Origin of the sequence: Hymenobacter lucidus, assembly GCF_020447265.1 — a bacterium.
Taxonomy (GTDB): Bacteria; Bacteroidota; Bacteroidia; order Cytophagales; family Hymenobacteraceae; genus Hymenobacter; species Hymenobacter lucidus.
Map to the genome: position 1 here is coordinate 975154 of NZ_JAJADR010000001.1, position 113597 is coordinate 1088750.

Below are 113597 nucleotides of genomic sequence, written 5' to 3' on the forward strand. Positions count from 1 at the left end.
TGCTCCCCGGCCGGCCTGAGCTGCGCCACTCCTTCCACATTGCCGATTACGCCCTGTTCTACCTCAACCTGCGCCGCAACGCAGTTACGAGGGTGCAGGCCTACACCGCCCAGTCCCAACGCCCTTAAAGCTCCCTATGAAGAATATTAACTGGCCCCGTTTCCTGATTGGCCTGTTGTTTTTGCTCTTGCTGGCTGCGCTGGCTAAGAATCTGATAGGAGGCGCTAGTCGGCGCAAGCACACGAATCCGGCCAGCCAAAGCCGCTGATTAATTAACTGATACTGTTCTTTCATCCACAGGTGCTGTCTAATGGCTCTGTGGTTTCTACATCCTGGTTAGCTCTTCGATTGTCTTGCCAAACAAGAAAGGGTGTGTTTCTATGGGATATCTTCTTTGAAAAGTCTGGTAGTCTTCCCAAAACCTGCTCTCATCAAAATTTTCGAACTCAGAGGCAGAAAATTGAGCCAGGTTATGAAGCCATTCAGCAATTTCATGGGCAAGCTGCAGTTGCAGGCGCCGACGCTGTAGTGTTAGTGGATTCAGCCAGAATCCTTGATGAGGCGCAGTGGCTAGCCGGATATCCACCATTCCCCAGTAGAGCAGCTCTCTGAATAATTTTTTACGCGTCTCGTTCATCTTGTAGAGTAAAAGTAAAGCACAAAAAAGCCCCACCGGCATAACGCCAGCGGGGCTTTTCATAGTATCAACTTTACAGCTTAGGCACCAATGGCCACGCGCTTAAAGTCGGTTACGGTCATGCCTTTCGACGTTTTGTCGAGCAGCTGAGCAATGGTCAGCGAGTTGTCTTTCACGAACTCCTGGTTCAACAGGGTGTTTTCCTTGTAGAACTTGTTCAGCTTGCCCTGGGCAATTTTCTCCAGCATCGCCTCGGGCTTGCCTTCGGCACGCGCCTGCTCTTTGCCAATTTCGATTTCGCGCTCCGTGATGGACGAATCCACACCGTCTTTGTCAACGGCAACAGGCTTCATGGCTACGATCTGCATGGCTACGTCGCGGCCTACGGCGGCGGTATCAGCACCACCTACGTTCTTCAGGCCTACGAGTACGCCTTTCTTGCTGTCGGAGTGGATGTACGAAGCCACCTTCTCGGCCGAGAGGGTAGCGTAGGTCAGGTCCAGCTTCTCGCCGATTTTGCCCATCAGGTCGGTGATGTGCTCCTGAATGGTCAGGCCGTCTTCTTCCTTGGTAGCCAGCAGGTCTTCCTTGGTAGCGGCGTTGGTACGCACGGCAGCATCCAGAATACGCTGCACCAGCTCGCGGAAGTTGGCAACCTTGGCTACCGATTCCGTTTCGCAGGCCAGAGCTACCAGCTTACCGTTGGTGCCATCTTCGCTTACGGCTACGGCTACAAAGCCTTCCGACGTTTCGTTTTCAGCACGCTTGTCGGCAATTTTCTGACCCTGCTTACGCAGAATGTCACGGGCAGCCTCGAAGTCGCCTTCGGCTTCGGTCAGCGCTTTTTTGCAATCCATCATGCCTGCACCGGTCATGGTGCGGAGCTTGTTCACGTCTGCGGCGGTAATTGCGGCCATTCTTGTGAGATTTAGAGGAGGGGATTTTACTAGAATAGAACAAGCCAGTGGGCTCGTTCCGAATAGGCAGAGAGGAGGGAAGTACCTAAAGAAAAAGGGAACACCGGAGCCGAGTGCTTCGCATGTTCCCCTCTTCTCATTCGGTAGACGGACTATTCGTCGGCAGCCAGTTTCTCTTTGATGCCTTCGTCTTCCGACTGTTTCTTGTCGGCTTCGTCCTTGTCAACTTTACGCTCCGACAGACCATCTTCGATAGCCTTGCTGATGATACCTACGATCAGAGCAATGGATTTCGAGGCGTCGTCGTTAGCCGGGATTGGGAAGTCTACCAGCTCGGGGTTCGAGTTCGTATCGCAGATAGCGAAAACGGGGATACCGAGTTTCTGGGCTTCTTTAACGGCAATGTGCTCACGCTTGACGTCCACTACGAACAGGGCAGCGGGGAGGCGGCTCAGGTCGGCAATGCCACCCAGCACACGCTCCAGCTTCTCCCGCTCGCGCGACAGCATCAGACGCTCACGCTTGGCAAGTGCTGCGTAGGCCGTGTTTTCCTTCACCATCTTGTCGATGGTGCTCATTTTCTTCAGCGACTTGCGAACCGTGGCGAAGTTGGTGAGCATGCCACCCAACCACCGGTCGGTAACGAATGGCATTTTCAGGCGCTTGGCCTCTTCGGTAACGATTTCCTGAGCCTGCTTCTTGGTAGCAACGAACATTACTTTCCGACCGCTCTTGGCGATGTTGCGGATAGCAGTGGCGGCTTGCTCCAGCGAAACCAGGGTTTTGTTCAGGTCAATGATATGGATGCCGTTCTTCTCCATGAAGATGTACGGCGCCATTTTCGGGTCCCACTTGCGCGTAAGGTGACCAAAGTGGGCACCTGCGTCGAGCAGTTCTTTATACGTGGTGGACTGAGCCATGATAAGGTTCCTCTGGGTTTAGCGTTTCGAGAACTGGAACGAGCGACGAGCTTTGCGCTTGCCGAACTTTTTGCGTTCCACCATGCGGGGGTCACGGGTCAGGAAGCCTTCTTTTTTCAGGGCGGGACGCACTTCGGCGTTGTCACCCACGAGGGCTTTCGAGATGGCCAAACGGATGGCTTCGGCCTGAGCCGAGATGCCACCACCGCGCACGTTCACCTTGATGTCATACTGGTTGAGTTGCTCAACCGTATTCAAAGGCTGGTTCACGATGTTTTCCAGGAGTTCATTGCCAAAGTAGGCTTTCATTTCCCGGCCGTTGATAGTGATATTCCCTTGCCCGGCTTGCATGTAGATGCGAGCCACCGAGGTTTTTCTTCTACCAGAGGTGTTGGAGATTTCCATTAATGAAAAATTAGAGAAAAAAAGGAAAGCGGGTTAGGCTTACAGGTTGGTCAGGTCAACAGCGGCGGGCTGCTGAGCTTGGTGAGGATGCTCGGCACCTTCGTACACGAACAGGCTGCGGAACTGCTCACGACCCAGACGGTTGTGGGGCAGCATACCGCGTACGGCGTGCTCGATAACGCGGGTCGAGGATTTCTCCATCACCTCACGCATCGACTTGCGCTTCTGGCCACCTGGGTAGCCGGAGTGCGACACGTAAATTTTTTCGGTCATCTTTTTACCCGTCACGCGCAGTTTGTCGGCGTTGATAACGATAACCGAATCGCCGCAATCAGAGTTGGGCGTAAACGAGGGCTTGTGTTTGCCGCGGAGAATGTTGGCAATTTGACTGGACAGACGGCCCAGAGTATTGTCACCAGCATCAATCACGACCCAGCCCTTGTTGGCGTTGGCTTTGTTGACGGACACCGTCTTGAAGCTCAGATGATCCATTGGGGAGTTGAGTAAGCGTTTGAAAATGAGATAGAACCCAGCAAGGGTTCGGGAAAAACGGACACAAAGTTACCCTTTTTCGCTTACGAAGCAAAGCCCCGGGGAGAATTATCCATCTAAAACCCTTGCACTTACCTGCTTTGGCAGTTTTGCTGATTTGGTATGAGCGGCCATTACTACCTTTAAGGCCCTCGCCAGCCCTCTTCTATGCCCGTATCCCCGGTATTACCTGCCCCTAACCCGGCCCCGAAAACCTCGCGCACGGCCCTGCTTTTGCTGTTGGCGCTGTTTGCTTTGTCCGTTATTCTGGCCTGCACCACGGCTACTACCTACGATACCGGCGACAGTATCAACCACTACCTCTACAGCCGCTACGCGTTTGAGCATCCCGGTAATTTTTTGGAGTCGTGGGCCAAGCCGCTGTTTGTGCTGCTGACGGCTGGGCCCGCCCAGCTGGGCTTTCTGGGCATCAAGCTTTTCAACTGTGGGGTGGTAGCCCTGGCGGCCTGGCTGGCTTACCGGGTGGCCGAGCGGCTGCGGTTGCCCTGGCCCTGGCTGGCGCTGCTTTTCACCTACGCCGCCCCCGACTACTTCCGCATCCAGTTTTCGGGTCTCACCGAGCCGCTGTTCAGCCTTATTCTGGTGGCAGGCGTGTGGCTGGCTCTGCGTGACCGGGCTGGCTGGTCGGCGCTGGTCATGTCGTTTCTGCCCTTTGTGCGCTCCGAGGGCTTTTTGTTGCTGGGCGTGTGGGCGGTGTACCTACTCGTGAGCCGGCAGTGGCGGCACCTGCCCGCGCTGCTGGTGGGCTACGTGGTATATAGCGTGGTAGGCCTACTGGTGTACCACGATTTTCTGTGGGTGTTTACTCATAATGCCTACCCGTACCGAGCTGCGCAATACGGCCACGGCACACTAAGTCACTACTTCATTCAGCTGCCCGGCGTTATTGGCTTGGTACTGTTCGTCATGTTCTGGCTGGGCGGCATCCGGGCCCTGCTACTGTGGCTGCGGCCCCAGCTACGCCAGCAGCCGACGCTCTTCTGGGCCGAGCTGCTGCTGATTTATGGCAGTGTGGTGGTGTACTGCGGCGCCCACGCGCTTTTCTGGTGGCAAGGCATTTTCGCCTCCTTCGGCATGGTGCGGGTGCTCAACGCCATGGTGCCACTCATGGCCATTATTGCTCTTAATGGCCTGCTGAGTATCACGCAGCTGTTTAAAAACGCCGTGGTGCAGCAGCGGGTGCGGCTTGGCGTTACGGCGGCGGTGGTGCTGTTCCTCTTCACTGGGGCCCGCACGGCCTTTCGCTGGCAGCGCGACTTTGCCCAGGCCGCCGAAATTCAGCTGGCCGACGAAGCCGGAATTTGGTTGGCGCAAACGCATCCGCAGCAAAAGCCTCTCATCGTGCTGGAGCACCCCTACTTGGCCATTGCCCTGCGCGTCGACCCGTTTGATGTGCGGCAGCGGCGCGACATGGGGTTTCTGCACCCCCAGGGACCCAAAGCAGACGTGCCGGCCGGTACGCTGGTGTTCTGGGACGACTGGTTTTCGGTAACCGAAGCCGGAATACCGCTAAAGCGCCTGCAGCAGGATGCCCGCTACCGGCTGCGCTGGCAGGGCGCTAAGCCGCGCAACCTATCCCGTCCCGATGCCGACTCCTGCCGTCTATTAGTGTTCGAGCGGCTCTAGGCGGCTGCTTTAGCTGTACTGCCGTAGCGTGTCGACCAGCACCCGGAAGTCTTTCGGATAGGGGGCTTCCACGGTTACTTCCTCCCCATTGAGGCGGGTGAAAATGAGCTTGGCCGCGTGCAGGGCGAAACGCTTGATGAATGGCTGCTCTTCCTCACCTTCCTTCATGTTGAACTTCTTCTTCAGCGTGGAAAGGTAAAACTCCTCGCCGCCGTACACTACGTCGCCCACAATAGGAGCCTGCAGATACATCAGGTGCAGCCGAATCTGGTGCATGCGGCCGGTGATGGGCACGCACTGCACCAGGGTGTGGCGGGCAAACTGCTCCAGAGTGGTGAAGTAGGTTTCGGCGGCTTTGCCTTTGTAAGCCAGCCGTGCCTTGCCTTTAGTAGTAGTTTCGATGCTGCGGTCGACCAGCTTGTTGTCGAACTGCTGCACGCCCCAGGCCACGGCGTGGTAGAGCTTTTTCACCTCACGGTTCTCAAACTGCATCGAGAGGTGGCGGTAGGCTTCCGGGTTTTTGGCCAACGCCAAAGCGCCCGACGTTTCTTTGTCGAGGCGGTGGCAGGCCTGCATGTCGGCGCTGTATTCGCGGGCCATGCGCAGGATGTTGGGCGCGCCGCCTACTCGCTCGTCAAGCGTGGCCAGAAACGGCGGTTTGTTGATGACCACGAAGTCGTCGTCCTCAAACAGAATCAGGTCTTTAAAATCTAAGTGCTTCTTCATAGCGGGCCGCAAAGGTACGCCGAAGTCTTGGGAAGCTCAGGCCTCGGGCGCACTTACTTCCGGAGCCTCTTTGGCCGGCCGGGGCTTGGGCAGCTTGAATTCCAGCGTTGTGCCTACGCCAACCTCACTCCGCACTCGAATGACCGACTTGTGGGCCTCCACGATGTGCTTGCTGATGGCTAGCCCCAACCCCGAGCCGCCCGAGTCGCGGGAGCGGCTCTTATCAATGCGGTAAAACCGCTCGAAAATGCGGTTCTGGTGCTGTTTCGGAATGCCGGCCCCATCGTCGCGCACGGCCACACGCACCACTTTCTGGGCTTCGACCAGGCTTACCACCACGTGCCCGCCTTCCTTGCCGTATTTGATGGCGTTATCAATCAGGTTGATAAGTACCTGCCGGATCCGGTTACGGTCGGCCACCACCAGAAGGGGCTCCGTGTGTAGCGTGGGCGGGAAAAGCTGTAGCACTACGTGGCGCTGGGCGGCCTTTTGCTCCAGCTGCTCAAAGATTTCCCGCACCAGCTCGGCTAGGTTGAAGCGCTGCTTGCGCATCCGGACCACGCCTTTTTCCAGCTGCGAAATAGTTACCAGATCCTGCACCAGCGCATCGAGCGTATCGAGGCTAGTAGCGGCCTTGGTCAGGAATTTCTGGCGTAGAAAATCGTCGTCCATGTCGCCATCCAGCACGGTGTGCAGAAAGCCCTGGGCAGCGAAAATCGGCGTCTTGAGCTCGTGCGATACGTCGGCCAGAAACTCGCGCCGCAGGGCTTGCAGGCGTTTCAGTTCCTCAATTTCGCGCTCTTTGCGCTCGGCCATATCCAGAATTTCGTCGCGCATGCGCTTCAGCGGCTCGGGCCGAAACAGAAACTTGTTCGACAGCCGCCGGAACTCCTTGCGCTTGATGTTTTCCAGCCCAGCGTAGATGTTGTTGATTTCCCGGAACAGCAGGGCCTCAAACGACAGATACACCAGTAGAAAGCACGCCGCCACCGTAATGCCCATTGCCAGCGCCGCCTGCTGAAAATCCAGCGTGGGCGCCACCCAGGCAAAAGTGCTCAGCACCCCACCAACCAGCAGGGCAATAAGAATGGCAATGGTGCGGGACGAGAGGTTCACGCGCGGAATAATGGAAGCAGGTGATAAAAATACGACTGTCACCCCAGGAAAGGAAGGATGACAGTCGCGGAACTGGCAAGACGCCCAGGAAAAAGCCTAGTCGGCGTTGAACTTGTAGCCGACGCCCTTAATGGTCTGAATATGATGGTCGCCGACTTTCTCGCGCACTTTCCGCACGTGCACGTCCACGGTGCGAGCCAGCACGAATACGTCGTTGCCCCAGATGTTCTGCAGCAGCTCTTCGCGCCCGAATACTTTGTGGGGTGAGGCGGCCAGGAACGCCAGCAGCTCAAATTCTTTCTTGGGCAACGAAATCTTACGGCCTTCCTGGAACACGGCAAAGCCCGTCCGGTCGATGGTCAGCCCGTTGATTTCAATGGTTTCCGACACGGCCGATGTTTCATGGTCGCGGCGCACGTAGGCGGCCAGGCGGCTCATCAGGGCCCGGGGCTTGATGGGCTTGGCAATGAAGTCGTCGGCGCCGGCATCGAAGGCGGCTACTTCCGAAAACTCCTCGGCCCGGGCCGTCAGAAAGATGATGTACGTTTCCTTGAAACGGGCCATAGCCCGCAACTGTCGGCAGGTATCGATACCGTCGAGGTGGGGCATCATCACGTCGAGCAGAATAATGTCGGGGCCAAACTGCGGAGCTACTTCCAGGGCTTTACGGCCGTCGGGGGCGCTGGCCACGATGTAGCCTTCTTTGCGCAGATTATATTCAAGCAGTTCCACGATGTCCGGGTCATCATCAACTACCAGAATCTTGTAGGCGTTGGAGGAAGGAGTAGGGTGCACGGGTCGTGGGGTTTGGGGGTAAAAGAAAATGCGCGAGGACAAAAATACTTCCTGCCGGATGGTAGCGCGTGTTACCTTTTTGTGACGCGACCCGGCTGGCACCGGCTGTTCCCGCAGGTTCTGCACTGGCCGGGCCGGCGGTGGCGGGCAGTGCCGGTTCGGGACGAGGCTTTGCAAAATAGGCCTGGCGCTCTTTTTCGGCAAGGTATCAGTCAGCGGCATGGCGTTGGGCTTTATGAAGAGGATGAGGCAGTAAACTCAGCAAGAGCAGCAAAGGGCATAAAAAAAGCGACCCTTTCGGAGTCGCTTTTAGAAACGGAATCAATTCTTAGCCACCAGGTTCAACCGGTTTCGCAGGCCTTGGTATTTGTACATATCGACTTTGACGGAGCCGACAAACATTTCAGCCTGAAACAGAACCGGGATTTTATTCCGGTCGTCGGAGAGGTACACCGATATGGCATTCTCACCCTTGAATAGCTTGTTTTCTGGCATTTTCGGGACGAGGCGGATGGCGCGGATAACGCCGGCCTTGGTTTCGACCGTTTCCTTGCCCTTGTAGGTTACGTCCATATTGAAAACCTCATCGTCGAAGAAGCCCTGCACCCGGATAACCTCGCCGACTTTGCGGTTGTCGTAGTTCAGGGTCCGCAGAAAGTAGAAGCCGCTGACGATGTCCTGAATGTTGTCGGGCGTTTTGAAGTTACCTTTCTTGACCGGGTCCTGCTTGCGGTGAGTTTCTACCTGCACCACGTTTTTGTGGTGGTCGAAGTCCATGGTTTCCTTTTTGCGGTAGCTGTTCTCCTCAACGCTGAGGAAGAAACGCTGGGGCAGAATACTGGTCGTGTCGATGTAGGAGCGCCAGGTGTCGCGGATGCGCAGAAAGAAGTCGAAGGAGCCGGTAGTCTTGCCCGTAACGGTGGCCTTGTAGCAGGGCCGGTCGTTCACCTTGTGAATCTCATCGGACAGCTCCACGGTAGCCTCGGCGGCGTTGATGAGCCCGTAATGCACCTTATAGCGCAGCACCTCACCTTTGGCAAAGCTATGATTGGGAATGGCGCGCTCGGTTTTGGCCGAGTCGAACGACCATAAAACAGCGCAAAAGGCAAGAAGCAGCGGGGAAAACAGAAGCCAGCGACGGTTCATGGAAAACGGCAAAATGGTTTTAGCCGGTGCTTATTCAAACGGGATGCCAGCAAAGATACCAGTAACCGTATAAACTCGCATCGTACTTGGGCAAAAGGAACGAAAATGCAACGGCTGGGTTCCATTGCGCTTTTTCGGGCAAGGAAGATACGTACAAAAAAAGCCTCCCGGCTTGCGCGGGGAGGCTTTTTCGTTAAACCGGAAAGATTACTCGTTGTCGTCTTCGTCGGCAATCGACTCGTCGGTCGGAATGGCGGCCAGAGCTACTTCGGGCTCTCCTTTCACCATGTCGCGAATCTGCTTCTCGATTTTGTCGGCCAGCTCAGGGTTGTCGAGCAGGATGGTTTTAACACCTTCGCGGCCCTGACCCAGGCGGTTGCCGTCGTACGAGAACCACGAGCCCGATTTGGCAATGATGCCCATATCAACGCCCAGGTCCAGGATTTCGCCCACTTTGCTGATGCCTTCACCGTAGATGATGTCGAACTCGACCACTTTGAACGGTGGGGCTACTTTGTTTTTCACCACCTTCACCTTGGTGCGGTTGCCTGTCACGTTGTCCTTGTCTTCCTTGATCTGGCCAATCCGACGAATGTCGAGACGAACCGAAGCATAGAATTTCAGGGCGTTACCACCGGTCGTGGTTTCGGGGTTACCGAACATCACACCGATTTTTTCACGCAACTGGTTGATGAAGATGCAGCAGCAGCCGGTCTTGTTGATGGTACCAGTGAGCTTCCGCAAGGCTTGGCTCATCAGGCGGGCCTGCAGACCCATCTTAGAGTCGCCCATGTCGCCTTCCAACTCGCCTTTCGGCACCAGGGCGGCCACGGAGTCAATAACGATGATGTCGATGGCACCCGAGGAAATCAGGTGGTCGGCTATTTCCAGAGCCTGCTCGCCGTTGTCGGGCTGGGCAATGAGCAGGTTGGTGGTGTCGATACCCAGCTTTTCAGCGTAGCTTTTATCAAAGGCGTGCTCAGCGTCGATAAACGCGGCAATACCGCCCTTCTTTTGGGCCTCGGCAATGCAGTGCATCGTCAGGGTCGTTTTACCGCTCGATTCAGGACCGTAGATTTCTACGACCCGGCCGCGGGGCAGACCGCCAATACCGAGGGCAATATCGAGGCCCAGCGAACCGGTGCTAATAGCCGGAATGTCGACTACTTTATTGTCGCTCAGCTTCATGACGGTGCCTTTGCCATAAGCCTTATCGAGCTTATCCATCGTGAGCTGAAGGGCCTTGAGCTTCTCGGCCTGAGGGTTTGCGGCAGTTTTCTCGGCTTTGTCTGTGGTAGCAGCCATTAGAGGAGGGTTGGGGATAAAAAATGCTTAGGTTTGGTGAATATAGGCGATTTTAGCCGCCTAACCTACCATTAAATGGCCTTTTACGCAGGGCGCGGAAGGCTGTTTCTGGTCGGCAATGGGTAACAGAGCCCGGCTATATTTCGTGCCCACAATGCTAAAAAAATTTGCTGAATTTCGGGTCATCCAAAGATGCTAAAATTTTTGTCAAAGCTAGTGCCTGATTGCCAGCTAAAACCAAGTTTACTGGCCGGTGTAAGTCTGGTGCTGCTCCTGCTGGCCGGGCCCCAAAGCCGGGCCCAGCTCAACAACCGGGCGTTCTACCGGCCCATTGCGCTGCAGCCCGAATACGACCAACAGCTCCGTCTGCAGGTCAGCGCGCTGCTCTTTAATAAAGACAACGAGTATTTCAACAAGATTGACGAGGGCCGTACGTATTATGGCACGCAGCTGGCCACGCGGCTGGTATACTTTCCCAGCCCCAAATTTCGGCTGGAGGCGGGCGTGTTTTTGCTGAAAGACTATGGCACCGAGAAGCTGCGGCAGGTGCGGCCCTTGTTTACGGCCATTTACCAGCACGGGCCGCACCGGCTGCTGCTGGGCAATATTCAGGGCAACGTGCAGCACGGCTACATCGAGCCATTGTTCGATTTCGAGCGGGTGTTTACCGCGCCGCTGGAGGAAGGCTCGCAGTACCAGTTTACGACGCGCCGGCTTAAGCTCGATGCCTGGGTAGACTGGCAGCGGCAGCAGTACCGCTTCAGCAATTTTCAGGAGGAAGTGGCCGGTGGCCTAGCGGCGGAAGCTACGGTGCTGGAAGACTCACTGGGCTGGCGCGTGGGTATTCCGTTTCAGTTTACGGGCAAGCACATCGGTGGGCAGATTGATACGGTAGATGAGCCGCTGCAAACCTATTTCAACCTGGCCAGTGGGGTGCGGGTACGCAAAAAGCTGGCTTCTGAGCTGTTTCAGGCGGTCTACTTCGAGGGTTACGTTACCCAGTTCATCGATTACTCCTTTACCCGGAAGCTGGCTTTCGACAAAGGCTATGGCCTCTACCTGAACGCGGGAGTAGATACCAAACTGTCGAATCTGCAGCTGGCGTACTGGAAAGGCAACGGCTTCTTCTCGCCGATGGGTGGGCGGCTGTACCGCTCCATTTCCACCACCGTGAGTGACCCGGGCTACATTGAGCGGCACCGGGAGCTGCTGATTCTACGAATGCTAAAGGACTACCAGTTGGCCGACAACCTGGTGCTGAGTACGCGCTTTGAGCCGCTCTACGACCTAGGCAACAAGTCCATCGACTTCTCCTTTGCGCTGTATCTGAACTTCAACCAGGAATTTTTGCTGACTACGCTCCGGCGCAAGCAGTAGCCGCGCTTTATTCGGGGCGAAGCAAGGTGTAATAGTAGATTTCTGGCTGGCTACTGCGCAGGGGCCACAGGCGCGGGCGCACGGGCAGGCGCCGGAAACCGGCCCGCTCGGCCACGGCGCAGCTACGCGGGTTGGTAGCATAGCACCGGATATCGAGCCGGGCCGCGCTGATGGGAGCGTCGAACCCAAAAAGAATAGCGGCTGCCAGAGCTTCCTGAGCGTAGCCCTGGCCTTCGGCTGCTTCGGCGAGGTAGTAGCCGATTTCGGCCGTCACGATGCGGCCCCAGCTGGGCTTGAGGCTGATGTCGCCGAGGTATTCGCCACTGAGTGTGTGCCAGATGCCGAAGACAAATAGCCGCCGCGTGTGCCAGTCCTGCGAGTAGCCAGCCAGTACCTGGGTGGCGTCTTCTAGCGTGCCGACGGCCGCTACCCGGGATGGAAAAGCAGCCAGCAGCCGCTCCCGGTTCTGGTCGAGCACCGTAAAGAAGGCCGCCGCGTCGGTATCGGGGGCATACGACTTCAGCGTGAGGCGGCTGGTGAGCAGCGGCTGCTGGGAAGGCACTTGTGGTAGCTCAGCAATACTCATAAACACACCAGGATACAATCACAACACCTGTGGCTACACGCAGGCCCGGCCAGAAGGTTGGACAAAATCGGAAGGAGAGTCATAAGCCGGGGCAACAGGCACGGCTGCGCTTCGGTGTGGAAACCCGGCTAAACGAAAAAGCCATCCGCGCGGGCAGATGGCTTTTCCTGGTTGGGTAGCGCAGAGCCTGATACTTACTTTTTCAGGACTACGGCAGTGCTTAGGTGGGGGTGCTGATATTGTACGGGGCTGCCTAGGGCCTGCTGAATGCGCATCACGTTCACCAGGCGGGCCGTTTCATTGAAGTACTCCAGGCGGCGAATCAGCATCTCTTTCACCAGCACCCGGCCTTCGGGCGTACGCATGGAAGTGCGCTTGTCTTCCAGCAGGCGGCGCATGATGGCGCCGGTTTCGGCCTGCTGCCGCACGTACTGCTCCTCAAACTCGGCCAGCCGGGCCAGGCCCTCGGTGCTGAGGCGGTACTGCGCCCCGCCTTCGTTCAGTACTTCGCACAGAATATAGACTTCCAGCGGCAATGAAATTTCCAGGGGCGTCGTGCGCAAATCAAGGCCGGCCCGCAGCGCGTCGAGGATGATTTCGATGTTGCGCTCAAATTGCTGATAGTAGCCGAGAACTTCCACAGGGAAAAGGGTTGATTGGTGATTGTGATTAGGGAGTTGTCAGTTACTTGTTGATTAGCTAACAACAAGCAACTAACAGCTGACATCTCTACAGTAATTCCTTGACGATCTGGTCGATGCTGATGCCTTCGGCCTCGGCCTTGAAGTTGCGTACCAGACGGTGCCGCAAAATAGGCAGGGCAATGGCTTTTACGTCCTCAATATCGGGCGAGTACTTGCCGTTGAGCAACGCGTTGCACTTGGCTCCTACGATAAGGTGCTGCGAAGCCCGCGGCCCGGCACCCCATTCCAGCAGCTGACTCACGCGGGCGGCGGCCCGGTCAGTGTTGGGGCGGGTTTTGTGCACGAGGCTCACGGCATATTCCACCACGTTGTCGGCCACCGGTACGCGGCGCACCAAGTGCTGGAAGGCCTGAATATCGTCGGAATGCAGAATCTTGTTCACGCTCGGCTTGGTGTCGGACGTGGTGTTCTTCACGATTTGCAGTTCGGCCTCGTAGCTGGGGTAGCCCAGCTCAATGTTGAACATAAACCGGTCGAGCTGGGCTTCGGGCAGCGGGTAGGTGCCTTCCTGCTCAATCGGGTTCTGGGTAGCCAATACGAAAAACGGCCGCTCCAGGGGATAACGCTTACCGGCCACCGTTACCGAGTATTCCTGCATGCTTTCGAGCAGGGCAGCCTGGGTTTTGGGCGGCGTCCGGTTGATTTCGTCGGCCAGGACGATGTTGGCAAACACGGGGCCTTTCACAAACTGGAAGTCGCGCTGCTGGTTCATCGTTTCCGAGCCCACAATATCCGAGGGCATCAGGTCCGGGGTGAACTGAATCCGGTTAAACGAGAGGTCGAGCGAGTCGGCAATGGTTTGGATCAGCAGGGTTTTAGCCAGTCCGGGCACGCCTACCAGCAGGCAGTGGCCCTGGGAAAAAACCGCCGTGAGCACCAGCCGGACCACCTCATCCTGGCCAATAATAACTTTGCCGATTTCCTGGCGCAGCGTACGGTAGGAGGCTGCCAAAGCATCGGCGGCTTCTTTATCAGAAGAGAAGGTGCGCATGAAACAGTGAAGTTGTGAGATAGTGAAATGGTGAGTTGGAAAGGGCGAAACAGTGGTTTTTGTCCGGCCAGCGCAGCCTTGCGCAACCGGAACATCAACTCACTATTTCACCACTTCACAATTTCACTACTTAGTTAACCGCGTCCAGCAGCTTGCAGTCGGCATACTGCGGGTCGGCTTCGAGGTATACGGAGCCGCGGTTTTTAAGAAACCACTCATCCAGCGCCTTGTTTTTCTTCTCGTTGAGGGCTGCCTGAGCAATTTTCTGGTAGTCGTCCTTCAGGTTGGCCTGGTGGGGCGGTGTATTCGACTTCAGCCAGATGATACGCATGGCGTCCTTGCCGTCGTCGGTGCGGTAGGGCAGGGGTGGCGTAATGCTGCCCACCTTCATAGTATCGATAGTAAAGAAAATAGCAGGGTCGAGCTTGTCCAGGGGCAGGTAGCTGCCGCCATCCTGGCGGTTGGCCAGCAAGCCACCGTTGCCGCTGCTGGTTTTGTCGTCGGAGTTGTCTTTGGCGGCTTTCGCAAACGTGATGCTGTCGGCCAGAATGCGGCGGCGCAGCTTGGTGAGCTGATTGGCGGCCTCATTTACGTCGCTGCCGCCAGTAGCGGGCTTGAGCAGAATGTGGCGGGTGCTGTAGCTGTCCCCTTTGCGCTCGATGAGCTGAATAAGATGAAAGCCGAATTGCGACTCCACGATGGGCGACATCTGACCGGGCTCCAGCTTCAGAGCGGCTGCTTCGTACTGCGGCACCAACTCTTTGCGTTTGAAAAAGCCCAGGTAGCCGCCCTGCGCCCCCGAGCCGGGGTCTTCAGAATACTGCTTAGCCAGCGTTTCGAAGCTTTCCCCGGCCTGAATGCGGGCCCGGATGTCGTTGAGCTTGGCAATGGTTTCCTCCTTGGCTTTGGGGTTCACCTGGGCCAGCTTGATGATCTGGCCTACTTCCACCTCCGTGGAGAAGTAAGGCAGGCTGTCTTTGGGAATGCGGCTGAAATACTGGCGTACCTCGCGCGGCGTCACAGCGACTTTACCGGCAATGGTTTCCTGCATTTTCTGCTGAATCAGCTGCTCTTTCACTTGCGGCCGCAGGTCGTCCTTGAGCTGCTTGATGGGCTTGTTGTAGTATTCTTCCAACTTTTTCTCCGAACCGATCTGCTGCACGAAATAGGCCATACGGCGGTCCAGCTCATTTTTAACCTGGCTGTCTTCCACCACCACCGAGTCGGTTTCGGCCTTGGCCAGCATCAGCTTGTTGAGCACAATACTCTGCAGAATCTTGCAGCGCAGATCGGGCGGCAGCGGCTTGCCCTGGGCCTGGGCTACCTGCTGGGCGTAGGCAATTTCCAGGTCGGAGCGCAGCACAATCTGGTTGTCTACTTTCACGATGATGGCATCGGCAATCTGGCGGCCCACGGGGCGGCCAATGCCCAGCTGGGCAGACGCAGTGGTAGCAGTGCCAGCCAGCAAACCCATGCCAAGCAGGGCCACGCGGGCCGACGAACGAAGGAATTGAATCATGGAATCGAAAAGAGTAATGCCCACGGACGGCACGGAAACGCACTTGCCGGAGCCAGCCGACTTCTGAAACGCAGAAAGTCGCCCGTAAATTTCAACATAAATCCTTTCTCCGGCAAAAACAACGGTTTTCGGCTGCGCCCGAGTCCGTAGCCTAGAGAGTCGGGCAGGAGCAGCTACGTTGCATAGGGCCTGCTACAAAAAAGAAGCCTCGGGCTGGACCGAGGCTTCTTGGAAGAGGAAACCGGAAATTCCGGGGCCTTATTTAGTTACTAGCTTGTCGACTTCGCTCTGGTTGAGCTTCACCGGGTACTGCTCGCGCAGCTGCGAAATCCACTGCTTCTCCAGGAAGTTCTGGTAGTCGGAAGTGGCCTGGCCGCGGGCTTCGGCCAGCGTTTTGGGGCCGGCAGGCAGCACTTTGTTGATGGTTACGGCGTAGTAGCGGCCATCTTTCGTAACGGTGTAGGTACCGGGGCCTTTATCCAGCAGCTCGTCTACTACTTTGTTGTCGCCCTTCTGGAAGCTGCGCTGTTGCACTTGCACGGCCAGTGGGTTTTGCTCGTTCAGGCTTTCCTCCAGCGCGGCAGTGCTGGTGCTGGTAAGGCTCAACACGGCAGCGCCGTCGACAGTGGCCGTTTTAGTGGTTTTTGTGATGATACGCTGAGCCGAAGCGCCTTTGGTGACCAGGTACGACTTCACGTTGGCAACCCGGGGCGCTACCAGACTGGCAGCTTCACCGCGCTTGGGGCGGCCCGTAACAGTCAGCGTCAGGGTCGTATCCGACTGCATACGGCTGGCCAGCCGGTCGAGGTCGGCCCAGGCACCTTTCAGGATGTTGGGCCGGCCGGGCATGAAAGCAACGGTCTGGGGAACTACGCGCTTCACGTTATAGCGTCCGGCTTTCAGCTGGGTCTGCGCCTGGGTCAGGAGCTGGGGCGTAGCGGCGCTGATAACCGTACCCTGCACCCGCGTATCCCACTGGTACTTGCTTTGGTTGTCGGCAAAGTACTTCTGTAGGCCCACCGTGTCCTCAATGGCTTTGCTCCACACCTTCTCGTCCATGAGCTGGAACAAGAGAATACCGTCGCGATACTCTTTCACGAGCATGCGGTAGTCTTCGTACTTGGTTTCGAGGTTGGTCTTTTCAAATTCGGTCAGGCTCTGGTCCACGTACTGGTCGTAGAGCTGCTGCATGCTGAATTTGGGGTCGGCTCCGGCCTTGGCGCGCTGGTTCTGCTGCACGTAGGTCAGGAAATCTTTCACCAAATACGGCTTGCCCTTAATGGTAAAGAGCGTGGCATTACCGTCCGGGGTTTTGCTGGCCTTCATGGCCGCGGCCGGCGCGGTGTACTTGAAACGGCCGTTTACCAGGGCCGTGTCGGCTTTGGTGAAGGTGTAGTCTTTACCGGCTTTATTTTCCGTGAACTGGTTTTCGGTACGAATCCGCTTCAGGAAGGCGGCTTTGTTCAGCTCCGAGCGAGAATCTTTGGAAACTTTGCTTTTCAGCGAGGCCTCCATATCCTCAAACTTGGGCACCGACTGCTTTTCAATCAGGCGGACGATGTGCCAGCCGTAGGGCGTCTGCACGGGTGCCGACAGGTCGCCGGGCTTCTGTAGCTTGAAGGCAGCTTCCTCGAAGGAGGGAATCATGCGGCCGGTGCCGAAGGGCGGCAATTCACCACCGTTGGCGGCCGAGCCGGCATCCTCCGAGAACTGGGCTACCAGCTTGTCCCAGGCTTCGTTGCGCTGGAGGCGGCTATACAGCTCGTCAATCTTTTTCTTGGCCGTTACCGAGTCGGCCTTGGGCATGCCCGGCGTAGCCCGAATCATGAGGTGAGCCACCTTGATTTCGCCCTGTGCCGTGCGTACGTCATTCACCTTGATGATGTGGTAGCCAAAGCGGGTGCGCACCGGCTGCGACACCTCGCCTACCTTGGTGCGGTACGCGGCCGACTCGAACGGATACACCATCTGCATAGCCGTGAAGTAGCCCAGCTTGCCGCCATTGTCGCGGGCCGAAGGGTCTTCGGAGGTTTCGGCGGCTACTTTATTGAAGTCCTCGCCACCCGTTACGCGCTGGCGCAGCGCCATTATCTTGTTGTATGTGGCCAGCGTATCGGCCGGTGAGGCGTCAGGGGCTAGGCGCAGCAGGATGTGAGAAGCGCTTATTTCCTTACTCATTCGGTCATAGGCTTCCCGCACCAGCTGGTCGGTCACGCTCTTCTCGGTGAGGTAGGGCTGGGCCAACTGCTGCTTGTAGCCCTCCAGCTCCCGCTTAAAGGCTTGGGTGGTGTCGAGGCCGCGCTTCTCGGCTTCCAGCACCTTCAGCTTGAAGTTGGTGTACAGGTCCAGGTATTCCTGCACGCTGGGGCGGGTGCCAAACTCGGGCGCGGAGCCGTTGTTTTTGCGGTACACGTAGGCAAACTCCCCGGCGGGCACCTCGTAGGTGCCCAGCGTCTCAATAACGGGCTGTTTGGCAGTGGTAGTCGGTTTGGTGGTCTGGCAGCCAGCGGCCAGCAGTGCAGCGGCCAGCGGGCCGGCGTACAAAATGCGTTTGTGCATACAAAAAATAAGATACTACAAAGCGTACAGCCATCGAAACGAGTTAGGACGGAAGGCTGACTGATGCAATTTTACGCATTTTTTTTGGCTGCCGCGCCTCGCCAACTTATAAGTGTTAGGCATAAAAAAAGCACTTCGGGGGCGAAGTGCTTTTTCAGTGGCTTTTCGGTTCAGGCAATGTGCTTGTAGAGGCGGCAGACGTTGTGGGTGCCAGTAGTCGTAAACTCGACCCGGTCCATGATACGGTTTACCAGGGCCATGCCCACACCGCCTTTTTTACCGGTGCGAATGTGCTCTTGTAGGTCAGGCTCCTTATAGAGGGAAGGTTGGTAAGAAGAGTTGCTGTCGTCTTCGATTTCGATTTCGAACACCTGCTTTTCCACGCCAACCCGCACATTCAGAAACTGCGATTCGTCTTCGTGGTTGGCGTGAATGATAAGGTTGGCTACTACCTCATCAACGGCCAGAATAATCTGGTTGAGGTGCAGATCCGACAGGCTGTAAGCAGCCAGGTAGGTGCTTACAAAATCGCGCACCACTTTGAGGTTGTGGCGGTTGCAACTGATGCGGATTGCGTTTTTCATTCCCTCCGGTGCCTTCTGTAGTGCTTAAATAGCGGTGGCTTCGGCCTCCGAAGGCACGATGGTCATCAAGGCATCCAGACCCAGAATCTCGAATACGTTGTGCACTTTTTCCTGCATGTTGAAGAATACCAGCTTTACGCCCGCATCCTGAAAACGCTGCAAATGGGAAATGAAAACTCCCAGGCCGGCCGAGGAAATATAGTTGAGCCGCTGGCAGTCAATCAGTACCTTTTTATAGTCAAGCACTTCCGGCTTGGTAAGCTCCGTGTCGAGCAAAACGGACGAGCTGGCGTCCAGTTCACCGTCGAGGCTGAGCGTGAGGGTATTTTCGGTGGTTTGTTGCGCTATTTTCATGCCTCCTCTGTACGTTAGATTGTTGCTTCTGGTTGAGCTGCTTTGAATTTGATGACTAGCAGCGTCTGGTCGTCGTGCATAGGCTGGCCCTTGCTGAACTCGTTGAGGTCGTCTAGGATGCGCTGCTTGATTTCGTCGGCATCGAGATAATACGTGTGCTCCAGCATCTGCAGCAGCCGGTCTTCACCGTATTCTTCCTGGCCCGCCCCCCGCGCCTCCACGATGCCGTCGGTGTAAATCACCATCACGTCGCCGGGATTGTAGTCGTAGAACTGGTTTTTGATGTGCTTCTCGTAGCTGTCGTTGCGGATGATGCCCAGGCCCATACCGGCGGTGTGGAAGTACGAAACCTCCTCCTTGATGGAATGATAGTAGAGCGTGTGGCAGTGGCCGGCGCGGGCAAATACGAAGCCGCCGTGCTCGTAGTCGATGATATAGAGGGCGGCAGTAATGAAGGACGACTTTTCCAGGCAGTGGGTGAGGGCGCGGTTGGCCATCGACATAAACTTGCTGGGCACCGGAAACTTCTCCCGGTCATCCTTGGCCAAGGGGTTTTCCTGCATCAATGCGTGGAAAATGCCTTTCATCTGGGCCATGTGGAAGGCCGCCGTGATGCCCTTGCCCGATACGTCGCCGATGAGGATGGCGAGGCGCTTGCCGGGCAAGTGCAGGAAGTCGTAGAAGTCGCCGCCTACTTCCTTGGCCGCCAGCGCGTGGGAGCTGATTTCAAACCAGTTGTCGATGGGCAGGTCCTTGGGAATGAGGCTGTCCTGCACCGAGGAGGCAATTTTGAGCTCTTCCTTCACCCGCTCGTTCTGGATGGATGCGGCCACCAGCTGCAGGTTTTCGATGCTGAGCACCGTCTGGCTGGTGAAGGTTTGCAGAATGCCCAGGTTTTCGCGGTCGAAGCTCTGGCGCTGCTCCTTGAGCATATACAAGGAGCCGTATTGGCGCTTGGCCGAGCGCATGGGCATTACAATGAGCGAACCGTAGGAAAGCTCCAGGTTGCGGAAGCCGTTGCTGTTCGGCAGGTCGTTGTTGAGGTACTCAATCTGGCCTAGGTTGTAGTCGGCCAACAGGGTCCGGATGGCCTGCACGTTCTCTTCACTGACGTTAAACAGCTGCCCCGTGTGCACCTCACCATCGGTTTCCACGTCGAGCCAAGCCGCGTCGGCTTCCACCGTCTGGATGGCGGCCTCGAAGAGCATCTGGTACACTTCATGCTCATTCTGGCCCTTCTGAATCAACTGGGTCAGGCGCTGCAAACTCAGGATTTCCTCACGCTTCTGCTCAAAGACCCCTGCCGTTGGCAGGTTGAAGAAGGTAACCAGCAGGCCGGCCAAGGAATAGAAGCCGGCAAAGAACACGGTGAGCAGCAAAAACGCGTGCTGGGGCTCGGGGGCTACCAGCTTGGGGTCTTTGGCGATGCGCAGGAAATACAGGGTAAAGATGCCCAGACACAGCAGCAAGGCTACCTGCATGAACACTACTTCCCACTTCTGCCGCCGATTCAGGTAGGCTACCCATTTCTGGTTGCCGCTCAGATACACCCCAAATACGGCCAGCCCGCCCATAATGAAATACGCAACCGGCATGGGCGGCGTCCAGGCGAAGAGGCGGAACAGGAGCGTGGTACCCAGCAGCAGCTCAAACCAGAGCCAGTCGCGGCGCAGGCGGGCCGCCGAGCGAAACAGCACCAAGGAGCGCCAGGAGTAGTTGGTGTAGGCCAGAAAAATGACGAACAGCGCCAGATTGATGGTGTAGATGCAGGCAAACAGAACCCGGTCGGCGGTGGGGTGCTCGTACTGGATGAGGCGTTCGAGCAGATGCAACCCAATGCAGACAGTGGCCAGCAGACCCGGCCCAAATACCAGCCGGCGCAGGAGCCCCACAAAGTCGGTGCCCCGGAGCGGGTCGGGGCGGCTGCGCAGATACACGAATACGCCGGCTACGAAGGCGGCCTGGGCCAGCAGCGTTACCCATTCGGGCGGTGAGCCCACGCGGGCCGCGGCCTCCGGGCTGGCTTGCAACAGGGTACTGGTAAGCAGTATCAGCCAGCTCAGCACGGTGAAGGGCAATACAATAGCTGTCAGCTTCTGTCGGACGGGCATGAATAGGAGTGAAATACGAACGGCCCGGCACCGTGTGGCGCGCTCCGTAATGTACCGGCAAGATACATTCTGATTGGTAAATCGGCCGCAAGGCTTTGCTTCGGCCAGCCTTCCCGGTACGAAAATGCAAAAAAAGAAGCCAATTGCCCAGTGGGGCAATTGGCTTCCGTATACAAAAAAATGACCCGAAAGGTTAGCGGCTGCTGTAGTTGGGCGCTTCGCGGGTAATCTGCACGTCGTGGGGGTGGCTTTCGCGCAGGCCGGCCCCGGTGATGCGCACCATGCGGGCATTCTGCAGGGCCTCAATGGTGGCCGCGCCGCAGTAGCCCATACCGGCCCGCAGGCCGCCGGCCAGCTGATACAGCACCTCGCCAGCCCCGCCCTTGAACGGCACCCGGCCCACGATGCCCTCGGGCACCAACTTCTTCACGTCGTCTTCGGCATCCTGAAAGTAGCGGTCCTTGGAGCCGTCTTCCATGGCTTCTACCGAGCCCATGCCGCGGTACGACTTGTACTTACGGCCTTCGTAGAGTGTAACCTCACCGGGAGCTTCCTCGGTACCGGCCAGCAGGGAGCCGACCATAATCGTAGACGCGCCCCCGGCCAGGGCCTTCACCGCGTCGCCCGAGAACTTCACGCCGCCGTCGGCAATGAGGGGTACGCCGGTGCCTTCGAGGCCCCGGGCCGCTTCCATCACGGCCGAGAGCTGGGGTACCCCGATACCGGCAATGATGCGGGTAGTGCAAATGGAGCCGGGGCCCACGCCTACTTTCACGGCATCGGCGCCGGCATCGGCCAGGGCGCGGGCACCTTCGGCGGTAGCCACGTTGCCGGCAATAACTTCGAGCTCGGGAAACCGGGCCTTGATGCTGCGCACGGCATCGAGCACGCCCTTGCTGTGGCCGTGGGCGGTATCCACGCTTACCACATCGACGCCGGCTTCGACGAGGGCGGCAATGCGGTCCAGCAAATCGGTGGTGACACCCACGGCGGCTCCTACACGCAGGCGGCCGAATTCATCCTTGCAGGCGTTGGGGCTGCGGCGGCGCTTCCGGATGTCGCGGTAAGTAATGAGGCCCACGAGGCGACCTTCGGTGTCGATGACGGGCAGCTTCTCTACTTTCGAGTCTTGGAGGATTTCTTCGGCGTGGGCCAGCTCGGTGCCGGCAGTAGCCGTGACGAGCTTGTCCTTGGTCATGACCTCCGACACGGGGCGCTCCATGTCCTTTTCGAAGCGCAGGTCGCGGTTGGTAAGGATGCCCTTGAGGCGGCGCTGACCGTCGACGATGGGGATGCCGCCGATTTTGTTGTCGCGCATCAGGCGCTTGGCGTCGCCGAGGGAGGCGCTTTCTTCGAGGGTAAACGGGTCGAGAATCATCCCGCTCTCCGAGCGTTTCACGCGGCGCACCAGTTCGGCCTGGGCCTTGATGCTCATGTTTTTGTGGATGATGCCGATACCGCCTTCCTGGGCCACGGCAATGGCCATTTCCGCTTCCGTGACGGTATCCATAGCGGCCGAGACGAACGGCAGCTTCAGACGGATGTTGCGGGTGAGCTGGGAGCTGGTGTCGGCGTCGCGGGGCAATACCTCCGAGTAGGCAGGTAGCAGCAGGACGTCGTCGTAGGTGAGGGCCTCGAAGGCAATTTTGGGCAGCGCGTTGGCCATGGCAATAAGATGATTAGGTACCGCTTATTGCCGGGTAAAGCTACGACGAAAAGTTGGGTAAGCGTATGTTAAGCTTTGAAGACAGGGAGAATTAGGGATGAAAGGTTGGGCTCCCCGACGGCCAGCCGGCGGCAGTTTCCTTGCGCCGACGCCTAAACCGGGTGGTCTGTCGGTGACAGATCTTCATGGTTATATACAATTCGCTGATCTGAAGCATCTGTCCTGCCGAGCCTCATTTGGATATACCCACAGTATAGGCACTCTTTACTCAGGCTCAAGGCGGCACAGCGGAGAAATACAAAATCCGTTTTCGACTTACCGTTGGGTAGGTCCACCGAAATGCGTGAACGATGTAGAGACGCAAGTATGCGTCTCTACATCGTTCACGCATGATATTACCCCGGCCGCTTCTTGGTGCCGCGGGTGGCAGGGGCTTCCAGCGGGTTGTCGGGCCAGTGGTGCTTGGGGTAGCGGCCCCGTAAGTCCTTCCGCACCTCGAAGTAGCCCGTATTCCAGAAGCTGCGCAGGTCGCGGGTGACCTGCACCGGCCGCCGCGCCGGCGACAACAGGTGCAGCGTAAGCGGCACTTTGCCATTGCCCACGGTGGGCGTATCGAGCAAGCCAAACACTTCCTGCAGGCGCACGGCCAGCACAGGTGCGGCGGGGTTGGAGTAGTCGAGGGTAATAGTCGAGCCGCTGGGCACGGGGCAATGGGCGGGAGCCAGCCGGTGCAGCTCCTGCTGCTGGGCCCAGCCGCCAGGCAGCCAGTTGAGCAGCGCTTCGCCCAGCGGTATGCGGTTGACTTCGGCCATCGTGCGTAAGCCTTCCAGGTAAGGACCCAGCCATTCGGGCAAGGCGTCGAGCAAGGTCGCATCCGACACGTCGGGCCAGTCGTTGGGGGCCAGGTGGTGGGCAAACGCCAGCCGCTCGCGCACCTGCTGGGCCTCATCCGTCCAGGGCAGGCGGGCAATGCCACCCACCTGTAGGCCTTCAAGTAGGGCCGCGGCCACGGCTTCCGGCTGGGGCTGGGTAATGGCAACTTCGGAGAGCGTAATAGCGCCCAGACGACGAATCCGGCGGGCTACTACCCGGCCGGCGGTGGCATCCCAGCGCACTTCTTCCCGGGCTTCGATGAGGGCGGCAAAGTGCTGCTCCAGCTCCTCGCGCTCCACCGGGGCCGCCAGCGCCGCCCGCACCGCGTGGGGCGGACCATCGAGGTGGGCTACGGCAAAAAAGTTGGTGCCCTGGCTGAAATGCTCGGCCGGCAGGGCGGCGCGCTGGCCCGTAATGAGGCGCACCCGCTCGGGTGTTTCGCGCTGGGCAAGGCGGTCGGGGTAGGCCAGGGCCGCCAGCAGCCCGGCGGCGTCGGCCTGCAGGGCGGTGTCGCGAATGTGGGCGCGGTTGCGGAGCACGGCTGCCGCCTCGCGCACCCGCCGCACCGCGCCGGCATCGGGCACGAGGCCGGGCAGCGGGGCGCGGCCGGTGTTCAGGGCTTCCAGGCGCAGGCGCAGGTCGGGCGGGGCGGGAGTGCCGTCGGGCAGGCGCAGAATGTCGCGCTCGGTGAGCAGAGCCGCCAGCGCGCAGGCCGTAGCCCCGTGCCCCACTTCCTTGCCCCGCACCACTAAGTGGCCCAAGCGCGGCACCAGGCCTAGGCCGGCCAGGGCGCGGCCGTGGGGCGTGGGCTGGCCTTCGGGGGTAAGCGCGCCGAGGCGCACCAGCAACTCCCGGGCCTGAGCCAGGGCGGCCGCCGGGGGCGCATCGAGCCAACGCAACGCGGCCGGGTCGTGGGTACCCCACAGGGCCAGCTCCAGGGCCAGGCCGCTAAGGTCGGCAGTGAGGATTTCGGGGGGCAGGTGGTGGGGGCGCAAGGCGTGTTCGGCTTCGGTCCAGAGGCGGTAGCAGGTGCCGGGCCCAAGGCGGCCGGCCCGGCCCCGGCGCTGGTCGGCGGCGGCCTGACTGACGGGCACCGTAGCCAGGGTAGTGAGGCCGGTGCGGGGCTCGAACTGGGGCACGCGGGCATAGCCGCCATCCACCACAATCTGCACGCCCTCGATGGTAAGGCTGGTTTCGGCAATGCTGGTGGCCAGCACTATTTTGCGGCGGCCTTTGGGAGCCGGACGCAGGGCCGCATCCTGCTGCTCGGCGGGCAATTCGCCGTGCAATACGTGGATATCGGTAGTGCTGGAAACCGCGCCGGCTAGCTTTTCTGCGGTGCGGCGCTGGTCGGCAAGGCCGGGCAGAAACACCAGTACGTCGCCTTCGTGCTTGGCCATTGCTTCGCGCACCAGAGCCGGGGTGAGGTCGGCCAGTCGCTCGTTGGGCCGGCTGCCGGCAGCGGCCACCCGGGCTGGGGTGAGGTAATGGGTGGAAACGGCGTGGTGCAAGCCCGCGCTGCGCACCACCGGCGCGCTGAGCCAGGTGCCAAGCCGCTCGGCTTCCAGGGTAGCACTCATAATGAGCAGGCGCAGATCGGGGCGGAGCACGGCCTGGGCGTCGAGGGCCAGCGCCAGGCCCAGATCGGCCTGCAGGCTTCGCTCGTGAAACTCATCGAACAGCACGGCCGCCACACCTTCCAGGGCCGGGTCGTCCTGCAGCATCCGGGTCAGAATCACTTCGGTGGCTACTTCGATGCGAGTCTGGGCCGAGACGCGGCTTTCGAGCCGGACGCGGTAGCCCACGGTTTGGCCCACCGGCTCGCCCAGGATGCTGGCCATGCGGGCGGCGGCGGCGCGGGCCGCCAGCCGCCGTGGTTCGAGCACGATGATGCGGCCGGTGGGCGGCATCCAACTGGCTTCGAGCAGGACCAACGGCACCACAGTAGTTTTGCCCGCGCCCGGCGGAGCTTGCAGCACGGCGCAGTTGGTAGCAGTCAGCGTGGCTAGCAGCTCGGGCAAAGCGGCGCAAATGGGTAGGTCGGGCAGGCGCAAGCGGTGAGATAGTGAGATGGTGAACTGGTGAGTTTGCTGTTCTGCTACTGTGGACGGCCCTCACCCTTTTACCATCTCACTATTGCACCAAAATTAGTACACGGGGACTTCCGGGTCAACGCGTACGGACCAGGCGTGGATGCCGCCGCGTAGGTTCAGCAGGTTCGTCAGGCCGTGGCGGTGCTGCAGAAAGCTCAGGGCCTGGGCCGAGCGCACACCGTGGTGGCAGATGAGCACCACGGGCCGGTCGGTGGCCAGCTCTTCCCAGCGCTTCGGGATTTCGCCCAGTGGGATGAGCAGGCTGCCCGGTAGGTGGCAGTAGTCGTATTCCATCGGCTCCCGCACATCGAGCAGCTGCAGCGGCTGGCCCTGTTGGAGACGAGTGTGCAGGTCTTCGGGAGAAATATCGGGGAGCATAGACAAAGGCAAAATTGTGGGCAAGCCGTAAAATTAGCGGGTGGGTGGTTAGCTTTGGCTCCGGCCCGGTTTCGGGGCCCGCCCTGTTCAGCCATTTCGCCGCCAACTCCTTCCTACTTTTGCTACAGTCGCTCTACGAATTCTGGACCGCCGCCGCGGGAGGCACCCCGCTGGAGTGGGTGGCCGTCATTACCGGTTTTGCCTGCGTGTGGCTGGCCGCCCGCGAGTCGCTCTGGAACTTCCCGGTGGCCATCATCAGCTGCGGCCTCTACATCGTGGTCTACTACCGCAGCCAGCTGTATTCCGACAGTATGCTGCAGGGGTTTTTCATTCTGATGAGCCTCTACGGCTGGTACGAGTGGCTCTACGGCGGAGCCCGCCACACGGCCCTGGTCGTGACGCGCACCCGGCGCTGGGAGTGGCTGGCGGTGGCCGTGGGCATAGCGGCTTTCACCGCTGGTTTCGGCTACTACCTGCAGCAGCACACCGATGCCGCCCTGCCGCACTGGGACAGTTTTACCACGGCCGGCAGCATGGCTGCGCAGTATTTGCTCACCCGCAAGCGGCTCGAAAATTGGCTGCTCTGGATTGTAGTCGATATTATTTACGTGCCCATTCTGTGGTATAAGGAGCTGTATCCGACCAGTGCTTTGTATGCCGTGTACCTGGGCTTGGCCGTGTACGGCTACTTCGAATGGCGCCGGGCTGCCCGGGCCGCCGCTCACACTACTTTAGCTGCTACTTCCTGATGCTGCGCGTTGCTCTCACCGGCCCCGAATCGACGGGTAAAACCACGCTCAGCCGCCAGCTGGCCGCCCACTACCACACCACCTGGGCCCCCGAGTACGCCCGCGAATACCTGGAAAAGCACGGCCCCGGCTATACCCTGCAGGATCTGGAAACCATTGCCCGCGGGCAGGTAGCGGCCGAAGAGGAGGCCGCCGCCCGGGCCCACCGCGTGGTGTTCTGCGACACCGATCTGCTCGTTATCAAGGTATGGGCCGAGCATGCCTTCGGCCAGTGCCCCGAGTGGGTGAAGCAGCGGATTCAGCAGCAGCACTACGACCTTATTCTGCTGCTCGACGTGGACATTCCCTGGGAAGCCGACCCGCTGCGGGAGCACCCCAACCACCGCCAGCATTTCTACTCGATTTACCACTCGGAGCTGAGCGGGCAGATGGCCAACTTCGCCGAAATCAGCGGCTCGGCCGAGGAACGACTGGAACAGGCCTGCTTTTACGTGGATGAGCTGCTGGCCGAAGCCGCCCGCCCCGCTTTGCCGTAGAACCCTGATTGCCGTATTGCTACTACCTATGAACTATTCCCTCGAAAACGACCAGTGCCGCCTTGTAGTGCAAGCCCACGGCGCAGAGCTCAGCAGCCTGGTGCGCAAGGATTTGCCAGAAACCCCGTCCCTGGAGTACATCTGGCCCGCCGACCCGGCCGTGTGGGGCCGCCACGCGCCGGTGCTGTTTCCCATCGTGGGCCGCCTGCCCGACGATACCTACCACCACCAGGGCCAGCAGTACCGGCTACCCCAGCACGGCTTTGCCCGGGACCGGGAATTCACGCTGGTGCAGCAAACAGCCGACGAGCTGACCTTCGAGCTGCGGGCCGACGAAGCCAGTCGGGCCGTGTATCCGTTCGAGTTCGTGCTGCGCATCACCTACCAGCTGCGCGGGCTGCAGCTCGCGGTGCGCTGGGACGTGCAGAACCCGGATGCCGATAATGAGCTGCTGTTCAGCATCGGGGCTCACCCGGCGTTTCGGTGCCCACTCATGCCGGATGAAAAGTTTGAGGACTACTTCTTTCACTTCGACCACCCTGTGACTTTGGCGCGCCACCTGCTGCAAGGCGGCCTGCTGACGGGTGAAACGGAGCCGGTACTGACGCAGGAAACCGAAATGCCGCTCACCTACGAGCTGTTTGCCCAGGATGCGCTGGTATTCAAAGACTTCGACTTCACCCACGTCACGCTGCGCAGCTTTGCCTCCGACCGCGCCGTGCGCCTGCGCTTCGACGGCTTTCCTTACCTGGGCCTTTGGACGAAAGAAGCCGGCGCGCCTTTCGTGTGCATCGAACCCTGGCAGGGCATTGCTGGCAGCGTGGGCGGCTCCGTGGAGCTGGCCGATAAGGAAGGTATTTTGACCCTGGCCCCCGGCAAACAGTATTCGGCCCAATACTCGATTAGTATCACCTAGCTGCCGCGCCGATGCTGCAAGAGCATGAGCCAGAAATCAGGCCCATAACGGCGGCCGAAACCTACCCGCTGCGGCACGCGGTGCTGTGGCCCAATAAGCCTTACGACTACGTGCAGGTCGAAAATGATGCGGCGGGCTACCATTTCGGCGCCTTCCGGCAGGGCCGGCTGGTAGCGGTGGTTTCGCTATTTATAGAGGGCGAAGAAGCCCGGTTCCGCAAGTTCGCTACTCATCCCAGCTACCAGCGCCAGGGCATTGGCTCCCGGTTGCTGACCCACCTGATAGCCGTAGCCCGGCAGCATGGTGCCCGTAGCCTCTGGTGCGATGCCCGCCAGGATGCTACGGCCCTGTACCACCGTTTCGGCATGAGGGCCGAAGGCCCGGTTTTCTATAAAGGCCCGATTCCCTACCAGCGGATGCGCCGGGAGTTGTAGCCCGTTTGGACCCAAAAAAGCGGCCTTTTCGCCTTCGTACTCCCGGTATCAGCCACGATTAACCGGAAGTCAAAAAGGACAAAAAGGCCGCTTTGCTTTGGCAGGGAAAAGACTCAGTAGGTAATGGTTTCCAAGGGGCGGACGGGCACGGTGGGCCGGCCGTAGTCGGGCTCCCAGTCGTTGATGGGTCGGGAAATGCCGGGTGGTAAATCCAGGTCGGGCAGGCCATCATCGAGGGGCTCCCCGCCGTCGTCGTCGCCATCGGAATAAGGTGGCTGCTGGTAGCGGTGGCGCGGGGCCACGATGAAGTAGGCCAGGATGGCAAATACCACGAGCGTGTAGATGAGACTGATCATGGCAGCAGCAGTGAAAAAGGCGACGGAAAGTAACGAGCCGGCGGGCTTTAGAAATGTAAACGGGGTGGGAGGGGTTGTTGTTTTCGGATGCCGTAATTTTTCCTGCCCTATCAACAGCTAGCCTAATATAGTTGATTGTCAGGCGAAAGTAAAGAGAGAAGGTGCCCGATTTGGAACTCCCCGCCGGGCGCTCTAGCTTTGCCCCAGTTTTAGGGGTGCCCCGCCAGCTGCTTGCTGCCGTGGGGCTGAGATCATACCCATTGAACCTGCCCGGGTAATGCCGGCGAAGGGAACAAACGATCCGCGAGCGAGAAAACCTTTTGCGCCGACCCCTGGCGTAGGGCCCGTTCCACTTTTTCTTTTTACCATTTCCTTGAAAAATTTACTGGTTTTGGGTGGTGCCCTGGTGGCTCTGCCTATGCTTGTGCCCCAGTGGGCGCGGGCCCAGGGCCCCGTGGCCGGCACCGTAACGGATGCCCGCTCGGGTACGGCCCTGCCCGGCGCTACTGTGCTGCTTGATGGTGCAGTGGTAGGCGCCACCGACGCGGCCGGTGCTTTCACGGTGCCCGTTGTGCCGACTGGCTCCCACGAGCTGCGTATCACGTTTGTGGGTTACGAGGCGCTGGCGCGGCCACTGCAGGGCCAGACCGCTGAGCAGCGCCTCGCGCTGGGGCTGCAAGCCAGCGGCGTGCTCACCGGCGAGGCCCTTGTAACGGCTTCGCGGGCCAACGACCGTACGGCCACGGCCTACACCAACCTCGACCGACAGGACCTGGCCAAGCGCAATTTCGGCCAGGACATTCCCTACCTGCTCGATCAAACGCCTTCGGTGGTCGTCAATTCGGATGGGGGCGCGGGCGTGGGCTACACCGATATCCGCATTCGGGGCACCAGCAACACGGGTATCAACATGACCATCAACGGGGTGCCGCTGAACGATGCGGAGTCGCACGGCTCGTTTCTGGTGAACCTGCCCGACCTGGCATCGTCCGTGAGTAGCCTGCAGGTGCAGCGCGGCGTGGGCACGAGCCAAAATGGTGGCGCGGCTTTCGGGGCCAGTATCAATATTTCCACCTTCGATGCCCGCCGCGAGGCTTACGCCGAAACCCAGAACACCTACGGCTCCTTCGATACCTGGAAAAACAACGTGTCGTTTGGCACCGGCCTGCTCGGCGGCCACTTTACCGTTGATGGACGGTTGTCGCGCATTGCCACCGACGGCTACATGAACCGCGCCGCGTCGGATTTGAAGTCGTACTACTTCTCGGCCGGCTACCAGGGCAAAAACACGCTGCTCAAGTTCATCACTTTCTCGGGCCGCGAAAAAACCTACCAGTCGTGGAATGGGGTACCCGAGCCGCTGCTCACCGGCAACCGGGCGCTGCTCCAGCAGTTTATCGACAACGGTGAATTGAGCGAGGCCGATGCGGCCCGGGGCCTGCGTGAAGGCCGCCGCTACAGCTACTACACCTACGACAACCAGACTGACAACTACCAGCAGAACCACTACCAACTCCACCTCTCCCAGGGCCTGGGCACCGATTGGAACCTGGGCGCGGCTCTGCACCTGACCCGGGGCTTTGGCTACTACGAAAGCTACCGGGCCAACCGCAAGCTGACCAACTACGGCCTGGACAACGTGGTACTCAGGGACACGACCATCACGCGCACCAACCTGATTGACCAGAAGTGGCTGGATAACTATTTCTACGGCGGCACTTTCGCCTTGAACTACCAGCCCAAGGCCAACGACAAGCTGCAGGCTACCATCGGCGGGGCCTGGAACCGCTTCGAGAATGACCACTATGGCGAAGTAATCTGGGCCCAGTATGCTTCCAACGGCAACATCCGGCACCGCTACTACTTCAACGACGCGGTGAAAACCGACTACCACGGCTACGCCCGCGCCACCTGGCAGGTGCTGCCCCGCCTGAGCATCTACGGGGATATGCAGGTGCGCCATATTCAGTACAACCTCGACGGGGTGGAAAACCAGGACAGCATCGGCACGCACGTGAGCTACACCTTCGTGAATCCCAAGGCCGGCGCTACTTTCAGCCTGAGCGAAGGCCAGCTGCTCTACGCCAGCTACGCCGTGGGTCAGCGGGAGCCAGTGCGCGCCGACTTCACCGACCGTCCCGCCGGCGACGCCAGCGCCAAAGCCGAGCGCCTGAACGATGTGGAAGCAGGCTACCGCATTTCTCGCCCCGAGGCCAGTGTTTTCGGCCCCAATACGGCGCTGCGCTTCGAGGCCAACTACTTTTATATGAGCTACCGCAACCAGCTGGTAGCCACCGGCCGGCTCAATGACGTGGGCACGGCCCTGCGCACCAACGTGCGCCGCAGCTACCGCACCGGCCTCGAGCTGACGGGCTACGTGGCGGCCAATGACCTCATCAGCCTGAGCAGCACCTTGACGCTGAGCCGTAACCGTATCCTGAACTACCGCGACGTGACCTACGACGCCGACTTCCTGCCCGTGGAAGCCGCCGAAGCCCGTACGACTACTATTTCCTACTCGCCCTCCGTAGTTTCGGCCCACACGCTGGAAGGCCAGCCGCTGAAAGGCTTGCGCGTGGCGCTGCTCTACAAAACGGTGGGGGAGCAGTTTCTCGACAACTCGGCCAGCGCCAACAAGCGCATTGCGCCTTACCAGGTCCTCGATTTTCGGCTGCGCTACACCATCAAGCCGGTTTTTGTGAAGGAAATTGAGCTGGGGCTGCTGGTAAACAACGTGCTGAACCGCGAGTACGTGGCCAACGGCTACACCTACGGCTACCCCGGCGCCGACGGCCGGCAGCAGACCTTCAACTTCTATTTCCCCCAAGCCACCCGCAATTTTCTGGCCTCAGTGGGCGTGAAATTTTAATGTGAAGAATGTGGGAAATGTGCTGATGTGCTAATCGTCTGTCATTGCGAGGCACGAAGCAATCCGTCCTCTGCTAGTGACCAACGCCCTTTTACCAGAAAGCCCTTTATCGTTGGTTCGATAAAGGGCTTTTCAGTTTAGAGGGCTCAGCACATTTCAGAGGACGGATTGCTTCGTACCTCGCAATGACACATTTCTCACATTAGCACCTGAGCACATTAAACAATCAGCCGCACGCCGCCCAGCTCGGAAATGTGGTAGGGAAACTGGTTGCCGGGGGAGCCGATGAACATGAAGTTTTTGGGAATATTCCACTCGGCCGAGAGCTTATCAATCAGCTCGGGGCCAAACTTGCCTTCCATCGTCACAAAATCCACTTCGATCTGCTCATAGGCGCGGTCCAGCACGTGAATATCGGTAAGCAGCTCCTGGGGAAATTGTTCCCCATCCTTGAGCAGGGTCACGATTTTGAGCTTGGTGGTAAACTCGTTTTCGACCACGTAGGCCATTACTTTATTGAGGTTGGAGACGTTGTCGCCCTTAGTGAAAAACACGAATTCCTGTTGGTGCAGCTCCCGCAGCTTGCGCCGCACCAGCAGCCGGCTGAAGCGCGAAATGCGGGGTGAGTGCTGGGCAAAGGAGTTGGCCGCCGCCAGAATCAGGTTTAGAATGGCAATCCGGTTGAGCATAATGGACACCAGCGCCATGGCAGGCAGGAAGTACTGCAGGAACACAATCAGATAGTCGGGGTGAATCCGGATGTTGCCGTAGAGGGCCAGCAGAATACTGATGAGGGCCAGCGTAACGGTGAAGACGCCCGCATAGACCGGCCGGGGCAGCTTGGGCCGCTTACTCTTGAGCAGGAAGTTGCCGAGGGCAAAGAATGCCATTACCGACAAAAATGAAATAGTGTACACGCCTGCCAGCGGCCCCAGCTCCCCATTGGTAATGAGTAGTACCGAAACGCAAAGTAGAAAGAAGGTGATGAGAATGAGGTAGTTGCTCTTGGCCTTGTTTTCCTTGAGGAAGAATTGGGGCAGAATCCGGTCTAGGGTCATGCGCTTCATCAAGCCACTTACACCCACAAATGAGGTCAGCACGGCGCCGCTGAGCACGGCCACGGCATCCACCGAAATGAGTGTGCCCAGCCACCGGCCTCCGGTGGTAGTGCCCAGGTGGGAAAGCAGAGTTTCGGTGTGCGTACTAACGTCGTTCATGGGCAGCACCGCAATGGCCAGGAAGGCAATAATCGGGTTGAAAAAGCTCACGACCACCCACATGTTGCGCAGGGTTTTGGCAAACACGCCCCGGGCCTGCTCCTCCACAAAGTTGGCCGAGCTTTCGAAGCCCGAAATACCCAGCATGGCCGCGCTGAAGCCAAAAAACAGCGCTGTGATGATGTTGCCGCCTTTCACGGGCAGCTGAAAGTTAAAGCTCAGGTTATCGATGCCGTGGGTGGCCAGGTACCAGATGGCGCTGCCCACCAGCAGCGTAAGGGAAATAAGGTGAACCAGGAAAATGCCCACCGCCACCTTCGCCGACTCCGAAATGCCCAGAATGGTGAGCACCAGAAACAGCCCCAGCAACCCTAGCGTGGCCCCAATGATGGGCAGTCCGTGCCAAAGTGTGTGCAGGTAATGCATAGCCTCGGAAGCCGAAATAACGGCTGTGGCCATGTAAGACAAAATCGTGAGGCAGGCCGCCAGGGCCGCGTTGCGCTTACTGGTCGTGTTCAGCAGCACGTTGTAGGCCCCGCCGTTGAGGGGCAGCGCGCCTACTACTTCGCCGTAAATGGAGCGGAACAGGTAGAGTACCGCGCCCACGATGAGCAGCGCAATCCAGGCGTACTGCCCGGCGTAGGCAATGGCCAGGGCCGACACATAGAGGCAGGACGACGAAATGTCGTTGCCGCAGATAGCCGTGGCTTCCAGCTCGTTTAGTTTTTTTTCGTGACTCATATGCAGATGGGTGGGAAGGGAGAGCGGGGTATTTGTGCGCTGTACGGTAAAATGCCCATTTTTGAATATAAAAACTGCGAATTATGTGGGGCAGCTGGCCGGCGCCCAATTTGGTCGTTGCCGCGTAGGTCACCCGTACCACCCGCTGCCCGGTCCGAACCAACCCGGCAACGGGCCTGTTCTGCATTCTGAAACTTCTATCTTTGAGGCTGATTCCCACCCAACCACCAGTTATGTCTTCTCAATCCGACGTACTCTCGCCTAAAGCCAAAGCGGCCCAGCACCACGGCTCGACCAACGCGGCCGGCTTCACCGATTACTACGACATCGACGGCCTGCTGACCGAGGAGCACAAGCTCATCCGGCAGAGCATCCGTGACTTTGTCAAGAAGGAAATCAGCCCCAGCATCGAGAAATGGGCCCAGGACAATCATTTTCCCTCCGAAATCGTCAAGAAGTTTGGGGATGTTGGTGCTTTCGGGCCCACTATCCCTACCGAATACGGCGGCGGCGGCCTCGACTACATCAGCTACGGCCTGATTATGCAGGAAATTGAGCGCGGCGACTCCGGCATGCGCTCCACGGCCTCGGTGCAGGGCTCGTTGGTGATGTACCCGATTTACGCCTACGGCTCGGAAGAGCAGCGCAAAAAATACCTGCCCAAGCTCGCCTCGGGCGAGTGGCTGGGCTGCTTCGGCCTCACCGAGCCCGACCATGGCTCGAACCCCGGCGGCATGGTGACCAAGATTGAGGACAAAGGCGACTACTACTTGCTCAACGGCGCCAAGCTCTGGATTTCTAACTCGCCCGAGGCCCAGGTGGCCGTGGTGTGGGCCAAAAACGAGCAGGGCCGCATCAAGGGCCTGATTGTGGAGCGCGGTATGGAGGGCTTTACTACCCCCGAAATTCACAACAAGTGGAGCCTGCGCGCTTCCTGCACCGGCGAGCTGGTGTTCGACAACGTGAAGGTGCCCAAGGAAAACCTGCTGCCCAACGTGGAAGGTCTGCGCGGCCCCCTCGGCTGCCTCGACTCGGCCCGCTACGGTATTGCTTGGGGTGCCATCGGCGTGGCCATCGACTGCTACGAGTCGGCTCTTAAGTACTCCTTGGAGCGGGAGCAGTTCGGCAAGCCCATTGCCGGCTTCCAGTTGCAGCAGAAGAAGCTGGCCGAAATGATTACCGAAATCACTAAGGCTCAGCTGATGGTGTGGCGCCTGGGTATGCTCAAAAACGAGGGCAAAGCCACCAGCGCCCAGATCAGCATGGCCAAGCGCAACTCCGTGGACATGGCTCTGCACGTAGCCCGCGAAGCTCGCCAGATTCACGGCGGCATGGGTATCACGGGCGAGTATCCCATCATGCGCCACATGATGAACCTCGAGTCGGTCATCACCTACGAAGGCACCCACGACATTCACCTGCTCATCACGGGGGCCGATATTACCGGGATTCAGGCGTTCAAGTAAGCTAATTCGCTTTACAGTAAAAACGGCCGTTCTGGAAGCAGGGCGGCCGTTTCTGGTTATTATTACGCATGGGTTTAGACTCCGTAGAGCTGCTGGTAGCCTTCGAAAAGCGCTTCAACTTATCCATACCGGATACCGAAGCGGAATGGATAGACACCGTCGCCGAAGCGGCCGAGTGCATCGGCCGTCACCTGCGGGTTCCCGTTGCGGCCAGCCGGTCCGCGGTATTCACAGCTGTGCTTGCTTCACTGCTACAGTGTCTGAGCCAGCAGAAGCTTCCGGCCGCATCAATTACCGCAGCCACTCAGCTCGAAGCGCTGTGGCCCGCTGGCCCGGCAGCCGAAGGCCTACAGCTGCTGGCGGGTTGTCTGGCCCTGAAAATTCCGGGGCTGCCAAAGCCGCGCACTGGCTTTTCGGCCTGGCTGCTGGGGCAGCCAAGTGCGCCGGTCTGGGCAGGCAAAACGGTGGCTGACTTCGTGGATTGGCTGGTGGCGCTGAATCAGGAGCAGCTGCTGCCGACGGTAGCCACTTTGTATGACGTGCAGCGCGTAGTAGTCGGCATTACCAGTGAAAAAATCGGCGTCCCGGTGGATGAAATCCGGCTTACCGACAGTTTCGTCAATGACTTGGGCATCGATTAAGCTCTGGTACCGTTGTTTCCTGCCGGGCACTCCAAGAATTCCACTGCCTTCGCCTGAGCAAGCTATGTTACCTGCACAGATACGATGAAGACGATACAATACTGCCTTGGGCTGTTAAGTGCTGCGGGGCTGGTATCGGCCCAGCCAGCCCCCGACCAGCAGCGGGCACTGGTCAATACCATTCTGGAAGAGCTGGAACCTCAGGCCATGACGCTGGTGCAGCGCGGCCCGAACGGCCGGTATCAGCTGCAGCCCAAACAGCCCCCGGTGCTGCGCTTGCTGCTGCTCGACCGGAGCTATACCGGACTGGCTGGTCGGCTCCTGCTGGCCGCCGACGATACTCCGTACAACCAGCGCCTCCGCCAGCATTTCTCCGCCGACGACCTACTGTACATGCGGCGGCAGCTGACGATGACCAGCTTCTTCCGTCACCAGCAAGCCACTATTCCGCAGCCCTGGGTGCGGGTGCTGCCAATGGATACACTTCGAGCCCTGCGGCAGCGGCTGGGGTGGCAGGCCGAGTTTCGCTTCACCGATTCGCTTGCGCAGCGCTATGGCAGCTACACCACTTTCGCTATCAGCAAGCCCTTGTTTTCCGAAGACCACACGCGCGCTTTGGTGAACGTTGCGGCCGGTTCCGACACCAGCACCTGCGTCTACCAGAAAACCGGTACCCGCTGGCGCAGGAAAGAAGTGCTGTATATCGTCATCAGCGACTAACCTGAATTGTGCTTCTAACGCTATGCCATCATTTCGATTGGTAATCCTTTGCGCCTTTACCGCCATGCTGCTGCTTACCGGCTGCTCGTCGGCTACTGATGCCCCGGCCGGCTGGTGGAGCCACACCAACAAGGACGCTGCCGCAGCGCCGTACCTCCACCACCATCGGGCGCGGGTCGAAGCGCGTGCTGTGGTGCCTGATACGACCCTGCACCGCTTCGTGCGCGGCCTGCTGGCCCAGGGCCTACTAGTGCCCGGAGCGGACCCACGCACGACATTTTTCGCCGGTAACACCTTCCTTGACCGTGCGCCCGCGCAGCTGCCACCAAACGAAAAGTGTGAGGAGTGCTACGGGCCTGACCTGTCGGGCAACCTGCTGGGCGAGCTGGTCAGGCAGGGGCAGCTACCGGCTGCCGACAGTGCCTTCATGCGCCGGCAGCTGGCTTCAGCCGTGGAGTTTCGCCTGCGCCCGTCCTTGCTGCCTGGCTTCCAGATCGTGCCCGTCGATACGTTGTGGGCAATCAGAAAACGCCTGCCGGAGGAAGTAAGAAACCAGCAGGCTAGGGTCGTATTGGGAGAAAGATATAAGACACGCTACTTCTTTTACGTCAGCCGACCTTTGTTCTCGCGCGACCTGCAAACGGCCATTGTTGACATCAGCCTTTTTTGCGGTGGCGTAGGTGCATGTGGTGGCAGTACCACGTACGTTCTTCGCCGGGAAAAAGGCTTTTGGCGTATCGTGCAGGAGCATGAGCGGTGGGTCAGCTAAGCGCCGTACTTCTCCAAGAGGGCCCAAACAAAAAGCCGCTCCCGAATCCCGGAGCGGCTTTTCTTTTTTAAAAAATCGGTATTTCAGCGCCGTTCCAGCAGATACGTAGCCGTGCGCACCACATCCGGGCCCAGCAGCGGGTGCTGCAGATCGGGGGTGCTGGTTTCGGTGTGCTGCATCTGTACCACCGACCAGCCCTGCTGATGCAGCTCATTCAGCTTCACTACCAGCAGCGCTTGGTACTTGTAGTCGCCCTTGGCTTTGGTGGTCATTTTCTCCTCCGTTACTTCGCCGTTCGGTGCAATCATCACCAGCGTGGGTTTGCCCGAGCTGGCGTGTACCGTCAGTTCCATGTATTCGGGGGCGGCGGCCGTTTTGGGATAGAAAGCCCAGGTGCCTAGGGCCATGGCTAGTAGCGCCGGCACGGCGAGAATCTTTTTCATATCGTCGACTGCAATAGTGAGGTAAAGAGCCGGCAGTTATTGCGCAGCCGCGTCCTTGCGAAACAGGTAGCGGGTCGTAAAGCCCTCCTGCGTGGTACTTACCAGCTGCCAGCCCTGGGCGCTAAGCTCGTTTACCTTCCGGGTTTCGGCCTGAAACAGCAGGTTGCGGCTGTAGCGCACGCGCCGTTCAGAATTGCCGGTTGAATCGGGAGAGAAACGGCTGATGCTGCCGTTGATAGTGCGCTTGGGATAAAGGCTGGCGTTTACCTGTATTTCCTCCGTTTTGAATGTGCCATCGGGTTCCACAACGGTTAGGGAGGAGCGGCGGTTGGCGTCGAAATCGTTGCCGTCAATTTCGCGCACCAGCATCAGGTAGCGGGAAGGGGTGGGTTGGCGCTGGGCCAGGGCCGCGCTGGTCGTGAGCAGCAGCAGGCCCAATAAGCTGGTAATCTTTACCATGTAACAGAAAAGTTAGGATGAAAAGATAATACACGTCCACACAGCCCTCCCGCGGGCACTGCTGGCGCAGAAATCAGGCCAGATACCCGTTCCGTACTATATTCCAACCAAGGAATGCAAAGGACTACCGGAGCTCGTCGAAAGCGTACTGAGCCGTGCTCCAAAACTCGTCGAGGGCTATCAATCGGGGCTTGAAGAAGGAAATCAGCGCGGGCCAGTCGTCGCGGCTGAACATATTCACCGGCCGTAGCTCCCGGTAGATGCGGCTGATCTGCTGGCCGTTTTCGTCTTCAAAGTGCTGCTCCCAGGTCCAGGTTTCGCCCAGGCTTTCCTCCAGCATCAGTTTTAATTCCCGGAACTGCTCAAAAAACAGCTCCCGCACGCCCGCATCGGAGTGCGTCAGGTCGATACTGATGGTAGCGTGGCGCACGTCGGCCCGCAGGCGGAAATACACGTGCTTGAGGCCGGTTTTGTAGTTAATCCAGTTGGTGGGCACTCCTTCGGCCGAGGGCACCGGGGCCATATACTGCCCAAACGTCGTCCAGAAGGCCTGGCGCAGCTGGGCTGCTTCGGTTTTGCTATACATCTACTGGCTAAGAAATGGGAGAGTGCCTGAGAAAAATGAAAGGGCGTGCTATTGCGTTGTAATACCGTTTTTGGCCGGAAACTGTTGGAATGAAACCTCTCGGAGAAGAACTCAGGCCCAGCTACAATACGCCAGTGGGCCAGCCAGCGAAAGCAGAGAGCGGGCCGAAAAAATAGAAACATAGCGGGAGTCGCGTAAATTGGCCCCATGACGACTGCTCCCACTTCTTCCCCCGACGGCCTGATTCTGCTCGAATGCCTGGTAGCCGGCACCACCCACCGCGAAAAGCTCAAGCAGCACGAGCCCAAGCTTTACGTGGGCCAGGCCCTGGAACTGGTCCGCGAAGCCGACAGCAAATACGACGACTGGGCCGTGAAAGTGCTGACCACCGAGGCCGAAGGCGGCATCTGGCTGGGCTACCTGCCCGAAGTGCGCAACGAAACCAGTGCCCGTCTGCTCGATGCCGGTTATCACCTCACGGCCCGCCTCACCCACAAAGTATGGGATGAAGACTGGCTGCAGCTCGAAATAGAAGTGCTGTTGCCCACGCCGCTGCAATAACAGCCACTGCACATTGTAGAGACGCATAATTGCGTCTTGATCATTGCCCGAATTCTACCAACGGCGCGGCTGTAGAGACGCAACTAGGCGTTTCTACAGCAAATCCGTGAGGTCGGCAATTTCCTGGCGGGCCTGGGCTATTTCATCGGCGTCGTCGAAGTTGGCCTGCACCCATTCCGTGAAGCCGCTCACCATTTCGCCCACCGCCTGCCGGCTGGTCATGGGCGCCCGGCCGGTGGTTTCGGGGCTGGGCGCAGCCTCGGGCTCCCCGATACCCATAAAGTCTTCCAGCCCCAGCGTGGCCAGCACATCCGTCACGAACACTAGTCCGCACACCTGCATGGCCTGGTAGAGCAGCACCAGCTCGGGCATGGTGAGGGCCAGCTGGTCGCCGGGCTGCAGCGTGCCCAGTCGGCCCGACATCAGCTCCAGCTGCTCGGGCTGCAGGGCCGGCATGCGCGCCACGGCATGAATGAAAGGCAGATCGGTATCCGTGGGCAGGCTGAACACGAGCAGCACCGCCAGCCGGATCATCTGCAGCTGCGGGTCGTTGAAGCGCACGGTAGCTACCGTGAGCAGCACTGCCGGTTCGGTGCCAACTTCCACGGCGTCGCTGTGCAGAAAAAAGGCCTGCTCGATATGTAGCCGGTGCTGGCCCAGCTGCCCGGCCACGGCGCGGTCGGTTTCGGCCAGGTGCTGTTCTACCGAGCCCAGAAACGTTTCGCTCAGCTCCAGGCAGTAGGCTTTGATAGCCGCAATCTGCTCTTCCGAGACGTACATCTGCTGCTGCACAAAGCGCAGCACCGGCTCGGCTAGGGAAGTATCGAGGCCCAGCCGGCCTAGCAGCAGCATGTCGTAGACTAGGGCGGGCTGCTGGTGCAGGGCTTCGAGCAGCTGCTCCTGGCTCTGAATCGTGTTCAGCTCGGCTACCTTGGCGGCATCGAGCGGCGTGTGGGCCGCCAACTGCTGCACCAGCTCGGTGCCGGGGCGGCTGAAAAGCTCGGCGCACACCATACCGTGCAGGGAAAGGCAGTGAGCCAGCTGGTCGTAGAAGTCAAGGGGCAGCTGGGTAAGCCAGGTATCGGAGAGGGAAAACGTCATCGGAAAGGCAGATAAGGCCGCAAGTAGCTAAGAAAGCCTTATTTCCAGGCAACTATCGGCCAACAATACCGATATTGCTAATATAAGTAGTAGCAAAGGTGAAAAAAATACCGGATTTTACTAAAAAAGGGGAGCATTTCGGGCCTCGAAAGCGTTACCTTTATTCAACGCAACAACTGAATATAGTCCTGCTATGCGCGAACCATTCATGACCGGTGGCAACGACCACATGGAATCCGGGGAGAAGGAGATTGACAAGGCCCTGCGCCCGCTCAGCTTCGCCGATTTCACGGGCCAGGCCAAAATAGTCGACAACCTGCAGATCTTCGTGGGTGCCGCCAAGCAGCGCGGTGAGGCCCTCGACCACGTATTGCTGCACGGCCCACCCGGCCTGGGCAAAACAACTTTGTCGCACATCATTGCCAACGAGCTGGGCGCGGGCATCAAGATGACCTCGGGCCCGGTGCTCGACAAACCCTCGGACCTGGCCGGCCTGCTCACCAACCTCGACCCGCACGATGTGCTGTTCATTGATGAGATTCACCGGCTGAACCCTGTGGTGGAAGAGTACTTGTACTCGGCCATGGAGGACTACCGCATCGACATTCTGCTCGATTCGGGCCCGAATGCCCGCTCGGTGCAGATTTCGTTGAGCCCGTTTACGCTCATCGGGGCCACTACGCGCTCCGGCATGCTTACCTCGCCGCTGCGGGCCCGCTTCGGCATCAGCTCCCGCCTGGAGTACTACGACGCCAAGCTGCTGACCGACATTGTGATGCGCTCGGCCGAAATCCTGGCCACGCCGATTCATGAGGATGCGGCCTTCGAAATTGCCCGCCGTTCGCGCGGTACCCCGCGGATTGCCAACAACCTGCTGCGCCGCACCCGCGACTTTGCCCAGATCAAAGGTACCGGCACCATCACCGTCGATATTGCCCAGTTTGCCCTTAATGCCCTCGACGTGGACGCCCGCGGCCTCGACGACATGGACAAGCGCATCCTGAACACCATCATCGACAAGTTCAAGGGTGGGCCCGTGGGCATCAGCACCATTGCTACGGCCTGCGGCGAGGAAGCCGAAACCATCGAGGAAGTCTACGAGCCGTTCCTGATTCAGGAAGGCTACCTCAAGCGCACCAGCCGGGGCCGCGAAGCCACCGAAGCTGCCTACAAGCACCTCGGCAAGCTTATGCCCCAGCACCTACGCGGCAACTCCCCTGGGGATTTGTTCGGCGGGCAGGACGAGTAAAGGTTAGCTTATTTCGGCTGTCATCCTTAGCAGAGCAAAGGACCTTCCTCATCTGAGTGACAAGCTATATTAAGTGTGAAAAAGCCCTTTTCCAGCGGATGGAAGAGGGCTTTTTGTGCTAGTAATAGCTGCCGTGGGGTAGGTGAGGAAGGTCCTTCGCTCTGCTCAGGATGACAGACGGGAAGGAAAGCCGTATTTTTGTAGTCAGCTATTCACGAAAATCATGCTCCCCACCGCCCAGTACACTGCTTTCATCAAGCGCCGCGCGGCGGAGCTGGGCTTTATGTACTGCGGCATTTCTGAGGCCGGCTTTCTGGAAGAGGAAGCCCCGCGGCTGGAAAGCTGGCTAAACCGGAACATGAACGGCAAGATGAGCTACATGGCCAACCACTTCGACAAGCGCCTCGACCCGCGCCTGCTCGTAGACGGGGCCAAGTCGGTTATTTCGCTGCTATTGAACTACTACCCGGCCCCGGAAGACCAGCAGCCGGAGGATACGCTCAAGATCAGCAAGTACGCCTACGGCCGCGACTACCACTTCGTCATCAAAGACAAGTTGAAGGAGCTGCTGCACGACATGCAGGCGGAAATAGGGGAGGTGGGCGGTCGGGTTTTCGTCGATTCGGCGCCGGTGATGGATAAAGTCTGGGCTAAGAAGAGCGGGCTGGGCTGGGTGGGCAAAAACTCCAACCTGATTACGCCCGGCGTGGGCTCGTTCTACTTCATTGCCGAGCTAATCGTGGACGTAGCCCTGGACTACGATGGCCCCATCAAGGACTACTGCGGCACCTGCACCAAGTGCGTGGATGCCTGCCCCACCGACGCCATTACCAACCCCTACGTAGTAGACGGCAGCAAGTGCATCAGCTACTTCACCATTGAGCTGAAAGACCAGATTCCGATGGAAGTGGCGGGCAAGTTTGGCAACTGGGTGTTCGGCTGCGACATCTGCCAGGACGTGTGCCCCTGGAACCGTTTTGCTAAGCCCCACCAGGAGCCGCAGTTTCGGCCCCACGCCCAACTGCCCCACCTGAAGGCCAACGACTGGCAGGAAATAACGCACGAGCTGTTTACGGAGCTGTTCCGGCAGTCGGCGGTGAAGCGCACGGGCTATGCCGGCCTGACACGAAACATCCGCTTCGTCGTGGACGAAGCGGATGCTCAAATTGGGTTGCCAGAAGACGAATAATAGGGAAAGAGAAAGAGCTTAAAGCGTACCGGTCGGGGCAGCCGTAACGAACACGCGGTTCAGGATGCGGCGGTAGATTTTGGCAAACTGTTGGTAGCACCAGGCTTTCAGCTCGGCCAGCTCGGCCGGGACGAGCATGCGCAGTGCTTTGCGCAGCTCTTTCTCAAATAGAATTTTGTCGAAACTGACTTTTAGCAGGATGGTTTTAGCGTATTCCAGCATCGGTCAAGGTTGTTTTGGGTAGGTTGGGAAGTGTAGATTGGGGAGCAGAACTGAGTATACGAGAGCCGCTAAAAAAGCTGCGGCCACAGAGGTGGAAAGCATCAACTTTATTGAAAGATACAAGAATAAGTTTTGATAGTGCAAGCTGAGCAGGCTTTTTAATCTTTTCTTAATACAAAAAAAAGAACGGTCGAAACCGTTCTTTCAAACTCGCCTCAAAGAAGGGTTTGAGTGCCTATACGTAGATAAAAAGGCTGGCTATGTTGCTGGCAGTAGTTGCCGTCATCGGTTCGTCGAAAGCCTCCCCTAGGCTGATGGTCACCTGCTCTTTGGTACCCGTCAGGATCTGGGAAGTATCGGTGGGGAAATAGTTTACCAGATCAATCAGGCCCTGGCGAGCTACTTCTTCACCGGCGTATACCGCATCGGTAACCCCAGGCGTGGTGATGACCTCATCCCGGGTGCTGATCCAGTTGCGGACGTTGGCCCCGAGCAGCGTGCGGCGCATCCCGCGAATGTGCGCGGCATGACGAGCTTCCACGGCGTGAATCCGGAGCGCGCCTTCCAGCAGGTCGTTATCAGTAGCGAGAGTTTCTACCTGGCCTTTATAGGCCCGCACACCGGTGTCTTCCAGCAGCTGCGCCACTTTCAGGAAGGTGCCGAAGTTCTGAAACACGTCGGCATACAGAGCAGGCCGGGTGTTGTTTTTGCTGCCAGTGAAATCAAACTTGGGCTTGGCCGGTACTGCCACGCCCGAATCAGCCAGCACCTTTTGCAGAAACGTTACGTGGTCTTGCTCGTGCTGGGCAATAGCCTGAAAAACGGTCCGGGTGTTGCCGGGAAACACAAGGCTGGTAGAGGCCAGTGCCCGGGTGTAGAAGTCACTTTCCAGGTATTCCAGAGTCAGGGCCAGGCTAAAGGCGTCGACGATGGTAGCGGCCCGGCGGCCGTAGGCTTTTTGCAGTACGGTGCCGAAGGCCAGCGGTACGGCCGCTGCTACGGCCCGCCGGCCGGTTTGGCCCAGGCTGGCCAGCACGCCCCGGCGGCCACTGATTCGCTCGTAGGAATCGGGGTCGACAGCGGACAGGTCAGCGAGTAATTTCAGGATATTCATGACAGAGAATCGTAAGAGCAAAAACCCGCTTAGGACGTCGGCAAATCGGCGATGATAACAAGGAAGGGCGTGAACTTGGCAATGGCCTCCACTACCTGCGCGGGCGTGAGGGCCGTAGCCGCACCCGTAAATGGTCCGCTGGTTTCAACTACATCCGCGAAAGGGGAAAGCTGAAGCAAGTCCCGGATAAAGGCCGCGTGACGAGCCTCCACAGAAGCTATTTTGCTGAGCTGGCCCAGGGTGGCTTTGGTCGTGAGGAGCTTACCAGCGCCGTTGTAGGCAGCCACTCCCACGTCCTCAAACGTACGAGCCGCCGCCAGCACCGAGGCGCGCGAGGTAAAGCTGATCGACGTGAAATCAAACGTCATGGTGGGAATACCACTGGTGCCAAGTACCTGCTTGAAAAACTCGCGGTGAATCACTTCATGGTCGCGCAGCTCGGTGAAAGCCGCCAACTCGGCCGGGGTAAAGTCGGTGGGCGGCGAGTCGAGTACCTTTTGGTAAAAGGCCGCTTCCAGCTGTTCCAGCAGATAAGCATAGTTTAGCACGCCAATGTCGCCGGAGCCTAAGTTGAGTGTACCGGGCGTCGATAGGTCAGGAGCGACAGGGTCGTCGGCACAGCCGGCCAGTACCAGCGTAGAAGCCGCTACGGTAGCGCCGGCTACCCGGAAGAAGGAGCGGCGGCGCATGGTGCGGGCCAGAAAGGAAGAGGAAACAGCAGACTCGGACATTAGCTAGGAATATGCCAGCGAAAAGATGCAGCCACTTTATAGGGAATAAGCAGCCTCTGCAAAGGTACTCCGATAAACCGGGATGCACCAAGGAGAAGAGTAACGCGGGTTTGGAAAAGTTGCGTGCGTTACCGCTGGTTATTAAATAAAAACGGCTGACTCCGTGTTGGAGTCAGCCGTTTTATGAGTTGCTTTTTGAGCCGGATGCTTAGGCACCGATCAGGCCACCGGCGCGCGAGGCGTCGGTTACTTCAGCCATCGTCAGAATTTCATCGAACGAAGCAGCTGCATCGGTAGCGCTATAGCCAGCGCCGAGCTTGGTGATATCAACACCCGACTGCGTGGTATTGCTTTCGGGAATGGCACCGGTGTATACCGGACCGAGCGGAGCGGGCAGGCTCGAATCGGAGGCCGGAATCCAGGACGGCTGAGCACGCATGGTGCGGATGTGCGCCGCGTGGCGAGCTTCGACCGAGTGAATCTGGAGGGCTACCTGGAGCAGGTTGGTGGTACCAGCCATGGCACCCATCAGGTTGCCAGCCTGGCCTTTGTAGGCCCGCACGCCGGTGTCTTCCAGCGCCTGAGCATAGGCTAGCTGCGTGGCATAGTCGGCGGGGAATACCGACGACTTAAACTTGATGCCGGTTACGGGAGTGCCGCCTAGTGCCTTGATAGTAGCATCCAACAGCTTTACGTGGGCCGTTTCGTGCTGTTTGATCAGGGTAATGGCTGCGGCCGGAGCACCGGTTGGTACCTGACCGGCGGCAATCATCTTGGCGTAAAAATCCTCTTCCAGCAGCTCCAGCGTCTGGGCGTAATTCAGGACTTCAATAACCGAGGGCTTGGTGGTCTGGCCGTAGGCCTTCTGGAATAGCGAGGCTACGAAAACCGGAGCAGCCGCCAGGGCACCCTTCTTGGCGGTTTCGCCCAGGGTTTTGAAAACAGCCCGACGGGAATCGAAGCGGCCCAGGACATCGGCGTCTACCTCCGACAATTGCTCAATGATGCGAAATATGTTCATGATATGGAGTCGTTAAACGGAGGAGAAACTATTTGCCAACGCTGGTGGCATCCAGCTTTTCTTTGATGAAGGCCTGAGCAGCACTGATAACGTCTACGGGCTCCATAGCCTTGTCTAGGCCGGTGGTAGCGTCGATGATAGAGGAATCAGCGAAAGTGCCGTTGGATATCAAGTCACGCACATACGCCGCGTGGCGAGCTTCCACCGATACGATCTGACCGGCAATAACCAGGTAAGCAGCCGTCTTCAGGTATTTGCCGGCGCCGTTGTAGGCAGCTACGCCAAGGTCTTCGAACGTGCGGGCCGTTTCCAGCACCGACTGGCGGCTGGTGAAGGTGATTTTCGAGAAGTCGGGGGTCAGATCCTGAATGATCTTGCCGGGAGCGTCACGGTTGATGGCCGCCTTGAAAAAGTCGCGGTGAATAGCTTCGTGGGCGGCTACCTGGGTGAAATACGCCAACTCACCGGTTTTGAAATCCGTGGCGGGAGTTTTTACTACAGCGGCGTAGAAAGCTGCTTCCAGCTGCTCTAGGGCGTAAGCATAGTTGAGCACACCCACGTCGCCCGAGCCCAAGCTCACCGTTCCGTTGGGGGTTACCGTGTCGTCATCGTCGCTGCAGCCCGAGAGCAGCAGGGCCGTAGCGCCAGCCGTAGCGCCGGCATACATGAAGAAAGAGCGTCTTTTAATCGGAACGTAGAGAGGCTGGGCAAAACCGGCCTCATCCTCACTGGAGTTGATGATCTTGGACATGGGAGGAAGTGATAAGGGTGAAAAGGAAAGTAAAGGCAAAGCGCGGCCAGCACGGCCCAAAAGCCGTTTTTGTAGAATGCCGCCCAGAAGTTTTTGGGGTTATTTGCGGTGATTTACGGCGCAGCTCCAAAACCGGATTGGTATTGTCCGGAAATTTCTTTATAAACAAAAGGGTATATAGCCGGGCTGATAGCGCCCATAGTGGCGTTTCTAGACTGGTAGCAAGGTTTTTACGTAGCTTTGCGGCCTCTTTTTCTTTGTCGGATGGTTGGTAAAGTATGCCTGTTTTTTTTGCTGCTCCTGGTTTGCTTCCTCGCAAGTCACGGTGTGAAGGCGCAGGCAACGGCGGCAGCGCAGGCCGATATCGTGCTGGGGCGCACCTCGTTTCCGGTCAACGACTACTTCCTGATCAGCTTTCGGCTGCGGGGCGCGCCGCTGGAGCGCTACTCACCCTTTCCCGACATTGAGGGCTTCAAGAAAAGCAGCAAGTCGAGCACTACCACCACGCGTATCGTGGGCGGGCAGACGTCCACGGAGCTGACCATTACGCAGCGCTACGCGGCCTATGCCGAAGGAGAGTTTGAGCTGAAGCCTTTTTCGATGACCGTGAACGGCCTGGCGGTGCAGTCGGCCGGGGCCAAGCTGCAGGTGCTGCCCCAGCAGGCGGCTCCCACCGCGCCGCCGGCTGGGGGCGCCATTCAGGGCCTGGGGCTGCTCGACAAGCTCTTTGGCAAGCCCAAACCCCAGGAGTATATCGAACCGCACGACAACGCCTTTCTGGCCCTGGTGCCCGATAAAACGGCGGTGTATGTGGGCGAAGGCGTGCACGTGGGGCTGTATTTCTACCTCACCCCCGCCGACCAAGGCCTGCTGAGCTTCTACAACTTTGGCGGGCAGCTGCCCGATATTTTGCAGCTGATGCGGCAGCGCACGGCCTGGGAAGAGCCTTTCAACGAGCAGGAAATAGTGCCCGAAACCGTGGTGGCCGGCGGCAAAACCTACCTGCGCTATCGGCTCTACGAGGCCGAATATTACCCGCTCAATACCCAGCCGCTCACCTTTCCGGAAGTGCCGCTACAGATGGTGAAATACCGGGTGGCCAAGAAACCCGAAGCTGGCCTTGACAACCGCATGGAAGGCTTTAAAACTTACCGCACCACGGCCCGCACCATTACTGTGAAGCCCCTGCCGCCTCATCCCTTGCGTGACCAAGTGCCCGTAGGCGACTACCACCTGCGTGAGGCCATCAACCGCACCACTTTTCGCACCGGGCAGGCTTTCATGTATTCCTTCACGGTGGAAGGCGAGGGCAACTTGGCAGCCTTGGCGGCTCCCGTGCCGCAGGTACTGGCTGGCGTGGAAGTGTACGGGCCCGACACGGAGCTGGGTATTACGCGCCAGGCCGGGCGGGTGGGCGGCACCAAGCGGTTTCAGTACCGCCTCATTGCCCGCCAGCCAGGCGTGCTGGCCCTGGACAGCATCTTCTCACTGGTCATATTCAACCCCACTACCGCTCGCTACGACACGCTGCGGGCCGAGGTGAAGCCTGACGTGAAAGGTAACGCGAGCAGCGCCGGCAGCTTCACGGCGCGGCCCGACGACCCGTTTTACCGCGAGGTGCTCAACTCGGCCGACAACTCGCTGCAGCCGCTCGATGCCTACGTCGATGTGAAGCGCTACGCCAACTACATTCTGCTAGCGCTGGCACTGCTGGCCGTGTTTGGGTGGTGGCGCAGCGGGCGCTGAAGCCGGAGCGGTGGCAGGGTAGCCGACTGGTTTTCTGCCGGAACGGCCGGGTTTTGCGCGTTGGCTCTGAAACACCCTGTTCAAACCAAGTTTTAGCGGTTTCTTTGCGGCACCAGAACTGAATTTTTGCCCATGAATAGCTTCGGCACTTTATTCCGCATTACCACCTTCGGCGAGTCGCATGGGCCGGGTATCGGCGTTGTTATTGATGGCTGTCCGGCCGGTATTGCCGTCGAGGTAGCCGCTATTCAGCAGGCACTGGACCGGCGGCGCCCGGGGCAGTCGGAGCTGACGACGCCGCGGAGCGAGGCCGACCAGGTAGAGGTGCTGTCGGGCATTTTCGGGGGCCAGACCACCGGTACGCCCATCGGCCTCTTCATCCGCAACCAGGACCAGGCCAGCCACGATTACTCCCACATCGAACACGCCTACCGCCCCTCGCATGCCGACTATACCTACGACCAGAAATACGGCCGGCGCGATTACCGGGGTGGGGGCCGCAGCTCAGCCCGCGAAACGGCTGCCCGCGTAGCCGCCGGGGCCATTGCCGCGCAATTTCTGGCCCAGCACGGCATCACGGCGCTCAGCTATGTGTCGCAGGTGGGGGCCGTGGCCGTGCCCGTGGGCTACGAGCAGCTCGATCTGAGCTTAATTGAAAGTAACATGGTGCGCTGCCCTCACCCCGAAACGGCCGAGCAGATGACCACGCTGATCCGCCAGACCCGCGACCGGCAGGATACCGTGGGCGGCCTCGTGACGGGCGTGGTGCTGGGCGTGCCCGCCGGCCTCGGCGAGCCAGTATTCGATAAGCTGCACGCCGAGCTGGGCAAGGCTATGCTAAGCATCAACGCCGTGAAGGGCTTCGAATACGGCTCCGGCTTTGCCGGCACGCTGCTATTTGGCTCCGAGCACAACGACGCTTTTTATACCGACGAGCAGGGCGCCGTGCGTACGCGCACCAACCATTCGGGCGGTATTCAGGGCGGTATTTCCAACGGGCAGGATATTTATTTCCGGGTTGCCTTCAAGCCCGTGGCTACTATTTTGCAGCCTCAGCCTACCATCAACGACCAGGGCGAAGCTATTACGCTGGCCGGCAAAGGCCGCCACGACCCCTGCGTGCTGCCCCGCGCCGTGCCCATTGTGGATGCCATGACCAACTTGGTAGTGGCCGACATGCTGCTGCGGGCCCGGGCCAACAAAGCCTAGCACCAGCACCCGACGGCTACTCCACTGTAGCCGGAAACGCAACAGCTTGCGTACCTTTGGAACATATCGGCGGTGGCACGGTTTTACCGCCGCCGCTGTTACTCTACTCAGCGCCTTCTTCGCGTCTTCATATTCGTCTCCAAGTCTTTCAAACATGGCTGATACCCTCACTTCGCCCGCTGCCCCGGTTTCCATTTACGCCGAAGCCAGCCCCAACCCCGAATCCATGAAATTCGTGCTCAACACCCAGCTACTAAGCGACGGGGTGAGCGTGGATTATCCGAACCTGGAGGCCGCCGCCAACTCGCCGCTGGCCCAGGAGCTGTTCAATTTCGACTACGTGGGGCGCGTATTTATTGCCTCCAACTTCGTCACCATCACCAAAACTTCCGACCTCACCTGGACGCACCTCATCCCCGAGCTGCGCACCTTCCTGAAGTCGTACGTGGAGGCGGGCGGCCCCATCTTCACCGTAGACCCCGCCGCGGAGCAGAAAGCCGCCCAGCATGCCGCCGCTACCGGCGACGCCTCCGAGCAGGATCAGCAGATCAGCCAGAAGGTTATCGACCTGCTCGAAAACTACGTGCGCCCCGCCGTGGAACAGGATGGCGGCAACATCACCTTTCGTTCGTACAAGGCCGGCGTAGTTACCGTAAACTTGCAGGGCTCGTGCTCGGGCTGCCCCTCAGCCACCGTCACGCTCAAGTCCGGCATCGAAAACCTGCTCAAGCGCATGGTGCCCGAAGTAACCGAAGTAGTGGCCGAAGGCATTACGGTGTAGCTTTTCTTTGAGGCAATAGCTTTGCCTTATCCAAGTTGCAAAACGCTCCGGCCACAAGCCGGAGCGTTTTTTTGTGGCTTAATGCACCGGCTAACGAACCACCTCCAGCCAGCCTTTGACTAACGCGCCACCGGCCGGCACTACATAATAATAGTACATGCCGGTAGGCAAACCCGCCGCATCCCAATCTTGCTGGTAGTGCGTGCTGGTATACACCTGTTGTCCCCAGCGGTTAAAAATGTACAGCGCTAAGTCTGTCACAGGGGCGTTGCTAAACCGGAATACGTCGTTTTTTTTGTCCCCATTGGGGGTAATAATATTCGGGATGGTGAAGGCTGCGGTGGTAAAGACCGAGTCGGGCGGATCAACCGGATCAACGGCGCTACTGCTATAATGAGCCACGAAGGCGTTGGAGAACAACGTGTGCTTATTGGCCAGCGTGATAGTTCCAAACTGTGCCGTGGGCCAGCCGATGTAGCCGGCAATGGTGAAGTTGTTGCTGTCTTTTTGATAGAAGCCCCGCACCCCGTCGTTGCCCGGGCCGCCGGCTTGCTGAAAGCGGGTCCACTGGCCGGCAGCCGACAGCTGGGCTACGTAAATGTCGTTGCCGCCTGCACTGCTCGGGGTAAAAGAGCCAAAAGAGGCGCGGCCAGTGAAATAACCGGCCACCGTCACCGAGCCATCGGCGTTTGGCACAATGCGGATAGCCGCGTCGCTGTCGGGGCTGCCGGCCCGCACGGCCTGGGTCCAGGTGCCCGCACGGTCGAGCCGGGCCACGTAGGCATCGGGGTATGTGCCCGTGTTGTCGGTATTGAGTAGCGTGAAGCTGCCGATGGCGGTGGAAGGCCCATTAAAACTGCCGGCCACCACCAGGCTGCCATCCGCTGCCAGGGCAATGTCGCTCACGGAGTCGTAGTTGGGGCCGCCGGCGCGCAAAGCTGCTATCCAGGTGCCAGCAGGGCTTAGCCGCGCCACAAATACGTCGGTTTCCTGGCCAGTATTTTGGAGGTCAATGGCGCCAAAGCTAGACACAGCACTGAAGAAGTTGCCGGCCACCACAAAGGTCCCATCGGGCTCCATCACCAGGTCAGTGGGATAATCATGGCTGGGGCCGCCCGCGCGCACGGCCTGCACCCAGGCTCCCGAACGGTTGAGGCGGGCTACAAAGACGTCGTCGCTGGCAAAGCCACCGGTTCCAACGTAGGCATTGGGGAGCTGAAACGGCCCAAACGAAGCCACGGCGCTGGCAAATTTCCCGCCCACTACCACGTTGCCCTGATTATCGAGGGCCATGTTCATCACGCCGTCAATGGAATTGCCGCCCGCGCGCACGGCCTGCACCCACGTGCCGGCCTGGTTTAGCCGCGCCACGAAAACATCCTCCGAGTTTCCGAAGTTGTCGGCGTTGATCAGTCGGAACGAACCAAAATCAATGGCCCGGCCCGAGAAGGAGCCTCCCACCACCACCGTTCCGTCGGCTTCTATCAACAAGGCGGAAACCAGGCAGGCGTTGCCACTGCCGGCGCGCACGGCCTGCAGCCAGTTGCCCGAGTTGTCGAGCCGGGCCACAAATACATCCGCCGGCCCCGAGCTGGTCAGCGTGAACCGGCCTAGCGTGATGGTACCGGAAAAATAGCCTGCCACAACGGTAGTGCCGTCTTTATCCGGCACCATAGCCGTTACTTCGGAAGCACTGATGGGGGTGTTGCCCGGCGCTACGGCCCATTGCCAGGTTTGGGCGGCACTGCTGTATGGCAGCAACCCCAGCAACCAGACGAGGCCCATAAAGCGGGTAGGCGGTAAGTATTTCATTGGAGCAATATATTCTGTAATGATATTCTGTCGGGTCTGGTCAGCAAGCCTCTCTCGTTTGTGATGGAGAAGAGTCCGGCTTTCCTCATAAAACTCCTAAAAGGACGCCAATAATACTGGAAAAGCGTTTCGGCCATGGCCGAAACGCTTCAAATAATTTGGGTAAGGATACGCTACTGCCGGCCGGGTCTTATGGGTGGCGGAATAGGTTTGAGCGGCCAAGGATGGGGCTGTCGACAATCGAAAAAATAAATTTGATTGTCGACAGCACTTGCGGGCTTATGGGTGGCTTACCGACTCTTCACCGTAAAGGCCCGGCTCACGTTGAAGCCGAAGTAGATGTCGCCGTCGAAGAAGTTGCCGGTGGTACGGGGTACAAACAGGCTTTCCATCATGCCCTGGGCGTTGGTGAAGTGCAGCTGAAACACGTGGCCCCCGGTTTCGATGTCGATGCCCACGCCCAAGGCGTTGCGCATATCGTCGGCGGTGGCGCCGGGCAGCAGGTAGAAGTAGTCGGCGGTGAGGGCCAGGCGCTTCGTTATTTTCTGGCGCACGGCCGCACCCAGCGCGTACACGTCGTTCTGGTCGCGGGTCGTTTCCACGAAGTTGCGGTGTACGAGCGTGGGCATGAACTGCACCGACAGATTGGAGCTGAATTTGCGCGCAATCAGGGCCTGGTAGGTGTAAGCCAGGCGGGTGCTGGTGGTGCGCTCCGGCTCCCGAAATTTCAACGACGTGAGGGCCGAGCTGGCCAGCAGCGTTACCGAAACCGGCATGGCGTGCGTGCCACTGCTCTGGCGCAGGGCCTTGTATTTGACGAACCCGTCGAAGGTTTTTTCCTGGGAGCTGCGGCCCACGCCCAGCGCCAGCCGATCCGTCAGGCCATACTCGAAGCTGAGGCGCAGCACAGCCTGGTCGAGCCCGAAGAAGTTGTAGGCCCCGCTGTTGAGCGTACCGAAGCGGTGCTGAATTAGAAACAGCAGCGTGCCTTCGCCGGGCGTCTCAATCGACTGGCTGTTGATGATGTGGGTGCCCTTGAAGGTGGCCTGGGTGTAGTTGGGCCCGGGAGTCTGAGTGCTGTCAGCGGCTTTTTTCTCCAGTTCCTGCAGCAACTCATCCTGGGCCAGTGCGGGCGTGCCGCACACGAGCAGTAGGCTGCAGCACAGGCTCCAGCCAATAAAACGAAGGGTAGTCATCGGTAGCATCATCGGGAAAGGGGCGTTTGGGGCTGGCTGGCTGGCGCACAGTCGAAGGTCACGGTCACAGCTACCGTTTTGGCAATATTGTCGCGGACCAGGGCCGGAATTTCAATGTTGTAGTCAGCCGGGGCCACGGCAAACTTCGATTTGATCAGCAGCCGTCCATCCTTCAGCTCCAGCGTGCCCGGCACCCGCACCCGGCGCTTCACTCCGTGAATGGTCAGGTCGCCATCTACCTGCACCGACTGGGAGCCGGCCTGCCGCAGCTGCTCGGCCTGAAAGTTCAGCACCTGGCCCGCAAACGTGGCCCGCGGGTACTTATCCGACTCCACATAGTTCTCGTTGAAGTGCTCCTGCATCAGGGTGCGCTTGAACTGAAACGACTTCATGGGTACGCTGAAGGCTACCTGCCCGGTGCTCATATCGAGCACGCCGGCCGTTTGGGTACTACGGGCTTCGATGTCTTCAATGGGCGTGCCGGAGAAGAAGGTAATCAGCCCGGCGCGGGTAGAGTATTTCTGCTGAGCCCCGGCTACCAGCGGCAACAAGCTCAACGCGAGTAAGAAAAGACGTTTCATGGCCGTGCTAGTTGTTGGGAGCCTTGTCGTCGACCCACTTTTTGATGCGGGCAATGTCGCAGTCGGAGAGCTTGGGCATACCCTGGGGCATGGGGTCGAAGCCGTTGGCGTGGCTCACCACACCTACCAGCAGCCCGTTGTCGGCGTAGCGCTTCACCTGGGCGTAGGAGTCCAGCGCCACGTTGCCCGAGGGTAGCTGCGTGTTGTGACAGGTGCGGCAGTTCTGGGCCAGAATCGGCGCAATGGTCGTGGCGTAGGTCGTACTGGCTACCTCACAATCCGGGGTAGGCTGGTTGGCAAACAGCTCTTCGGCATTGTCGTAGGCGCAGCTGCTGAGCATAGCTAGTCCGCCAACCAGAAAAAGTACTGGGCGTAGCATAGAAACAGGAAAGAAAACGAGGAATAGAAGAAAAAGCGCGCTAGGGCGTAACCGAGGCCGGCGCGGTAGGCAGCAAGCTGTATTTGAGGGAGAAAAAGACGCCGGCGCTGCTAAGCTTCACTTTGCCGAAGCCCACGCCACCCAGCGGAACCTTCACAAATGGCTCGCCCTGCAACGACCAGCGGCCCGGCAAACTCCGCTCGTAGCCCGCCGACAGGTTAACGACGCTCAGCCAGTGGTTCGAGCCTTTGGCCAGGCTCCAGTCTTTGGTGGCAGGCTTGCCGTAGTACTGGTAGGAGTAGAGGTACCGCTCGTGGCGCATCAGCAGCGAAGACAGGCCCACGGAGGCAAACACGGTGGTATTGGCCCGCTGTAGCACATCGTAGCGCAGGTTGATGGGCACCTCGGTGATACGGCAGGTGGCGTCTATTACGTCGATGTCGTAATTGTTGCTCCAGTAGCCAGTTGGCGGGTGGTAGTCGGAGCCCCGGGCTATGTAGCGCTTCACCGAGCGAATGGCTGCCGCATTGATCCGCAGGCGGTTGGTCAGCCGGTATTCGGCCATAATACCCAGGTTGCTGCCCACGGCCGTGGTCTTTTCCCAGCGCACAGTGCTTAGCTCCGGCGCATACATCAACCCCACGCTGAAGCGGTAAGTGGGCTTGGTACGCCGGGGTTTTTCGGGCTGCTGAGTTGAATCAGGCTGAACTATGGCGGGCCGCGGCGCAAGTACTGCCGGAATCGGCTCTACGGCGGTCGGAGCTGCCGAATCGGGCAGGGTGGCTCCTGAATTACGGTCGGGTAGGGGCTCACTACCCGGCCGTATAGCTGCTGCAACAGCTGCTTCAGGAGCTACCGTTTCGGCCGACGATACGGGCACAGCAGGTGCGGGTACCGGGGAAGTTGGGGTGTCTTGCGAAATGTGGCGAGCCGCTGCCGGAGCCAAAGCGCCGGAGTGACCAGAAGTCGTTTCAGGTACGCTGGCCACTGGGGTTTCGGATTTAGGTACTGGCAACAACAGGGCTTGAGCTGGCAGCGGGTGGTTGCGTCGGCTCGGCGCATCTACTGTTATCGTAGCTGAAACGGTGCCATAGTCACTAGCCGTAAAAGCCTCTCTACGGGCCATAGCCTTCGGTTTGCGCGTGGGCTGCACGGGCAGTAGCACCAGGGCCGGGTGGAGTTTCGCGGGCCGTAACTGGTGCTGCGGATGGGCAGAATTTTTTGTTGCTTCCGGTGCTGTCACTTCAGCAGCGGAAGCGGGTGCTGCTGCTGGTTGAGTTGCTGCTGCCACTGCCTTTGCTACGGGTACGGCCGGGGTTTTCGGCGAAGCTGATCGGGAATTACTGGTCTGGGCAGAAACTGCGGCGGGCCGGGCGGCTTTGGTTTGGGCGGCGGCTAGGGCCAGCTTGGTTTGTTTGGCGTCGGTGGTGGTGAGCATGCCGGCGGCCAGCTTGGGCAGCGGGGTTTGGGCCGAGAAGCCCAGCCATACCAGCAGGCCTACCGCTAGTGCCAGCGTTTCCAGCGCGAAAATGCGGAGCACCCGCTGGCGCACGAGCTGCTGCACGGCGGCTTCCTCCAGCTTCCGCTCCATCTGCAGCCAGGCGCTGAGGTTGTGTTCGTCGGGGTAGTTGTCGGCGCTCTGCTGAAACAGCGCGTCGAGCTCCTCATCCGACATATCCGGCGTACGCATGATGGCTGGTTTGTTTAAGGATGTTCTTGAGGTGGGCGCGCGCCTTCGACAAGTTTGATTTGGAAGCCCCAACCGAGATGCCCAGCTGGCTGCTTACTTCTTCGTGGGTAAAGCCGTCGATGACGTAGAGGTTGAACACCGTACGGTAGGCCGGGGAAAGCTGCTGAATAAGCCGGAGCAGCTCCTCGTAGGAGAGAATATCGAGGGCCGAGTTGCCGGTGTCGGCCTCGGCGTAGGCGGCATCATTGAGCTCTTGCTGGTGCTGATGCTTTCCCTGGGTGCGGTAATGGTCGATGGCGGTGTGAATCATGATGCGCTTGAGCCAGCCCCGGAAGGAGCCGCTGACTTCGTGCCGGGTGACGTCGAAGCGGCTTACGTCGCGGAATACTTTCATAAACCCGTCGTTGGCGGCTTCCATTGCTTCGTCGCGGGTGCGGGTGTAGCGCAGGCAAATGCTCATGGCAAAGCTATAGTACAGCCCATACAGCCGCCGTTGCGCGTCGCGCTCCGCCCGCTGGCAGCCTGCCAGCAAGGCAATAAGCATCTCGGGGTCGTGTTCGGCGTGGGGCACGGCTGCGGGGTTTATATCCAGCGACTCGCAGGCTTGCGGAAAAAGGTTGCCTCGCGGTAATAAAAGTTACAAAAAGTGTTGGTACATGGCTTCGGTATGAGGCATAAAAAAGCCCGGTCCTTACGAACCAGGCTTTTTTAATCATCCACAAATTGCGACTCATCCGGCAAATCCGAATGAATCCGTGGGCCTTACTGCACCGTCGTCGAGAGCTTGGGCGCGTCGGCGTCGGTGATGACCGTCGAGGTGGTCGTGCCACGCTCCCGGGCCTCCTTGCGGCCGTAGGTGTCCAGGATAATCGGCGTAGCGATGAACAGCGACGAATACGTACCGAAGATGATACCCACAATCATGGCGAAGGAGAACGAGCGGAGCGTTTCACCACCGAAGATGTAGAGTACGATTACCACCAGGAACACCGTAGTAAACGTAATCATAGTACGCGAGAAGGTGCTGTTCAGCGCGGGGTTTACTACCTGCGCGAAGGTCAGGTGCGGATTCTCCCGCAGATATTCCCGGATCCGGTCGTAGATAACCACGGTGTCGTTCATCGAGAAGCCGATAATGGTCAGCACGGCAGCCACGAAGATCTGGTCCATTTCGTAGTTCAGGCCAAAGGCGCGGGCAATGGGGTAAGCCGCAATTACCAGCAGCGCATCGTGGAAGAGGGCAATAACGGCGGCCATCGAATACTGCCACCGCTCGAAACGGAACAGTACGTACACGAAGATACCCAGCAGCGTCAGGCCCAGGCTCAGCACCGAAGTCTTCTTGATGTCATCGGCAATGGTGGCGCCTACTTTCGAGGTGCTCTTGATCTGCGGGTTGTCGGCACCGTACTGCTTGAGGCCGGCCAGCAGGGCGTTCTGCACTTTCTCGTCGGCAGCAGTGCTTTCGTCCTCGGCCAGGTAGCCGGTCGTGATACGCAGGCGGTTGGCCGCGCCGAAGGTTTTTACCTCGGTACCGGCGCCTTTAAAGTCATCGGCCAGGGCTTCCTTTACGTCGGAAGCAACTTCGTTCTTGTTGAAGTCAACCACGTAGCTGCGGCCACCGCGGAAGTCAACGCCCAAGTTGGGGCCGCCCTGAATGTACATCAGCACGAAGCCGATGATGATGAAAACCGTCGAGGTGATGTAGGCAATCTTGCGCTTGCCCACGATGTCGAAGTTCAGGCCCTTAAACAGGTGACGCGAAATAGGCGTGCTGAAGGTGATGCTGGTCGTTTCCTTACCGCGGGTCAGCCACTCGATGATGAGGCGCGACACGAACACGGCCGACAGGAACGAGGTCAGTACGCCGATACCCAGCGTGATGGCGAAGTTCTGTACCGGACCCGTACCGAAGAAGCCCAGGATAACGGCAATCAGCATCGTGGTTACGTTCGAGTCGAAGATGGCCGTAAACGCGCGGGCATAGCCCTTGTTGATGGCATCTTTCACGGTCAGACCGTGGTCCAGCTCTTCCCGAATCCGCTCGAAGATCAGTACGTTGGCATCCACCGCCATACCGAAGGTCAGCACCAGACCGGCAATACCGGGCAGGGTGAGGGCGGTGCCGAACTGAGCCAGTACGCCCAGAATCAGGAAGCCGTTGAACAGCAGCGCGGCATCGGCCACCAGGCCGGCCTTACCGTAGTAGAGGGCCATGAACACCATAATCAGCACCAAGCCGGCCAGCGACGAATACAAGCCCTGGTTGATGGCTTCCTGACCGAGCGACGGACCAACTACGGCTTCTTCCACGATGCGGGTAGGAGCGGGCAGCTTACCGGCTTTCAGGACGTTGCCAAGGTCTTGGGCTTCTTCAATCGAGAAGTTGCCCGAAATGCTGGAGTTGCCACCGGCAATTTCAGCCTGCACCACGGGAGCCGAGTACACATAGTCATCAAGCACAATGGCTACCTGACGGCCAATGTTGGCGGCCGTCAAACGCTGCCACTTCTTGGCGCCCGAGGGGTTCATCTGCATCGAAACTTCCGGACGGCCACCCTGGTCGTAGTCCTGGCGGGCATCCGATACTACTTCGCCACCGAGTGGGGCGGTAGCCTCCCGCGACTTGCGGATGGCGTAGAGCTGCAGGTATTCCTGGCCTTCGATTACGTCGGGCTTCACACCCCACAGGAACGTCAGGTTAGCGGGCAGTACGGCGCGTACCTCGGGCATTTTCAGCATCGAGTTCACGCGGGCCGTGTCACGCACGTTCGAGCCCAGCGCGCCGGGCATCGTGAAGAGCTTAGCCAGGGCGCTGCTCTGCTGGGGGTTAGTCGAGTCGGCTTTGGCCGTAGTGGTTTTCTTTTTGGCAAGCTGGCTGGCCAGCGAAGAAGAGTCGCCGGCGGCCGTGGTGGCAGCCGTAGCGGTAGAGTCGGTGGTAGCAGTAGCCGGAGTAGCGGCGGTGCCGGTCAGCTTGTCGGCAGCTTCTTTGGCCGTCAGCACTTCGTTGAGCTGGCCGAGGTAGGGCGAGAATTCATCGGCACGCCATACTTCCCAGAACTCCAGCTTGGCCTGGCCCTGGAGCAGCTTACGAACCCGCTCGGGGTTATCCACGCCGGGCAACTCAATCTGGATGCGGCCCGTGCCTTTCACCCGCTGGATGTTGGGCTGGTTCACGCCGAATTTATCGACGCGGGTGCGCAGGATGTTGAACGAGCGTTCAATGGCTTCTTCCTCTTCCTTGTCGATGGCGGCAATTACCTTTTCGTTGGTCGAGTTGATGTCGATGCCCCGGCTCTTGTTGGTCGTGTTAGCAAAGATGCGTGCCAGCTTATCGTTGGGCGCGATGGTGCGGTAGGCCTGAGCAAACAGGGCCGTGAAAGGCGTCGACGGGTTGGTCTTCTGCATGGTCTGGGCTTCCACCAGCGCCTTGTTGAAGTTTACGTCTTTGGAGTTGCCCGACATAGCCCGCACGATTTCCACCGGCGAGACTTCCAGCGTTACGTGCATGCCGCCTTTCAGGTCGAGGCCGAGGCCCAGTTCCGAGGCGCGCACGTCGCGGTAGGTGTAGGGGCCAAACACGGGGGCGCGCCACACCGAGTCGAGGTAGTGCTGCCGCTGCCGCTCGTCGAGCTTGCCGCTCTTGGAGGCGTAGTTTACGGCATCCTTCTGCACCCCACGGGAAATGTAGGTGAAGAAGAGAAAGTACGCGCACAAAGCCGAAACGACGACCGTAAGCGCGATAATGAGTCCTTTATTACGCATTGAGAAAAAATAAAATGTATTCGGGGAAAAGCAATCCGGATCAGGCGGCCGTATTGATCACGCATGAGTCTGCTGCACCTGCAAAAGCACGCCGGCTACCGGGAGCCGCGCAAGGGGGCCGGCTCAGTGGTTAGGGAGCGTGCGGCGACAGGGCTGCCACCAGCAGCCGGGAGCGGAACAAATCGGGGACGGCGCTGGGCCGGGGCTGTGGGGCGGCAATGCGCCGCGCCGGCCGGGGCCACACCAGCGGCTCGAAGCCGGGCTGCCAGATATCGGTGGCCGGAGCCAGCCATAAGCCCAGCGGGGCTGTGGCTTCCAGGGTTACTTTCTGCTTGACCAGCGCCGCTTTCGGCCCCACGCCCACGCGCGTCACTTTGCCTTCCGGAAGCCGGTAGGTAGCAACGGCCCGGTGGTTCAGCGCCAGCACAAACAGCAGAGTAGCTGTGAGCAGCGTGAAGCGCAGGCGGGGCAAAAAGTGGGAGAGAAAGACCAGCATTCTTAAAGCAATGGTTACAAATATAGCCAAACCCGGCAGCGCGGGCAAGCAGAAAGCGGCGGATTAGGGCGGAAAAGACGAACAAACGTTCATAAAACCCGTAGCATCGGCGCCGTTCGGCCGCCTGACCCCGGTGGCCGCCGCGTCCTGCCACTGCTTGGTCGAAGCAAAGTAAAAGAGCCCCGGGAAACGAAAAATGCCCCGACAGCTGCTCGAAAAGAGCATGTCGAGGCATTCATAAAAGGTAGTTTCGCCTATTTCTTGGCTTCCACCACTTTATTGCGCAGAAACGACACCAGCACGTCCAGGCCCCGGTCGAAGTGGCGGTTGTTGGGAATCACGATGTCGGCATCTTGCTTGAAGGGCTTGATGTACTTCTCGTAGGTGGGCGCCACGTGGTTGGTGTAGCGGTAGAGCACGTCCTCCAGGTCGTAGCCCCGCTCGTCCCGGTCGCGCACGATGCGGCGCTGCAGCTTCACATGCTCCCGGGCATCGATGTACACTTTCAGATCGAGCAGCTTGGCTACTTCCTCGAAGTAAAACACGAAGATGCCTTCGACTACCACAATGGGCGCGGGCCGGAATACCAACTCGTTGGCCTTCACGTTGGGGTTGTTGAAGGTGTATTCCTGGCGGCGCACTTCCTTGCCCTGGCTGATTTGCAGCACGTCGGCGGCGTAGGCAGCCGAGTCGATGGAGCCCGGCAGGTCGAAGTTGGTGACGCCGTTCACGTCGATCTGCTGGTTTTCGCGCGGGTGGTAATAGTTGTCCTGCGAAATCAGACAAATATCTTCTTCAGGAAACGAGGCCAGCAGGCGGCGCAGAAAGGTGGTTTTACCCGAGGCACTGCCGCCCGTAATACCGACGATGAAAGGATGTTGCATGGGGGTGGGAAATGGCCCGTACCTACAGGGCCAACCCTGCAAAAGTAACAAAATGCCTTGGGCCGCCGAGGTTTCCGGGCTTTGGACCGCCGAATATTTCTGTTTTGTCTACTTTTTTGCCTCCAGCGTCTGCAAAAAGCCAACCAGCCCCGCCACGGCCCGGGCCCGGTGGCTAAGCGTATTTTTCTCGGCTAGTGTCATTTCCGCAAAGGTCACATCCTGCTCCTCGGGCCGGAAAACCGGGTCGTAGCCGAAGCCGTCCGTGCCGCGCACGTCCTCGGTAATGTGGCCATCTACGGCCCCGGCAAACTCGTGGACCGCGCCGTCGGGCAGCACCAGGGCAATAACGGTCCGGAACTGGGCCGAGCGGTCGGCTTTGCCTTGCAGCTCCTGCAGCAGCTTGGCCACGTTGTCGGCGGCCGAGCGCTGGGGGCCGGCGTAGCGGGCTGAGTACACGCCCGGCTCCCCATTCAGGGCGGCTACTTCCAGGCCGGTGTCGTCGGCAAAGCAGGAAGTTTGGTAGTGCTGCCACACGTATTCGGCCTTTTGCCGGGCATTGCCTTCGAGCGTATCCTGGGTTTCGGGCAGCTCTTCGTGGCAGCCAATATCGCGCAGACTTAGCAACTCGATGCTGGCCGGCAGCAAAGCCCGGACTTCGGTGAGCTTGTGCTCATTATTGGTAGCAAAACAGATGCGCATGGGTGGTGAAATTGTGAAAGGTGAAGTTGTGATGACACATTATAAGTCGTTGGTCAAAGATAAGGGCACAAAAAAACCGGCTCCTGCGTACCGGCTTAATTCATTCACAAATTCACCTTTCACAACTTCACCGCTAGCGAAACATCGACTTGATGCTGCCCCAAGAGCGCTGCACGGCGCTGGGCGTGGTGTTGAGGACGGTGGTGTAGTTCTGGTCGCCGGCGGTGGTATGCACCGTGAGGCGGTAGGTGAAGGGCCCGCCGCCATTGGTACCGTTGATACCCCGGTACACATTGTCGTCGAGGTAGAGGTAGCGCCGCTGGCCGCCGGGTGCCACGGTGGTCATGCGGGCAAAGCTGGGCTCGTTGTTGGATTTGCGCCAGATATCATAGTTCTGCACGCCGCTTTCGTTCGTCACTTCCCACTCTAGACGCACGTTGGTGCCGTCGAAGGTGGCCTGAAAAAGCGTGATAGTAGCGCCGTAAGCCAGCGTAGCCGCCAACAGGCATAACCCCCCCAATAGAGTAGCAGTACGAATCATATAACAAAGCCAACAGGGGTGGGGTAGGGAGTAGCGGGCGGAAATCAAAAATAAACATTTTCCAGTTCTGTCAGCTAGTAGTACTTCGAAATCCAGAAAAGACGGCGCACGTTTTTAAAATTCGGAGCTAACGTGTACTTTTGCAGTCCCTTCCGCAAAATCGGCAGGGCCAGAAGGTTTTAACGGCATCACGACCATGAAAAAAGACATCCACCCCGAGTATCGCCAAGTTGTGTTCCAGGACACGTCCAGCGACTTTAAATTCATCACCCGCTCGACGATGAACTCCAACGAGACCATCACGATGGAGGACGGCAAGACGTATCCCGTTATCAAGGTGGAAGTTAGCAGTGCCTCGCACCCTTTCTACACCGGCAAAAACGTGTTTATCGACACCGCTGGCCGCGTAGAGAAATTCCGCAACCGCTACCAGAAGAAAGCCTAGCTCTGGGCAGTGGCCGCAAGCGGATGCCTGCAGCTTACTAGATTATACAAAGCTCCTTTCGGCCCCGCCGGAAGGAGCTTTTTGTTGCCAGCTACTTCCGGTGGGCGGCAATTTTGCCGCCCACGTCCATGGTTTTGCGGCTAAGGCGCTAACTTGCCGCGGCCAATTCTCGGCCTGTTTCCCGCTCATCGTTTCTGCCCCGCATGACTATTCTGCTCTTCGACGACCCCGCCATCCGCCCCCAGCTGTTGCCCTTCACCTTCACGCGCCCGGTGGCGGCCCTGCGCTGCGGTATCCTGACGGTGGCCGAAAAATGGCAGCACCGCCTGCAGCAGCCTGTGCATTACCTCACCGAGCAATACCTGCAGGCCAAATACCCCGCCGGGCCGGTGGGTGGGCCGGCGCTGGTTATCAACGGAGCCGTGTGCCCCGATGAGCTACTGGCCAAGCAGGTTCAGGCTCTACAGCCCGGCCAGGCTTTGATGGATGGCGACCTGCTGGTGGCTGCCCACTTGGCCGATGCCGCCAACGTGGCCGAGCTGATTCAGGATGGCTTCACCGACACCAAGGAAGTTGCCGAGCCCGTTGTTGTCCTGCGGCAGGTGTGGCACCTGTTTCTGCACAACGGGGCCGAAATTCGCCGCGACTTTGCCCTGCTTACCCACGGCCGCCAGTCGCAGCCCATCGGCGACGCGCATACCATCGTGTACGCCCCCGAGAATATCTTCATTGAGGAAGGCGTCAAAATCCGGGCGGCTATTCTAAACGCTGAGGACGGCCCGATTTACCTGGGCAAAAACTCCCAGGTGCACGAAGGCGCTATTATCAAAGGCCCGCTGGCGCTCTGCGAAGGGTCGCACATCAATGCCGGGGCCAAAATGCGCGGCGACAATACCGTAGGGCCGCACAGCAAAGTAGGGGGTGAAGTGGGCAACTCCATTCTGCTGGGCTACTCCAACAAAGGCCACGACGGCTACCTCGGCAACTCGGTGATTGGCGAATGGTGCAACCTGGGGGCCGATACCAACACCTCCAACCTGAAGAACAACTATGCGCCAGTGAAAATCTGGAGCCACAGCGCGGGCCGCTTCGTGAATACCGGCCAGCAGTTTTGTGGCCTGATGATGGGCGACCATAGCAAGTGTGGCATCAACACGATGTTCAATACCGGCACGGTGGTGGGAGTGGGGGCCAACATATTCGGAGCCGGCTTCCCGCGCACGTTTATTCCCTCCTTCAGCTGGGGCGGGGCCGCGGGCTTCGAAACCTTCAAGATGCCTAAAGTAGCCGAAGTAGCCGAGCGCGTCATGGCCCGCCGTCACCTGGCGTATGATGCCGTAGAGCAATCCATCATGCAGCACGTGTTCGACCAGACCGCTAAAGACCGGATCTGGGAAAAGGCCGTGAGCAAAGAAGCGCCAGCCGCCGAGTAAACGCCCTTGTGCGACTGCCACCCGCACAAGGGTCGTCTCCTGGCTGACCAAAACCGGCTGACAGAAGCTTTGCTGCCTCAGCACAAATCAACCGTACATCATGCGTTTCTCCGAAATACCCGGCCAGACCGACGTCAAGCGGGTGCTGGTGCAAACCGTGCATCGGCAGCACATTGCCCACGCCCAGCTGTTTCGCGGGGCCGAAGGCTCGGCGGCGCTGGCGCTAGCCCTGGCCTACGCCACGTTTCTGAACTGTGAGAACCGGGCCGCCGATGCCGCCGATTCCTGCGGGCAATGCTCCAGCTGCCAGAAAATCGACAAGCTGATTCACCCCGATCTGAACTTCATCCTGCCCGTCACCACCACCAAGGCCGTGGCCAAGGATGCCGTCAGCAGCAAGTTTGCGGGCGAATGGCGCTCCTTCGTGCTCGAAAACCCTTACCAGGGCCTCAACGACTGGATGCAGCACATCGGGGCCGACAACAAGCAGGGCAGCATTTCCAAGGAAGAAAGCTTGCAGCTGCTCAAGCTCGTGTCACTCAAAGCCTTCGAGGCGCAGTTTAAAATCGTCATTATCTGGCTGCCCGAACTCATGCACCCGGCCGCCGCCAACGCCGTGCTCAAACTGCTGGAAGAGCCGCCGCCCGCCACGGTGTTTCTGCTGGTGAGCTTCTCGCCCGAGCAGCTGCTGCCCACCATCATCAGCCGCGTGCAGCCGGTGGTAGTAAGGCCCTATGCCGAGCCAGAACTCACTGCCTTTCTGCGCGACGAGCACCAGGTGCCCGAAGTGAAGGCCCGGCAGATTGCCCAGCTCGTGGAAGGCAACCTCGGCGCGGCGCTGGCCGCCCGCGAAGCTGCCGCCGACAACGACTATTTCACCTTCTTCGTGGAATGGATGCGCCAGTGCTACGGCTACAAGGTCGACCTGATTCTGAGCAAAACCGACGAGTTTCAGAAGATGGGCCGCGAAAACCAGAAGGAGTTTCTGCAGTTCGGGCTGGGCATTCTACGCAAGGTGCTGCTCTTCGGCATCGATGCACAGCTCGTGCCCCATTTGCCGGCTAGTGAGCAGCAGTTTGTGGCGGGCTTCAGCCGCTTCGTGCACCCGGCCAACGCCGATGCGCTAACCCAGGAGATGAACGACGCGCACTACCACATTGAGCGCAATGCCAACCCCCGGATGGTCTTCGTGGACATGTCCCTGCGTATTGCCGAGCTGCTCAAAATGCCCGTTTAAACGCTGGAAATACAGAAAATACAGTTTGCTAATTTGCTATAGTAACTGCTAAAAGCCGTATAGACCGTACGGGGCAAACGGGTGTTGTACCTTTGCCAGCCCAATAATGCGCAGGCTACCGCCGGAATCCAACACAGAATTCCGGTGTCTGATTAACCCCGGGCAGCGGGCTGAACTGGTTGCCATTTCCTTCTTATGACTCTCAATCGTCCCATTCGCATCGGAACCCGCGGCAGCCGGCTGGCTCTCTGGCAGGCGCACCACGTAGCGGCCTTGCTGGAACTGGCCCAGCTGACCACCGAAATCGTCATTATCACGACCAAAGGCGACGTCGTGCTGGACCGCTCCCTGGATAAAATCGGGGCCAAGGGGGTGTTCACCGAGGAGCTGGAGGAAAGCCTGCGCTCCGGTGCTATCGATATTGCCGTGCACAGCGCCAAGGACGTGCAAAGCACCATTCCCGCCGACCTGGAACTGCTGGCCTTCATGGAGCGCGAAAAGGTGAACGACGTTATCGTCAGCTTCGACCCCGCCCTCGATCTGAGCCGCCCCGACCTTGTGCTGGGTACCAGCAGCACGCGTCGCAAAGCCATGCTGCGCCGGTTTTACCCCCACGCTACCACGGCCGAGGCCCGCGGCAACCTCCAGACGCGCCTGCGCAAGCTCGAAGAAGGGCAGTACCACGCGCTGGTGCTGGCCTATGCTGGTGTGCACCGTATGGAGTATGACGAGCTAATTCGCCACGTATTGCCCGAAACCCAGTTTGTGCCGGCCACCGGCCAGGGCAGCGTGGCCATCGAGTGTGCCCGCAATCTGGAGCCAGCGTTGAAGGCCGAGCTACAGCGCATACTCGACCACACGGCCACCCACACTTGCCTACTGGCTGAACGCGCCTTTCTGCGCACAATGGAAGGCGGCTGCAGCATTCCTTCGTTTGCCCTGGCTACGCTCAGCACCGACGGCGCGCTGCAGCTGCACGGCGGCCTCATCAGCCTCGACGGGCAGCAGTACTTGGAGGAAATCCTGACCACGACCGACCTAATGCAGGTAGAAGCCCTGGGCACGGAGCTGGCCGAGCGGGTGCTGAGCCGGGGCGGCCGCCAGATTCTGGACGATATCCGCAGCCAGCGCGCCGTGAGCTGAGCCAGCGCGCAAGACCACTATCAAAAAAGGCCCGGAAGTTGATTCCGGGCCTTTTTCGTGTTTTACAACTGCTTTAAAGCGCTTGGGCGGGCCTGGTAAACTTGTCGCGCAGCCAGTAGAGCAGTAGGGCAAAAATAGCCCCGCTGGTATCGGCCAACATATCTTTCTGGGCATCCCAGATGTCGCCTTGGCTGCCCAGAAAAGCGGCTCCGGCGTCGCCGCCCGCTGTTTCGGCATACACCCATTCAATCAGCTCGTAGGCCATGGCCACTGTGCCGATGACGCAGAGCGGGAACAGGTAGGCTACCACCCGGTTACGGATAATCTGGTACCGGTCGATAAGCTCCAGGATGGCAAAGGCGTAGAAGCCCACGCTGATGTGCGCTACCCGGTCGTACATATTACGCTTGAAGCCGAACAGGTCGTTGAACCAGGCAAAGGGCACTTTCTCGAAGGTGTAATGGCCGCCGATAGTGTGCATAAACAGCAGCACGCTCATCAGCAAGTAAGCTAGGTTGGAAAACCGGACGCCGCGCACGTAAAGCACCGCCAGGGCGGCGGTAATGGCGACAATTGGCAGGTTTTCGGCCACCCAGGTGCCTCGTTCGGCCGGATTGATAGCCAGCACGGCAAACAGAATTATGTAAGCCAGCAAAAGCAACTTGGGAAACCAGTGGGGAGGCGGCGAAGCCGAGGCAGGAGCAGACATGAAGCAGGGATGAAAGGACGAGTTTGGCGCACAATACGGATATTTCGCAGATTCGCTGCTGCCCGGCGCGAAAAGTGTATTTCATCTTTGCCATACTACTTGCATTTCCGGGCTGCCAGCTTCTTCGCCCGCGCCCTTGCTCCCTGAGTCTGCTCGGCCAGGATTTTGTAGCGCAGCCTGCCGAAACCGCGTAGTTTTGTTGTTCTCTCCTCACCCTAACTCCTCGCTATGAAGTCCATTTTCCGCGCTACGGCGCTCTGCTGGCTATTGATCTGCGTATTGGCCCTGACGCTGCAGGCCGCCAAAGCTCCCAAAAAAAGCAAGAAGGACCAGGTCGTGACTATCAGTACGCCTCAAGGCGACATTCGCATGATTCTGTTTGATGAGACGCCCCTGCACAAGGGAAACTTCCTGAAGCTGGCCCAGAGCGGGTTCTACAACGGCACTACCTTTCACCGCATCATCCCGAATTTCATGATTCAGGGCGGCGACGCCAACTCCAAGGATGCCGACCCGAACAACGACGGTATGGGCCCGCAAAACGATAAGACGATTCCGGCCGAAATTCGGCCCGAGTTTTCGCACAAGTTCGGGGCCGTAGCCGCCGCCCGCCAGGGTGACATGGTGAATCCGACCAAAGCCAGCAGCAGCTCTCAGTTCTACATCGTGCAGAACCACACCGGCACTCCTCACCTCAACGGGGGCTATACTGTTTTCGGGCAGGTTATCAGCGGCCTGGATATTATCGACAAGATTGCGGCCCAGCCCAAAGACATGCGCGACCGGCCGACCACCGACGTCAAAATGACGGTGAAAGTGGAAAAGCTGAAGAAAAAGAAAATTACGGAGCTCTACGGCTACAAGTACGAGTAGCGCATGACCAGACGCATCTTAGTAACCGGCTCCAATGGCCTGCTGGGGCAGAAACTGGTCGAATTGCTGCACCATGAGCCCGGCGTAGAGCTCATTGCCTCCTCCCGCGGTGCCAATAAGCTGGCGGCCCTCTATCCAGCCGTGCGCTTCGTGCCGCTCGACGTCACCGACTGCGCCCAGGTGCAGGCCGTGCTGGCGGCCGAGCAGCCCACTCACCTCATCCACACTGCCGCCATGACCAACGTGGACGAGTGTGAACTGAACCAAGAGGCTTGCTGGCAACAGAACGTAACGGCCGTGGAGCATCTGGTAGAAGCTTGCGCCCAGCTCAGCGTCCACCTCATCCACGTCAGCACCGATTTTATTTTCAGCGGGGAGCAAGGGCCCCTGAGCGAGGAGGCCGCACCGGAGCCCGTCAACTTCTATGGCCAAAGCAAGCTGGCCGCCGAACAAGCCGTGCAGGCTAGCGCCGGCCGCTGGGCTATTGTGCGCACGGTGCTGGTCTACGGCATTGCCCACGACTACGGCCGTACCAACATCGTGCTCTGGGTGCGCGAGTCATTGGCGGCCGGTAAGCATATTAAGGTCGTCGATGACCAATTCCGGACGCCTACGCTGGCCGAAGACTTGGCTCAGGGCTGCTGGCTGGTAGCCCTCCACGATGCTGCCGGCATCTACCACATCAGCAGCAATGAGATGCTCACGCCCTACCAGATGGCACTGCAGGTAGCTGATTATTTTCAGCTGGATAAAAGCTTCATCGAGAAAGTAAATGCCAGTACTTTTTCGCAGCCGGCCCGGCGGCCGCTCCGTACGGGCTTTATTATTGCCAAGGCGCAGCGGGAATTGGGCTTCCGGCCGCATAGCTTTCAGGAAGGCATTGCGCTGCTGGCCCGGCAAATGGGCACAGAGGCCTGAAAAGCGAGTAAAAGCCTATAAACGCAAAAAAACCGTTGGCAAGGCCAGCGGTTTTTTTACACACCTATTGCAACAACCTTCGGGTATTACCGCTGCGAGCAGAGCAGCGCCACACCCATTCTATTTATTCGCCGCCGATTTCCGACGGGATTATTCCTACCAAAAGGCCGCCTATCAGCATGGCCGCGCCGGTGCGCAGAGCCACTTGTCCGGCAGGATAAGATATTAGCTCCCCGTCGAGAGTTTGGAAGCAGCCTGCACTCTGGCGAGTGGCCCGACGGGCAGCCATTTCCAGCAGCAGGTAATGCAAGGCATATCCCTGACGACGCTTAACTAATAAATAACTCATACTGAAAGACCGCAAACAGCCTGTAGAAAGTAGCTAGCCTACTTGGCGGGCTGTTTCTATATGACAATATTAGGGTGATAAGCGGCGCATGTAAAGGATGATTAGCCCCTAATTGTGACTTGGTTAATAATCAGCTTGGTTGCATGAACCATAGAAGGATTTGAAATTAAAAAGGATAGGTTTTGGGCCTGTAATTACTGCTTGACAACGCAAGTGGCGTAATTGCAGTGTGTTATTATGCCTATTAGCTTTTGCTATAGCTATTGATGTGTGCTGAAAAGGTGTCTAATTGTGACAGTTGATTTTAATTGGCCGCTTCTAGGCGTCCAATTAAAATCAACTGTCGCAACGCCAGTGTGGTAAACAAAATAGCCGTAGCGGGCACTGCAATCAGCCACCAGGCGGTGGGCTCCAGGCGGGCCGTAGCCAGCATGCGTCCCCAACTGGCTGTTTCGGGTGGCAGGCCTACGCCCAGAAACGATAGGGTAGTTTCGAGGCCAAGCAGCGTGGCTACACTCAGCGGCAGTGTGGCTCGCACCGTTTTCCAGATAACGGGCAAGGCATGGCGGGTAATAATGCGCCAATCAGATAAACCCAACGCCCGGGCGGCTTCGATGTAAGGCAACTGGCTGATGTGTTGCATATCAGCCCGTACCAGCTGGGCAGTAGCAGGCCAGAAAGTGAGAGCTAGTACGAGCAGTAGCATCGGGGCCGAAGGAGGCTGTAGGGCTGCCAGGGCTAGTACCAGCACTAGCCGGGGAACCGAAGAAAGGAAAGCTACGAGCAGCAAAACCAGCCGGTCGAAGGGTACCGGCCAGGAGCTAGGTCGAGCCTGAAGACCCAAACGCCGCGCGCCTAGCCACAAGCCCAACACAACCAGGCCAGTAGCCCAGCCCAGCCACCACGCGGTGCCCGTGAAGCTGGCCCAAAATAGCCCGGTGCCCGCCGAAATTAGCACGATGGTAGCGGGCAGCCGCAGCCGGTTATTGCCCCAATACCCGGCTAGGCACCCTAGCAGGGTGCCTAGCAGCGTGGCTATCAAGGCAGCGGGCACACTAATCAGACTTACCGTGCGGGCTCCAAAGACAAGCCCGGCTAGACTGTCACGCCCCATTGGGTCGGTGCCGAGCCAATGGGTACCAGAAAAGGGCGGCTGCGTAATGGCCGCTAGGTCGGGAGAATCGGGTGCGAAGGGTAAGGGCAATATCTCCGCAGCTAGGGCCACTAGTGCTACCAACGCCAACCACAGTATAGCCAGCCATCTACGCCACCAGTGAGGTATTGTGAACCGTCTCACGCTTCTAGGCGAGTTCGTGGGTCAGCTTGGTACGACAGCCAATCGGCTAAAATTTGCGCCAGCAGCCGGGTCAGCGCAATCAGCAAAACGCCGCCCAGCAGAACAGGGAAATCATGGGCAGCGGCTGCCTCGGCCAGCAGGCGGCCCATGCCGGGCACCGCAAATATCCACTCTACTACGACTGCCCCGGCTACCAGTGCCGGTAGCAGGTCGGCTATATAGATAATAGCGGGCAATAAGGCATTGCGAAGCGCATGACGCCGTACTACCAGTCGATTGGCCAAACCCTTAGCCCGGGCCGTCACCACGTAGTCGGTTTTCAGCTCTTGTTGCAGGGAGTTGTCGAGTTGCACAACCAAGGCAGGCAGACTCACTAGCACCAAGCTTAGCAACGGCAACGTGATATGGTGCAGAAAGCCAAGTAGCTGACTGTTCCAGGAGGCTGTGCTATCCGCTCGGCCCATGCCATAAGCCGGAAAGAGCGCCAGCATATCGGGGTTAGCCAGTAGTAGCAGCAATAGCAGCGCCACAACAAAGAGCGGCAGGGCGTGTAGCATGTGTAACCCGCCCAGCACCGCGTACCGGATGCCACGGTAGCGGGCTAGCAGCAGCGTGAGGACATGCGCCGCCGCAATAGTTACCAAAAAAGCCGCAATGGTCAATGGCAGCGTAGAGCCTAGGGCGCGGAGCAGCAAAGCCGTCACTGGTTGGTTGTCCCGGAAAGAATAACCTAAATTACCGTGTAGCAAGTCGCGCAGCCAGATATGGTACTGATTGTGCAATCCATTCCACTGCCAGCGCCAGCGCAAAGTGGGTGAACGTGACGGTGACTTTGGCGCGGCGGCTGGTGTCAGATAGAACAGCGGTAAATCCAGGCCCAGGCGCTGATGGAGTAAGCGTTCCGCGGTTTGAGTCTGCTCCGGCGTAGCGGTGCGCGCCGATAGATTGCCGCCCCGGGAGCCTTCAAAACCCAGTGGATTACTTGCTAAGGCACGACTCAGTAGGAAAATAACCGACAAAATGGCCCAGGCTGCCGGCAAAGAGTGTACCAGACGGGAAACCAGGAAGCGTCTCATGCGTCACTGGGCAACGGGCTTCTCCCGAATGGCAGTTGCCGTGTAGCCCGGCCGAAGCCCCGAAACCTGCAGATTGGTGAGCCGGCTGGCGGCCGCCAGCCGGGAGCGTAGAAAAAACAGAACCGTCAGCGGCTTTTCGTCGTGCAACACTCGTTGAAATTGCCTGATAAGCTTAATCTGGCGGCTTTCCTGCTCTTCAACGGCTATGGCTTCGATGAGTCGGTCACTGCTGGTAGTGGCAAAGCCCATGTAATTGCCGGCTCCAATACTGTTGGAATGAAGAATAGGAGCAAAGTTGTACACAAATGGATTGCCAGTAACGGTAAACAGATACATGTCTACTGAGCCTGACCGCAGCTTTTCCCAGAACAGTGAAGACTCCAGGGGCTGAGGCTGAATAGGAATGCCAATTTGCCGGGCAGTGTTGCGCAGCTGCAGCGCTATGGTTTCAAATGCTGGGTCCCCGACCCGGTAGCTAAGCGACAAAGCAAGCTGCTGCGCCTGGCCTGAATGTCCCTGCCGCGTCCAATTGCCAGAAGACTGCCGTTGCCAACCCGCCTTTTGCAGCAGCCCAACAGCCGCGTCCACATCATAAGCGGTTAGGGGCAGGCTGTCGTTGTATAGGCGCCCCGAATTTGGATTTATCAAGCCCACGCTCGGGTAGGCCATGCCCTGCTGAGTGGCCTGAATAAGGGCCGGCACGTTAAATAAATGAGACAAGGCCTGGCGGGTAAACTTATCCTGTAAGGTAGGCTGCCGGGTATTAAAGCAGGCCGTTATCATCTTATAGGAGTCGGTGGTGTAGAACTGCAGTTCTGCCTCCTTGTCTTTGGTTTGGCGTAGTCGTTGAAACTCTTTGGCCGGCATCATTGGGTACACGTCGATATCACCACGCCGTAAGGCCAGCACGGCAGTTGCCTCATCCGGAATGATTTGATAATCGAGCCTTACCGGGTGGGCTTGCAGGGGAAGTAAATCGGAGTGCAGCGTGTCGGCCCACCAAGTAGCCTTACGCTTGAATGTAACGTAGCGGCCCGGCTCCCAGCTTTCTAGGGTATAGGGGCCACAGCCGGGCAGTCGTTCGGGATGATGGTCGAGTTGGGCTTGTTTGTAGCGCTGTACAAAAGCCCCAATAGCCGGATGATGCTCATCACCGGCCGTATCGGCCCGTAGCGTGGCCAACGAGAAAGGGCGTAATTGACCTTGCGGATCCAGTGGATACTCAGGCAGGATAATATAGTCGCCTGATGACCACTTATACTCAGGTGAACGGCCGGCACAGATCAGGGTGAAACGCCGGTCATCTTTCGGATCGAGTTTTATATCCCGAATAAAGCCCCATTGGGATTGGTTGCTCTCCGTCGGTAGGCCCGGGCAGTTCATCACTTTGAGTGTGAAGGCAACATCACGGGCTGATACTGGCCGACCGTTGTCCCACACAGCTGCAGGTCGTATCCGGTAAGTCAGCAGTGTCAGGGAATCGGTATACGCTACCGTCGGCAACGATTCAGCCAAGCAGGGGGTAAATTGCTGCTTGCTGGGGTCAACAAATAATAAGCTTGAATACAACAGATTTGCTGCTTCAAGAGCATTTTCATTTGGCAAAATCAGCGGATCCATATTTTCAGGATCCCGTGCCCAACGAATACGAATCGGAGACTTAGTGCTTTCCTGATGCGAAGAGCAGGCGCCCACGACGCCGCTCACCACAACCAGGAAACCAAATAAAAGCTGCTTCATGAAGAGGTTTCTGCTCGGAGAGAGTGCCGGGCAAGTTAACAACATTCTACAGGAAGCCGAACGCTATAGTGCGGAAGGGACTAGAAGCTTAGTCACCGCCCCAGCCACCGCCACCTTGGTCGTTGCCAGTTGGTACTACAACAATAGGATTATTATTTCCAGACGCCTGGGCATCGGTACGCTCAGGAGAAGAAGTAAAGCTGGAGAGCTGAAGCAGGGCAATTGCAATGAGTTCTAACATGGCGCTCTATATGGTTGAGGTGGTTAGGCGTTTGAACATTACAAAGGTGCTCTACATTTAGGCCGTCGTAAAGGAAAGAACTAGCGTAAAAGTGACTTGAATTATTCCGTAGATAACTATGACTTGTGCACTGTGATATTTGAATTATGTCAACAGTATAAGTAATTACACCTTAGGGTGTAAGCGCTAGACTTTGGCAATATATTGCAATTGTGACTTTTTGCTTTTTTAATGGACGAAATTACTCAACTACAAAGGTGCAGAGGGATATCGAAAATTATAAAGGAAGTATTTCAATTGTTTGTGACAGTAATTATTTTGCTTTTTCCATCTTGCAATAGTCTATAGAAGAACTAAAACGCTGTTTAGAGTATGGAAAAGCTGAGTAATCTAGCAAAGATTGTGACAGATCGTCGCATGAAAGAATCACCGTTATTTGATTTTTCCGCTAAGAAATCCTCCAACAAAGATCTTAAGCTAATCAGGCTTTTGGAGGAAGAGCCCGATAGTACGCAACTGCAACTTACGAAGGCCCTATATGGTAGGGCTTCGACCGCCAACAATACCTCTTTCCGTAAGCTAAAGTCCCGGGTACAGCAGAAGCTCCTGAACCATCTTTATTTTTTGGAGCAATCCGACCCTCGCCATTTGGTATCGAGAAGATACGAGTTGCAATGCATCGGGTTATATCATCAGGTAACAATCCTATACAGAGAAGGCGAGTATATGCTGGCGGAGCAACTGTTGCGCAAGTGTTTGCGGCAGGCTCTGGAAGGTGAATTTACCGAGTATGCTGTACTGGCGACCCGCTTGCTAAGCAAATTGTATGTAGATCTTCGGCAGCCGGCACGCTACCGGGCGGCTAGTAAGCAACTCAACCAGCTGCAGCAGTTAATGGCGCTGGAAGATGAAGCAGGCCAGATCTACCTAAGTAGTAAAATGGCGCAGGCGCACACGGTACGGTCGCGCCGGGCACTGCTAAACGAGCTACCGGGCTATCTGGCTCAGCTGCAAAAGCTGCACGACAAAGCGAAAAGCTACACTACGTTCAACTATCTGTATCTGATCCAGCTGACTTTACTGGAGTTTACGGGTAATTACGAGGAGATAATCAAAATAACCACGGCTACCGAGAAGCTGTGGGCTAAGGGCAAGATCAACCGGCGACGATTTGACAGCCGGTTCAATAACTACATGACGGCTTATGCTTATTTGCACAACAAGCAGGCAGACAGGGGGTTGGTTTTGTCAGAAGATTATCTTAAGGATTTCCACCCGTCTTCTGGCAACTGGTTCTTCTTCATGGAGAACTATGTGCTGCTGGCCCTGCATGCCGGACAATACAGCCAGGCGCAGCAGTTGCTGGAAATGGCTCATAAAAACCCCTATTTCCGCAAGCAACGTGCTGCGCCGCGGCAGCGCTGGGACTTGTACAAAGCCTATATCTACTTCTTACAGCCTGAAAATTCGCCCCTGACACTGCGACACTTCAATCAGTTCTTGCAGACCGTGCCCGACTATAGCCGCGACAAGCAGGGCTATAACGTGGCTATTCTGATTTTGCAGTATCTCAACTTCCTGCGGCGCCAGGATGTTGAGAACTTGCTGGCCCGTCTGGAAAGTCTACGCAAGTACGAACAGCGCCACTTGCGGGAATCGGCGACGTTGCGCAGCCAGCTGTTTTTTCGGCTACTGGTACTTACCGTTAAAGAAAATTTTGATCCTGAAGCTTGCCAGAAAAAGGGACAACCGCTGCTCAACCGTCTGCACGAAGCCCCACAGCCTGGGGAAGCCTATGCCGAAATTGAAATCATCCCCTACGAAGCCTTGTGGGGAATAACGCTGGACATTCTGCGAGCTAACCTAGCGGAAAATAAAACCGCCGAACAGGCGCAACGGGCCCGGGTAGCCTAACCCTTACGCCACTATGGGCGGCTACGGACCGTGGTGCTGGCATGGACCCCTGCGCTGGCCTTTTTGGCCGGAGCTACGAGTGTTTTCTTGGTAACCGGTTGGGTTACTGCTTTCGGGGCAGGTGCTGTGGTAGGTAGAACCGGCGCTGATACTGCTGCAACTGTGGCAGCAGCCGCTACAGGAGTGCTGACGGCAACGTAGCGCTGATATTGCGCATCGGTCAATACTCCTTTCAGCTTGTCTGCATACTCTTTCGTAACAACAGCCATTTTGCTTTGCAGCAAGGCCGGATCAATGCTATACATCTGCTTCAGGTCATTCTCCTGCACCAGTCGGTCATACGTAAGCCGCTTTACTTGGAACATACGGGAATCATCCAGGGAAATTTGCTGGGCCAGTTTGCGGGTGTCTTCGGTAGCTTGGGCACGCAGATCAGGTGTCTGCTGAGCTTTGGCTACTAGGCTGTGCATAGAGGCGGCAACAAGAAGGAAGAAGCAATATTTCTTCATGGTAGGCGGAAGCGAAGGTGACTATGCGAGTAAGTATGGCACAAATAAACAAAACAATATTGATATAATGCAGTAAGGTGAAAAATATATTGGAATATGGTAAGAAATAATATTTCAACTCGTGTGTAGCACAAAAAAGTCTTATCCAATGCTTACGTTTTATGCCAGCATCAAAATGACTGCTAGTCGTAAGAGTCTTTCGCACAGCAGAAATGCCTATCAAACAACAGGCTATGCCAATAATGTAGCATAGCCTGTTGGTAGGGGCGGTATAAGGCGAGGTGCTATTTCATAGCATCATTACTAGAAAGCAGGATTCAACCGGGCTGTTGCGTGATTAGAACTTATTCAGCCGCTGCAATACGTCCCGTACGTACGTCTGCCCGATGGGAATTTGCTTGTTTTCAATCGTAATGGTGTTATCCTCAATTGCTTGCACTCTTTTGAGGTTCACGATAAACGAGCGGTGGGCTCGCACGAATACCGAAGAGGGAAATTTCTCTTCCACGGCTTTCATGGTGCTGTACACGATGAGCTTACTGTGCGGCATTACGATGTGAACATAGTCGCCGAGGGCCTCTACGTAGCATACGTCGTTGAAAAGGACTTTCACCAGCTTGGTATCGACCTTCACGAAAGTAAAATCCGGGTCAGTGCTGGTGGGGGCCAAAATGGTAGCTGTGGAAGCCGCAGCAGTTTCGGACAGCTCCAGGGCTTTTTGGGCCGCCTTCAGAAAGCGGGCGTAGCTGATGGGCTTTACTAGATAGTCGACCACATCGTGCTCGAAGGCCTCGACAGCGTAGTGCTTGCTGCTGGTAATGAGAATAACCAGGGGCGGATTCTGGAGCGTGCTTAGCAGGTCGAGGCCCGACATCAGGGGCATTTCAACGTCGAGGAAAAGCAGATCGACGGGCTGGGTACGGAGCACTTCGGCCGCGGCCATGGCACTGTCGTAGCTCCCGACAGCGGTTAGGAAAGGCGTATTGTTGATGCAGTTGATAACGATCTGGACGGATAGCGGATCATCGTCGACGACAAGGCAACGCAGCGTGGAAAGAGGTGTTGGCATAAGGCCAAAGGTATAAGAAGACGTGACAAGTAAAATATTAACCGCCGGAAGGTGGTTATTCCGCCGCAGAATTGCGCATCCGATGCTCCAGATGCGGATACAAAGCAGTCAGCTGACGCCCGATGATTTCGACCAGATACCGCGAATTAGCCGCGTTGAGGGACGTTGCCGGCCTTTCCAACTTTTCCAGATGCTGCTGGATGACGGGCACGCCAAAATATACGACCTGCCCCTTAAGCTTATGCGCCAGCCGGGCCTGAGCCGGCAAATCGGGTGCCGTGGAGGCCGCCAAGAGCTGCTGGTAGAGCACGGGCGTTTGCTGCAGAAAAGTGCTGATGATCTGGGCAATGAACGACTCACTGCCCGCCGCCAACTCTTCCAGCAAATCCCAATTGGGAAAAATAGCCCGGTTTTGCTCACTAATGAAATCGGACGCCGTAGTAGTAGCGGCCGGAGCGGGCGGGCCGGGGCTGGTGAAGCGTAGCAGGCTGGCGTGCAGCAGCACTGGGTCGAAGGGCTTGGGCAGCGTAGCATTCATGCCTGCCTCCAGGGCCCGGGCCTGATCCTGAGCCGAAGCCGAAGCAGTAAGCCCGATTATGGGCAGCTGCCGCAGCCGCGCGTGGCCCCGCAGCTGGCGGGTAGCTTCATATCCGTCCATTTCCGGCATCTGAATATCCATCAAGATGGCGTCGAAAGGCTGGGCGGTAGCTATGCTCACGGCTTGGCGGCCATTGTCGGCCAGAGTAGTTTCCACGTTCCAGTCTTCCAGCGCCCGGCATACCACCAGCTGGTTCAGCTCATTATCATCAACGACCAGCACTCGCAGGGCAGGCTCGAAAGAGGGCAGCTGGATGTAGGAAGTAGGCATGAGAAGATGCTGAAAAACAACCCGGATTACGCTTTACTTACCAATTACCTTAAACTCTGTCCGGCGGTTGAGCTGGCGGCCACCTTTGGTATTGTTGGTGGCCACAGGCTGCGTGTCGCCGTAGCCGGCAAAGGTGAGGCGGCCTTTGTCGACGCCTTTAGCTACCAGATAGTCTACTACGGCTTTGGCCCGGCGCTGGCTCAGGTCCTTGTTGTATTCGGCTTTGCCCACGTTGTCGGTGTGGCCCGATATTTCCAGCCGTAGGGCTGGAGTTTCCACCATCAGTTTTTGCAGGCGCTCCAACTCGGCGGTGCTTTCCTTGCGCAGCGTGGCTTTGTCGAAGTCGAAGAAAATGTTGTTGAGCACCACTTTCACGCCCACGTCCAGCTTCTTGAGGGCAATGTCTTTCACGACTTCCGAGTACGCCGCGCCGGCCGGCAAATCGAAGTTTTCGGAGTGAAACAGGTAGCCTTCCTGCCGAACCACAATGCCGTAGTTGACGCCCGAGGGCAACGATACCAGGTAGCGGCCCGACTGTGCGTTGGCCCGGAAGGAGGCAATCAGCTCGTTGCGCGAGTTGTCGACTACATCGATGGTAGCTTCCAGGGGCTGCTTGGAGGCTGCATCCGTCACCACGCCTTTGAGAATGGTAACTTGAGCCGTAGCAATGGGCACTGGTGGAGCCAACGATGCTTCTTTCACTGGCTGAGCACGGGAGGCCAGCAACTGGTCTTCCTGCGACAGAACCGGCGGCTTTTCGGCGCCTAAAAACGTAATCTGGTAGATGTCCTTGGAGCCCAGGCCATCGTCGCGGAATGAGGAATAGTAGCCGTGGCGGCCCGAAGCTGAAATCACGAAGAACACGTCGTCGTCGGGGGTATTAATAGGCCAGCCCAGGTTTTCGGGCTCACTCCACTTGCCGTTTTCGAACACCGACTTGAAGATGTCATAGCCGCCCATCGAGTTGTGGCCCTCGGAGCTGAAATACATAGTCTTGCCATCGGGGTGCAGAAATACGCCTTCCTCGCCGTAGGGAGTGTTGATGGTGGAACCCAGATTGATGGCGGGGCCCCGGCCATCGATTTCCACCTTATATATATCCCGGTTGCCGATGCCGCCGGGTTTGTCGCTCACAAAATACAGGCTGCGGCCGTCGGGCGTGTAAGCCGCCGACGACTCGTGGGCCCGGCTGTTGATGCGCGGGCCCATTTTCTCGGGCTTGCGCCAGGCGGCCCCGCGCAGCTCGGCTTCCTGCAGGTCGCCGCCGTTGTCTTCCACATACACCAGCATCCGCTGCCCGTCGGGGGCCAGGCCCACGGTAGCATCGTGGCCTTCATTGTTGACGGGCTTGCCCAGGTTGCGGGCCGCCGACCAGCCCGAGGCGGTGCGGGTGCTTTGGTAGATGTCTTCGAAGAAGCCGCCGGTTTCGGGGTCCCGCTCCTTACCGGTCGAGTTGTCGCGGCGGGAGGTGAAGAGAATTACCGATTCGTCGGCGGAAATAACGGCGCCGTAGTCGGCGTAGGGCGAGTTGATGGCCGCGCCAATGTTGTCGATAAATACTCGAGAAGGATTTTTCTCCAGCTTCTGCCCGTTTTCACACTCCTTTATCTTCTTGCTGATTGAGGCCAGCAGCGCCGCCGAGTTTTTGCCGGCTACGGCCGGCTGGGCGGCTTTGTACTCAGCAATAGCCTCGGTCCACTTGGCATTCAGGTGCAAGCCCTGACCCAGCAGGTAGTGGATGCGCGGGTCAATATCGGAGTTGAGCTGATAGGCTTTCTGCAGGTAGGGCAAAGCGCGCGGCTTATAGCCCGAGTGCAGGTAACAGTCGCCGATGCGCAGGTTGAGGCGGGCGTTGTTGGGGTTGAACTTCTGGGCTTCCAGGTAGTGGGGCAGGGCCTGCTCATAGCGCGGCGGGTCCATGTCGTACCACTCGTCGCCGGTCTTTACTTCCCGTTGGGCCTCTTTCAGGCCGTCCTTGTTGGACTTGAAATTGTCTTTGTCGAACTCCACGTTCTGGGCCACGGCTACGTGAGCCAGCAAAACCAGGGCGACCAGTAAGAATTTAGGCATGAGGGCAGCTTTCGGGCGGAAAAAACAGCGGGGGATAAGAAGCATACAGGAGCCTTACTCGGCGGCACCGCAGCCGGAGTTGGCGGCGTAGCTGGAACCAGTTTCCAGGCCAAGCTCGGCGGCTTTCTGCCAGTCCTGGCAGGCGCCGGGGGCGTCGCGCAGCATTTCGCGGGCGTGGCCCCGGTTCATGTAGGCTTCGGCGTACTGGGCATTAAGGGCAATAGCCTTGGCCGCGTCGGCGGCGGCTTTCTTGTAGTCTTCGAGCTTGAGGTAGGCAGCGGCGCGGTTGTTCCAGGCGAAGGCGTAGCTGCCGTCCAGCTCAATGGCCTTGCTGAAATCTTCCACGGCCCCCTTGTAGTCACCGGCGTCGTAGCGGGTGCTGCCGCGGTTGGTAAAGGCGGTGGGGCTGTCCTGCTTTTTGCTCAAATACGCATTGTAGTCGGCCAGGGCACCTTTCAGGTCGTTGGCGCGGCGCTTGGCGGCCGCCCGGTTGAGCAATGCCGGCAGGAAATCGGGTTGCAGGCTAAGGGCTTTGGTGTAGTCCTGAATGGCCGCGTCGAAGTTGCCGAGCTTGCGCTGGGTACTGGCCCGGTCGTGGTAGGCGTAGGCGTAGTTGGGGTCGACTTTGATGGCCTGATCGAAGTCGGATTTGGCGGCCGCGAAGTCGCCTTTCTCGAAGCGCAGGGCCCCGCGGTAGTACCAGGCCGGCGCGTAGTCGGGCTTGATTTCGGTGGTTTTGCCGTAGTCCAGGTCGGCTTCGGCGGGCTTGCCGAGGGCTTCCTGGGCCTGAGCCCGCCCGAAGTAGTTGCCGAACCCCGTGGCTTCGAGCTTGATGGCCTGGTCGTAGTCCTGCACGGCCAGCTGATATTCCTTCAACTCGTAGCGGGTGGTAGCGCGGTTGTAGAAGGCTTTGGCAAAGTCGGGCCGCAGCGTCAGGGCCTTGTCGAAGTCCTGAATGGCGGCCCGGTAGCTTTTGCTGTTGTACTTGGCCACGCCGCTGTTGTAGAGCTTTTCGGCCTGCTGGGCCGGGGGCAGGGTGGAGGCGCGCACGGTATCTACCTGGGCCTGGGCCGCCGCAGCCGACAAACACAATCCAAAGGCGAGGAGTAAGACTTTCTGCATGCTGGTAGTTATTGGACCTGACAGGTTAAATGTACTTTTATTTGTCATAACGTGGCAACAACCTCTTTTCTTTCTTTTGAAATAGCATTTTGGCGTTACAGTTGAGTAGCTTGTCACCGGCTGATGTCGGGCTGAGCCCGCACCAGTTGCTCCCATTCCTGGGCCAAAGAGCCGGTAAAAACGCTACGACCCGCCCGGCGGTACCAGTAAGCCGCATTGGCCGCGTCGCCCTCTTGGCGGTGCAGGTAGGCGTGCAGCCAGTTGTGGCGCTGGTCCTGGTCGGTGTGCTGGGCTAGAGTATGGGCCGGCTCCCACTGCTGGCGGCCGGCATACCACAGCCCCTGCAGCACCAGCGAAATACCGGGCGGCGGCTCGGGCGCGGCCAGGCTGGCTACAAACGATTCGTATGTCATACGGGCAAATATATTGAACAGGAAATACCGCCGGCGTTGTTACGGGGCTAACCATTCGGCGGGTCGGTGGTTTATGCAGGCACGGCCGCCGGAGTTTGCGTATTTTTGCGGCGCCCCCGGGCCTGTTCTTCTGATTTCTCACATTCTCACTTTTAGCCCATTTTTCAACAATGGCATCGTATCCTGAATACATGGTAGCTCCCATCCGGCAAGACCTCACGTCGGCCGGCTTTGAGCAGCTGATGACCCCCGAAGAAGTTGATTCGGTATTGAACGCGCAGAGCGGCACGGTATTGCTGGCCGTCAACTCGGTGTGTGGCTGCGCCGCCGCCAAGGCTCGTCCGGCCCTGAAAATGGCCGTTACCAGCTCCGACAAGAAGCCCGCTAAGCTCGTGACGGTATTTGCCGGCATGGAAACCGAAGCCGTAGCCAAGGCCCGGGAGCATATGTTGCCCTACCCGCCCTCGTCGCCCAGCATTGCCCTGTTTAAAGACGGCGAGCTGGTGCACGTCATCGAGCGGCACCACATCGAAGGCAACGACCTGATGCGCATCGTGGACAACCTGCAGGGCGCTTTCGAAGAGTACTGCTAGGTTTTAGTTGCTGGTTGTTTGTTGTCAGTTGTTAGTTTCTCTACCATTCTGACACGCAACACTACTCATAGAAAAGGCCCGAAGCATCAGCTTCGGGCCTTTTTGTTGGTAGCTGCCAGAATAACCTGACAACGAACAACGAACAACTAGCAACTAACAACTGATCAAAGCCCCAGCGACTTGAAGAAAGCATCCTGGTTGGGCTCCCGGCCCAGGAATTCCTTGACCAGGTTGTATTCCTCGTCGGTGCCGCCGCGGGCCAGTATCATGTCGCGGTAGCGCAGGCCGGTTTTCTGGTCCATGATGCCGTTCTTCTCAAACACGGAGAACATGTCCTCGGCGTATACTTTCGACCACATGTAGCCGTAGTAGCCCGCGCCGTAGCCGGTGAGGTGGCCGAAAGCGGCCTGCATGTTGGTACCATCCACGTAGGCAAAAGGCGTCAGCTGGTTTTGCAGGCGCTTCACCACGTCGGTGGTGGTTTCGGTGCCGTTGGGGTCAAACTTGTCGTGCAGGGTCATGTCGAGCGTGCCGTACAGAATCTGCTGGGAAGCAGCCAGGCCCGAGCCCACGTTGCGGGCGGCCCACATCTTGTCGTAGAGAGCTTTGGGCAATACCTCGCCGGTCTGGTAGTGCTTGGCGAAGGTTTTGAGGGCATCGTAGTTCCAGGCCCAGTTTTCCAGAATCTGGGACGGGGCCTCTACGAAGTCGCGCTTCACGCTGGTGCCGGCCTGACTGCTCAGTTCGGCCGTGGTCAGCAGGTTGTGCATCACGTGGCCAAACTCGTGGAAGAAAGTCACGGCCTGCGAGTGGCTCATCAAAGCGGGCTTGCCGGGCGTGGGCGCGTTGAAATTACAGAGCAGCACGGCCGTCGGAATCTGGTAGCCTTTCGCGGTGGCCTTACCGCTGGTTACGCCGAAGCAGGCGGCGTGGGTGTACTTGTTGTCGCGCGGGAACAGGTCGAGGTAGAAGCGGCCAATGAGCTTCCCGTCGCGCTTCACTTCAAACATGCGGGCATCCTTATGCCACACCGATGGGTCTTTTACCTCGTTGAATTTCAGGGCAAACAGGCTCTGCGTGGTTTGGAACAGGCCGTCTACTACGTGGTTTACCTCGAAATACTCCTTTATCTTCTCGGCATCGAGCTGGTATTTGTCCTTCATCAGCAGGTTGCTGTAGAAAGCCGTTTCCCAGGGGTTGATGACTTTGGCGCCCAGGTCTTTGGTGTAGACGCGCTTCACCACCAGCAATTCCTCCAGGTCCTGCTGGCTTTTTTGCTTCACCCGGTCCACCAGCTTGGTTTCAAAGGCCCATACCGTTTCGGGGTTTTTGGCCATGCGCGAGCTGGTTTGGTAAGCGGCGTAGGTTTTGTAGCCCAGCAGCGTCGCCTTTTTCTGCCGCTCCACCAGCAGCTGCTTCAGCACGTCGAGGTTCTTGTCGGACGCGCGGTTGTTATATAAGATGTAGAGCTGCTTGCGCAGCGCATCCGACTCGGCGTACTTCATGAAGGTGCCGTAGGCGGGGCCGTCAAGCCCGATGCGGTAGGCCTCGCCGGCTTTGGGGCGGCTCTTCACGTAGTCGTCGGGCAGGCCTTTCATGTCGGCGGCATTCACCAGCATAAAGCCCTGGTCTTTGGCAATATTAGCCCCGAAAGCAATGCTCAAATCCCCGATTTTGTCGTTGATGGCCTGCAACTCCTTGCGCTTCTCGGCCGTGAGGGCAAAGCCGTTACGCTCATATTCCTCCACCGTTTCGGTCAGGTATTTCTTGCGGGCCCCGGTTAGGCTCTGGGCTTCCTTGGTTTTGGAGTAGTCCTTCACCGCCTTGTAGAGCTGCTCGTCCAGCTCCAGCTCGTTGCCATACTTGCTGATAACGGCAATGCTTTTCTGGGCCTGGTTGCGGATAGACGAGTCGGGGCTGGCGTTGAACAGAATGCTGATCGGGCCATACACGCTGCCGCCCTGGTCGCCCAGGTTGTCGAGGGCCAGCATGGTGTTGGCAAAGGTGCGCTTGGCGGCCGGCACCTTATAAATGGCCTGCAGCGCCACCTTAGTGTTGGCAATAAAGGCATCGGTGGCTTGCTTCACGTCGGCTTTGGTAGCACGCCGGAAGTCGACTACCTGGTTGAAGCCCGGCGTGAGTGGGTTGGTGGCGGGAGCCGGCTTATCGGCCGCCGTGCTCAGCAGCGCGGCCAGGCTGGCCAACACCGTGAAGCCGAGCTGCTTGGCCGTGGGCGAAGAGAAAGTAGTGAGGTTCATAGGCAGAAAAAGGAGGGAGGTGGATGATGGAAACGCCTTCGAAAAATATAAATACCCGAATCGGCGGCCGAAGCTGCTTGCCGCCCCGCCCGGATGTTGAAAAACGGCCCCCAGAGGCTGGAAACGGCCTTGCCCGGCCGGGGGCCAAGACATAGTTATGTCCGGGGCAAAACATCGGGACGTTTTGTCCGAAATGTCCCGTCGATTTAGGTAAAATATGCCGACAATTTTCCGTCGCTCCGCAAGTATAGGAAGAATACTATTCTGGCTCCAAGCAAAAAGCCACCCCCGGGCAGGAGTGGCTTCGTGGTGCCGACATAAGCAAACAGCGGCGACAATCTGTAAAATCAGTGCGTAATCAGCGTAATCAGTGATTCTAGTTGGCGTATTCGCTCAGGAACTTGATGCGCATCAGGCGCAGGTCTTCCTCGGTGTACTCATCAGCGCCCAGCTCTTTGAGGGCCACGGCAATGTTGTCGGTGCTAGCCTGCAGGAAGTAATCGGTAATTTCCTCCTGCCGGTCGTGGTCCAGCACGCCGTCGATGTAGTAGTCGAGGTTGAGCTTGGTGCCGGAGTAGCAGATGTGCTCAATTTCCTCCATCAACTCGCGCATATCGATGCCTTTGGAAGAAGCAATTTCCTCCAGGTCCATCTTCTTGTCGATCTGCTGAATGATGTAGATCTTGATTTTCGACTTGTTGACGGCCGACTTCACCACCACGTCGGCAGCCGTTACGATGTCGTTGTCCTCGACGTACTTCTGAATCAGAGCCAGAAACGGCTGCCCGAACTTCTGGGCCTTGCCCAGGCCTACCCCGCCCACGTGGGCCAGATCGTCCATCTTCACGGGGAAGGTGGTAGCCATTTCTTTCAGGCTCGGGTCCTGAAACAGCACGTAGGGCGGCAGATTCTTGTCCTTGGCAATCTTCTTGCGCAAGGATTTGAGCATCTCAAACAGCGTGGCATCGTGGCCGGCTGCTTCCTGAACTTCTTCTTTTTCCTGCTCTTCTTTCACCTCTTCCTCGTAGTTGTGGTCCTTGGTGAGTTTGATTGAATAGGGATTCTCGATGAAATCTAAGCCTTTCGGACAAATCTTCACAACGCCGAAGTTCTCAATGTCTTTCTCCAGGAAGCCGTTGAGCAGCGTCTGGCGCAGCACCGAGTACCAAAAGGCGGCGTCGTGGGCTTTGCCCTTGCCGTAGATGGGCAGCGCGTTGTGGCCGTAGCTTTCTACATGGGCATTGTTCATCCCCATGAGCACCGTGCCAATGTGTTCAATGCCGAAGCGCTCCTCGGTCTGTACCACGGCTTTGAGGGCCATCAGTACTTCTTCCTTGGCCTCAAACCGCTCCTTGGGGTGCTTGCAGTTGTCGCAGAAGCCACAGTCTTTCTCGAAATGCTCGCCGAAGTAGTGCAGCAGCTGCTTGCGGCGGCACACGGCCGAATCGGCGTAGTTGGCCATTTCCTGGAGCAGCAGCTTGCTGTTGTCGCGCTCGGTCACGGGCTTGTCCTTGTTGAACTTCTCCAGCTTCACGATGTCGTCGTAGCTATAGAACATCAAGCAGTTGCCTTCCAGACCGTCGCGGCCGCCGCGGCCGGTTTCCTGGTAGTAGCCCTCAATGGACTTGGGCGTGTCGTAATGAATTACGAAGCGCACGTCGGGCTTGTCGATGCCCATACCGAAGGCAATGGTGGCCACAATCACGTCGCAGTCCTCGTTGAGGAAGGCGTCCTGGTTGTTCATGCGCACGTGCGGATCGAGGCCGGCGTGGTAGGGTAGGGCCTTCACGTCGTTCACGCGTAGCAGCTCGGCAATTTCCTCCACCTTCTTGCGGCTCAGGCAATACACGATGCCGGCCTTGTTCTTGTGCTGCTTCACGTACTGAATCAGCTGCTTCTTGGTGTTGTGCTTGGGCCGTACCTCGTAGTAGAGGTTGGTGCGGTTAAACGAGGTCTTGAATACCGAGGCCTCGTCCATCTGCAGGTTCTTCTGGATGTCGAGCTGCACCTTGGGCGTAGCGGTGGCCGTGAGGGCAATGATGGGCACCTGGCCGATATTGTCGATGATGCCCCGGATGCGGCGGTATTCGGGGCGGAAGTCGTGGCCCCACTCCGAAATGCAGTGGGCCTCATCAATAGCCACGAAGCTGATGGTGGCCTTCTGCAGGAATTCGATGGTTTCTTCTTTGGTCAGGCTTTCGGGCGCCACGTAGAGCAGCTTCACCTCGCCGCTAATCACATCTTTCTTGACCCGGTTGATTTCCGATTTCGACAGGGTCGAGTTCAGAAACTGCGCGTTTACGCCGAAGGCGTTGAGCTGGTCCACCTGATTTTTCATCAGGGCAATGAGGGGGGAAATAACGATGGCCGTGCCCGGCAGAATGAGGGCCGGCAGCTGGTAGCACAGCGACTTACCGGCACCGGTAGGCATAATCACGAAGGTGTTGTTGCCCTCGATGACGTTCTGAATAATGGCTTCCTGCGTACCGCGAAACTGACCGTACCCAAAAACTTCCTTTAACTTGCCTTTCAGATCAGCCTCATGCTTGACTGCTTGGTTTACCGCTGGCATCGACATTTCCACTTGCTCTTTTGAGTTGCAGACTTGAGCACCAACACTTCAGTGTTGGCTACTCAATCTAGACAAATTTAGATTGAAACAGCAGAACGACACCAACACAATTGCAAAAAAAGTGCTTCTCGAAGAAGCTGACGCCGTTCGGGGTGTGGCCGATGCCATTGCTCTCACGCCGGATTTTGCACAATGCGTAGCCGCTATACTCTCTTTACAAGGCCGAGTAGTAGTAACGGGCATCGGCAAGAGCGCCCACATTGCCGGTAAGATGGTAGCTACACTCAACTCCACGGGTACACCCGCGCTGTTTATGCACGCCGCCGACGCCATCCACGGAGACCTAGGCATGATTCAGCCCGGCGACTTCGTCATTGCCATCAGCAAGAGCGGCGACACGCCCGAAATAAAAGTGCTGGTGCCCCTGCTCAAGCGCAAAGGCGTGCCGCTGGCGGCGCTGGTCAGCAATGCCGACTCCTACCTGGGCGTGCAGGCCGACTACGTGCTGCACGCCCCCGTAACCCGCGAGGCCTGCCCCCATAACCTGGCGCCTACCACCAGCACCACCGCCGCCCTGGCCCTGGGCGATGCGCTGGCCGTATGCCTGCTGGAAGCGCGCCAGTTCACCACCGCCGACTTTGCCCGCCTGCACCCGGGCGGCACGCTGGGCAAGAAGCTCTACCTGAAAGTGGGCGACCTGAGCCGGCAAAACCAGGTGCCCCAGGTCCTGGAAGACGCGCCGCTCAAAGACATCATCCTGGAAATATCGGGCAAGCGCCTGGGGGCCACGGCCGTGTTGGCCGCCGAAGGTCAGGCGCTACTCGGTATCATCACCGACGGGGATTTGCGCCGGATGCTCACTAACTTCAGCAGCCGCCTGGACGAGGTGCGGGCCCGCGACATCATGACACCGCAGCCCATGACCATTGACCTTGAGGACTTTGCGGTGGAAGCGCTGGTGCGGATGCAGCAGCGTAATATTACCCAGCTTGTGGTGACGGAAAACGACCGTTTCAGCGGCTTCATCCATCTGCACGACTTACTGCGGGAAGGCTTGGTATAGCCAAAATGTTATATTACTTTACGTTTAAATACCGTTTTTGCTTTCTTGGGCCCGGTATCCAACCTCTAATCAGCTCCCTCGGATGAACCCAAATACGTTCCTCGTCGTGATGGCCGGCGGTATCGGCAGCCGCTTCTGGCCTTTTAGTCGCACGCATCTGCCCAAGCAGTTTCACGACGTGATGGGCGTGGGCCGCTCCATGCTGCAGCTTACGGTCGACCGATTCAAGGAAATCTGCCCGCCCGAAAACGTCTTCGTGGTGACCAACCGCGACTACACTGAGCTGGTGCACCAGCACCTGCCCGAGCTGCCTGCCGACCAGATTCTGGGGGAGCCCATCGGCCGCAATACCGCGCCCTGCATTGCCTACGCCAGCTACCGGATTGCCCAGCGCAACCCGAAAGCGACTATCATCGTGACGCCCGCCGACCATGCGGTGCTGCGCGAGGAAGAGTTCCGGACCATCATTCGCAAGGCGGTGGAAGTGGCCGAAAACCACGACGTGCTGCTCACGCTCGGCATTCAGCCCTCCCGCCCTGACACCGGCTACGGCTACATTCAGTACATCGATGAAGACGCCAAAAGCAAGCTGCCCAAAGGCCTCAAGAAGGTGAAAACCTTCACCGAGAAGCCGAATCTGGAGCTGGCCCGCATGTTTGTGGATAGCGGTGACTTTCTATGGAATTCGGGGCTGTTTGTGTGGCGCGCCGACGTGATTATCCACGCCTTCCACCAGTACCTGGGCGATATTGCCGAGGTGTTCGACGAAGGTAAAGCCGAGCTGGGCACGGCGGGCGAAATCGAGTTCATTACCCAGGCCTATACCCGCTGCCGCAACATCAGCATCGACTACGGCGTGATGGAAAAGGCCGACAACGTGTATGTGCTGCCCGCCGATTTCGGCTGGAGCGACCTGGGTACCTGGGACTCGCTGCACCGCATGGGCCACCACGATGCCGACAACAACGTCGTCGACGGCGACGCGCTGCTCTACGACACGCGGGAATGCGTCATCAAAACACCCTCCGAGCGCCTGGTGGTGGTGCAGGGCCTCGACGGCTACATCATTGCCGAGTACGACAACGTGCTGCTCATCTGCAAGCGCACCGAAGAGCAGCGGGTAAAGGAATTCGTGGCCGATGTGCGGTCTAAGAAAGGCAACGGCTACAACTAACTGCCTGGCTGCTGAACAAACCACTAGGGGCCCGCTGCATCGTGCAGCGGGCCCCTAGTGGTTATTATCCTTTCAGATAAACCGCACTAAAAGCTAATAACGGCATTCATGCGCACGGCAGGGGCTTGCAGCTTGGTGCGGGTGTCGTACTGGAAGTGGCTGCCCGAGTTACGGTCGTTGCTGCTGACGTAGTTGGGGGCCCGCAGCACGTCGTAGTACACCTCCGGATTGAGGTAGAAATGCTTCCAAGTGCGAATTTTGAAGCCCAGGCCCGTGCTGTTGCCCACCCCGTCGGAAGTCACGTTTACATCCGTGTTGAGGCAGCCGCAGAAGCCGCCGGTAAAGTTGCCTTCTGACGTAAAGCGGCGGTAGTAAAAGTCGCTGAAAACGTAAAGCCACGGAGCTTTGGCAATGGGCGAATACTGCCCACCGAGCCGCACCCGCAGATCTTTGCCGGTTGTGCTGCCCTGCACGCAATCTGCGCAGGAGCTGGTTGCCGGATCAGCTGTCTTACTGGTTTCGGTGTTGTAGCTGATGCCGGAGCGCAGGCCAAAGCGCCCGAGGTTGTAGCGAACTACGGCCCCGGAAGCCCACTGGGCCTTGTCGTTGAGCTGGTTGTTGGCGTAGTTATAGGTCTGCTTGGCGAAGGGAGAATAGTTTACCACCTCAACCCCAACCTCGAAGCGGTTGGCTGCATCCTGAGCGTGAGCTGCGAAGGCAAAGCCAGTTAGCAAGACGGCAGTGAGCGTAATTTTCAGCATGGAAGTAGGAATAATTGTTGGCAGCAACAAGACGCTGCGCGCCATAACTTAACATTAAGAGCCGCCCTAGCGTCCGGAAGTTGCAAGACGCCGTCGTAAGCCAACTGGTTTTCACCTTAAACTGGCGTGCATAAAAGCTAAGAAGCCTGCAAAACAGGCTGTTTTGCAGGCTTCTTAATACGGTTGGCTACTCGTTACTGGCCGCTTTGCAGGCGCTGGCGCAACACTTCGAACAGCATGATGCCGCTGGCTACCGACACGTTCAGGGAGCCGATTTGGCCAGCCATTGGGATGCGGAGCTTGTAGTCGGCCAGCTTCAGGTACTCGGGCGAAATACCGTCTTCCTCGCTGCCCATCAGTACGGCTACGGGGCCGGTCATGTCCACGGTGCCGGCTTCCAGACTGGCATCCGACTTCTCGGTGCAGGCAATAACCGTAACACCCGACTGCTGCAGAAAGGTGATTGTTTCCTTCAGGTTAGGCTCCCGGCACACCGGAATCAGGTTCAGGGCGCCGGCCGAGGTTTTCAGCGCGTCGCCGTTGATCTGGGCAGCCCCGCGGCTGGGCACCACAATGGCGTGCACGCCCAGACACTCGGCGTTGCGGGCAATGGCCCCGAAGTTGCGCACGTCCGTAATCCGGTCGAGGAGCAGGAGCAGGGGCGTTTTGCCTTCCTCGTACAAGCCGGCCAGAATGCTGTCGAGTGGCTGGTAGTCGATAGGCGACACGAAGGCTACGGCGCCCTGGTGATTTTTGCGGGTTAGGTCGTTGAGCTTCTCAATGGGCACCAGCGACATGGGCACGTTGGCGGCTTTGGCTAGCTCCGTAATTTCCTGGGTAACGCTGTTTTTGGTGCCGCGCAGCAAGTAGATTTTTTCCAGCGTGCGGCCCGCACTCAGCGCTTCCAAAATCGGGCGCAAACCAAACAGCATGTCGATGCTGCGGTCGGCGGCGGGCTTGTGCGGGTAGCGCGGCTTGTAGTCGCCGCCGCCGCGGGAGTCGCTGCGGCCTTCGCCCCGCGAGACGCGGCTGTCCCGGCTGTCGCCCCCGCGTGATTCGCGCCGGTCGTCGTTGCCGCGCTCTTCCCGGCCTACGGGGCGGTTTTCGCTGTTATAAAACGTGCGCCGCTCATTCAGCGGCCGCTCCGGGCGGTCGTCAGTCCTTTTCTCCATTGCTCAACGGCGGCATACCACAGCATCTCATGCTCCGGCCGGCGCACCAATTCATAGTGTTCGGGGGCAAAGGTACTCGGTTTGGGCCGGAACGTATATGTGCCGCTGCTGCCATTCGCGTCGCGGTACACCCAGCGTTCCTCCGCGGCCGTCCGATACACCACGTCGGGGGCTCCCAGGGCAATGTAGAGCATGCCCCGGTCGGTCATCCAACCGGCTTTGTGGGCGGTAAATAATTGGTTGGCAGCCGCTACCCGGCCGTAGTAGGTGCGAATCAGCTGCCGGGCCACAGTCTGGTTGCCGCCGGCCACCTTCAGCCAGAATTGGTCGACGGCCCGCTTGGGGTCGGGCGCGTCGGTGAGGCTCTTGCGCTCGGCAGAAGTTGTGAGGTAGATAAGTGGCTGAATCAGCTCATCGGCCGTGTTCAGTTCCGGAAAGTCTGCATCTGTCACGAGTAGGCCCAGCGGCGTGGTATTGCCACCCACCCGTAGCGCATACAGGCCCGGTTGGCGCAGCTGCAGCAGCTGCCCGGCCCGGAAAAACAGGGAGTCGCGAGCGGGCAGCTTGCGGGGCTGGGGCTGGGCGGCCGGGTTGGCCATGGGCGGCAAAGCGGCCGTAAAGCTGGTGTCGTAGCGCTTGGCTACCAGCGGCAGCTCGGGGCCGTAGCTGTCGACCTGGAAGGCCTCGCCCGGCTGCACGTAGCGCCGCAACATTGGGTCACCTATGGAGTCGGTGAGCAGAAAGGTGCGGCCCAGGCGCTCTTTGGTAATAGGCAGCCAAACTCCGTCACTGGCATCCGACTCATCGTCCGGGGCGCAGGCCACGCTCAGAATCTGGCCCAGCTGCAGCACCCGGGCCGCCACGCAGAAATCCACCCAGGCCGCCGACTTCACGAGCCGGATGCGGCGGCTGAGTTGCGGTACCACGCCTTGCCACACCGGACGCTTGGCATCGTAATTGGCCCACACGGCAATGCGTAGCGGGTTGCCGCGCTGTAGCACGCTGCCGTCGGGAAAGCGCAGGTAGATGCGCAGACTGTCGCCCTCACGGCGGCTTTCAGCCAGGATGCGACGCTGCGGCTGGTATTGCCCGGCAAAGTCACGCCGGGGGTCGGCGGCGGCCAGGTGGGTTCCGAAGCTTAGTAGAAGTAACAGTCCAAGCGTACAGCAGCGAAGGAAAATGGGCATTAGGAGCAGGAATTAAGCGGAACATAACGGAGCGGAAACAAGGTGCTACGCGCAAAATCCGCACCGTGAAAATGAACGGTAGTAGTACGGCGGCCCGCTGCCCAATAACCGAATAAAAAAACAGCCGCCCTGACTTCAGGACGGCTGTTTTTTTATTCGGTAACACCTCATTCGACGTTGTTACTGCCGCGGATAGTACTGATTGAGCAGATCCAGCGCTTTTTTGGCGCGGGCCTGGTCGCCTACTTCCTCGGCGGCGCGGTACACGCTCTGCAGGGCCAGCAGGTTGGTCTGCACTTCCATATCAAACAGCGAGTTGCTGTTGGTGCTGTAGTAGGCCAACGACTGCTGGGCACGGTTGGTCATGGTGTCCATGATTTCGTTGGCGCGAGCCTGCTCGCCTACTTTCACCAGCGGCACCACAAACTGCGGCACGTAGTAGTCGTAGCGGATGGCTTTGTCGGGCATCACGGCGAAGCACTTGTCGAGCACCTGCTTGGCCGTGGCTTTGTCGCCGGCGGCCAAGTAGGCTTCGGCCAGGCGCGAGAATTTGTCGCGGTAGTTGGCTGGGAAGCGCAGGTTGTTTTCGTCGTAGAAAATGTCGGCCCGGTCCAGGTTACGGTAGGCAAACTTCTTCATCATGGTTTCAAACATGAGCTCCTTGGCCACGTAGCCTTCGGCGCTGCCGCGCGGGTCGTAGTTGGGGTCCTTGGCGGGCAGGATCCGGTACGCCATGCCTTCGAGCTGGAAGTAAGGCTGCAGGTTCATGAAGTCCGACGAGTTGACGGTGCTCGAGAAGTAGATGGGCCGCTTCCAGTTGTTGGTAGCCAGCATATCCAGAATCACCAGATTTTTCTTCTCGATGGCGCCTTTGCCCATGTCCCACTCCATACGGGGCACCAGCTGCTTGCGGCGCTCCTTCGGGATGATGCCCATGGCCTCCACAGCTGCTGTATCAACGGGCAGGTAGAACTTGTGCGTTGGGAAGGACAGCAGGGGCCGGCCGCTCTGGGTTTGCACCTGTAGCAGCGGGCTGTTCTGATCCACGAGGCCGATGAACTCGCGCAGGTTTACTTCCTGCACCGCGGGGTTTTCTACGAAGGGCAGGTAGTCGTTGGTACCCTGAGCATAGTTGTCGGGCTTCATCGACACCGGCAGTGGCTGCGACAGATACGCGCGGCGGCGCATCTGCTCGATGTACCAGTCGGTGTTCAGGTAGCTCAATACGGCTACGCGCACGTCGGTGCGCACGCCTTCTACTTCCTGAGCGTACCAGAGTGGGAAAGTGTCGTTGTCGCCGTTGGTAAACAGAATGGCGTTCGGGGCGCAGGAGTTCAGCAGGTTTTTGGCCGAGTCCACCGAGTTGTAGCGGTCCGAACGGTCGTGGTCGTCCCAGCCCTGGGCCACCATCAGGCCGGGAGCCAGCAGGCCGAGCAGCGTGGCGGCCACGGCGCGGGCGCCGTCGGCTTTGAGCACGGCTTTGAGCAGATCAGCCAGGCCCAGCACGCCCAGGCCAATCCAGATGGCAAAGGCGTAGGTGGCACCCGTGAAAGTGTAGTCCCGCTCGCGGGGCTCAATGGGCGGCTGGTTGAGGTAAAACACGATGGCCAGACCCGTAAATACGAACAGCAAGCCGATAACGAAAGCGTTGCGCCCGTCGCGTCGCACGTGGAAAAACAAACCAATCAGGCCCATAATGAGCGGAATGGCGAAGAAATTGTTACGGGCCGGGCTAGTGGCAATGCGCTCGGGCAGGCCGTTCTGGCCGGCACTCGTGGGCCATACTACGCCGGCCTGCTGAATGTCACTTTCGCGGCCCACGAAGTTCCAGAGGAAATAGCGCCAGTACATGTGGCCCATTTGGTAGCGGAACAGGAACGAGAGGTTCTGGCCCATCGTGGGCTTCACGCCTTCCTGAATATCGACCCACTTCTTGTAGTTGTAGATATGCTCGGGAGCGGGGCTGTAGATGCGCGGAATCAGCATCTTATCCTCGTCGCGGTAAATGGTTTCGAGGCGACGCTCGGCTACCACGTACTTGTCGCCCTTGCGCACGTAGCGGGGCGAGCCTTCTTTCTGGTCGATGGGCTCGGCGCTGAACTGCGGCCCGTAGAGCAGCGGCCGGTCGCCGTACTGCTCCCGCTTCAGGTAGCTCACAAACGACAGCACATCCTTGGGCGCGTTTTCGTTGATGGTCGGGTTGTAGCTGCTCCGGATGGGTACAATCAGGTACGACGAGTAACCGATCAGAATAAACACGAAGCTCAGCATGGCCGTGTTGATCAGGCGGTTGCGCGTCCGGAACGAGTAACGGAAGCCAAACCAGATCAGGGCCACGAACAGCACCAGGAAGAACACCAAACCCGAGCTGAACGGCATGCCGAGGCTATTGACGAAGAACACCTCAAACGCGCCAGCCAGCGTGGGCAAGCCGGGAATGATACCGGCCAGAATCAGGCCCACAATAACGCTGCTGATAACCAGCGTCAGCACCCCGCCCCACATGGTTGGGTTGGCGTTGCGCCGGTAATAGTAAATGAAGCCCAGGGCCGGAATAGCCAGCAGGTTCAGCAAGTGGACGCCGATGCTGAGACCAATAACGTAGGCAATCAGAATCAGCCATTTGTCGGAATCAGCCTCGTCGGCGCGGTTTTCCCACTTCAGCATAATCCAGACCACGGCTGCCGTGCACAGCGCCGACATGGCGTACACTTCGGCTTCCACGGCATTAAACCAGAACGAATCGGAGAAGGCGAAGGCCAGGGAGCCTACCACGCCCGCGCCCAGAATGAGCAGGGTCTGGCCGCCGGTGGGCTCCAGAGGTCGGTGGTCGTGGCCCGCCGTATTCGGGGCGTGAAACACCAGCTTTTTAGCCAGCATCGTAATCGTCCAGAACAGGAACAGCACCGTAAACGAGCTGCTCAGAGCCGAGAGCATGTTGACCAGGACCGATACCTTGGTGCCGTCGCCGAAGGCAAACAGCGAAAACAGGCGACCCAGCAGCAGGAAGGTGGGGGCTCCCGGAGGGTGAGGCACCAGCAGCTTGTAGGAACAAGCAATAAACTCGCCGCAGTCCCAGAAGCTGGCCGTGGGCTCCAGCGTGAGCAGGTAAGTAAGGGTGGCAATGGCAAATACGCCCCAGCCAACTAGGTTATTCAGGCTTTTGTAACTCCGCATACTGGTTTAATCAGAGAAGGGCCAAAAGTAGGCAATAAATCCGGCCGTGCCGCACCCGGCCTCAACACAGCTGCGGGCCGCTATATTTCCCGCAAGGCATAAAAAAAGCAGCCGGCGCGGCCGGCTGCTTTCTGAAGGAGTGTATTCTATGGGCAGAGGTCAGTTCTGCAAAACCAGGCGCTTGGTGCTAACGACTTTGTCATTCACCAGCAGACTGTAGAAATATACGCCCGCCGGCAGGTCCGACAGATTCACCGGCACACCTTCGGCTTCCATCAACTCGGGCTTCAGCGTAATGGTGCGCACTTCCCGTCCGATAATGTTGCTCAGGCGCAGTTTGTAAGGCTCACTTACTTTCTGCCCAAACGACACCATGACCATACCCTTGCTCGGGTTCGGGTACACACTCAACGTGGGTGCGGCCAGGCGGGCCACTACCGGCGTTATCGTACTCACGTTGATGGTGCCCACCATACCCTGCCAGCTGTTGGTCGTATTGTTGAAAAAGGAGTGCGCCGTGCAGTGGTAAGTGAAATTACCGGTGTTGTTAAAGGTTATCGACCGGGTCGTGGCCGACGAGTTCATCTGGAAGGTAGGCCAGGCGTTGTTGTCGGAGGCGGTCGGGTGGTTGCCCGATTCCCAGCGCCATATCACCTCGTCGCCCGGCTTAATGTTCAGGTTGGCCGGCGAGTATTCCAGGTCCCTGACAATAACGGTATAGGTAGTGGCGAAGGCCGAGGCCTGCGTCAATACCAGGGCCAGCAGCAAAAAAAGACGAGTAGAAGTTTTCATGGGTTGTAGTTTCAAAAGCAGAAGAACAGGTTATATGTTCTCACTACCTAGCCTGGCGGCCGCAGCGGTGAGGTATAAAGACAAGCACCGTGCCTTATTTTTCGGTAGGCTACTGCTCTCATCCTGACCGTCGCGACCAGGCCAGTTAGAGCAGTAAGTTTCCGCAAAGTTTAAAGCAGTCGGTACACGCCTTTCTCTGCTCGTACTCGCAAAGTCCGGAAAAAGGGTTGCCTGGTCGAGAAACTATTTATGGATATATTTAATTTCCTGCAGACCGAAACTTCTCACTTCGCCCTTTATTTCCACGGCTAGCCGCCCGGTTTCATCCACGCCCACGATCTGACCCAGCACGGGTAAGCCGTCTACCTCGTACTCGTGCCGCTCCTGGTAGCGGTAGAGGGCCTGCAGGTAGTCGAAGCGCAGGGCGGCTACCCGGCCGGCCCGCAGCATCAGGTAGCGACGCTCCAGGCACTCGAGCAGGCGGGCAATGAGGGTTTTGAGCGGATATGCCCGCCCCGTAAGCCAGGCCAGCGACGTGGCCGTGGGCATCCCAAACTCCCGCTGATTGACGTTAATGCCAATTCCGACCACACTATATTGAATCTTGGAGCCACTTATGGTGTTTTCAATCAGGATGCCACCCAGCTTCTGCGAACCGTAATAAATATCGTTCGGCCATTTCAGGCGCAGCCCGGCGTCGGGGCCCAGCAAGCCCCGGGCCCAGTCGAGCACGGCCAGCGCCACAGCCTGGCTGAGCTGGAACTGGTCGGTGGGCGCCAGGAAGGTAGGCTGCCAAATGACCGATAATGTCAGGTTTTCGCCCGGGCTGGCCTCCCAGCGGTTGCCCCGCTGGCCCCGGCCAGCGGTCTGTTTGTCGGTAATAACCGTACATCCATCGGTGGCGCTGTTTTTGACAATAAGAGCCTGTGCCTCGCTGTTTGTCGAGGCGCATTCGGGCAGCCAAACAATTTGTTGGCCCGTGAACAGAGTTTGGGGGGATAGTGCCTCCACCTGATTTTGTTACTTTGTGCGTTCAAACCTAACAATACCCTATGAAAAGTACCCTGGTTCGGCAGGATTCAGACAGATTGGCAGACGTAGCAGTACGCGGCATGCAGGAGAAAAAGGCGGCCGATATCGTGGTGCTCAATCTGAAGGACCTTAAAAACGCAGTTGCGGATTATTTCATCATTTGCTCTGCCTCCTCCGATACCCAATTGGACGCCATTGCGCGTTCTGTGGAAGAAGAAGTTGAGAAGCTTACCGGCCAGAACCCCTGGCAAACCGAAGGCCGCATGAACCGTGAGTGGGTGCTGCTCGACTACGTAGACGTAGTAGTGCACATTTTCCTGCGTGACCGGCGGCAGTTCTACGCGTTGGAGGAGTTGTGGGGTGATGCCCAGATCAAATATATTACGGAAGAAGCGGAGGCCGTTTAAAGTAAAGCCGGCCCCGGTACGTCTTAACAATTAGCGTGGGCGGCGGTTCCGCCTTTGTTGTTCGTTTAGAATTCCTTTTCATGCCAGATACAACCCCTAAAAAGAAAAAACCAATGCTGCCTTCGCCGGCTCCCCGGCCGAGTATGCAGATGTGGGTGCTGGCTGGGCTGGTGGTGTTCATCTTCGGGATGCTCTTCATCAACCGCAGCAACACTCAGATTGAAATCAACCAGCAGAAGTTTAAACAGATGCTGGTAGCTGGCGACGTAAAAGACGTAACGCTGGTAAATGACCGGGTGGTGGAAGTAACGCTGAAGCCCGAGGCGGCCCGCAATACCAAATACACTCAGGAGCTAAACCAGCGCGGACCATTATCTACGGAAACCGGCCCGCAGTTTAGCTTCCGCGTTGTGGATGGCAAAACCTTCAAGGAAGACCTCGATAAGATGCAGGCCACGCTGCCGGAAACGCAGCAGGTCGGCCTCAATATTGACACCCGGCAGGGCTATGGCGACCTGCTCACCAGCTGGGGCTTTATCCTGATTCTGTTTGTGGGTTTCTGGTTCCTGATGCGCCGCATGAGTGGTGCGGGTGGGCCCGGTGGTCAGATCTTTAACATTGGTAAAAGCCGCGCAGCCCTCTTCGAAGGTGGCGACAAAGTGAAGATTACCTTTAAGGACGTAGCCGGACTGGAAGAAGCCAAAGAGGAAGTCGAGGAAATTGTGGAGTTCCTCAAGAACCCCTCGAAGTTCACGGTCCTCGGTGGTAAAATTCCGAAAGGCGCGCTGCTAGTAGGTCCTCCCGGTACCGGTAAAACTCTGATGGCGAAAGCTGTAGCCGGTGAGGCCGACGTGCCGTTCTTCTCCTTGTCGGGCTCCGACTTCGTGGAAATGTTTGTTGGGGTAGGTGCCGCCCGCGTGCGTGACTTGTTTAAGCAAGCCAAAGCCAAGGCCCCCTGCATCATCTTCATTGATGAGATTGACGCCATTGGCCGCAGCCGCAGCCGCGGCAACGTGCCCGGCGGCAACGATGAGCGCGAAAACACGCTCAACTCGCTGCTGGTAGAAATGGACGGCTTCGGCACCGATTCCGGTGTTATTATCCTGGCCGCTACCAACCGCCCCGATACCCTCGACTCCGCCTTGCTGCGTCCCGGCCGTTTCGACCGGCAGATCAGCATCGACAAGCCTGACATCAACGGCCGCACCCAGATTTTCGACGTGCATTTAAAGCCTTTGACGCTGGGCCCAGATGTGGACGCGCGTAAGCTGGCTGCTCAGACGCCCGGTTTTGCCGGCGCAGAAATTGCCAACGTCTGCAACGAAGCTGCCCTCATTGCCGCCCGGCGCGACAAGAAGATGGTAACAATGCAGGACTTCACCGATGCCGTTGACCGGGTAATTGGTGGTCTGGAGAAGAAAAACAAAATCATTTCGCCCGGCGAGAAGCGCATCGTTGCCTACCACGAAGCTGGTCACGCCATTGCCGGCTGGTTCTTGGAACACGCTGACCCACTGGTGAAAGTGAGCATCGTGCCGCGTGGCGTTGCTGCCTTGGGCTATGCTCAGTATCTGCCCCGCGAGCAGTTCCTCTACAACACCGAACAGCTCACCGACGAGATGTGCATGGCCTTGGGTGGCCGCGCCGCCGAGGAGCTGGTATTCGGCAAGATTTCGACCGGTGCCTTGTCTGATCTGGAGCGCATCACCAAGATGGCCTACAGCATCGTGACGATGTATGGTATGAATGCCAAGTTGGGTAATATCTCGTTCTACGATTCGAAAGGGCAGAATGAGTACGGTTTCTCGAAGCCTTACTCGGAAGCTACTTCGCAGATGATTGACGAAGAAGTACGCAACATCGTCTCCAACGCCTACATCCGGACTAAGGAGTTGCTCACCGAGCGCCGCCACGAACTGGAGGTAATTGCCAAGGAGCTGTTGGACAAAGAAGTACTACTGCAGGAAGATCTGGAACGCCTCGTGGGCAAGCGCCCATATGACAACCAGACCTCGTACCAGGCGCATATGGCCGGCACCGACCGGAGCGAAACCCTGAGCGAGCGGAAGCAGGAACACCCCATCCCGCTGAGCAACGACCTGCCGGAAAATAACCTACCCGGTATGGAAACGGAGAATCGGGGCACAAATAATAACAACGATGTACCAACCGGCAGTACTGTGTCGTTTGACGTCTAAAAGAAGTTAATGCCTTTCGAAAAGCCAGTCTGTTTCAGGCTGGCTTTTTTTCTGCCAACGCGGTAGTGAAATGAAAAGCGGCGGTTGCCAGTCGGCACTACTTTCTATCTTTGACTACCTCGCACCTGTTTCAAGTGGTGAATCTTATGTCCGAAACCTCCCGCGACATCATCCTGCGCCGTATCCGTGAATCGTTGCAGCTACCGGCACCTCAGCCCGCTGCCCCCGATTTTACGATGCCCCTGCACCCCAGTGCCGCCGACGACTTGGCCGTGACTTTCGCGGAAAGCTTCGTGCGGGCCGGTGGCGTGTTTTATTACTGCGTATCGGAAGAGCACTTCTACGACCAGCTCTTTACCTATAAAAAGGAAAAGTCCCTCGACAACCTCTACGTGTGGGAGCCGGAGCTGAAAAAGATGCTTCACGCGGGCAGTATTGGCTTTATCGGTGACGAAACTGACTGGCTGAAACAGGCTGACGCCGGCCTGACGACCTGCGAAGCCCTAGTGGCCCGCACCGGCAGCGTGCTGGTAAGTGCCGGCAGCGCCAGTGGCCGCCGCCTCAGCATCTACCCTGACCAACACCTGGTGCTGGCCCGCGCCTCCCAGATTGTGCCCGACATTGGCGATGCGCTGAAACGGGTGCAGGATGGCTACGATAACAAGCTGCCCTCCATGATTTCGCTCACAACGGGCCCCAGCCGCACGGCTGATATTGAAAAAACGCTGGTGCTCGGTGCTCATGGCCCGCGCAGCATCGTGTTGTTTTTATTGGATGACGCGCCCGAAGCAACTACCTGATCTTGCCCTGCCACCCGGCCGCAAAGTATATTTTGCCTCCGATTTCCATTTGGGAGCCCCCGATGCCGCACGCTCAGCCGAGCGGGAACGGAAAATAGTGCGCTGGCTCGACCAGATTTCCGCCGATGCTGCCGCCGTGTACCTGGTGGGGGATATTTTCGACTTCTGGTTTGAGTATCGGCACGCTATTCCCAAAGGCTTTATCCGGCTGCAGGGTAAGCTGGCCGAGCTAACCGACGCCGGAATCGAGGTGACGTTTTTCACCGGCAACCACGATATGTGGATGTTCGACTACTTCACCAAGGAGTTGAACATCCCGATTCTGCGTAATCCCGTGAGTCAGCGGATCGGCAGCCAGGAGTTCCACATCGGGCACGGCGACGGCCTCGGGCCCAAGGACCATGTGTATAAGGTTCTTAAGCGCATCTTCGCCAGCCCGGTAGCACAGTGGCTGTTCGCGCGGCTACACCCCAATTTCGGCATCGGTCTGGCCAACAAGTGGAGCCGGCACAGCCGCATTCAGAATGGCGCGGCCGACGAGAAGTATTTCGGCGACGACGAGTGGCTATTGGTATACTGCCGGGAGCTGGAGCAGCAGCACCACCACGACTACTACGTATTCGGCCACCGCCACCTGCCGCTCGATGTGCCCGTAACGCCCCACAGCCGCTACGTGAACCTCGGCGAGTGGGTCAATTATTGCTCTTATGCGGTTTATGATGGGCAAAAACTGGAGCTACGGCACTTCGAGCAGCATGGGGAGCTTAGACATTAACAGGAAGACCTCAACGTTTGGCAAACGGTGGCCTCGGCTGGTTTTACTCTTGGCTCTCAGCACTAACTTCTCAGCTCTAACCCATGCGCAAACCACGGTGCCCTCGGCGGCCTCGGTAGTGCCAGCTGGCAAGCCCGTGCCCACGGCCCCGGCACCCGTTATAAATGCGGCGGCCCAGACAACTTCGGTTGCTGCTGCCCAGGGCTGGACGCTGGTCCGCTCTATTGTCCTGCCCCGGCCCGGTCCGGCCTCGCTCGACCGGCGCGGTAATCTGTACGTGTCCGATGCCCAGAACAACGTGCACCAGTACGGGCCCGACGGGCAGCCGCTGAATACCTACTCGCCGCCCCAACCCGGCCACACCGCCCAGATTGAAGCCTGGAATACTTCCAAAGTGCTGGTCTTTTATGATGACCGTCAGGAAATTCTGCTGCTTGACCGGTTTATGGCCCCGCTCAGTCAGGTGCGCCTGCCCGACTTGCTCGACGGCATGGTACGGGCTGCTACCCTGGCCCCCGACGACCGGCTGTGGCTGCTCGACGAAAGTGACCTGGCTCTGCGCCAATATGACCCCTCGGGGCAGCGCATGGGGCTGAACACTCCGCTGGACATGCTCATCGGCCGCGCCCGGCCCGACTTCCGGTTTATGCGCCAATACCAGAATAACCTGTATCTGGTAGACCGCAATAGCGGCATTTTCGTGTTCGATAACCTGGGCAATTACCGCAAAAAGCTGCCTTTCCTGGGAGTAAATACTATCGGCTTCCGGGGTGACGAGCTGTATTACCTGCTGGATAAAACCGTCCGCTTCTTTCACCTTTACAACCTCACGGAGCGCACCTTGCCGTTGCCCGAAGTGGCTACTGAGGTGCAGCAGGTAGTGGTGGGGGAGCAGTTTGCCTACGTTATGACGGCGCAGGGAGTGGCTGTGTACAAGCTCTAAGCTACTGCTCTTGAGCTAGGATAGGTGAGGACAGGTGAGGACAGGTGTTAGGTCGGGGCAAAGCTGAGCCGTAGCAACTCCGCTGTAAGCTGGTTCGTTAGGATGGGCAGCGGTATGGCTTACCGCTTCAGCCCTATTCTTTCCAACCAAACCCTCTCATTATGAAAGCACTCGTGTATCACGGGATGAAAGACGTCCGCGTCGATAATGTCGACGACCCGGAAATTGAGGACGCGCGCGACGCCATTATTCGTGTGACCAGTACGGCCATCTGCGGCTCCGATCTGCACATTTACAACGGCAGTATTCCGCAGCCGCGGCCCATGGTGCTGGGGCACGAGTTCATGGGTATCGTGGAGGAAGTGGGCAAGGGCATCACCAACCTCAAGCGTGGTGACCGGGTAGTAGTGCCGTTTCCCATTGCCTGCGGCACCTGTTATTTCTGCAACCACGAGTTGCCCGGCCACTGCGAAAATTCTAACCCCGACCATTACGGCCCCGAAGGCGGCCTGATGACCGAAAAAGGCGGTGCCTTATTTGGCTACACCGACCTCTACGGCGGCTACAATGGAGGCCAAGCTGAGTACGTGCGCGTACCCTACGCTGACTTTGGCCCCCGTATTATTCCCGACAGCCTGACTGATGAGCAGGCCCTGTTCCTGACCGACATTTTCCCCACTGGCTATTCCGGTATCGACTGGGGTGAGGTGAAAGGCGGCGAAACCGTGGCCATCTTCGGGGCGGGGCCGGTGGGCATTATGGCGGCCAAATCGGCGTGGCTGCGCGGGGCGGGCCGGGTAGTCATCGTCGATACGCTGCAATACCGCCTCGATAAAGCCAAAGCCTCGGCCAACGTGGAAACCATTCGGTGGGAAGATGCAAAATCGACCGTTGAGCAGATTCGGGCTATGAGTGGCGGCCGCGGGGCCGACGTGTGCGTGGAAGCCGTAGGCTTCGAGCCCGATCGGGATTTGCTGGACCGGGCCAAGGCTGTCGTCAACTTCGAGAAAGGCTCGATAAAGGTCCTGGAGGCCTGTATGAGTGCCGTGCGGCGCGGCGGTATCGTATCGGTGCTGGGCGTCTACAGCTCCCCGTTCGACAACTTTCCCATTCACCAGTTTTTCGACAAAGGCATTACCCTGCGCGGCGGCCAGGCACCGGCTCAGAAGCACATTGATAAGCTGCTGCAATACGTGGTAGATGGAAAGGTGAAGCTCGACGACATTATTACCCACCGCCTGCCCCTCACCGAAGCTGCCCACGGTTACGATATTTTCCGCAACAAGAAAGACAATTGCGTGAAGGTGGTATTGAAGCCATAGTAGGCCAGTAATCATCTGATGCACTGCTCAAAGAACCTGCCAGACGGTAGGTTCTTTTTTTATGAGCTTCGGCGGCGTGGTTATGACATTTGCAAAATAACGCCTGGAATATTGAAAGATGATCTGGTGCAGCCGGCTGCCTACCGGCGTTTTTTCTATCTTTATCAGTAGCGGCTGCGTAAGCCGACTCACTGTATCAACTTCATTTGCCTGCTTAATGCACTCTACTGCGAAGATATTCCACCGCTTATCTGTTTCCCCCGGAATACTTTTGCTAAGCCTGCTGCTGGGCGCGGCTGGTACTACAGTAGCCCAGCAGCAGAAACCTTTGAGCCGGAAAATGGCACCGCTGCTGGCGCGGTCTGCTTCCGAAGGTCAGGTACAAGCAGTACGAATCAGTGTAACACAGCCGGAAGCCTTTGTGGCCTGGGCCCAGCAGGCGCTGCCCGCTGCCAAAATACGGGTGGTGCCCAGCGCCGGCAGCCCTATCCTGTTGGTAGAAAATCTGAGTCCGCAGCAGGTGCAGCAGCTCGGTGCGCAGCCGACCGTCAATTTTGTGGATGTGCCTCATCGGCGGGCCCACGATGAGCGGCAGCTAAACCAGTCGGATCTGTCGGTGAACCGGATTACGACGGCACACACCCGCTTTCCGCAGCTGGCGGGCCAGGGCCTCACCATTTCCATCAAGGAAGATGCTTTCGACCTGGCCGACATTGATTTCAAAGGCCGTATTGTGCCCAGTAGCCTATTTAACGCTACTTTTTCGCCCCACGCCACGGCAATTGCTACCCTCATCGGCGGCGGCGGCAACTCGGCTCCTTCCGGTAAGGGGGTGGCCTGGCAGGCCCGGCTGGCTACGTCGAGCTACCAAAGCTTGCTGCCCGATAATGCCGTAACGCTGACGCAAAGCGGAGTGTCGGTGCAGAATCATTCCTATGGAGTAGCTGCCATCGAGAATTACTACGGGCTGGAGTCGCAGGCCTACGACCAGCAATGCCGGCAGTATCCCAGCCTGATGCACGTGTTTTCGTCCGGCAATATCGGCACTCAAACCAGCACGGAAGGCCGCTATGCAGGTATTGAAAAGTCAGCCAACCTGACGGGACAGTTCAAAACGTCGAAAAACACGCTCTGCGTAGGTGCTACCGACGAGCTGGGGCAAGTAGCTCCGCTCAGCTCGCGCGGCCCGGCCTACGACGGGCGCATAAAGCCCGAGTTGGTAGCCTACGGGGCGGGCGGCACTTCTGAATCGGCCGCGCTGGTATCGGGCGCGAGTGCGCTGGTGCAGCAAGCATATCAGCAGTCGAATAGCGGAGCACTGCCCCCGGCGGCCTTAGTGAAAGCAGTGCTGCTTAATAGCGCCGACGACACCGGCCGCCCCGGTCCCGATTTTGAAACTGGCTTTGGGCAGCTCGATGCGGCCGGGGCAGTGCGCACGGTGCTAGAACAGCGCTTTTTTCAAGGCTCAGCAACATCGAATTCCCAACGCACCTACAGCATTACGGTGCCCGCCGGTCAGCAGGAATTGAAGGTGACTTTGGCGTGGGCCGACCCCGAAGCCTCGCCTACTGCCACCCAAGCCCTGGTACACGACCTCGACCTAGAACTAGTGCACGTAGCTTCCGGGCGTAGCTGGCAGCCCTGGGTGCTGAGCTCTTACCCCCACGCCGATTCCCTGGCCAAGCTGCCCAAGCGCCGTGCCGACCACTTGAATAACGTGGAGCAAATTACGTTTGCTGTGCCTACTGCTGGCGAATACACTATCCGGGTGGGCGGTACGGCGGTTTCCGGCACGCAGGCCTTCAGCGTGGCGTATGAGTACAGCACCGGCTTCGACTGGCTAAAGCCCGGCGACGCTACCAACCTGCGGCCCGGCGCTACCAATACTCTACGCTGGCAGTGGTCGGGTGCGGCCACGGCAGTGGGGCAGTTGGAGTATCAGCCGGTGGGCTCGGCCAAATGGCGGGTGCTGGAAGCCGGCGTGGCTCTGGCGAAAACCAATTTCAGCTGGAATGTGCCCGATACGACCACCCTGGCCCGGGTGCGCATGGTAGCCGGCAGCACGGTATTTCTCTCCGACACATTTACTATTACCCAACCCCAGACCCCTAGTGTGGGCTACGCCTGCGAAGAAGAGGCCCTGCTGCTGTGGAAAAAGGTGCCAGGCGCCGCGCAGTACCAGGTCTACCGTCTGGTTCAGAACCATCTGGAGGGTTACGTAACTACTGCCGACACGGCGCTGCTGCTCAACAAAGCTCAAATGCAGGTACGCTACTACGCCGTAGCGCCAGTGCTGGGCACCATAACCGGGGAACGGGGCAATACCATCGAGTTTACCCAGCAGGGCACGGCATGCTACGTCAAAACGTTCCTGCCGCGCACCGTTGTCACCGATACTGTGCTGTTCGATCTGGAAGTAGGTACCCTATACCGGCTCAAATCGGTTACGCTGGAGCGCCTCGCTTCCGGTGGCTTTCAGGCCGTGCAAACCCTGACACCGGTGCCGGCCCGGCAAATGACGTTCTTGGACAGTAGCCCCGAGCCTGGCCTCAATGAGTATCGCGCCCGTCTGGAGCTGACCGATGGCCGGGTGGTGTATAGCCCAACCGAAACAGTGCAGTATATCCGCAGTGGCGAAGTGCAGGCCTATCCTAACCCAGTGGTAGCCGGCGAGCCGCTGCAAGTACTGGTAGCCGACAGTCCCGACGCCCGGGTGCATCTTTATGACATGACTGGTCGGCTGCGGCGGGAAAATACGGAAGGCGGAGCCGTTAAGACACTCTCTACCGAAGGTCTTGCCAAAGGCATGTATCTGCTGCGCGTAAGTATCGGTAGCGGCCACACGATGACTACCCGGGTCGTTATTCTGTAACGTATAGAACCGGTGTGGATTTCTGGCTGCTAAAGCGCCGGGCCACGCTATAGCGCAAGCAGTGGCAAGTAGGCTGTCAGCTAGGAGCTGCGCATGCACTCTCCTGAAAAGGGTGGGAGCCGGGCTTTGGGTGCGCTGTGCCACCTTTTATTGCACGAAGGCCAGACCCGCTGTGGTTGTGCTTGGCTACGTTCGCCCAAAATATCCTGCCTTTGACCTTCCACGGTGCCACAGCTCTATCCCCTAAGCATTATCTGTAGGGGCGAGCGGTAGCAACAAGTGTCGGCTTGGCTCTGCGCCACAAAAAAAGGCCTGACTCCGGGTGGAGTCAGGCCTTTTAAGCTAGTTGGCTAACCGACTAGTACAGGTAGTTCAGAGCCGTTTTGTCGTTCGTGTTGAACGGACGGTTTACGCCCGAGCCAATGCAGGCCAGCATCCACGAGTTTGGATCGACGCCCGAAGGAGTACCGGGAATCAGGACGGCGCCAACGGTGCTGGCACCTTCGTTCACGGCCGAGCCACCGCAGCTATACTGACGGCTCATGTAGTCGGTGTGACGGAAGCCGATGCAGTGACCAATTTCGTGGGCCAGTACCGAAGCAATGGTAGTGGTAGCGTAGCTGGTGCCCAGTGAGTTTGAGTTTACCAGCACCTGGCTGTACGGATTGCCGCCCGATGGGAAGCCAGCCGAAGCGAGGTAGCCGGCGCCCGAGGGAGCCTTGGTCAGGGTGATGTTGGCACCCGAGGTTACGCGGCGCATCGTGATGCGCAGGCCCAGGGCGTTGTAGCGGCGAATAGCCTCGTCGGTAGCCGTCACGTAGGCCGAAGGCAGGGTGCTCGATACGGCAATGTTGATGGTGCGGGGCAGGCCGGTTACCAGGTTATTGGTGCGGTACTGCTCGTCGTCACCTACACGCATCATTTTGTAGTCGGGCTTGCTCTTCAGAGCGTCGTCGGTCAGCATGATGTCGCCTTCTACGAGGTAGCCACCTTCAACTTTCTGAGCATCCTTGGTGGTGAAGCCCAACTGCTGAATCTGGCTCAGTGCCTCTTCGGAAATTTCATTTTTGGCAGTTACTTCCTTGGCTTCCTTCGAGCAGGAAGACAGAGAGGCTACTGAACAGGCGCAGATGGCTACTGCGGAAAGGAGTTTGGTGATTTTCATAAAGTGTTTGGTTTGGTTGGTTTGGTGATGGAGTTGGGGAATGGTGAGCCCAAATAGAGGATAAAAATTATCAATGTCAACAGTTTTATGTCGAAACTTTAAAATAATTGCAAAGTATGCGGGTATATGCGCGGGTGTTTTTGAATAGAAGGCCTTTTTGGTACTGTATTCGTATTATATAATATTTAATAGATATTGCTGTGTTTTATTTCTGATAGCTATAGGGAGCCACTTGAATCGGCCCGCCAAGCTGCCTCAGAGCGGCCCTGGATGTAGCCAGGTATGCAGGAAAGAGCTAACTAGGGCTAAGGTCTCAAACCTTTCAGCGACAAATGAGTGTTAGCGTATTTGGGCAGTAAAAAGCCCAAATACGCTGCATTCCGTGCGCTTTTGCCTATACTGAGGCGTAGGGGCCGAAATGCTTATCTTTGTTGAAAACCGATTCCGTGTGAACCCTGAGTTCACCTCACGATATAAAATCTCAAGCCGTGGCTTGCACTTCTTGTTCCTCCGGCGGCTGCTCCACCACCGCCGCGGGGTGTGGTTCCAAAGGCAGCTGTAGCTCTGGCGGCTGCACGCGCCTCAACGTATTCGACTGGCTGCAGGACGTAGACCTGCCCGTCGATTTTAAAGAGTTCGACATTGTTGAAATCCGCTTTAAAGGCGGGCGGAAGGAGTTTTTCCGCAATACTCACCGTCTGCCGCTGGTAACCGGCGACGCGGTAGTGATAGAAGCTGCCGGCAATGGCTGGCACCTGGGCCACGTGTCGCTGAAGGGCGAGCTGGTGCGGCTACAGATGCGCAAAAAGAAGACGCCCCTCGATTCTAAGGAAATCAAGGGTATTCTGCGCGTGGCTACCCCGCAGGACGTGGAACGCTGGGAAGCCGTGCGTGACCTCGAAACCGGTACCATGTTCCGGGCCCGCTCGGTGGTAGAGGAGCTACGCCTGAAAATGAAGCTCTCCGACGTAGAGTACCAGGCCGACCGCACCCGCGCCACTTTCTTCTACTCCGCCGACGACCGGGTTGACTTCCGCGACCTGATCAAGCGCCTGGCCGACGAGTTTCGGGTACGCGTCGAGATGCGGCAGATTTCGCTGCGCCACGAAGCCGGCCGCCTTGGTGGCATCGGCTCCTGCGGCCGTGAGCTGTGCTGCTCCACCTGGCTCACCGATTTCAAGAGCGTGAGCACCACTGCCGCCCGCTACCAGAACCTGAGTTTGAACCCGGCCAAGCTCTCGGGCCAGTGCGGCCGCCTCAAGTGCTGCCTTAACTACGAGCTCGACACGTACCTCGACGCCCTCAAGGACATTCCGCAGGTGCAGCGCCCGTTGCAAACCGAAAAAGGTGATGCCTTTCTGCAGAAGACCGACATCTTTAAGAAGCGGATGTGGTTTGCCTTTCGCGGCGACAATAACTGGGTGATGCTGCCCACCGAGCGGGTGCGCGAAATCCAGGACATGAACAAGCGCGGCGAAAAGCCCGAAAACCTGCTGGCTCCGGTGCTGGAGGCGGAAAAAGAGCCCGAAGTATCGGCTCACGTGGAAGGCAACCTCGACCGCCTCGACGATAAGATTAAAGGCAGCAAGCGGCCCAAGCGCAAGAAGAAAAAAGACGGTTCCGGCGCCTCAGCTGCTGCTGCTCCAGCCGTCGCGCCCCGCGAGGGCCGCCGCTCCGACAGTGCGCCGAAAGCTCCAGCTGCTCCCGCCGCCGATACGAACGGGGAAGCTGCGCCCGGCGAAGCGCGCCGCCCCCGCGGTGCCGCCGCCCGGCCCCTTAACCGCCGCAACAACCGTGGCCGCAACGCAGAAGGGGGTAAGGAGCCCGGCACCCGACCTGATGGTCGCCGCGCTGTCGATACACCCCGGCCCGAAGGCAGCACCGAGCCCCGGCCACCGCGTGGTGAAGGACGTCCGCCGCGCAATGGCGCCGGCGCGGCCGAAGAAGCGGCCGGTCGTCCCCCGCGCGACGAGAATTCGGAGCGGGGCAGCCGGGGCGGCCGTTCATCGCGTCGCGGTTCCCGGCCGCCGCGTAGCGGTGGTGCTGGTGAGGGAGCAGACTCAGGGCCGACAAACTCGTAGGCTATGCGGAAGGCAATAAGCTTAGTTGCGGGCCTGGGGCTGCTGTGGGCCCTGGCCGCCTGCGACGCCAATCAGGTGTACGAGAAGAACCAGGAACTCAGCAAGGCCGTGTGGACCGTACAGGAAAAGCCCACGTTCGAGTTCGACATTCAAGATACTACCCAGCGCTACGACATCTATTTCAACATCCGCAACGAGTCGATGTACGGGTATTACAACCTGTATGTGAAGCATACGCTGCTGGCCCCCAATGGTCAGCGCCTCTCGCAGCTGCTGCACCAGATGCTGCTCATGGATGCCCAGACCGGGGAACCACGCGGGCAGGGCTCGGGCGACATCTTCGACCACCAGTTTCTGGCTTTGCGCGGGCAGCAGTTTCACCAGCCTGGCACCTACAAGATTGTGTTGGAACAGTATATGCGTCAGGATCAGCTGCCCGGCATCATGGCCGTGGGCGTGGGCGTCCGGAAAGCCGCCCGGTAGGTACGCCTACATTGAGGCATAAAAAAGACCTCCCCGGCCGTGGCCGGGGAGGTCTTTTTTATGGCCCCAGCCGGGTGGCTGGGGCGGAAGGGTAAGCTAGTCGACCAGACGCACGCTAACGGCGTTCAGGCCTTTCTTGCCCTGCTGTACTTCGAATTCTACGCGGTCAGCGTCACGTACGGGCTGCTTCAAACCCGTGGCGTGTACGAAAATGTCCTCACCACCGCCATCCGGCGTGATGAAGCCAAAGCCTTTGGCTTCATTGAAAAATTTGATTGTACCGGTACTCATGCTGGAAAATGGTGAGATGAAAGAATGAGGTAAATGTAAGGGTATTTTTTTCGTTTCAAAGTGGCCTGATAAGGGCCGTGGCGGCATTTACGACGTCATTATAACAACGCCCACTGCCTGCCGGCTCCCAGCCAATGGTACCGAATATAAAAAAGCCGCCCCACTCCGGCAAATAGTCGGGAAGGGGCGGCGGCACGCAGGAAAAACGAAAATCAGGGGAGAGCAGGGTTAGATACGCTCAACTTTCACGGCGTTCAATCCCTTTTTGCCTTCGATTACATCGAAAGTCACTCGGTCATTCTCACGGATTTCGTGGATCAGACCAGTCTGATGGACAAAAATATCCTGGTTGGTGTCATCCTGAACGATGAAGCCAAAGCCTTTGGACTCGTTAAAAAATTTCACTTTGCCAGTTTTCATAACTAGGGCCTGGTTGTGTGGTAAAAGGTTGAAAATGGAAGATTGCAGTAAAACTAAGTGGTTTTTTCTAATTGTAATAGCGCTGCCGGCCATAATCCGACTAGGGACCAGCAGGAATGCAAAAAGGCCTTTCGTGCGCACGAAAGGCCTTTTTGCGGTTTTTACTACTGAAAAGTTCGGTAGTTGGCGTCTTATTGCTTCGCTTTGAAGCGGTTGCTGTAATCGTGGGCAAACTGTTCGATGGTGCGCGGGGCACAGCCGGTAATTTCCTCCACAGTCGTAGTGGTACCAGCCGTATATCCTGCTTTCGAGATTCTGTAGAGCTCCATCATGGCGTCGCTCATCCAGGCCGGGGCTTGGCCCATAGCTTGGCGGGCGGCTTCCTCCGGCACATCCACGTAGGTTACCGGCTGGCCCGTGGCCTGGCCGATGGCGGCGGCTACTTCGGCGGTGCTCAGGGCCTGCGGGCCGCTCAAATCGTATATTTTGTCCTGATGCGCATGGGTATCGGCGCTGAGAATGTGGGCGGCGGTGGCAGCAATATCGCGCACGTCAATGTAGCTGACTTTGCCTTCGCCTAGCGGCATATACAGCTTGCCTTCGTGGCAGATGGCGTCGGCGTTGTAGTTGGCAAAATTTTGCATGAAGCTGCCCGGGCGCAGAATGGTGTAAGGCACGCCGCTCTGCTCCAGGTACTGCTCTACCTCCCGGTGCCAGCGGCCTAGCTGAATGCCCGGCTCGGCATCGGCCCCGGCCACCGACAGCCGCACGATGTGCTGCACGCCGGCCTGCCGGGCCGCATCAATTACGCGTTTGCCAATTGCCACCTGATCTTCGCTGAAGGGCGTAAGTAGGAAAAGCCGGTCGACGCCGGTAAGGGCCACGTGCAGGGTTTCGGGCTTGCTGTAGTCTATTTCCACCAGCTGCACGTCGGGATTGAGCTGCCGCAGCCGGTCGCCCTTGATAATAGAGTGAACCCCGGCACGCACCGTCAGGCCCCGGTTCGACAGGGCTTTGATAAGTTCGGTGCCGACGGTGCCAGTAGCACCCGTAACCAGAATGGTAGTAGACATGGGAAGGAGGGTTAGGAGAACGGAAAACTAGCTTTCAGCCGCATGATGGCTGTTTTACTGGCGGTAGGTGGCGCGGAATAGTTTGCCTTTCTCGTTGCTGAAGACAAAATCGTGGTCGTTGATGAAGACCAGGGCCTCGGCCTGCCCACTGGACGGAATGGGCAGACAACTCTTGGCGCCGTCGAAAAGTTTGCGGCCGGGCGCTACGTCAATCAGGTAGATGTGGCCGTAGCCCAGCAGCGCCACAGTGCGGCCGTCGGGGCTGATGTCGGCGGCCGTTATCCAGGTGTTGATCTGCACGCTGTCGACGAGGCGGGCGGTGTAGTTGCCGGGGCGGGCGGGTAGCACGTACTGTTTCACCCACTTGCCTTCGCCTCGGTTTTTGGTGAACAGGTACAGGCTATCCTGACGGTAGAAAAAAGCCTCACAGTCGAAGTTACGGAACGGTTTTTTCGGGGGAAAGTCGCGCTGGTCGGGGTAGCGGAAGCGGATGGTGTCAATGTCGCGCAGGTTGGAGCCGCCCAGGCGGTAAATGGCCAGGTTGCGGCGCTTGTTCTGGTTGTTGCCAAAGTCGCCAACGAACAGGTGCCCGTCGTCGTCGCGGGCCAAGTCTTCCCAGTCGTTGTTGGCCAGCGGCTCCAGGTCGAGCGTCTGGAGCAGGTCGCCCTGCTGGGTGATTTTGTAGAGCTTGGCCGTGTTGCCGCCGTCGGCGTGGGTCCACAGGTCGCCGGCCGAGTTGGCTATTTCCAGCCCCGAGCTTTCGGCTACTTCATTTTTCTGCAGCCGGCCCATCTGCTTTACCTCATACGCCTCCGTTACCTTGTCGAAGTTGCCCCGGCCTCCGTCTTTGGCACAGCCACAGAGCACAGACTGGAGAAATACCAAAACCGGAAACAGCTTGTCGCGCAGCAAAAACAGCATCTTTAACGGGAATTAGCGGAAAATAGGGGCCATTGCAGTACACAACGCGCCCAGCGTCCATACGCAGGCGGCCGCCGAA

106 protein-coding genes and 1 riboswitch (1 of these 107 running past the window's edge) are annotated in these 113597 nt (G+C 58.3%); of the genes, 38 read left to right on the forward strand and 68 right to left on the reverse strand.

Annotated elements, in window-relative coordinates; genetic code table 11:
* Positions 1 to 128, forward strand: the end of a protein-coding gene (locus tag LGH74_RS04150) for a DUF3089 domain-containing protein (RefSeq protein WP_226172399.1). The gene continues 937 nt to the left of window position 1, outside the view; 128 of the gene's 1065 nt are visible here — the last part of the coding sequence; its start codon lies beyond the left edge, outside the window; it ends in the stop codon at positions 126 to 128.
* Positions 129 to 136: 8 nt separating this feature from the next.
* A complete protein-coding gene (locus LGH74_RS24830) occupies positions 137 to 268 on the forward strand; it encodes a hypothetical protein (RefSeq protein WP_262904525.1) in 132 nt (43 codons plus the stop codon).
* Between the two features lie 57 nt (positions 269 to 325).
* On the opposite strand, the gene LGH74_RS04155 is transcribed toward LGH74_RS24830, so the two are convergent.
* The 5 genes from LGH74_RS04155 to rplM all read right to left on the reverse strand — a co-directional run bounded on the left by LGH74_RS04155 (position 326) and on the right by rplM (position 3371).
* Entirely contained in the window at positions 326 to 700 is a 375-nt protein-coding gene (locus LGH74_RS04155) for a hypothetical protein (RefSeq protein ID WP_226172401.1), read from the reverse strand.
* A gap of 17 nt (positions 701 to 717) precedes the next feature.
* Positions 718 to 1554: a translation elongation factor Ts gene (gene tsf / locus LGH74_RS04160; protein WP_226172404.1), complete on the reverse strand. Its 837-nt coding sequence runs from the start codon at positions 1552 to 1554 to the stop codon at positions 718 to 720.
* 152 nt (positions 1555 to 1706) lie between these two features.
* Entirely contained in the window at positions 1707 to 2474 is a 768-nt protein-coding gene (gene rpsB / locus LGH74_RS04165; protein ID WP_226172407.1) for a 30S ribosomal protein S2, read from the reverse strand.
* Between the two features lie 18 nt (positions 2475 to 2492).
* Positions 2493 to 2879: a 30S ribosomal protein S9 gene (rpsI, locus tag LGH74_RS04170; protein WP_100337369.1), complete on the reverse strand. Its 387-nt coding sequence runs from the start codon at positions 2877 to 2879 to the stop codon at positions 2493 to 2495.
* A gap of 39 nt (positions 2880 to 2918) precedes the next feature.
* Positions 2919 to 3371, reverse strand: a complete 453-nt coding sequence (gene rplM / locus LGH74_RS04175; protein WP_226172410.1) for a 50S ribosomal protein L13 — start codon at positions 3369 to 3371, stop codon at positions 2919 to 2921.
* A 207-nt stretch (positions 3372 to 3578) separates the two neighbouring features.
* Here rplM and LGH74_RS04180 point away from each other — a divergent pair, with 207 nt between their 5' ends.
* Positions 3579 to 5057 carry a hypothetical protein gene (locus tag LGH74_RS04180; RefSeq protein WP_226172413.1) on the forward strand — a complete coding sequence of 493 codons (1479 nt, stop codon included), beginning with the start codon at positions 3579 to 3581 and terminating at the stop codon, positions 5055 to 5057.
* Between the two features lie 9 nt (positions 5058 to 5066).
* Here LGH74_RS04180 and LGH74_RS04185 read toward each other — a convergent pair whose 3' ends face one another.
* The 5 genes from LGH74_RS04185 to recA all read right to left on the reverse strand — a co-directional run bounded on the left by LGH74_RS04185 (position 5067) and on the right by recA (position 10145).
* On the reverse strand, positions 5067 to 5783 hold the full coding sequence (locus LGH74_RS04185; protein ID WP_226172417.1) for an RluA family pseudouridine synthase: 717 nt from the start codon (positions 5781 to 5783) through the stop codon (positions 5067 to 5069).
* A 36-nt stretch (positions 5784 to 5819) separates the two neighbouring features.
* Positions 5820 to 6941 (reverse strand): sensor histidine kinase, encoded by a 1122-nt coding sequence (locus LGH74_RS04190; RefSeq protein ID WP_226172420.1) that lies wholly within the window; start codon positions 6939 to 6941, stop codon positions 5820 to 5822.
* 54 nt (positions 6942 to 6995) lie between these two features.
* Positions 6996 to 7694, reverse strand: a complete 699-nt coding sequence (locus LGH74_RS04195) for a response regulator transcription factor (RefSeq protein ID WP_226172425.1) — start codon at positions 7692 to 7694, stop codon at positions 6996 to 6998.
* Between the two features lie 321 nt (positions 7695 to 8015).
* Positions 8016 to 8840, reverse strand: a complete 825-nt coding sequence (locus LGH74_RS04200; RefSeq protein WP_226172428.1) for a DUF3108 domain-containing protein — start codon at positions 8838 to 8840, stop codon at positions 8016 to 8018.
* Between the two features lie 207 nt (positions 8841 to 9047).
* The gene (recA, locus tag LGH74_RS04205) at positions 9048 to 10145 is read right to left on the reverse strand and encodes a recombinase RecA (protein WP_226172430.1); all 1098 of its coding nucleotides are present in this window, start codon (positions 10143 to 10145) and stop codon (positions 9048 to 9050) included.
* 264 nt (positions 10146 to 10409) lie between these two features.
* On the opposite strand from recA, the gene LGH74_RS04210 reads away from it, so the two are divergent.
* The gene (locus LGH74_RS04210; protein ID WP_226172433.1) at positions 10410 to 11522 is read left to right on the forward strand and encodes a hypothetical protein; all 1113 of its coding nucleotides are present in this window, start codon (positions 10410 to 10412) and stop codon (positions 11520 to 11522) included.
* Positions 11523 to 11529: 7 nt separating this feature from the next.
* Here LGH74_RS04210 and LGH74_RS04215 read toward each other — a convergent pair whose 3' ends face one another.
* The 11 genes from LGH74_RS04215 to LGH74_RS04265 form a co-directional block, all read right to left on the reverse strand.
* Positions 11530 to 12108 carry a GNAT family N-acetyltransferase gene (locus tag LGH74_RS04215; protein ID WP_226172436.1) on the reverse strand — a complete coding sequence of 193 codons (579 nt, stop codon included), beginning with the start codon at positions 12106 to 12108 and terminating at the stop codon, positions 11530 to 11532.
* A 194-nt stretch (positions 12109 to 12302) separates the two neighbouring features.
* Complete coding sequence (locus LGH74_RS04220; protein WP_226172438.1) at positions 12303 to 12749, reverse strand: hypothetical protein; 447 nt, start codon at positions 12747 to 12749, stop codon at positions 12303 to 12305.
* A gap of 88 nt (positions 12750 to 12837) precedes the next feature.
* Positions 12838 to 13803 carry an AAA family ATPase gene (locus tag LGH74_RS04225; RefSeq protein ID WP_226172441.1) on the reverse strand — a complete coding sequence of 322 codons (966 nt, stop codon included), beginning with the start codon at positions 13801 to 13803 and terminating at the stop codon, positions 12838 to 12840.
* A 130-nt stretch (positions 13804 to 13933) separates the two neighbouring features.
* Positions 13934 to 15322, reverse strand: a complete 1389-nt coding sequence (locus LGH74_RS04230; protein ID WP_226172462.1) for a peptidylprolyl isomerase — start codon at positions 15320 to 15322, stop codon at positions 13934 to 13936.
* Between the two features lie 258 nt (positions 15323 to 15580).
* Entirely contained in the window at positions 15581 to 17881 is a 2301-nt protein-coding gene (locus LGH74_RS04235) for a peptidylprolyl isomerase (protein WP_226172464.1), read from the reverse strand.
* A 170-nt stretch (positions 17882 to 18051) separates the two neighbouring features.
* On the reverse strand, positions 18052 to 18465 hold the full coding sequence (locus tag LGH74_RS04240) for an ATP-binding protein (protein ID WP_226172466.1): 414 nt from the start codon (positions 18463 to 18465) through the stop codon (positions 18052 to 18054).
* 24 nt (positions 18466 to 18489) lie between these two features.
* Positions 18490 to 18819, reverse strand: a complete 330-nt coding sequence (locus tag LGH74_RS04245) for an STAS domain-containing protein (protein ID WP_226172468.1) — start codon at positions 18817 to 18819, stop codon at positions 18490 to 18492.
* 14 nt (positions 18820 to 18833) lie between these two features.
* Positions 18834 to 20930, reverse strand: a complete 2097-nt coding sequence (locus LGH74_RS04250) for a GAF domain-containing SpoIIE family protein phosphatase (RefSeq protein ID WP_226172471.1) — start codon at positions 20928 to 20930, stop codon at positions 18834 to 18836.
* A gap of 193 nt (positions 20931 to 21123) precedes the next feature.
* Positions 21124 to 22596 (reverse strand): IMP dehydrogenase, encoded by a 1473-nt coding sequence (gene guaB, locus LGH74_RS04255; RefSeq protein ID WP_226172474.1) that lies wholly within the window; start codon positions 22594 to 22596, stop codon positions 21124 to 21126.
* A 395-nt stretch (positions 22597 to 22991) separates the two neighbouring features.
* Positions 22992 to 25523, reverse strand: coding sequence for an ATP-dependent helicase HrpB (gene hrpB / locus LGH74_RS04260; RefSeq protein ID WP_226172476.1), 2532 nt, complete (start codon positions 25521 to 25523; stop codon positions 22992 to 22994).
* Between the two features lie 93 nt (positions 25524 to 25616).
* Positions 25617 to 25940 (reverse strand): rhodanese-like domain-containing protein, encoded by a 324-nt coding sequence (locus tag LGH74_RS04265; RefSeq protein ID WP_226172478.1) that lies wholly within the window; start codon positions 25938 to 25940, stop codon positions 25617 to 25619.
* A gap of 119 nt (positions 25941 to 26059) precedes the next feature.
* Here LGH74_RS04265 and pnuC point away from each other — a divergent pair, with 119 nt between their 5' ends.
* From pnuC to LGH74_RS04285, 4 genes are read left to right on the forward strand one after another with little or no spacing between them, the layout of a single operon-like run.
* The gene (gene pnuC / locus LGH74_RS04270) at positions 26060 to 26689 is read left to right on the forward strand and encodes a nicotinamide riboside transporter PnuC (protein ID WP_226172480.1); all 630 of its coding nucleotides are present in this window, start codon (positions 26060 to 26062) and stop codon (positions 26687 to 26689) included.
* The gene (locus tag LGH74_RS04275) at positions 26689 to 27225 is read left to right on the forward strand and encodes an AAA family ATPase (RefSeq protein WP_226172491.1); all 537 of its coding nucleotides are present in this window, start codon (positions 26689 to 26691) and stop codon (positions 27223 to 27225) included. The genes pnuC and LGH74_RS04275 overlap by 1 nt, the downstream gene beginning before the upstream one ends.
* A gap of 28 nt (positions 27226 to 27253) precedes the next feature.
* Entirely contained in the window at positions 27254 to 28141 is an 888-nt protein-coding gene (locus LGH74_RS04280) for an aldose 1-epimerase family protein (protein WP_226172493.1), read from the forward strand.
* An 11-nt stretch (positions 28142 to 28152) separates the two neighbouring features.
* Positions 28153 to 28575, forward strand: a complete 423-nt coding sequence (locus LGH74_RS04285) for a GNAT family N-acetyltransferase (protein WP_226172495.1) — start codon at positions 28153 to 28155, stop codon at positions 28573 to 28575.
* Positions 28576 to 28688: 113 nt separating this feature from the next.
* Here the strand turns inward: LGH74_RS04285 and LGH74_RS04290 are convergent, their stop codons facing one another.
* The gene (locus LGH74_RS04290) at positions 28689 to 28931 is read right to left on the reverse strand and encodes a hypothetical protein (RefSeq protein WP_226172496.1); all 243 of its coding nucleotides are present in this window, start codon (positions 28929 to 28931) and stop codon (positions 28689 to 28691) included.
* A 201-nt stretch (positions 28932 to 29132) separates the two neighbouring features.
* A riboswitch (TPP riboswitch) is annotated at positions 29133 to 29241 on the forward strand.
* A gap of 63 nt (positions 29242 to 29304) precedes the next feature.
* Here LGH74_RS04290 and LGH74_RS04295 point away from each other — a divergent pair.
* Positions 29305 to 31800: a TonB-dependent receptor gene (locus tag LGH74_RS04295; RefSeq protein WP_226172498.1), complete on the forward strand. Its 2496-nt coding sequence runs from the start codon at positions 29305 to 29307 to the stop codon at positions 31798 to 31800.
* A 218-nt stretch (positions 31801 to 32018) separates the two neighbouring features.
* Here the strand turns inward: LGH74_RS04295 and LGH74_RS04300 are convergent, their stop codons facing one another.
* Positions 32019 to 33758 carry an APC family permease gene (locus tag LGH74_RS04300; protein ID WP_226172500.1) on the reverse strand — a complete coding sequence of 580 codons (1740 nt, stop codon included), beginning with the start codon at positions 33756 to 33758 and terminating at the stop codon, positions 32019 to 32021.
* A 233-nt stretch (positions 33759 to 33991) separates the two neighbouring features.
* On the opposite strand from LGH74_RS04300, the gene LGH74_RS04305 reads away from it, so the two are divergent.
* The 4 genes from LGH74_RS04305 (at position 33992) to LGH74_RS04320 (ending at position 37354) form a co-directional block, all read left to right on the forward strand.
* On the forward strand, positions 33992 to 35224 hold the full coding sequence (locus LGH74_RS04305; protein ID WP_226172502.1) for an acyl-CoA dehydrogenase family protein: 1233 nt from the start codon (positions 33992 to 33994) through the stop codon (positions 35222 to 35224).
* A gap of 68 nt (positions 35225 to 35292) precedes the next feature.
* The gene (locus LGH74_RS04310) at positions 35293 to 35865 is read left to right on the forward strand and encodes an acyl carrier protein (RefSeq protein WP_226172505.1); all 573 of its coding nucleotides are present in this window, start codon (positions 35293 to 35295) and stop codon (positions 35863 to 35865) included.
* Positions 35866 to 35949: 84 nt separating this feature from the next.
* Positions 35950 to 36585 carry a hypothetical protein gene (locus LGH74_RS04315; protein WP_226172507.1) on the forward strand — a complete coding sequence of 212 codons (636 nt, stop codon included), beginning with the start codon at positions 35950 to 35952 and terminating at the stop codon, positions 36583 to 36585.
* Positions 36586 to 36607: 22 nt separating this feature from the next.
* Positions 36608 to 37354, forward strand: coding sequence for a hypothetical protein (locus LGH74_RS04320; RefSeq protein WP_226172510.1), 747 nt, complete (start codon positions 36608 to 36610; stop codon positions 37352 to 37354).
* Positions 37355 to 37437: 83 nt separating this feature from the next.
* Here the strand turns inward: LGH74_RS04320 and LGH74_RS04325 are convergent, their stop codons facing one another.
* From LGH74_RS04325 to LGH74_RS04335, 3 genes are all read right to left on the reverse strand, one after another.
* Complete coding sequence (locus LGH74_RS04325) at positions 37438 to 37797, reverse strand: hypothetical protein (protein ID WP_226172513.1); 360 nt, start codon at positions 37795 to 37797, stop codon at positions 37438 to 37440.
* Positions 37798 to 37833: 36 nt separating this feature from the next.
* Complete coding sequence (locus tag LGH74_RS04330; RefSeq protein WP_226172516.1) at positions 37834 to 38256, reverse strand: hypothetical protein; 423 nt, start codon at positions 38254 to 38256, stop codon at positions 37834 to 37836.
* Positions 38257 to 38380: 124 nt separating this feature from the next.
* The gene (locus tag LGH74_RS04335) at positions 38381 to 38842 is read right to left on the reverse strand and encodes a DUF4268 domain-containing protein (RefSeq protein WP_226172519.1); all 462 of its coding nucleotides are present in this window, start codon (positions 38840 to 38842) and stop codon (positions 38381 to 38383) included.
* A gap of 207 nt (positions 38843 to 39049) precedes the next feature.
* Between LGH74_RS04335 and LGH74_RS04340 the strand changes: the two genes are divergently transcribed.
* Entirely contained in the window at positions 39050 to 39403 is a 354-nt protein-coding gene (locus LGH74_RS04340; RefSeq protein WP_226172522.1) for an HIRAN domain-containing protein, read from the forward strand.
* A gap of 93 nt (positions 39404 to 39496) precedes the next feature.
* Here LGH74_RS04340 and LGH74_RS04345 read toward each other — a convergent pair whose 3' ends face one another.
* Complete coding sequence (locus LGH74_RS04345) at positions 39497 to 40504, reverse strand: hypothetical protein (RefSeq protein WP_226172524.1); 1008 nt, start codon at positions 40502 to 40504, stop codon at positions 39497 to 39499.
* 193 nt (positions 40505 to 40697) lie between these two features.
* On the opposite strand from LGH74_RS04345, the gene ruvB reads away from it, so the two are divergent.
* Both ruvB and queG read left to right on the forward strand, forming a co-directional pair.
* The gene (gene ruvB, locus LGH74_RS04350) at positions 40698 to 41753 is read left to right on the forward strand and encodes a Holliday junction branch migration DNA helicase RuvB (RefSeq protein WP_226172527.1); all 1056 of its coding nucleotides are present in this window, start codon (positions 40698 to 40700) and stop codon (positions 41751 to 41753) included.
* Positions 41754 to 41976: 223 nt separating this feature from the next.
* Positions 41977 to 42942: a tRNA epoxyqueuosine(34) reductase QueG gene (gene queG / locus LGH74_RS04355; protein WP_226172529.1), complete on the forward strand. Its 966-nt coding sequence runs from the start codon at positions 41977 to 41979 to the stop codon at positions 42940 to 42942.
* Positions 42943 to 42960: 18 nt separating this feature from the next.
* Here the strand turns inward: queG and LGH74_RS04360 are convergent, their stop codons facing one another.
* The 5 genes from LGH74_RS04360 to LGH74_RS04380 all read right to left on the reverse strand — a co-directional run bounded on the left by LGH74_RS04360 (position 42961) and on the right by LGH74_RS04380 (position 46781).
* On the reverse strand, positions 42961 to 43164 hold the full coding sequence (locus tag LGH74_RS04360; RefSeq protein ID WP_226172532.1) for a hypothetical protein: 204 nt from the start codon (positions 43162 to 43164) through the stop codon (positions 42961 to 42963).
* A 235-nt stretch (positions 43165 to 43399) separates the two neighbouring features.
* Positions 43400 to 44278, reverse strand: a complete 879-nt coding sequence (locus LGH74_RS04365) for a ferritin-like domain-containing protein (RefSeq protein ID WP_226172534.1) — start codon at positions 44276 to 44278, stop codon at positions 43400 to 43402.
* A 29-nt stretch (positions 44279 to 44307) separates the two neighbouring features.
* A complete protein-coding gene (locus tag LGH74_RS04370; RefSeq protein ID WP_226172536.1) occupies positions 44308 to 45009 on the reverse strand; it encodes a ferritin-like domain-containing protein in 702 nt (233 codons plus the stop codon).
* Between the two features lie 208 nt (positions 45010 to 45217).
* Positions 45218 to 46030: a ferritin-like domain-containing protein gene (locus LGH74_RS04375; RefSeq protein WP_226172538.1), complete on the reverse strand. Its 813-nt coding sequence runs from the start codon at positions 46028 to 46030 to the stop codon at positions 45218 to 45220.
* A 28-nt stretch (positions 46031 to 46058) separates the two neighbouring features.
* Positions 46059 to 46781 (reverse strand): ferritin-like domain-containing protein, encoded by a 723-nt coding sequence (locus tag LGH74_RS04380; protein ID WP_226172540.1) that lies wholly within the window; start codon positions 46779 to 46781, stop codon positions 46059 to 46061.
* Positions 46782 to 47108: 327 nt separating this feature from the next.
* Here LGH74_RS04380 and LGH74_RS04385 point away from each other — a divergent pair, with 327 nt between their 5' ends.
* From LGH74_RS04385 to LGH74_RS04395, 3 genes are all read left to right on the forward strand, one after another.
* Entirely contained in the window at positions 47109 to 48527 is a 1419-nt protein-coding gene (locus tag LGH74_RS04385) for a BatD family protein (protein WP_226172542.1), read from the forward strand.
* A 132-nt stretch (positions 48528 to 48659) separates the two neighbouring features.
* Positions 48660 to 49736 carry a chorismate synthase gene (aroC, locus tag LGH74_RS04390; RefSeq protein ID WP_226172544.1) on the forward strand — a complete coding sequence of 359 codons (1077 nt, stop codon included), beginning with the start codon at positions 48660 to 48662 and terminating at the stop codon, positions 49734 to 49736.
* 154 nt (positions 49737 to 49890) lie between these two features.
* Entirely contained in the window at positions 49891 to 50517 is a 627-nt protein-coding gene (locus LGH74_RS04395) for a NifU family protein (RefSeq protein ID WP_226172546.1), read from the forward strand.
* 90 nt (positions 50518 to 50607) lie between these two features.
* Here the strand turns inward: LGH74_RS04395 and LGH74_RS04400 are convergent, their stop codons facing one another.
* The 11 genes from LGH74_RS04400 to LGH74_RS04450 all read right to left on the reverse strand — a co-directional run bounded on the left by LGH74_RS04400 (position 50608) and on the right by LGH74_RS04450 (position 62560).
* Positions 50608 to 52329 carry a T9SS type B sorting domain-containing protein gene (locus tag LGH74_RS04400; protein WP_226172549.1) on the reverse strand — a complete coding sequence of 574 codons (1722 nt, stop codon included), beginning with the start codon at positions 52327 to 52329 and terminating at the stop codon, positions 50608 to 50610.
* A 290-nt stretch (positions 52330 to 52619) separates the two neighbouring features.
* A complete protein-coding gene (locus LGH74_RS04405) occupies positions 52620 to 53525 on the reverse strand; it encodes a DUF5777 family beta-barrel protein (protein WP_226172552.1) in 906 nt (301 codons plus the stop codon).
* 8 nt (positions 53526 to 53533) lie between these two features.
* On the reverse strand, positions 53534 to 54106 hold the full coding sequence (locus tag LGH74_RS04410; RefSeq protein WP_226172554.1) for a YceI family protein: 573 nt from the start codon (positions 54104 to 54106) through the stop codon (positions 53534 to 53536).
* A 7-nt stretch (positions 54107 to 54113) separates the two neighbouring features.
* Positions 54114 to 54485: a c-type cytochrome gene (locus tag LGH74_RS04415; RefSeq protein ID WP_226172556.1), complete on the reverse strand. Its 372-nt coding sequence runs from the start codon at positions 54483 to 54485 to the stop codon at positions 54114 to 54116.
* Positions 54486 to 54525: 40 nt separating this feature from the next.
* Complete coding sequence (locus tag LGH74_RS04420) at positions 54526 to 56175, reverse strand: hypothetical protein (protein ID WP_226172558.1); 1650 nt, start codon at positions 56173 to 56175, stop codon at positions 54526 to 54528.
* Positions 56150 to 56746 (reverse strand): RNA polymerase sigma factor, encoded by a 597-nt coding sequence (locus LGH74_RS04425; protein WP_226172560.1) that lies wholly within the window; start codon positions 56744 to 56746, stop codon positions 56150 to 56152. The genes LGH74_RS04420 and LGH74_RS04425 overlap by 26 nt, the downstream gene beginning before the upstream one ends.
* A gap of 191 nt (positions 56747 to 56937) precedes the next feature.
* Positions 56938 to 59940 carry a protein translocase subunit SecDF gene (gene secDF / locus LGH74_RS04430; protein ID WP_226172562.1) on the reverse strand — a complete coding sequence of 1001 codons (3003 nt, stop codon included), beginning with the start codon at positions 59938 to 59940 and terminating at the stop codon, positions 56938 to 56940.
* A 130-nt stretch (positions 59941 to 60070) separates the two neighbouring features.
* Complete coding sequence (locus LGH74_RS04435; RefSeq protein WP_226172564.1) at positions 60071 to 60436, reverse strand: hypothetical protein; 366 nt, start codon at positions 60434 to 60436, stop codon at positions 60071 to 60073.
* A 254-nt stretch (positions 60437 to 60690) separates the two neighbouring features.
* Positions 60691 to 61320, reverse strand: coding sequence for a uridine kinase family protein (locus tag LGH74_RS04440; protein WP_226172566.1), 630 nt, complete (start codon positions 61318 to 61320; stop codon positions 60691 to 60693).
* Between the two features lie 108 nt (positions 61321 to 61428).
* Complete coding sequence (locus LGH74_RS04445; protein WP_226172568.1) at positions 61429 to 62019, reverse strand: non-canonical purine NTP diphosphatase; 591 nt, start codon at positions 62017 to 62019, stop codon at positions 61429 to 61431.
* A gap of 133 nt (positions 62020 to 62152) precedes the next feature.
* Positions 62153 to 62560 (reverse strand): hypothetical protein, encoded by a 408-nt coding sequence (locus tag LGH74_RS04450; RefSeq protein WP_226172571.1) that lies wholly within the window; start codon positions 62558 to 62560, stop codon positions 62153 to 62155.
* 196 nt (positions 62561 to 62756) lie between these two features.
* Between LGH74_RS04450 and LGH74_RS04455 the strand changes: the two genes are divergently transcribed.
* From LGH74_RS04455 to hemC, 4 genes are all read left to right on the forward strand, one after another.
* A complete protein-coding gene (locus LGH74_RS04455) occupies positions 62757 to 63005 on the forward strand; it encodes a type B 50S ribosomal protein L31 (protein WP_226172573.1) in 249 nt (82 codons plus the stop codon).
* 203 nt (positions 63006 to 63208) lie between these two features.
* Positions 63209 to 64438: a GlmU family protein gene (locus LGH74_RS04460; RefSeq protein ID WP_226172575.1), complete on the forward strand. Its 1230-nt coding sequence runs from the start codon at positions 63209 to 63211 to the stop codon at positions 64436 to 64438.
* A gap of 100 nt (positions 64439 to 64538) precedes the next feature.
* Positions 64539 to 65675, forward strand: coding sequence for a DNA polymerase III subunit (locus tag LGH74_RS04465; protein ID WP_226172578.1), 1137 nt, complete (start codon positions 64539 to 64541; stop codon positions 65673 to 65675).
* 195 nt (positions 65676 to 65870) lie between these two features.
* Entirely contained in the window at positions 65871 to 66818 is a 948-nt protein-coding gene (gene hemC, locus LGH74_RS04470) for a hydroxymethylbilane synthase (protein WP_226172580.1), read from the forward strand.
* A gap of 73 nt (positions 66819 to 66891) precedes the next feature.
* Here the strand turns inward: hemC and LGH74_RS04475 are convergent, their stop codons facing one another.
* Positions 66892 to 67527 carry a DUF2238 domain-containing protein gene (locus LGH74_RS04475; RefSeq protein ID WP_226172582.1) on the reverse strand — a complete coding sequence of 212 codons (636 nt, stop codon included), beginning with the start codon at positions 67525 to 67527 and terminating at the stop codon, positions 66892 to 66894.
* 228 nt (positions 67528 to 67755) lie between these two features.
* On the opposite strand from LGH74_RS04475, the gene LGH74_RS04480 reads away from it, so the two are divergent.
* Positions 67756 to 68400 carry a peptidylprolyl isomerase gene (locus LGH74_RS04480; protein ID WP_226172585.1) on the forward strand — a complete coding sequence of 215 codons (645 nt, stop codon included), beginning with the start codon at positions 67756 to 67758 and terminating at the stop codon, positions 68398 to 68400.
* 3 nt (positions 68401 to 68403) lie between these two features.
* Positions 68404 to 69318 carry an SDR family oxidoreductase gene (locus tag LGH74_RS04485; RefSeq protein ID WP_226172588.1) on the forward strand — a complete coding sequence of 305 codons (915 nt, stop codon included), beginning with the start codon at positions 68404 to 68406 and terminating at the stop codon, positions 69316 to 69318.
* Positions 69319 to 69442: 124 nt separating this feature from the next.
* On the opposite strand, the gene LGH74_RS04490 is transcribed toward LGH74_RS04485, so the two are convergent.
* From LGH74_RS04490 to LGH74_RS04510, 5 genes are all read right to left on the reverse strand, one after another.
* On the reverse strand, positions 69443 to 69667 hold the full coding sequence (locus tag LGH74_RS04490) for a hypothetical protein (RefSeq protein ID WP_226172592.1): 225 nt from the start codon (positions 69665 to 69667) through the stop codon (positions 69443 to 69445).
* 304 nt (positions 69668 to 69971) lie between these two features.
* Positions 69972 to 70871, reverse strand: a complete 900-nt coding sequence (locus LGH74_RS04495; RefSeq protein WP_226172595.1) for an ABC transporter permease — start codon at positions 70869 to 70871, stop codon at positions 69972 to 69974.
* An 89-nt stretch (positions 70872 to 70960) separates the two neighbouring features.
* The gene (locus LGH74_RS04500) at positions 70961 to 72040 is read right to left on the reverse strand and encodes an ABC transporter permease (RefSeq protein WP_226172598.1); all 1080 of its coding nucleotides are present in this window, start codon (positions 72038 to 72040) and stop codon (positions 70961 to 70963) included.
* A gap of 3 nt (positions 72041 to 72043) precedes the next feature.
* Positions 72044 to 73780: an ABC transporter substrate-binding protein gene (locus LGH74_RS04505; protein ID WP_226172601.1), complete on the reverse strand. Its 1737-nt coding sequence runs from the start codon at positions 73778 to 73780 to the stop codon at positions 72044 to 72046.
* 88 nt (positions 73781 to 73868) lie between these two features.
* Positions 73869 to 74021: a hypothetical protein gene (locus LGH74_RS04510; RefSeq protein WP_226172604.1), complete on the reverse strand. Its 153-nt coding sequence runs from the start codon at positions 74019 to 74021 to the stop codon at positions 73869 to 73871.
* Positions 74022 to 74393: 372 nt separating this feature from the next.
* Between LGH74_RS04510 and LGH74_RS04515 the strand changes: the two genes are divergently transcribed.
* Positions 74394 to 75935: a hypothetical protein gene (locus LGH74_RS04515; RefSeq protein ID WP_226172606.1), complete on the forward strand. Its 1542-nt coding sequence runs from the start codon at positions 74394 to 74396 to the stop codon at positions 75933 to 75935.
* A gap of 11 nt (positions 75936 to 75946) precedes the next feature.
* Here LGH74_RS04515 and LGH74_RS04520 read toward each other — a convergent pair whose 3' ends face one another.
* The 6 genes from LGH74_RS04520 to LGH74_RS04545 all read right to left on the reverse strand — a co-directional run bounded on the left by LGH74_RS04520 (position 75947) and on the right by LGH74_RS04545 (position 81986).
* Positions 75947 to 76444, reverse strand: coding sequence for a hypothetical protein (locus tag LGH74_RS04520; protein WP_226172609.1), 498 nt, complete (start codon positions 76442 to 76444; stop codon positions 75947 to 75949).
* A gap of 337 nt (positions 76445 to 76781) precedes the next feature.
* Positions 76782 to 77513, reverse strand: a complete 732-nt coding sequence (locus LGH74_RS04525) for a LytR/AlgR family response regulator transcription factor (protein WP_226172612.1) — start codon at positions 77511 to 77513, stop codon at positions 76782 to 76784.
* Between the two features lie 55 nt (positions 77514 to 77568).
* Complete coding sequence (locus LGH74_RS04530) at positions 77569 to 78381, reverse strand: response regulator (protein ID WP_226172614.1); 813 nt, start codon at positions 78379 to 78381, stop codon at positions 77569 to 77571.
* A 33-nt stretch (positions 78382 to 78414) separates the two neighbouring features.
* Positions 78415 to 80451 (reverse strand): OmpA family protein, encoded by a 2037-nt coding sequence (locus LGH74_RS04535; protein ID WP_226172616.1) that lies wholly within the window; start codon positions 80449 to 80451, stop codon positions 78415 to 78417.
* Positions 80452 to 80505: 54 nt separating this feature from the next.
* Complete coding sequence (locus LGH74_RS04540; RefSeq protein ID WP_226172618.1) at positions 80506 to 81573, reverse strand: tetratricopeptide repeat protein; 1068 nt, start codon at positions 81571 to 81573, stop codon at positions 80506 to 80508.
* A 113-nt stretch (positions 81574 to 81686) separates the two neighbouring features.
* On the reverse strand, positions 81687 to 81986 hold the full coding sequence (locus LGH74_RS04545; protein ID WP_226172620.1) for a hypothetical protein: 300 nt from the start codon (positions 81984 to 81986) through the stop codon (positions 81687 to 81689).
* A gap of 170 nt (positions 81987 to 82156) precedes the next feature.
* On the opposite strand from LGH74_RS04545, the gene LGH74_RS04550 reads away from it, so the two are divergent.
* Positions 82157 to 82579, forward strand: a complete 423-nt coding sequence (locus tag LGH74_RS04550) for a BrxA/BrxB family bacilliredoxin (RefSeq protein ID WP_226172622.1) — start codon at positions 82157 to 82159, stop codon at positions 82577 to 82579.
* Positions 82580 to 82743: 164 nt separating this feature from the next.
* Here the strand turns inward: LGH74_RS04550 and LGH74_RS04555 are convergent, their stop codons facing one another.
* Together LGH74_RS04555 and recQ are read right to left on the reverse strand one after the other, a co-directional pair.
* Positions 82744 to 84837 (reverse strand): M3 family metallopeptidase, encoded by a 2094-nt coding sequence (locus tag LGH74_RS04555; RefSeq protein ID WP_226172624.1) that lies wholly within the window; start codon positions 84835 to 84837, stop codon positions 82744 to 82746.
* 376 nt (positions 84838 to 85213) lie between these two features.
* Complete coding sequence (gene recQ / locus LGH74_RS04560; RefSeq protein ID WP_226173740.1) at positions 85214 to 87409, reverse strand: DNA helicase RecQ; 2196 nt, start codon at positions 87407 to 87409, stop codon at positions 85214 to 85216.
* Between the two features lie 82 nt (positions 87410 to 87491).
* Between recQ and LGH74_RS04565 the strand changes: the two genes are divergently transcribed.
* Complete coding sequence (locus LGH74_RS04565) at positions 87492 to 88472, forward strand: KpsF/GutQ family sugar-phosphate isomerase (protein ID WP_262904527.1); 981 nt, start codon at positions 87492 to 87494, stop codon at positions 88470 to 88472.
* 82 nt (positions 88473 to 88554) lie between these two features.
* On the forward strand, positions 88555 to 89646 hold the full coding sequence (locus tag LGH74_RS04570; protein WP_226172629.1) for a mannose-1-phosphate guanylyltransferase: 1092 nt from the start codon (positions 88555 to 88557) through the stop codon (positions 89644 to 89646).
* Positions 89647 to 89732: 86 nt separating this feature from the next.
* Here LGH74_RS04570 and LGH74_RS04575 read toward each other — a convergent pair whose 3' ends face one another.
* The 6 genes from LGH74_RS04575 to LGH74_RS04600 all read right to left on the reverse strand — a co-directional run bounded on the left by LGH74_RS04575 (position 89733) and on the right by LGH74_RS04600 (position 97746).
* On the reverse strand, positions 89733 to 90407 hold the full coding sequence (locus LGH74_RS04575) for an outer membrane beta-barrel protein (RefSeq protein ID WP_226172631.1): 675 nt from the start codon (positions 90405 to 90407) through the stop codon (positions 89733 to 89735).
* A 194-nt stretch (positions 90408 to 90601) separates the two neighbouring features.
* Entirely contained in the window at positions 90602 to 91579 is a 978-nt protein-coding gene (gene rlmB, locus LGH74_RS04580; protein WP_348532983.1) for a 23S rRNA (guanosine(2251)-2'-O)-methyltransferase RlmB, read from the reverse strand.
* Positions 91540 to 92766, reverse strand: a complete 1227-nt coding sequence (locus LGH74_RS04585) for a GWxTD domain-containing protein (protein WP_226172634.1) — start codon at positions 92764 to 92766, stop codon at positions 91540 to 91542. The genes rlmB and LGH74_RS04585 overlap by 40 nt, the downstream gene beginning before the upstream one ends.
* 180 nt (positions 92767 to 92946) lie before the next feature.
* Positions 92947 to 95943 carry a glycosyltransferase family 117 protein gene (locus LGH74_RS04590; RefSeq protein WP_226172637.1) on the reverse strand — a complete coding sequence of 999 codons (2997 nt, stop codon included), beginning with the start codon at positions 95941 to 95943 and terminating at the stop codon, positions 92947 to 92949.
* 159 nt (positions 95944 to 96102) lie between these two features.
* On the reverse strand, positions 96103 to 96735 hold the full coding sequence (locus LGH74_RS04595) for a T9SS type A sorting domain-containing protein (RefSeq protein WP_226172640.1): 633 nt from the start codon (positions 96733 to 96735) through the stop codon (positions 96103 to 96105).
* Positions 96736 to 96978: 243 nt separating this feature from the next.
* Complete coding sequence (locus LGH74_RS04600) at positions 96979 to 97746, reverse strand: biotin--[acetyl-CoA-carboxylase] ligase (protein WP_226172643.1); 768 nt, start codon at positions 97744 to 97746, stop codon at positions 96979 to 96981.
* A 41-nt stretch (positions 97747 to 97787) separates the two neighbouring features.
* On the opposite strand from LGH74_RS04600, the gene rsfS reads away from it, so the two are divergent.
* The 7 genes from rsfS (at position 97788) to LGH74_RS04635 (ending at position 107084) form a co-directional block, all read left to right on the forward strand.
* Entirely contained in the window at positions 97788 to 98174 is a 387-nt protein-coding gene (gene rsfS / locus LGH74_RS04605) for a ribosome silencing factor (RefSeq protein WP_226172647.1), read from the forward strand.
* Positions 98175 to 98287: 113 nt separating this feature from the next.
* Positions 98288 to 100372 (forward strand): ATP-dependent zinc metalloprotease FtsH, encoded by a 2085-nt coding sequence (ftsH, locus tag LGH74_RS04610; protein WP_431357438.1) that lies wholly within the window; start codon positions 98288 to 98290, stop codon positions 100370 to 100372.
* Positions 100373 to 100518: 146 nt separating this feature from the next.
* Entirely contained in the window at positions 100519 to 101172 is a 654-nt protein-coding gene (locus LGH74_RS04615; RefSeq protein WP_226172653.1) for a LutC/YkgG family protein, read from the forward strand.
* On the forward strand, positions 101147 to 101947 hold the full coding sequence (locus tag LGH74_RS04620; protein ID WP_226172656.1) for a UDP-2,3-diacylglucosamine diphosphatase: 801 nt from the start codon (positions 101147 to 101149) through the stop codon (positions 101945 to 101947). Before LGH74_RS04615 ends, LGH74_RS04620 begins: the two co-directional genes overlap by 26 nt.
* Positions 101948 to 101996: 49 nt before the next feature.
* Positions 101997 to 102890 (forward strand): NHL repeat-containing protein, encoded by an 894-nt coding sequence (locus LGH74_RS04625; protein WP_226172659.1) that lies wholly within the window; start codon positions 101997 to 101999, stop codon positions 102888 to 102890.
* A 161-nt stretch (positions 102891 to 103051) separates the two neighbouring features.
* Positions 103052 to 104212, forward strand: coding sequence for a zinc-dependent alcohol dehydrogenase (locus LGH74_RS04630; protein ID WP_226172661.1), 1161 nt, complete (start codon positions 103052 to 103054; stop codon positions 104210 to 104212).
* 271 nt (positions 104213 to 104483) lie between these two features.
* On the forward strand, positions 104484 to 107084 hold the full coding sequence (locus LGH74_RS04635) for a S8 family serine peptidase (RefSeq protein ID WP_226172663.1): 2601 nt from the start codon (positions 104484 to 104486) through the stop codon (positions 107082 to 107084).
* A 358-nt stretch (positions 107085 to 107442) separates the two neighbouring features.
* Here LGH74_RS04635 and LGH74_RS04640 read toward each other — a convergent pair whose 3' ends face one another.
* The gene (locus LGH74_RS04640; RefSeq protein ID WP_226172665.1) at positions 107443 to 108249 is read right to left on the reverse strand and encodes a M57 family metalloprotease; all 807 of its coding nucleotides are present in this window, start codon (positions 108247 to 108249) and stop codon (positions 107443 to 107445) included.
* A 488-nt stretch (positions 108250 to 108737) separates the two neighbouring features.
* On the opposite strand from LGH74_RS04640, the gene LGH74_RS04645 reads away from it, so the two are divergent.
* The gene (locus tag LGH74_RS04645) at positions 108738 to 110330 is read left to right on the forward strand and encodes a PSP1 domain-containing protein (protein WP_226172667.1); all 1593 of its coding nucleotides are present in this window, start codon (positions 108738 to 108740) and stop codon (positions 110328 to 110330) included.
* A 3-nt stretch (positions 110331 to 110333) separates the two neighbouring features.
* Positions 110334 to 110813, forward strand: a complete 480-nt coding sequence (locus LGH74_RS04650; protein ID WP_226172669.1) for a gliding motility lipoprotein GldH — start codon at positions 110334 to 110336, stop codon at positions 110811 to 110813.
* Between the two features lie 96 nt (positions 110814 to 110909).
* Here LGH74_RS04650 and LGH74_RS04655 read toward each other — a convergent pair whose 3' ends face one another.
* From LGH74_RS04655 to LGH74_RS04670, 4 genes are all read right to left on the reverse strand, one after another.
* Positions 110910 to 111104 carry a cold-shock protein gene (locus LGH74_RS04655; RefSeq protein ID WP_226172673.1) on the reverse strand — a complete coding sequence of 65 codons (195 nt, stop codon included), beginning with the start codon at positions 111102 to 111104 and terminating at the stop codon, positions 110910 to 110912.
* 228 nt (positions 111105 to 111332) lie between these two features.
* Entirely contained in the window at positions 111333 to 111524 is a 192-nt protein-coding gene (locus tag LGH74_RS04660) for a cold-shock protein (RefSeq protein ID WP_100337463.1), read from the reverse strand.
* A gap of 191 nt (positions 111525 to 111715) precedes the next feature.
* Entirely contained in the window at positions 111716 to 112597 is an 882-nt protein-coding gene (locus tag LGH74_RS04665) for an SDR family oxidoreductase (RefSeq protein WP_226172676.1), read from the reverse strand.
* 54 nt (positions 112598 to 112651) lie between these two features.
* Positions 112652 to 113518 (reverse strand): hypothetical protein, encoded by an 867-nt coding sequence (locus tag LGH74_RS04670; RefSeq protein ID WP_226172679.1) that lies wholly within the window; start codon positions 113516 to 113518, stop codon positions 112652 to 112654.
* Between the last annotated feature and the right edge of the window lie 79 nt (positions 113519 to 113597).

Coding starts and splice junctions, on each gene's coding strand:
- LGH74_RS04375 (WP_226172538.1), bottom strand. CDS start 46,030: ATGAACATATTTCGCATCATTGAGCAATTGTCGGAGGTAGACGCCGAT.
- LGH74_RS04490 (WP_226172592.1), bottom strand. CDS start 69,667: ATGAGTTATTTATTAGTTAAGCGTCGTCAGGGATATGCCTTGCATTAC.
- LGH74_RS04235 (WP_226172464.1), bottom strand. CDS start 17,881: ATGCACAAACGCATTTTGTACGCCGGCCCGCTGGCCGCTGCACTGCTG.
- LGH74_RS04440 (WP_226172566.1), bottom strand. CDS start 61,320: ATGCAACATCCTTTCATCGTCGGTATTACGGGCGGCAGTGCCTCGGGT.
- rlmB (WP_348532983.1), bottom strand. CDS start 91,579: ATGGAGAAAAGGACTGACGACCGCCCGGAGCGGCCGCTGAATGAGCGG.
- ruvB (WP_226172527.1), top strand. CDS start 40,698: ATGCGCGAACCATTCATGACCGGTGGCAACGACCACATGGAATCCGGG.
- LGH74_RS04265 (WP_226172478.1), bottom strand. CDS start 25,940: ATGCTCCCCGATATTTCTCCCGAAGACCTGCACACTCGTCTCCAACAG.
- LGH74_RS04185 (WP_226172417.1), bottom strand. CDS start 5,783: ATGAAGAAGCACTTAGATTTTAAAGACCTGATTCTGTTTGAGGACGAC.
- LGH74_RS04310 (WP_226172505.1), top strand. CDS start 35,293: ATGGGTTTAGACTCCGTAGAGCTGCTGGTAGCCTTCGAAAAGCGCTTC.
- LGH74_RS04480 (WP_226172585.1), top strand. CDS start 67,756: ATGAAGTCCATTTTCCGCGCTACGGCGCTCTGCTGGCTATTGATCTGC.
- LGH74_RS04275 (WP_226172491.1), top strand. CDS start 26,689: ATGCTGCGCGTTGCTCTCACCGGCCCCGAATCGACGGGTAAAACCACG.
- LGH74_RS04515 (WP_226172606.1), top strand. CDS start 74,394: ATGGAAAAGCTGAGTAATCTAGCAAAGATTGTGACAGATCGTCGCATG.
- LGH74_RS04475 (WP_226172582.1), bottom strand. CDS start 67,527: ATGTCTGCTCCTGCCTCGGCTTCGCCGCCTCCCCACTGGTTTCCCAAG.
- LGH74_RS04200 (WP_226172428.1), bottom strand. CDS start 8,840: ATGAACCGTCGCTGGCTTCTGTTTTCCCCGCTGCTTCTTGCCTTTTGC.
- LGH74_RS04655 (WP_226172673.1), bottom strand. CDS start 111,104: ATGAGTACCGGTACAATCAAATTTTTCAATGAAGCCAAAGGCTTTGGC.
- LGH74_RS04325 (WP_226172513.1), bottom strand. CDS start 37,797: ATGAAAAAGATTCTCGCCGTGCCGGCGCTACTAGCCATGGCCCTAGGC.
- LGH74_RS04155 (WP_226172401.1), bottom strand. CDS start 700: ATGAAAAGCCCCGCTGGCGTTATGCCGGTGGGGCTTTTTTGTGCTTTA.
- rpsB (WP_226172407.1), bottom strand. CDS start 2,474: ATGGCTCAGTCCACCACGTATAAAGAACTGCTCGACGCAGGTGCCCAC.
- queG (WP_226172529.1), top strand. CDS start 41,977: ATGCTCCCCACCGCCCAGTACACTGCTTTCATCAAGCGCCGCGCGGCG.
- LGH74_RS04595 (WP_226172640.1), bottom strand. CDS start 96,735: ATGAAAACTTCTACTCGTCTTTTTTTGCTGCTGGCCCTGGTATTGACG.
- LGH74_RS04590 (WP_226172637.1), bottom strand. CDS start 95,943: ATGCGGAGTTACAAAAGCCTGAATAACCTAGTTGGCTGGGGCGTATTT.
- LGH74_RS04340 (WP_226172522.1), top strand. CDS start 39,050: ATGACGACTGCTCCCACTTCTTCCCCCGACGGCCTGATTCTGCTCGAA.
- LGH74_RS04415 (WP_226172556.1), bottom strand. CDS start 54,485: ATGCTACGCCCAGTACTTTTTCTGGTTGGCGGACTAGCTATGCTCAGC.
- LGH74_RS04575 (WP_226172631.1), bottom strand. CDS start 90,407: ATGCTGAAAATTACGCTCACTGCCGTCTTGCTAACTGGCTTTGCCTTC.
- LGH74_RS04505 (WP_226172601.1), bottom strand. CDS start 73,780: ATGAAGCAGCTTTTATTTGGTTTCCTGGTTGTGGTGAGCGGCGTCGTG.
- LGH74_RS04550 (WP_226172622.1), top strand. CDS start 82,157: ATGGCATCGTATCCTGAATACATGGTAGCTCCCATCCGGCAAGACCTC.
- guaB (WP_226172474.1), bottom strand. CDS start 22,596: ATGGCCAACGCGCTGCCCAAAATTGCCTTCGAGGCCCTCACCTACGAC.
- rplM (WP_226172410.1), bottom strand. CDS start 3,371: ATGGATCATCTGAGCTTCAAGACGGTGTCCGTCAACAAAGCCAACGCC.
- LGH74_RS04530 (WP_226172614.1), bottom strand. CDS start 78,381: ATGCCTACTTCCTACATCCAGCTGCCCTCTTTCGAGCCTGCCCTGCGA.
- LGH74_RS04650 (WP_226172669.1), top strand. CDS start 110,334: ATGCGGAAGGCAATAAGCTTAGTTGCGGGCCTGGGGCTGCTGTGGGCC.
- LGH74_RS04545 (WP_226172620.1), bottom strand. CDS start 81,986: ATGACATACGAATCGTTTGTAGCCAGCCTGGCCGCGCCCGAGCCGCCG.
- LGH74_RS04180 (WP_226172413.1), top strand. CDS start 3,579: ATGCCCGTATCCCCGGTATTACCTGCCCCTAACCCGGCCCCGAAAACC.
- LGH74_RS04510 (WP_226172604.1), bottom strand. CDS start 74,021: ATGTTAGAACTCATTGCAATTGCCCTGCTTCAGCTCTCCAGCTTTACT.
- rsfS (WP_226172647.1), top strand. CDS start 97,788: ATGAAAAGTACCCTGGTTCGGCAGGATTCAGACAGATTGGCAGACGTA.
- LGH74_RS04555 (WP_226172624.1), bottom strand. CDS start 84,837: ATGAACCTCACTACTTTCTCTTCGCCCACGGCCAAGCAGCTCGGCTTC.
- LGH74_RS04315 (WP_226172507.1), top strand. CDS start 35,950: ATGAAGACGATACAATACTGCCTTGGGCTGTTAAGTGCTGCGGGGCTG.
- LGH74_RS04670 (WP_226172679.1), bottom strand. CDS start 113,518: ATGCTGTTTTTGCTGCGCGACAAGCTGTTTCCGGTTTTGGTATTTCTC.
- LGH74_RS04290 (WP_226172496.1), bottom strand. CDS start 28,931: ATGATCAGTCTCATCTACACGCTCGTGGTATTTGCCATCCTGGCCTAC.
- LGH74_RS04660 (WP_100337463.1), bottom strand. CDS start 111,524: ATGAAAACTGGCAAAGTGAAATTTTTTAACGAGTCCAAAGGCTTTGGC.
- secDF (WP_226172562.1), bottom strand. CDS start 59,940: ATGCGTAATAAAGGACTCATTATCGCGCTTACGGTCGTCGTTTCGGCT.
- LGH74_RS04300 (WP_226172500.1), bottom strand. CDS start 33,758: ATGAGTCACGAAAAAAAACTAAACGAGCTGGAAGCCACGGCTATCTGC.
- LGH74_RS04445 (WP_226172568.1), bottom strand. CDS start 62,019: ATGCGCATCTGTTTTGCTACCAATAATGAGCACAAGCTCACCGAAGTC.
- ftsH (WP_431357438.1), top strand. CDS start 98,288: ATGCTGCCTTCGCCGGCTCCCCGGCCGAGTATGCAGATGTGGGTGCTG.
- LGH74_RS04330 (WP_226172516.1), bottom strand. CDS start 38,256: ATGGTAAAGATTACCAGCTTATTGGGCCTGCTGCTGCTCACGACCAGC.
- LGH74_RS04345 (WP_226172524.1), bottom strand. CDS start 40,504: ATGACGTTTTCCCTCTCCGATACCTGGCTTACCCAGCTGCCCCTTGAC.
- LGH74_RS04630 (WP_226172661.1), top strand. CDS start 103,052: ATGAAAGCACTCGTGTATCACGGGATGAAAGACGTCCGCGTCGATAAT.
- LGH74_RS04450 (WP_226172571.1), bottom strand. CDS start 62,560: ATGATTCGTACTGCTACTCTATTGGGGGGGTTATGCCTGTTGGCGGCT.
- aroC (WP_226172544.1), top strand. CDS start 48,660: ATGAATAGCTTCGGCACTTTATTCCGCATTACCACCTTCGGCGAGTCG.
- LGH74_RS04225 (WP_226172441.1), bottom strand. CDS start 13,803: ATGCGCACCTTCTCTTCTGATAAAGAAGCCGCCGATGCTTTGGCAGCC.
- LGH74_RS04455 (WP_226172573.1), top strand. CDS start 62,757: ATGAAAAAAGACATCCACCCCGAGTATCGCCAAGTTGTGTTCCAGGAC.
- LGH74_RS04615 (WP_226172653.1), top strand. CDS start 100,519: ATGTCCGAAACCTCCCGCGACATCATCCTGCGCCGTATCCGTGAATCG.
- LGH74_RS04395 (WP_226172546.1), top strand. CDS start 49,891: ATGGCTGATACCCTCACTTCGCCCGCTGCCCCGGTTTCCATTTACGCC.
- LGH74_RS04370 (WP_226172536.1), bottom strand. CDS start 45,009: ATGTCCGAGTCTGCTGTTTCCTCTTCCTTTCTGGCCCGCACCATGCGC.
- LGH74_RS04380 (WP_226172540.1), bottom strand. CDS start 46,781: ATGTCCAAGATCATCAACTCCAGTGAGGATGAGGCCGGTTTTGCCCAG.
- LGH74_RS24830 (WP_262904525.1), top strand. CDS start 137: ATGAAGAATATTAACTGGCCCCGTTTCCTGATTGGCCTGTTGTTTTTG.
- LGH74_RS04640 (WP_226172665.1), bottom strand. CDS start 108,249: ATGAAAATCACCAAACTCCTTTCCGCAGTAGCCATCTGCGCCTGTTCA.
- LGH74_RS04335 (WP_226172519.1), bottom strand. CDS start 38,842: ATGTATAGCAAAACCGAAGCAGCCCAGCTGCGCCAGGCCTTCTGGACG.
- LGH74_RS04620 (WP_226172656.1), top strand. CDS start 101,147: ATGACGCGCCCGAAGCAACTACCTGATCTTGCCCTGCCACCCGGCCGC.
- LGH74_RS04465 (WP_226172578.1), top strand. CDS start 64,539: ATGCGTTTCTCCGAAATACCCGGCCAGACCGACGTCAAGCGGGTGCTG.
- LGH74_RS04405 (WP_226172552.1), bottom strand. CDS start 53,525: ATGACTACCCTTCGTTTTATTGGCTGGAGCCTGTGCTGCAGCCTACTG.
- LGH74_RS04540 (WP_226172618.1), bottom strand. CDS start 81,573: ATGCAGAAAGTCTTACTCCTCGCCTTTGGATTGTGTTTGTCGGCTGCG.
- LGH74_RS04400 (WP_226172549.1), bottom strand. CDS start 52,329: ATGAAATACTTACCGCCTACCCGCTTTATGGGCCTCGTCTGGTTGCTG.
- LGH74_RS04460 (WP_226172575.1), top strand. CDS start 63,209: ATGACTATTCTGCTCTTCGACGACCCCGCCATCCGCCCCCAGCTGTTG.
- LGH74_RS04250 (WP_226172471.1), bottom strand. CDS start 20,930: ATGCCCGTCCGACAGAAGCTGACAGCTATTGTATTGCCCTTCACCGTG.
- LGH74_RS04485 (WP_226172588.1), top strand. CDS start 68,404: ATGACCAGACGCATCTTAGTAACCGGCTCCAATGGCCTGCTGGGGCAG.
- LGH74_RS04570 (WP_226172629.1), top strand. CDS start 88,555: ATGAACCCAAATACGTTCCTCGTCGTGATGGCCGGCGGTATCGGCAGC.
- rpsI (WP_100337369.1), bottom strand. CDS start 2,879: ATGGAAATCTCCAACACCTCTGGTAGAAGAAAAACCTCGGTGGCTCGC.
- LGH74_RS04585 (WP_226172634.1), bottom strand. CDS start 92,766: ATGCCCATTTTCCTTCGCTGCTGTACGCTTGGACTGTTACTTCTACTA.
- LGH74_RS04245 (WP_226172468.1), bottom strand. CDS start 18,819: ATGAAAATAGCGCAACAAACCACCGAAAATACCCTCACGCTCAGCCTC.
- LGH74_RS04240 (WP_226172466.1), bottom strand. CDS start 18,465: ATGAAAAACGCAATCCGCATCAGTTGCAACCGCCACAACCTCAAAGTG.
- LGH74_RS04360 (WP_226172532.1), bottom strand. CDS start 43,164: ATGCTGGAATACGCTAAAACCATCCTGCTAAAAGTCAGTTTCGACAAA.
- hemC (WP_226172580.1), top strand. CDS start 65,871: ATGACTCTCAATCGTCCCATTCGCATCGGAACCCGCGGCAGCCGGCTG.
- LGH74_RS04215 (WP_226172436.1), bottom strand. CDS start 12,108: ATGAGTATTGCTGAGCTACCACAAGTGCCTTCCCAGCAGCCGCTGCTC.
- LGH74_RS04320 (WP_226172510.1), top strand. CDS start 36,608: ATGCCATCATTTCGATTGGTAATCCTTTGCGCCTTTACCGCCATGCTG.
- tsf (WP_226172404.1), bottom strand. CDS start 1,554: ATGGCCGCAATTACCGCCGCAGACGTGAACAAGCTCCGCACCATGACC.
- LGH74_RS04420 (WP_226172558.1), bottom strand. CDS start 56,175: ATGCGTACGCCGGATATGTCGGATGAGGAGCTCGACGCGCTGTTTCAG.
- recA (WP_226172430.1), bottom strand. CDS start 10,145: ATGGCTGCTACCACAGACAAAGCCGAGAAAACTGCCGCAAACCCTCAG.
- LGH74_RS04665 (WP_226172676.1), bottom strand. CDS start 112,597: ATGTCTACTACCATTCTGGTTACGGGTGCTACTGGCACCGTCGGCACC.
- LGH74_RS04500 (WP_226172598.1), bottom strand. CDS start 72,040: ATGAGACGCTTCCTGGTTTCCCGTCTGGTACACTCTTTGCCGGCAGCC.
- LGH74_RS04365 (WP_226172534.1), bottom strand. CDS start 44,278: ATGAATATCCTGAAATTACTCGCTGACCTGTCCGCTGTCGACCCCGAT.
- LGH74_RS04520 (WP_226172609.1), bottom strand. CDS start 76,444: ATGAAGAAATATTGCTTCTTCCTTCTTGTTGCCGCCTCTATGCACAGC.
- LGH74_RS04410 (WP_226172554.1), bottom strand. CDS start 54,106: ATGAAACGTCTTTTCTTACTCGCGTTGAGCTTGTTGCCGCTGGTAGCC.
- LGH74_RS04535 (WP_226172616.1), bottom strand. CDS start 80,451: ATGCCTAAATTCTTACTGGTCGCCCTGGTTTTGCTGGCTCACGTAGCC.
- LGH74_RS04525 (WP_226172612.1), bottom strand. CDS start 77,513: ATGCCAACACCTCTTTCCACGCTGCGTTGCCTTGTCGTCGACGATGAT.
- LGH74_RS04435 (WP_226172564.1), bottom strand. CDS start 60,436: ATGCTGGTCTTTCTCTCCCACTTTTTGCCCCGCCTGCGCTTCACGCTG.
- LGH74_RS04230 (WP_226172462.1), bottom strand. CDS start 15,322: ATGATTCAATTCCTTCGTTCGTCGGCCCGCGTGGCCCTGCTTGGCATG.
- recQ (WP_226173740.1), bottom strand. CDS start 87,409: ATGCCAGCGGTAAACCAAGCAGTCAAGCATGAGGCTGATCTGAAAGGC.
- LGH74_RS04285 (WP_226172495.1), top strand. CDS start 28,153: ATGCTGCAAGAGCATGAGCCAGAAATCAGGCCCATAACGGCGGCCGAA.
- LGH74_RS04280 (WP_226172493.1), top strand. CDS start 27,254: ATGAACTATTCCCTCGAAAACGACCAGTGCCGCCTTGTAGTGCAAGCC.
- LGH74_RS04305 (WP_226172502.1), top strand. CDS start 33,992: ATGTCTTCTCAATCCGACGTACTCTCGCCTAAAGCCAAAGCGGCCCAG.